This is a genomic window from Streptomyces sp. NPDC044106 (genome assembly GCF_056433985.1).
The window spans coordinates 1-114,448 of sequence record NZ_JBWKFZ010000020.1; the positions used below are offsets into that span (position 1 = coordinate 1).

Below are 114,448 nucleotides of genomic sequence, written 5' to 3' on the forward strand. Positions count from 1 at the left end.
TTGGTCCTGCCCCAGTGGTAGGTGTCGCCGGTGAGCTCGTCGCGCACCGGCACGCTCTCGTGCCAGTCGAGGCCGAGCAGCGGCATGTCCAACGAGACCGTGGCTTCGCGTACGTGACGCGGGTCCAGATTGACGACGACCAGAACCGTGTCGTCACCGTCACGCTTGCTGTAGACGATGACGGCGTCGTTGTCGGCCTGGTGGAAGTGAAGGTTCCGCAGCTGTTGAAGGGCGGGGTGGTCCCGCCGGATCCGGTTCAGCGCGGTGATCAGGGGGGTGATGGTGCGCCCCTCGCGCTCGGCCGCCGCCCAGTCACGCGGGCGCAACTGGTACTTCTCGGAGTTCAGGTACTCCTCGCTTCCCGGCCGCACGGCGGTGTTCTCGCACAGCTCGAATCCGCTGTAGACACCCCAGGCGGGCGAGAGCGTGGCGGCGAGTACCGCACGGATCTCGAAGGCCGGACGGCCACCCTCCTGGAGGAACTCCGAGAGGATGTCGGGGGTGTTCACGAAGAAGTTCGGGCGCAAGTAGGGCGCGGTCTCGGTGGCGAGCTCCGTCAGGTAGTCGGTGAGCTCCTGCTTGGTGTTCTTCCAGGTGAAGTACGTGTACGACTGCTGGAAGCCGGCCTGCGCCAGCGCCCGCACGAGCGGCGGCCTGGTGAACGCCTCGGCGAGGAAGAGCACGTCGGGGTCGGTGCGCCGGATGTCGGCGAGCACCTGCTCCCAGAACGCGACCGGCTTGGTGTGCGGGTTGTCGACGCGGAAGACCCGCACGCCGCGGGCCATCCAGAACCGCAGCAGCCGGACCGATTCGGCGACGAGACCCGGCAGGTCACGGTCGAAGTCGAGCGGATAGATGTCCTGGTACTTCTTCGGCGGGTTCTCCGCGTACGCGATGCTCCCGTCCGCGCGATGACTGAACCACTCGGGGTGCTTCTCCACCCACGGGTGGTCCGGCGAGCACTGCAACGCGAAGTCCAGGGCCACTTCGAGCCTGAGCCGCCCAGCCTCGGCCACGAAGGCGTCGAAGTCCTCCAGCGTGCCCAGGTCCGGGTGGACGGCGTCGTGCCCGCCCTCGGGCGAGCCGATCGCCCACGGCACACCGACGTCGTGGGGCCCCGCCGAAAGGGAGTTGTCGGGTCCCTTGCGGAAGGTGGTGCCGATGGGATGGATCGGCGGCAGGTAGACGATGTCGAAGCCCATCCCGGCGATGGCGGGCAGCCGCGCCGCCGCGGTACGGAACGTCCCCGAGACCGGCGGCTCCCCCTCCCGGACGACGGCGCCCTCCGAACGCGGGAAGAACTCGTACCAGGAGCCGAACAACGCCCTTCGGGGTTCGACCACAAGAGGGAGGGCGTCCGAGCGGGTGACGCGGTCGCGCAGGGGGAAACGGGCGAGCGCCGCCAGCACCTCGGACGTCAGCGCGGCGTCGAGGCGTGCGGACGGATCACGCAGATCGTCCTGGAGCGCGTCCGCGGCGGCCAGCAGGATCCGCCGTTCGGGGCCCTTCGGCGCCGCCTGCGCGGCCCGCTCGTGAAGCAGCGCGCCCTCCTCGAGGACCAGCCCGACGTCGATGCCCGCCGGGACCTTGACCTCGGCGGCCCGGCGCCACGCCGTCACCGGGTCCGTCCAGGACTCCACGGCGTACGTCCAGCGCCCCTCCGCGTCCGGCGTGACCTCGGCGCCCCAGCGGTCGGTGCCCGGGGCCAGTTCCCGCATGGGCGTCCAGGGCCCGCGCCGGCCGTCGGGGCCGAGCAGCACGACGTTGGCGCCGACCGCTCCGTGGCCCTCGCCGAAGACCGTCGCCGTGACCTGGAAGGTCTCACCGGGCACCGCCTTCGCCGGGCGGCGTCCGCCGTCCACGGCCGGCTGCACGTCCCGGACCGGGACGGGGACGGACACGGACACAGGTACGGACACGCGCACGGTCAGTGGCGCCGACGCGCGGGCAGAACTCGACCCCACGGGGACGAAGTTCACCCCCGTGGCCACGGGGACGGGGTTCGTCTCCGGAGTTGAGGTCATCGGTCACTCCTCCACCGCGCTCGAGTCGGGCACGGCTCCGGCGGAGCCGTGGGTGGTGCTACTGCCCCAGATGCTCGGGCGCCGGCCGCGGCCGGCGGGCGGCGCGCGGTCGCAGGTACTCCTCGGCCGCTTCCGCGGCCACCCGCGCCGTGCACTCACCCATCAGCACGCACAGGGTGTACGCGCTGCTCTCGAACTGCGCGCGTACGTCGCGGTCGGCGGGATGGATGAACAACTGCCGTTCCCACGACCGGTACTGACTCAGATGCCGCGCAACCGCATCCTTGGCAGGCAACAGCACCACGCTGCTCACCTTCTCGTTTCGCGCCGGTGCGACCGGTGCGCCCGGCCACGGCGCAGACCGCACCCCTGTAGCGGGGCCGGACGGCTCGCGCCGACCGGTTTCCAGACTCATGGTGCACGCTCGACCACGCAGCGTCTTGTTGGGTTTTAAACCACCTGCCGTTCGCTCCTGTTGCGCGAATGGAGTAGCGATACGACTCTGATACTGACTCAGGAGCGATCAACGCTCACGCTTCGTGTTCGGGGCTCGGTCCACAGGGCCGGGAGGGGTGGGAGCTCCGCCGAGAGGAGCCAAGCACAATGAAGTCGGCAACCCCCCGCTACTACCACCTCGACGTGGAGACCAGCCCGGAGAAGATCGACCACGTCGCTCGCATCCTGGCCGCCCACCTCCGCCACTGGGGCCTGGATCACCTCGTCGAACCCGTCAGCCACTGCACCCGCGTGCTGCTGACGGCGATCGAGGAGCACGGAACGGACAAGGAAGCCGCCGTCGAGATGTGCTGGACGGGGCACCACCTCATCACCGGCGTGTCGGACAAGGACCGTGAACTGCCCGGACCGCACTACGGTCCGCAGGGCTTCCTGGCCCAGATCGCCGCGCTGAGCGACGGCTGGGGCAGCTGCCCCGCGGCCGGCGGAAAGCTCATCTGGTTCGCGTGCCGCGACCGGATGCCGGACCACGCCCCGCTGGCACCCGCCGCACCCGCGCCCTGCGTTCCCGAGTCGCTCGACGTGCCGCGGGAGGAGAGCATGGCAGTCCTGGCGGGTTCGCCGGACACGTAGTCCACGCCCGCCACGGCCACTTCGCCCACCGGCGAGAGCCGTACGCCATCCCGCAACCCCGGCGGAGGCCCTGCCCGTGCGCAAGGCCTCCGTCTCCCCGTCAGGAAGGACGTCGTGTGCGCACCTGGACCGGATCCCCTTTCCCCCTGGGCGCGACATATGACGGTGAGGGCACGAACTTCGCCCTGTTCAGCGAGGTGGCCGAGCGGGTCGTCCTCGTCCTGTTCCACGAGGACGGCACGCAGGACAGCGTCACCCTTTCGGAGGTCGACGGCTTCGTCTGGCACTGCTACCTGCCGGGGGTCGGCCCCGGGCAGCGGTACGGCTACCGGGTGCACGGCCCCTGGAACCCCGCCGCCGGCCACCGGTGCAACCCCGCCAAACTGCTGCTCGACCCCTACGCCAGGGCCATCGAGGGGGAGATCGACAACGACGCCTCGCTGTACGAACGCGCGGCGGACGGCCCCGAACCGGCCGACAGCGCCGGTCACACGCCACTCTCGGTGGTCGTCGACCCGTCCTTCGACTGGGGGGACGACCGGCCGCCCCGCAGGCCGTACGCCGAGACGGTCGTCTACGAGGCGCACGTACGCGGCCTGACCCGCACGCATCCCGGGGTGCCCGCGGAGCTGCGCGGCACGTACGCGGGCCTCGCAAGCGACGCGGTCATCGACCACCTCACGTCGCTCGGGGTGACCGCCGTCGAGCTGATGCCCGTGCACCAGTACGTGCAGGACGGCTTCCTGCACGACCGCGGTCTCTCCAACTACTGGGGCTACGCCTCCATCGGCTTCTTCGCCCCGCACAACGGCTACGCGGCGCTGGGCACCCGGGGCGAGCAGGTCACCGAGTTCAAGTCGATGGTCAAGGCGCTGCACGCGGCCGGTCTCGAAGTGATCCTCGACGTGGTCTACAACCACACGGCCGAGGGCAACGAGAACGGTCCCACCCTCGCCTTCCGCGGCATCGACAACGCCTCGTACTACCGCCTCCCCGAGGACGACCCCGCCCACTACTTCGACACCACCGGCACCGGCAACAGCCTGCTGATGCGGCACCCGAACGTCCTGCAACTGATCATGGACTCACTGCGGTACTGGGTCACCGAGATGCACGTCGACGGATTCCGCTTCGACCTGGCGGCCACGCTCGCCCGGCAGTTCCACGACGTGGACCGGCTCTCGGCCTTCTTCGACCTGGTCCAGCAGGACCCGGTGGTCAGCCGCGTCAAGCTCATCGCGGAGCCGTGGGACGTCGGGGACGGCGGCTATCAGGTCGGCAACTTCCCGCCCCTGTGGTCGGAGTGGAACGGCAAGTACCGGGACGCGGTACGGGACTTCTGGCGCTGCGAGGACCACACCCTCGCCGAGTTCGCCTCCCGGCTGACCGGCTCGTCCGACCTCTACCAGCACGACCGCCGCCGCCCGCGCGCCAGCGTCAACTTCGTCACCGCCCACGACGGCTTCACGCTGCACGACCTGGTCTCGTACAACGACAAGCACAACGAGGCCAACGCGGAGGACAACCGGGACGGCGAGAGCGTCAACCGCTCGTGGAACTGCGGCGCCGAGGGCCCCACCACGGACGGACGGGTCCTGGAGCTCCGGGCGCGCCAGCAGCGCAACTTCCTCGCCACCCTCATGGTGTCGCAGGGCATCCCGATGCTCGCGCACGGCGATGAGCTGGGCCGCACGCAGCGCGGCAACAACAACGCCTACTGCCAGGACAACGAGCTGTCCTGGGTCGACTGGGACCTCGACGACGAGCAGCGCGAACTGATCGGCTTCACCCGGCGCGCCATCGGACTGCGCGCCGCCCACCCGGTGCTGCGCAGACGCCGCTTCTTCCGCGGTGAGCGCCCGGCCCAGGACGGCCGGCCGCTGCCCGACCTGGTGTGGCTGCGCCCCGACGCCCACGAGATGGCGGACGACGACTGGGGGCGCGCCGACGCCCACGCCGTCGGCGTCTTCCTCAACGGCGACGCCATCGCGGAGCCCGACTCGCAGGGCAGACCCGTGGTGGACGACTCCTTCCTGCTCCTGCTGAACAGCTGCGGGGACCCGGTCGTCTTCCGGCTGCCGGGCGCCGCGTACGGCGAGCGCTGGGAGACCCGGCTCGACACCACGGACCCACAGGGCCTCTCCGACGAGGCGGAGCACAAGGCCTGCGGCGAAGTCACCGTCGCGCCGCACAGTCTGCTCGTACTGTCGCGCCCCGCGCTGGGCACCCGGTCCTCATCGGGCGGAAGGACCCGGTGACGCCAGAACCAGGACCCCACCCAGGAGGTGCGCGATGGCCGGCCGGCAGGCTGTGATGCGGGAACTGCTCAAGACCTCGGGACAGACGTACGCCGCGGAGGCGGGCATCCGCCTGACCGACACCCCCCAGCCGCTCTACCGCACCCTCGTCCTGTCCTGCCTGCTGAGCGCCCGCATCCGGGCCTCCGTCGCGGTGGCCAGTGCCCGCGCCCTGTACGACGCGGGGATGCGCGGGCCGCGGCAGATGGCCGACGCCACCTGGCAACAGCGCGTCGACGCCCTCGGGCGCGGCGGGTACCGGCGTTACGACGAGCGGACCGCGACCCAGCTGGGGGACGGCGCCCGGCTGGTGAACGAGGAGTGGCACGGCGACCTGCGCGAGGTCCGGAAGGAGGCCGACGGCGACGTGGCCGTCCTGGAACGGATGCTGCGGCGGGTGCCGGGCCTCGGGCCCACCGGCGTGCACATCTTCCTGCGCGAGGTGCAGGACGTGTGGCCCGAGTACCGGCCGCACCTCGACGCCAAGGTGCTGCAGGGCGCGGAGCGCCTCGGGCTGCCGCGGGACGCCGCCGAGCTGCTGCGACTCGGGGACGGCGCACGGCCGAGCGTGGTGGCCGCCGCGCTCGTGCGGGCCGCGCTCGACCGGAAGATCGTGGACGAGTGCCTGGAGCGGGCGACCGCCCGGGCCTGAGCCCCCCCCTGGCCTCGGGACTTTCGGCCCTATTCCCCGTTCCGGTCGGCGGTGGCACGTGTGACCGGCCGGATCCGGGTCACGTGGGGGTCATGACGCGTTTCGCAACAGTTGGCCTGCTGGCGGTGTGCGCGGTGGGCGGTGTGCTCCTCGCCCTCCTGGCATCGCCGTGGTGGTGGCTGCTCGCGGTCCCCTTGCTGGCCGTGGCGCTGACCGGGGTGTACGACCTCGTCCAGCGCGGGCACTCGGTGCTGCGGAACTACCCGGTCCTGGGCCATCTGCGTTTCCTGATGGAAGCGCTGCGCCCGGAGCTGCAGCAGTACTTCGTGGAGCGCAACTACGACGGCAGGCCCTACGACCGGGACACCCGCAGCATCGTCTACGAACGGGCGAAGGGCGTCGACGCCGAGGAGCCGTTCGGCAGCGAACGCGACATGGAACAGCGCGGCTACGAGCTCCTCGTGCCGTCCATGGCGCCGGTGGCGGTGGCGAAGGAGCCGCCCCGCGTCCGGGTCGGCGGCCCCGACTGCGCCGAGCCGTACGACATGGCGCTCCTCAACGTGTCGGCGATGAGCTTCGGCTCGCTCTCCGCCAACGCCGTCCTCGCGCTGAACACCGGCGCGGCGCGCGGCGGGTTCGCCCATGACACCGGCGAGGGCGGCCTCTCCGAGTACCATCTGCGGCCCGGCGGCGACCTCGTGTGGGAGATCGGCACCGGCTACTTCGGCTGCCGCACCCGCGACGGGGACTTCGACGCCCGGCAGTTCGCGGACAAGGCCGCCCACCCCGCCGTCCGGTGCGTGTCACTGAAACTGTCGCAGGGCGCGAAGCCGGGGATCGGCGGCGTCCTTCCCGGCACCAAGGTCAACGCCGAGATCGCCTCCGTACGCGGTGTGCCCGAGGGCGAGACCGTCGTCTCGCCGCCCTACCACCGCGTCTTCTCCACCCCGCGCGAACTCGTCCTCTTCCTCGCCCGGATGCGGGAGCTGACGCACGGCAAACCGGTGGGGTTCAAGCTGTGCCCCGGGTCGCGTACGCAGTTCCTCGCCGTCTGCAAGGCCATGGCGGCGGAGGGGATCACCCCGGACTTCGTCGTCGTGGACGGCGCGGAGGGCGGCACGGGCGCGGCCCCGCTGGAGTTCGCAGACCACCTCGGGATGCCCCTCACCGAAGGCCTCGTGATGGTGCACAGCGCCCTGACGGGGGCGGGGCTGCGGGACCGTATCCGCATCGGCGCGAGCGGCAAGGTGGCGACGGGCACCGACATCGTCAAGCGCCTCGCCATGGGCGCCGACTACACCAACGCGGCCCGCGCGATGATGTTCGCGGTCGGCTGCATCCAGGCCCAGCGCTGTCACACCAACCGCTGCCCGACCGGTGTCACCACCCAGGACCCGCGCCGTGCCCGTGCCCTCGACGTGCCGGACAAGGCCGCACGCGTCGCGCGGTTCCAGGAGGCCACCGTGAAGAGCGCGTTGCAGATCATGGCCGCGATGGGGGTGCGCGACACCTCTGAGCTGAACCCCCGTCTGCTGCGGCGCCGCGAGGACCACGGCGGGTTCCGTTCCTACGCGGAGCTGCACGAGTGGCTCTCCCCCGGCGAGCTGCTCGCCTCACCACCCGGGAGCTGGGCCGCCGACTGGCGCGCGGCCGACCCCGATTCCTTCGCCGTCTGACGGCGCACTCCCCCGTTCACGAGAGGAACATCCCCGCCCCATGTCACGCACTGTTGCCCGCGTCATGATCGACGCCCTGGAAGAGCTCGGAGTACGCCACGTCTTCGGAGTGGTCGGTGACGCTCTGAACCCCTTCACCGACGCCATCCGCGACACCGGTTCCGTCGAATGGGTGGGCTGCCGCCACGAGGAGGCCGCGGCCTTCGCCGCCGGCGCCCAGTCGCAGCTCACCGACACCCTCGGGGTCTGCATGGGCACCGTGGGCCCCGGCTCCGTGCACCTGCTCAACGGGTTGTACGACGCCGCCAAGAGCGGCACCCCGGTGCTCGCCATCACCGGCCAGGTGCCCCTCGCCGAGGTGGGCACCGACTACTTCCAGGAAGTCGACAACGACCTCCTCTTCCGTGACGTCGCCGTCTTCCGCGCCACCGTCACCTCTCCCGAACAGCTGCCGGGCCTCCTCGAGATCGCCGTGCGCAGCGCGATCGGGCGCCGCGGCGTCGCCGTGCTCACGGTGCCCGGCGACATCGGCGGCCAGGAGCTGCCGGACGACCGGCCGGTCCGGCTCGCCGTCGCGGAGTCCGCCAACCGGCCCGACGACCCGGTCCTCGACGACGCGGCCGCCGCCCTCGCCGACGGCGGCAAGGTCACCATGCTGGTCGGCCGGGGAGCGCGCGGCGCCCGCGAGGACGTGCTCGCCCTCGCGGAACGGCTGGCCTCGCCCATGGTGCTCACCCTCAAGGCGAAGGAGGGCTTCGAGGGCGACAACCCCTTCCAGGTCGGCCAGACGGGGCTGATCGGCAACCCGGCCGCCGCGCACGCGATGGAGCACGCCGACACCCTGCTGCTGCTCGGCACCGACTTCCCGTACCGCGAGTGGTATCCGCAGGGCAAGAAGGTCATCCAGGTCGACCGGGTCGCCGAACACATCGGCCGGCGGGTCCCCGTCGACGTCGCCCTCGCCGCCGACGTCGGCCCCACCGTGCGCGGACTTCTGCGCCGCCTTGAGCAGCGTACGGAGCGCGGGCACCTGGACGGGGCGCGGGAGAAGTTCGCCAAGTGGCAGCGGGGACAGCACAAACTCGCCGCCCCCGACCACGACCACGGCCTGGTCGGCAAGGTGCGCTCGGCCTTCGACAACCGGGACCACCTGGTGCGCCCGGAGGCGCTGGCCGCGGCGGTGGACGAGGTGGCGGCCGACGACGCCGTCTTCACCTCGGACACCGGCATGGCCACCGTCTGGCTCTCGCGCTTCGTCGAGATGCGCGGGTCCCGCCGGCTGCTCGGCTCGTACAACCTCGGCTCCATGGCCAACGCGATGCCGCAGGCCATCGGCGCCCAGCTCCTCGACCCCGACCGGCAGGTCGTCGCCTTCTGCGGCGACGGCGGTCTCAGCATGCTCCTCGGCGACCTCATGACCATCCGCAGCCGCCGGCTGCCGGTCAAGCTCGTCGTCTTCGACAACCAGCGGCTCGGCATGGTGAAGCTGGAGCAGGAGGAGGCGGGCCTGCCCGAGTTCGGCACCGGACTCGACAACCCCGACTTCGCCGCCGTCGCCGAGTCGATGGGCATCACCGGCATCCGGGTGGACCGGGCCGACGACCTCGCGGACGCGGTGCGCCGGGCGTTCGCCACGCCGGGGCCCGTGCTCCTGGACGTCCTCACCAACCCCGAGGAGATCGCCGTGCCGGCCAAGCCGACCGTGCAGCAGGGCTGGGGGTTCGCCATCGCCAAGGTCCGCGAGAACCTCACGAGCCCAGGCGGCCACTGAGAGCCTGTCCCCGAGAGGCGGGGGCGGTCGCCCGTCAGGCTTCCGGCACGGCGAAGTCGCACCAGACGGCCTTGCCCTCGCCCTGTGGTTCGATGCCCCACCCCAGAGCGACGGCCTCCACCAGGACCATGCCGCGGCCGGAGGTGGCGGTCTCCCCCGGTGACCTCTTGCGGGGCCGGTCGCTGGAGCGGTCCTTCACCCACAGGCGGACCCGGCGCGGCGGACCGCTGAGCACTTCGAGGGTGAGGCTGGCGCCGCCCTCGGTGTGGACCAGGGCGTTGACGAGAAGTTCGCCCGCGGCCACCTCGACGTCGTCGGCGACACCGCCCATCCCCCAGGACGCGAGGTGTTCCCGCAGGGCGGCGCGCGCGTCGGCGAGTCCCTCGGGGTCGGCCTGGTGGACATAGCGGTGGATGCGCGGCTCCTGGGGGGTGCCGGGGTCGGGGAGGCGGCGCAGGACCAGGAGCGCCACGTCGTCGCCGGTGCCCCAGCGCTCCCACAGCGCGTGCGAGAGGTGGTCGGCCAGGTCCTCCGCCTTCTCGGGTCCCACGCGGAGCACGTCGGCGAGGTTTTGCATCCCGGTGTCGAGGTCGAGGCCTGCGTCCTCCACGAGCCCGTCCGTGCACATCACCAGGGTCTCTCCGGGTACGAGGTCGAGCCGCACCTCGGAGTAGTCCTCCATGCCGAACTCCGTGGCGAGGCCCAGCGGCAGCCCGCCGCGCACCCGCGGTACGCCCACTCTGCCGTCCACATGGCGCACGAGGGGCGGCAGGTGCCCGGCCCGTACCGCGCGCACGATGCCGGTGGCCGGGTCGAACTGGGCGTAGGTGCAGGTGGCGAAGCGTTCGGTGTCCAGCTCGGCCAGGAAGCGCGAGGTGCGGGAGAGCACCGTCGCGGGCGGGTGCCCCTCGCCGGCGAAGGCGCGCAGGGCGATGCGGAGCTGCCCCATGATGGCCGCGGCGTGGGTGTCGTGTCCCTGCACGTCGCCGACGACCACGCCGATGCGTCCGCGGGGCAGGGAGATGACGTCGTAGAAGTCCCCTCCGACGTCCCGGCCGCCCCAGGCCGCGTGGTAGCGCACGGCGACCTCGGTGTCCACGACGTCGGGGATCCCGCGCGGCAACATCGTGGCCTGCAGGCTCTTGGCGAGGTCGCGTTCCTCGTCGAACAGCATGGCGCGCTGCAGCGACTGGGCGACGATGCCGGAGAGACCGATGCACAGGTTGCGGTCGGCGTCGCCGAATTCCCGCCGACCGCGGTAGAAGAGTGCGAGTCCGCCGATGGCGCGGTCCTGCGCCACCAGCGGCAGGAAGGCGGCCGAGTCGAGGCGCATGCTCTCGATGTACGGCCTCAGCCGGGTGAAGCGCCGCGCGAGGTCGGGGAGCGAGCCCACGAAGCGGGGCTGCCGGGTCACGACGGCCTGGGCGAGCGGCAGCGAGTCGTCGGCCTGGTACAGCTTGATCTCGTCGAGGGTCTGCATCGACTGGCCCACCAGGGCGATCAGCTTCAGGTTCTCCCCCTCGACCAGGCCGAGCACCAGCCCGTCGGCGGCGAACCGGTCGAGGCCGCCCGCGCCGGAGAGCACGGCCACCACGTCGTCGACCGTGACGGCGCGCGACAGGGCCTGCGTGGTGCCCTGGACCATCAGGGCGATGCCTTGTCTGCGCTCTTCCCTGGGGTCGGTGGCCGCGAGCTCCGTCCCGTCGTTGGCGGCCGAGCGCAGGATCCCGAGGACGCGGGCGGCCCGTCCGTCACCGTCGCGCACGATGCGTCCGCGGGCGTGGCCCAGGTGCAGCGAGCCGTCGCGTCGGCGGATCCGGAAGTAGACGCCGTAGAGGTCGGTACCTGTCGTGCCGGCTTCGGTGACCGCGTAGTTGATGCGGACGGCTTCCTCGGGCGGCAGCCGTCGCTGGAGCGAGGCGACCCGGCCGTCGAACTCTCCGGGCAGGAGATCGAGCAGGGCGAGTGAAGCGGCGTCGAGGCTGAGCCCGCCACTGCGCAGATCCCAGTCGAAGCAGCCCACGCCGGTCAGGAGCAGGCACTGTTCCAGATCGATGGGTGGCTTCTTGGCTGACGTCATGGCTGTCTCCGGTATGCCGCTCGGCCACCATAAGCTGCCGCCGCCCGGGGCGCGCGGTCGGACATATCGGGCGACGATGGGGGTGCGGGGTCGCCCCGCCGCTGGTTCTGCCGGAGGAGAGACCTTCGTCCCGCCACACGTGACCTTGGTCCTGTGTACAAGGGCCGGAGCTGGACATCCGTCTTGATGTCGGACGGCAGATCGAGTGTCGTCATGTAGGCAAGGGAAAGGAACGTACTCGTGGGCATCATCGCCTGGATCCTGATCGGCCTCATCGCGGGCGCCATCGCCAAGGCCCTCACCCCCGGCAAGGACCCGGGTGGCTGCCTGGTGACGATGCTGATCGGCATCGTGGGCGGGCTGCTCGGCGGCTGGCTGGGCAAGGTGATCTTCGGCGTCCACTCGATCAACGGGTTCTTCCATCTGTCGACGTGGATCGCCGCCATCATCGGCTCCGTGATCGTTCTCTTCCTCTACCGCCTGTTCACGGGGAAGCGGGCCCACTGACCCGAACGGCCCAGTCTCGGACGGCGCCCGCCCGGTGCCGACCGCGGGGATCTCTCCGCGGTCGCCACCGGGCGGGCGCTTGGCGTATGCACCGGGCTGGACACGCGCGGAGGACTTCGCGATGCCCGCGCCGGTGAGGTAGCGCTCGACCGCCACGGTGTACGACGCGGAAGGGGCGGACAGGGGCACGACGCGGGCGCGGCAACCGCAACGCGCCTCCGAGTTCGGTCACCGGTGCGATCGTCATGCCCGCTCCGCCCTCCCGGTGCTGCCGCAGTAAATGCGTACACCTCAGTAAATCCGGCATTTACTGCGTCACCACCCTGGCGAGCCGTCAGGTGTGTCGACAGCCCGACAGCGGAATCTGCGCGAGAACGGAGCCTACCCGGCGGCCTCCGGGTCGGCGGACCGCGTGTCTCCCGTCTCCACGCGGAAGGGGAATGTCCCGGCTGCGGTGAACGCGTCGTGGATCGGCCTGATGAGCGAGGTGAGGCGGCGGACGCCGGCGTCGCCGATCGGCGTCCAAAGCGCCGCGCAGTGCTCGTCGGTCTCGACCTCGATCTGCTCGCGCGCCGCGATGCCGGCATCGGTAGCGGTGCCGTCGGCGTCGAGCCAGCCGCGTGCGACAAGGCGTGTCGTTGCCGCGGCCACCTCCTCGTCGTCCCACAGCCGGGTGGCGCGCGCGATGGCTTCCGGGAAGTGACCTGTCGCGGTTTGCAACATGTTGCAGTCACACGGCCCGAGGCCGTTCGCTGCGAGCACGGCGATATGCGCGTCGCCGCGCCACTCGCGCAGCACTGTGATCTGCTGCCACAGCGCGACGAGCGGATCGGCCGGCAGGGGGACCGAGGCGTTGGCGGCGGCCATCGTCTTCCCGGCGTGGTCGGCGCTCGCGACGACCGGGTCGATCAGTGATCGTGCCTCGGCGATCTGATTGGCGGTGAGGCTCACGCCGACGCGCCGCAACGCACGGCCGACGGCCGCGAAGCGAGCGGCCTGCCACTCCGGTGGCGGCGCTGTGTCCCAGACGCCTGCCATGGCCCGCACCGACCGCGGGCTGAAGTTGTAGAAGGCCGCGAGCGTGACCTGCCATGGGACTGCGCCCATCGGGGCAGAGCGGAACGCGAAGTACGCCGGTCCGTACTCGGTCACGCCTAGTTTGGCGGCCTCTTCCGGTGCCTCGGGGATGAAGTAGACGAACAGGTGGGTCGCGTTGATGGTGAGGCTGACCTCGCGGACTGCGTTCAGATCCATGTCGGCGCGAGCAAAGCTGCTGGCGAGCTGCATCGTGAAGGTCTCCCGGCAAGTGGAATGGTCAAAGTCGTTCTTGGTGCGTCCGGTAGGTCAGGACGGCTCTGGCGCGGTGATCCGTGCGGAGATCGCGCCGAGTTCCTGTACTTCGATCCGGACCGTGTCCCCCGGTGCCAGGTAGGGGCGGCAGCCGGACAACTCCTGGATGCAGCCGGTGCCCACGGGGCCGCTGGCGATGATGTCACCGGCTCGCAGCGAGGTGCCGCGTGACGCGTGCGCCAGCATCTCGCCGAACGACCAGTGGATCTCGTCCCAGCTGCCGCCGCCGTAATGCTCATCGTTGACGTACCCGTCCATCCGCAACGCATAGCCCCGGCCCGAGCGGTGGGGCTCCAGTTCGTCGGGGGTGACGAGGAACGGGCCGAGACTGGTCGAGGCGTCCTTGCTCTTGGACGGGCCGTACACGAATCCCATCTCGCTCGCGGAGATGTCGCGTGCGCTCCAGTCGCAGTAGACCAGGTAGCCGGCGATGTGATTCTCCGCCGTGGCGGCGTCGAGGTCCGAGCAGTCCCCGGCGATCACCGCAGCCACCTCGACCTCGTAGTCCCACAGTTGAGCGCCCGGGGCGATGGCGACCTCGTCGTGCGGTCCCTTGATCGCCGCCGGGTTGGAGAAATAGAAGAGCGGATACTCGTACCAGACCGGGCTGACCCTGCCGTCGCCGACGGCTGCCTTACCCGCGTTGCTGATGTGACGTTCGAACGCGGCGAAGTCCCGGACCGCCGGGGGCACCGGTATCGGCGGCAGCAGGTCGGCCGTAGCCAACTCGACGATCTCAGACGGTTCTCTCGTTGCGGCGGCCTCCAGCCCGCCTTCGGCGCGCAGCAGCTCCAACAGGCCCGTGCCAACGGCGTGGATCTTGTTGTCGCGCATCACGCCGCAGCGCGTGGAGCCGTCGGCGGAGCGGTAGCTGACCCACATCATCGGGCAAGCACCTCCCGGGTGCGGTCGTAGAGGCGTCGTGCGTCGGCGAGGGAGAATGCCTGAGGGTCCGGGACCGCCTTGACCGCGGTCTCGAAACGCCCGGCGCCGCCGAAGTCGAGCACGACCGGATCGGCGGCGCGGCCGAGCAGGCCGGCCGGGCCGTGGCTGAGCAGGCCGTGGCTGAGCGGGAAACGGATGAGGCAGGTCGGCGCAGAGTCGGACGCCGGGCCGTCGGCGGTCTCCGAACGCCTGGGGCGCTGGAACCGGGCGCCAGGCTCGGCCTTGGCCCTGTCGGTCCCGACGGCCACGACCCGGTCCCCACGCCCGATGCCGTCCGTGCCCCCGCTGATCTCGACCGTCATCACGCGGCCACCGTCCGCGCGAACTTGATGATCTCCTCGACGAACAGCTCAGGCTGCTCCAGAGCGGCGAAGTGGCCGCCCGCGGGGATGTCGTCGTTGAAGTAGCGCAGGTCGCGATAGGCTCGCTCGGCCCAGACGCGCGGGGTACGGGTCAGTTCGTCCGGGAAGACGCTGACTCCGACGGGAAGGTCCAGCTCGGTGGGGGCGAGCGGCTGCCGGGCGTACTCCCAGTACAGACGGGCGGAGGAAGCGGCGGTGCCGGTGAACCAGTACAGGGAGATGTGGTCGAGGACCTCGTCGGGGGTGAGGGCGTCGGGCCTGGCCCAGTCGAGGAACTTCTCGTAGATCCAGGCGGCCTGCCCGGCCGGGGAGTCGGTCAGGGCGTAGCCGATGGTCTGCGGCCGGGTGCGCTGCACGACGTGGTATCCGGAATGGACGGCGAAGAAGCGGCTGCCCTGTTCGAGTGCGGCCTTCTCCTCGGGGGCCGGGTCGTCGCCGACCGGTGGTGCGGCGAGGAACTCGGGGAAGTTGACATGGATCGCACGCAGGCCCGTCAGGCGCTGCGCCCCCATGCGGGTCGCGACGACACCGCCCCAGTCGCCTCCCTGGGCCAGATAGGAGTCATAGCCGAGGCGTCGCATGAGCACGCCGTACGCGCGGGCGATCCGGTCCGGGTCCCAGCCTGTCGAGGCCGGTTGGTCGGAGAAGCCGTAGCCGGGCATCGAGGGGACGACGAGGTGGAAGCCGTGCTCGGTGAGCGGGCCGATGGTCTTGAGGAACTCCAGGAACGAGCCCGGCCATCCGTGCAGCAGCAACAGGGGGGTGGCGTCGGGGCGGGGTGAGCGTACGTGCATGAAGTGGAGGCCGAGACCGTCGATGGTCGTGCGGAACTGGCCCAGCTCGTTGAGCCGCCGCTCCAGATCGCGCCAGTCGTACCCGGTGGCCCAGTACTCCAGCAGCTCCTCCAGGCGCTCCCGCCGCACTCCCTGGCTGCTGTCCGGCGCTGTCTCCCGGCCGGGGAGGCGTACCCGGTGGAGCCGGTCCTTCAGATCCTCCAGGGCACTGTCCGCGATGTCGATACGAAACGGTGTCACGCTGTCCGATGTCATGGTCACCACGGTGCGGCCACGACGAGCGCGCAGTCCAATGATTGTTCTGGTGCAGGTAATACAGGCTGCGTATAACGCCAGTTAGAGTGGGGTGGTGTCCGAACACTTCCCCGCACCCGTGGATCTCGATCTCCGGCTGGTGCAGTGCTTCACGGTGGTCGCCGAGTACCAGCACTTCGGCCGTGCCGCCGAGGCACTGCACACCACCCAGCCGTCGCTGAGCCGGCAGATCCGCCGCCTCGAACAGCAAGTGGGCGTCCGCCTGCTCGACCGCACCACGCGCGGCACCCGGCTGAGCGAGGCCGGCGAGGTTTTCCTGCCCGAGGCCCAGGGGCTGCTGCGCACCGCGACCGAGGCGATGGCCCGTACCCGGGCCGCGGCCCGGCCCAGCAGCATCACCATCGGCTACACCAAGGGGCTGGTCATCACAGCGGCCGTGCGGGCCCTGCGGGACCTCAATCCCGACGCCGAGGTCCACACCCGCCTGCTCGCCTGGAACGACTCGCGCGGCGCGCTGCTGGAGCACCGCGTCGACGCGGTGGTGACGCGTCTGCCGTTCCCCACCGACCGGCTGCGCGTCACCGTCCTCTACGACGAACCGCGGGTACTGGTCGTGCCCCGGGACCACCGTCTGGCCGGCAAGGAGTCGGTCACCCTCGGCGACATCGCCGACGAGCCGATCCCCCACGTACGCCAGTCCGACCCGTTGCTGAACGCCTACTGGCGGCTCGATCCCCGGCCCGACGGGCGGCCCGCGCCCGACGGCCCCCTGGTCGAGGCCCTTGAGGACAAACACGAACTCATCGCCGCCGGGCAGGCCGTGGCCATCGGGCCGCCCCTCGACCACGCGACCGGCCTGCATCCCAGCCTCACCACCGTCCCGTTGCGCGGGGTCGAACCGAGCCAGGTCGTACTCGCCACGCGCTCCGGCGACCGGGGCCGTCTGGTCACCGCTTTCCGTAAGCATGCCGAAGCCCTGCTCACCGGAACCCACCGTGTGGGACCGATCCGCACGACATGACCAGCGGCGGCTCCGCCCGCACACGCAAGCGATCATGGCCCTTGCCTGGTCTGCCGCCACAGCGTCCCGACGAGCTCGGGGACTCCGCAATGTTGATCAGATCCGCCGGGCGGCTCTTCGCCACGGCCTCCTAGCGGATCGACTGCTCGACGATCCCACGGGCCCCGGCCTGGTCGTTGCCCCTTTGACGCGTATCTCGGTCACATCCCGATCGGTCTACCCGAATTAGCTCACGCGTTCGATTAGGGCGTATGCTGAACCCATGGCCATGCACCAGCTCCAGGGATCGCTCTTCGATCAGGCCGATGAGGTACGCCTCGGACCGCTCGGCGCGATCCGCAGGACGACCCTCGGCGACGGAGCATGGATAGACCTGCTGCCGGGTTGGCTGCGGGGCGCGGACCTGCTGTTCGAGCGGCTGGCCGCGGATGTCCCCTGGAAGGCCGAACGCCGCCAGATGTACGAGAGGGTCGTCGACGTACCCCGCCTGCTCAAGTTCTACGGTGCGGGCGAACCACTCCCCCACGCCGTCCTCGACGAGGCCCGGCAAGCCCTCTACGCCCACTACGCCACCGAACTCCGCGAGCCGTTCACGACGGCGGGCCTGTGCCACTACCGCGACGGGCGCGACAGCGTGGCCTGGCACGGCGACCGCATCGGCCGGGGCGCCCGCGAGGACACGATGGTCGCGATCCTCTCCGTGGGTGCGCCCCGCGACCTGCTGCTGCGCCCGCGCCGGGGCGGCGAGACCGTCCGGCGCCCGCTCGGGCACGGCGATCTGATCGTGATGGGCGGCTCCTGCCAGCGCACCTGGGAGCACGCGATCCCCAAGTCGGCCCGTGCCACCGGCGGACGCATCAGCATCCAGTTCCGGCCGCACGGGGTGCGCTGACCGCCCGCCCGAAGGCGGGTACTCAGCGCGTGCGGCGCCCGAGGGCCCGGCGTACCACCTTGCCCAGCACCGCCGGACGGAACAGCAGCGAGGGCGGGGCCGTCATGTTGAGGACCCGTACGAACCGCGCCCAGATGTCCGGGTCGCGCACGGCGAGCGCGAAGACGTGCTGGTTGTACCAGTAGGCGAAGCGCGCGGCCGGCGGCTGCCCCGTCGGGTTCCACATGACGTCCGAGCTGGTGGCCAGGGTCCAGGGGACCTGGATGACACGGGCGGCGCCGCGCTGGTAGACGCGGCTGAGGCCGTCGAGTCCGGACGCCTCGGAGCGGCGGCGGCCCAGCAGTCGCCCGAGCAGCTCCGCCTCGAGTGCGGCGACCGTGAGCCCCTGCCCGTACACCGGATTGAACACGCAGAGCGAGTCGCCGACCGCGATGAGGCGTTCGGGCCAGCGGGTGTTCTTGTGGTGCAGGCGCCACTCGTTGCCCGGATTGGTGTAGCGGTGGATCTGCCCCTGCCGGGTGCCGCGCTCGATCTGTTCGGCGAGGCGGGGGTTGCCGAGCGTCCGGGCGAATTCGAGGTAGCCCTCGTCGTCGGTGGGCGGCACGTGCTCGTCGACGCCGAGCAGCGAGCACATCCAGCGGCCGTGCTCCACGGCCAGCACCACCCCGCCGCGCGGAACACTGGGCGCGAAGGCCATCTGGTACGCGACGTCGAAGTCCTGCCGGTCCCGCGGCGGACGTCCGTAGCAGGCAGAGGTGTAGGTGATCTTCGCCTTGACGACGGTCTTGGCGGAGAGCGGGAGGCGCGCGTCCGTGAGCCAGCGGTCGACGGAGGTGGCGCGGCCCGAGGCGTCGACGACCAGATCGGCGGCGACCTCCACGGACTCCTCGGCGTCATGGGCGCGGTAGCGGACCTGGTCCAGGCGGCCGGGGGCGCTCGCCGTCACCGTCTCGCAGCGGGTCGCCGCGAGCAGCCGCACCGCGGGGAGCGACAACACCCGCTGCCGCAGGCGCCGTTCGAGTTCGTCGCGCGTGACGGTCTGCACGGGCACGCCGACCCGGGCGGTCGGGGCGTAGCCGGTCGGCAGCAGGAAGCTGATCCGCTCCCCATAGTCGAAGACGGGTGCGCCCAGCTCCGCGAGTTCCGCCCGCAGCCCCGGGAAGAGGCGCTCCAGCGCCTCGCCGCCCCGGGCGAGCAGCGCGTGCGCGTGGTAGCCCTGCGGGACGTGGGGGTGCACCCCGGTGTCCGGGCCCACCGGGTCGTGTTCGAGGACCAGTACCTCGGTGAAGTGGTCGGCCAGGACCCGGGCGGTCACGAGCCCCGCGTACCCGCCGCCGACGACGACGGCCCGCTCCCAGCGCGCGTCGGCGGCGGAGCTGTGCTGATGGCCGGTCATGACCGCCCCGATTCCTCGTGGTTCAGCTCCCCGCTGTGCCGCACGGCACCGCGACAGCGCCCCTCGGCGGTGACGTGACGAAGCGGCTCGTCGAAGTGTGGCCCCGGGCGTGCCCCGCACGGTGGCCTTCTGTCGGGTTTGCGACACGGCGCCGCGCGGCCGTCGACGGCACATGCGAGGGGCATGAGCTGTGCACGGGCGGTTCCGGACGGCTCGGCACGGTACGGAACGCGCCGTGGAGCACGGCTGAATCCCGTCGGTACCCGCGCAAACATCGCGGATGCTCGATCATCGTATCGAGTTAATGTCGGCGGCTTCCCTTGGTCCAGGGGGCGGAGCGGCCCCTAGTGTTTCTCTGGGTCTGGACGGGTTCCCGTTCAAACGCCCCCTTTCCCTCCTGTTGCCCGGTGCGCCCGCAGGGCGCGTCGCCGCCCTGACCAAGGAGAGCCCGCTTCATGACCGTTGACTCGAGCCCGGAAGCCCGGACAGCGCCGCCCAAGCAGTCCAGCCTCGGCACGACGGCCGCCCGCAACCTCGCCACCACGACCAAGTCCGCCCCGCAGATGCAGGAGATCACCTCCCGCTGGCTGCTGCGGATGCTCCCCTGGGTCGAGACGAAGGGCGGTCATTACCGTGTGAACCGCCGGCTGACGTACACCGTCGGCGACGGGCGCGTGGAGTTCATCCAGGACGGCTCCGACGTCCGGGTGATCCCGCGCGAACTCGGCGAACTGGCCCTGCTGCGCGGCTTCGACGACGTGGAGGTGCTCACCGCCCTCGCCGACCGGTGCGAGCAGCGCGACTTCGGGGTGGGTGAGACGCTGACCGAGCGCGGCGCGCCCGCGGACCGGCTCCACCTGATCGCCCACGGACGCATCGGCCAGACCACCGCGGGCAGGTACGGCGAGGAGGTCGCCCTCGACGTACTGGCCGACGGCGACCGGTTCGGGGAGGAGGCCCTCCTCGACGAGGACGCGCGGTGGGAGCAGACCACGACCGCGGAGACATCGGGCACCCTGCTCACCCTGTCGCGTGCCGACTTCGCGTCCGTGCTCGCGTCGGCGTCGAGCCTGCGGGACCACGTCGAAGCGTTCACGTCGCGCGCGAACCGCCGACAGAACCACCGCGGCGAGGCGGAGATCGCGATGTCGGCCGGTCACACCGGCGAGCACGAACTGCCCGGCGCCTTCGTGGACTACGAGGAGAAGCCCCGCGAGTACGAGCTCTCGGTCGCGCAGACCATCCTGCGGATCCACACCCGGGTCGCCGACCTCTACAACGGCCCGATGAACCAGACCAAGGAACAACTCCGGCTCACCATCGAGGCGTTGCGTGAGCGCCAGGAGGACGAGCTCGTCAACAACCGCGAGTTCGGCCTGCTCCACAACGCCGACTTCAAGCAGCGCATCCAGCCGCACTCGGGCACGCCGACCCCGGACGACCTGGACGAACTGCTCTGCCGCCGCCGCGGGTCCAAGTTCTTCCTCGCCCACCCGAGGACGATCGCGGCGATCGGACGTGAGTTCAACGCGCGCGGCGTCTATCCGGACCACGTCGACCTCGGCGGCCAGCAGGTCCCGGCCTGGCGCGGGGTGCCGATCCTCCCCTGCAACAAGATCCCCATCACCAAGGAGAAGACCAGCTCGATCCTCTGCATGCGTACGGGCGAGGAGAACCAGGGCGTCATCGGCCTGCACCAGACCGGCCTGCCGGAGGAGTACGAGCCGGGTCTCTCCGTCCGCTTCATGGGCCTCGACGAGAAGGCGATCACGTCCTACCTCGTCACCACCTACTACTCCGCCGCCATCCTCGTACCGGACGCGGTCGGCGTCCTGGAGAACGTGCAGATCGGCCGCTGGCCGAAGTAGCGGGCCGGGCCTGCGAGGCAGGGCGCGGCGTCCCGGCTCCTCCGGGAGAGCCGCGCCCGCCCCCAGGACCCGCGAGAGCCGCCCACCCCATCTAGGAGGAGCCATGCATGCCCGCGCCTGAGCCGACACTTCCGCAGCAGAGCCCGCCGGAGGAGGCCGCCCACTTCGGGGCGCACATCCTCGCGGGCGCCGCGGCCCGTGCCTGCGACATCGGAGCCGCGACCGGCGGCCCGCCGACCGCACCCGCGGCGCTCGTGCCGCCCTCCCCGGCACCCGCCGCGCCCGGACCCGTCGCACCCGAAGAACCCGCCGCGCCCGAACCGTCCCTGTCCGAACCCGCCGCGCCCGAACCGTCCCTGTCCGAACCCGCCGCGCCCGAACCGTCGCTGCGCCTGCCCGCGGGTCCCGCGCCGGTTCTGCCCGCGCCCGCATCCGCGCCCGCAGTTGCCGAACCGTCCCTGCTCGCGTCCGGCACCGGTCTGGAACGTGTGCTGCGGGGCCCCAGCGGCCTCGGCACCACGGGGCTGCGCCTGTTCCCGCGGGAGGAACCGCCGGCGCCGTCCGAAAGCGAAGGCACCCCGATCCCGGGCCTCTACCACCACCCGGTGGCCGAGCCCGACCCGGCGCGGGTCGAGGAGGTCAGCCGCAGGATCAAGTCCTGGGCGGTGGACGAGGTCAGCCTCTTCCCCGATGACTGGGAGGAGGAGTTCGACGGGTTCTCCGTGGGGCGCTACATGGTCGGCTGCCATCCGGACGCCCCCACCATCGACCATCTGATGATCGCCACCCGCCTGATGGTCGCTGAGAACGCGGTGGACGACTGCTATTGCGAGGACCACGGCGGCTCCCCCATCGGCCTCGGCGAACGCCTGCTCCTCGCGCACACCGCCCTCGATCCCCTGCACACGACACGGGAGTACCAGCCGCAGTGGGCGAAGTCGCTCCACGCGGACGCGCCCCGGCGCGCCTACCGCTCCGCCATGGAGTACTTCCTGCGGACGGCCAGCGACTCCCAGGCCGACCGGTTCCGGCACGACATGGCCCGGCTGCACCTGGGATACCTCGCCGAAGCCGCCTGGGCCCAGCAGGACCAGGTGCCCGAGGTGTGGGAGTACCTGGCGATGCGCCAGTTCAACAACTTCCGCCCCTGCCCCACCATCACCGACACCGTCGGCGGCTACGAACTGCCGGCGGACCTGCACGCGCAGGCCGCCACGCAGCGGGTCATCGCGCTTGCGGGCAACGCGACGACCATCGTGAATGACCTCTACTCCTACACCAAGGAACTCGCCGCTCCCGGCCGGCACCTGAACCTGCCCGTCGTGATCGCCGAACGTGAGAGCCTCTCCGAACGGGACGCCTACCTGAAGTCGGTCGAGGTCCACAACGACCTCATGCACGACTTCGAGAGCGAGGCCGCGGCCCTCGCCGCCGCCTGCCCCGTCCCCAGTGTGCAGCGCTTCCTGCGGGGCGTGGCCGCGTGGGTCGACGGCAACCACTACTGGCACATGACCAACACCTATCGCTACAGCCTGCCCGACTTCTGGTAAGAGACCCTCAGGGCAAGAGAAATGGACTCATCTGTGACCAGCACCGAACTCACCGCCCCCGCCACCCCGCTGCGCATCCCCGGCCCGTCGACGCCCTATCAGGGGGACATCGCGCGCTACTGGGACGGCGAGGCCAGGCCCGTGAACCTGCGCCTCGGCGATGTCGACGGTCTGTACCACCACCACTACGGCATCGGTGACGTCGACCGGTCCGCGCTCGGCGACCCCGGCGACAGCGAGAGCGAGAAGAAGCTGATCGCCGAGCTCCACCGCCTCGAGTCGGCGCAGGCCGAATACCTCCTGGGGTATCTCGGTGACGTCGGCCGGGACGACACCGTGGTGGACGCGGGCTGCGGCCGCGGCGGCTCGATGGTGATGGCACACCAGCGCTTCGGATGCCGGGTCGAGGGGCTCACGCTCTCGGCGAAGCAGGCCGACTTCGCCAACGGCCGGGCCCGCGAGCTGCGCATCCAGGACCATGTCCGGGCCCGCGTCTGCAACATGCTCGCCATGCCCTTCGAGAACGGGCAGGCCACGGCCTCGTGGAACAACGAGTCGAGCATGTACGTCGACCTCGGTGACCTGTTCGCCGAGCACTCCCGCGTCCTCAAGGTCGGCGGCCGCTACGTGACCATCACGGGCTGCTGGAACCCGCGGTACGGCCAGCCCTCGAAGTGGGTCTCCCAGATCAACGCGCACTTCGAGTGCAACATCCACTCCCGCCGCGAGTACCTGCGCGCCATGGCCGACAACCGTCTCGTGCCGCAGGCCGTCGTCGACCTCACCCCCGACACCCTGCCCTACTGGGAGCTGCGGGCGACGTCGTCGCTGGTGACGGGGATCGAGGACGCGTTCATCAACTCCTACCGGGACGGGTCCTTCCAGTACCTGCTGATCGCGGCCGACCGCGTCTGACCCTCGGTGGGGCGGGGAGGGTGCCCGTCACGTGCGGGCCCCCTCCCCTACGGCTTCCCGGCCCGGGTACGAGGCAGCCGCGTCGCCCCCGCCGCCGCGAGCAGACAGCAGCCAAGGACCCACCAGAAGGTGTCGGCGAACGCCGCGGGGACGTCGGTGCCCCGGTCCGAGAACCGGTCCTGAAGGACCACCGCGAGGGCCGCCGTGCCGACCGAACCACCCACGGTGTTCAGCAGGTTGAGCGCTCCCGACGCGCGCGGCAGGTGTTCGGGCTCGATGCGGCTGTAGACGATGTTCATCACGGGCGCCCCGATCATGGCCATCCCGAAGCCGCGCACCGCGAGCGCCGTGATGAGCACGGCGTCCGGCGGCGCGTGGTCGAGCTGGGTGAACGGGGCCGTACCGGCGAGGATCAGCACGATGCCGGTCACCACCAGGCTCCGTGGCGCGACCTTGTCGATGGTGCGGCTGACCAGGACCGATCCGGCGGCGGCGCCCAGGCCTTGGGGCGCGAGCAGCAGTCCGGCCTGCCACGCCGAGAGACCGCGCCCGCTCTGGAAGTACAGCGGCAGCAGGAACGTCGTGCCGAAGACCGACGCGCCGAGGACCAGCAGCGCGAGGGCGGCGGCCCCGAACGGCGGCCGCGTGAACAGCCGGGGGTCGACCAGCGGGGTGCCGCGGGTCCGCAGCCCGTGCACCGTAAAACCGGCCAGCATCGCGAGGCCCGCCGTCACACCGGTCGCGGCGGGCACGTCGCGGCCGTGGGCGACCTCGGTAAGCCCGTAGACCAGCACGGCGAGGCCGGGCGAGAGCAGCGCGGCTCCTCGCAGGTCGAAGGCCGTACGCCGGGTCGACGGCGGTACGTCGGGCACGTGGCGGCGGGCGAGCAGGACCGCGACGGCGCCGATCGGCAGGTTGACCAGGAACAGCCAGGGCCAGGACGCCACGCTGAGGAGCGAGCCGCCGACGAGCGGGCCGAAGACGGGTGAGAGCAGCGGCACAACGGCGACGACGCTGATCACCCGGCCGGTGCGGTCGCGGCCCGCGATGCGGGCGAGGAGTGCCTGTCCGGTCGCGGGCAGGAGGCCGCCGCCGAGGCCCTGGACCACCCGGAACGCGATGAGGCTCGGCGCCGACCGGGCCAGCGCGCACAGCACCGAGCCGAGCAGGAACACTCCCACGGCGGCGAGCCAGACCCGACGGCCCCCGAACCGGTCGGCGAGCCAGCCGGAGGCGGGCACCGCGGCGACGACGGCAAGCAGGTAGGCGGTGCTGACCCACTGGATGTCGGCGACGGAGGCGTCGAACTCCTCGGTCAGGCTGTCGATCCCGACGCTGACGATGGTGGCGTCCAGCGTGGCCATGAACGTGCCGAGCACCAGGATGAACGCGATCCGCAGGAGTGGCCCGTCCACCCGCTCGGCGGGTGGCGCGACGTCGCCGGTCATCGGTCCTCCAGGAGGCCGCGGACATCGGCGTCGAGGTGCCGGTCCAACGTACGGAGCAGGCCGAGCAGTTCGTCGGCGAGCCCGTCGATGTCGACACCTGCCCGGTGGGCGAGCACGCCGGTCCATCCTTCGCCCTCGGGCATGACCGTCAGGGTCACCGGGTGGTGGGTGGCCTCGCGGAAGCGGGTGGCGACGACCGTGAGCCCGGGGGCGGGTTCGCGCAGGCGGTCCGGGTCGACCGGGTAGTTCTCGAACACCACGAGGCTGTCGAAGAGCCGGTGGCGCCCGGTCAGGCGTTCCAGGTCGGTGAGGGCGACGTGGTGGTGTTCGGCCAGGGCGCGTTGCCGGTACTGGAGGTCGGTGAGCGTGTCCGCGAGCGTGCCGTCGAGCCGTGCCCGTACCGGCACGGTGTTGGCGAGCAGACCGACGATCTCCTCGACGCCCTCGAGCTCCGGGGGCCGGCAGGCGACCATGGCGCCGAAGCACACGTCGGTGCGGCCCGAGCGCCGTGCGAGCAGCACCGACCAGGCGCCCTGCACCAGCGTGTTGCGGGTCAGTCCGCGCCGCGCGGCGAGCTCTCCGAGGCCTGCCACCAGGGCCGCGTCGAACGTGATGAGCGTGGGCTCCTGCCAGGCCGGTCCTGGCTGCCCTGCGCCCAGGTAGTCGCCCTCGGGCAGGCCGTCCAGTTCGGCGGCCCACAGGCCGAGGTCGGGTTCGTTCTCGGCGCGCCAGCGCAGATAGTCGCCGAACGGCACGGGGGCGGGCAGGTCGGCGGCCGTACCGCGGGTGCGGGCCGTGTAGAGGTCGAACAGCTCGGTGAGGATGCGCGGGGCCGACCAGCCGTCGGACAGCACATGATGGCTGGTCATGACCAGATGGGAGAGGTCGGCGCCGTCCCGGATCACGGTCAGGCGCAAAAGGGGGCCGCGGGCGAGGTCGAAGGGCTCGGCGAGGTCGGCCGCGAGGACCTTTTCGGCCGGTCCTTCGACCACGCGGAAGTCCGGGACCGGCGACTTGGGGATCACCGCGAGGTCGGCGGGGAACACGGCGCCCAGGTTTGGGTGACGGGCCATCAGGTCGGCTCCCGCGCCGCGCAGGGCCTCGGTGTCGAGCGGTCCCGCGAGGGAGAACGCCGACTGCACGGTGTACGGGTCGGGGCGCTCGGTGCGTGCGTGCCGGAGCATCACTTCCTGGAGCGGGGTGAGCGGCTCCATCCCGGCGATCGGCCGGTCGTGGTCGAGGGCGCTGATCTCCGGTGCGACGGCGAGGTCGAGGAGCGCGGCCCGCATGCAGCCGGCCAGGTCCGCCACCTCGGCGGCGGTGAACAGCTCGGCGGGCCAGGTGATGCGGATGCCGAGCGCGTCGTCGCGTACCAGCGCGTTGACCATGAGGCTGTGCGGCAGGGGCAGTTCGTCGCCGCCGCCGGAGCCGAGCGGGTCGGCGTCGGGGGCGGGCTGCCACGGCGTCTCCCGCGTGGGGGCGCCGGGGAACTGTCCGAGGTAGTTCCAGGCGACCTCCGGCTCCACGTGGTCCAGGAGGCCCGCCGAGGTGAGGATGCCGTGACCGAGGGCGTCGCCCTGGGCGCGCAGCCGCTCCCTGACGGCTCGTATGTCGTCGTCGGCGTGCAGCCGTACGGGGTGGACTGCGGTGAACCAGCCGACGGTCTGGGAGAGGTCGACCTGCCGCGGGCGGCCGTGGCTCTCCAGGGCGACCAGCACCTGGGGCGTGCCGCGCCAGGCCCGTACCGCCCGGGCGAGCGCCGTGAGCAGCACCGCGTCGGGCGTGCTGCGGTGGGCGGCGGGCAGGGTGGTGATCAGGGCGCGGGTCGCTTCGGCGTCGAGCCGGAGTTCGTGGTGGCGTGCCGTGGCGACGGTGTCCCTGGCGGGGTCGAGCGGGCGTCCTGCGAGCGCCGGGGTGGCGGTCATCCGCTGCCAGTGCGGCAGTTCGCTCCGCCGGTCGGCATCGCGCAGCGAACGCGCCCAGCCGAGGAACGACTCTCCGTGGCGGACCGGGGAGCCGCCGGAGTACGCGTGCTCCAGGTCGTCGAGGAGGATGCGCCAGGAGACGCCGTCGACGACGAGGTGGTGTGCGATCAGGGCGAGCCTGCCGGGCCGGTCGGGTCCGGCGTCCATCCAGACGGCGCGCAGGAGTGGGCCGGTGCGCGGGTCCATCGACGCGCGGGCCGCGGCGATGTGCGAGTCGAGCAGCGTACGCGGGTCGTCCGTGGCGGGTACGCGGGTCAGGATCTCGGCGCCGGTCACCGCGCCGACCTGGGGGATGTGCAGCGCGTCGGCGCTCAGGCGGGCGCGCAGGACGTCGTGCCGGGCCAGGAGCGCGTCGAGCGCGGTCCGCCAGGTGGCCTCGTCGCCGCCCGGCGGGACGCAGATCTCCATCCACTGGCAGAAGGTGTCGGCTGCGGTGCCCGCGCGGCGCAGCAGGTCTCGCATGACTGGGGTCAGCGGGGCGTCGCCGGTCGCTGGCGCCTCGCCGGTGTCCAGGGCGCGGGCGCGCGCCGCGATACCGGCGACCGTCGCCCCCTCGAACACGTCCCGTGCGGTCAGGCCGAGCCCTTGGCGCCGGGCCCGCGAGACGACCTGGAGCGAGACGATGCTGTCGCCGCCGATGGCGAAGAAGTCGTCGTCGGGGCCGATGGCGTCGGTGCCGAGGACGTCGCGCAGGACGCCGAGCAGCACCGCCTCGGCGTCGGACACGGGCGCGCGGAGCGCCGTGGTCACGGTCTCGGGAGCGGGCAGCGCGGTGGGGTCGAGCTTGCCGCTGGGGCTGAGCGGCAGCCGGTCGATCGGTACGAGGACCGTCGGGACCATGTGGTCGGGGAGTTCCCCGGCCAGGAACTCGCGCAGCCGCGCGGTGTCCAGGTCGGCGTCGTCGGTCGGGATGACGTAACCGATGAGCCGCCCGTCGCGCACGATCACGGCGCAGGCCCGTACGTCGGGGTGGCCGGTCAGCGTGGACTCGATCTCGCCCAGTTCGACGCGGAAGCCACGGATCTTGACCTGGTGGTCGACGCGGCCGAGGAACACCAGCTGTCCGTCGGGCCGCCACCGCACCAGGTCGCCGGTGCGGTACATCCGCTCCCCGGGCGGTCCGAACGGGTCGGCGACGAACCGCTCGGACGTCAGTCCGGGCCGCCCGAGGTAGCCGCGGGCGACGCTGGGCCCGCCGAGGTACAGCTCACCGCTCACACCGACGCCGGCCGGCTGGAGTCCGCCGTCGAGGACGTAGGCGCGGACGTTGGGGTCAGGGCGGCCGATGGGCAGCGGGCCCTCGTCGTCCGGGTCGTACTGCCAGGTCACGGCGTTGATGGTGACCTCGGTCGGGCCGTACGCGTTGAAGAGCGCCCGGCGGCCTCGGCCCCAGCGGCGCGCCAGTTCGGGGTCGAGCCGTTCGGCGCCGACGACGAAGAGCACGTCGGGGTCCACGGTGCGGTCGTCGGGCATCGCGGCCAGGAACGACGGCAGCAGGTTCACTCCGGTCACCCGGTGTTCGACGATGTAGTCGAGAAGTTCGTCGCCGGGGACGCGCACCTCCTCGGGCGCGATGACGGATGTGCCGCCGGACAGCAGCGGCACCATGGTCTGCCAGAACGCGACGTCGAAGCCGGTCGACGCGAAGTGCAGGTACCGGTCGTGCTCGGTGACGCCGATGACCTCCTCCTGGAGGGCGATCAGGTCGGGCACGCCCCGGTGGGTCACCCCGACGCCCTTGGGGCGCCCTGTGGTGCCGGAGGTGTAGATGACGTACGCGAGGGCGTCGTCGGTGAGCCGCGCGCGGGCGTCGGCCGGGTCGGTGTCCGGGGCGGACGCGAGCGTGGCCGGATCGTCGAGGCGCAGGACCGGGATGTCGCGTGCGACGGGCGGTTCGGCGCCGGTCGAGACGACGGCGGCCGGGCCGATGTCGTCGAACATGTACGCGAGCCGTTCCCGGGGGTAGCTCGCGTCCATCGGCACGTAGACGGCGCCCGCCTTGGCCACGCCGAACAGCGCGACGGTCATGTCGATGTCGCGTCCGAGCAGGACCGCGACCGGGTCCTGCGGGCGTACCCCGCGCGCGATGAGGGCGTGGGCGAGCCGGTTGGCCGCGCGGTCCAACTCCGCGTAGCTGAGGCTGCGTTCGCGGCAGAGCAGGGCCTCGGCGCCGGGCTTGCGCCCGACCCAGGCGGCGAACTCCTCCAGCCAGTGGCCGCGGGTCCTGGCGGGTACGATCCCGGTGCCGGTGCGCAGGATCCGCTCCCGCTCGTCGGGGTCGAGCGCGGGCAGCCCGAGCGCGGGGCGTGCGGGGTCGTCGACCATCTCCTTGAGGAGGTTGTGCAGCCAGCGCCCGTAGTCGCGTACGGCGCTCTCGTCGAAGGCGTGCGGCTGGTAGCCGAGGCCGATGGTGATCTCGTCGTCGGGGATCACGATGACGGTCAGCGCGTAGTGCGTGGCGTCCGTGATGTCCACGCCCGCGAGGTCGAGGCCGGGGGCGAGCGGGGTGCGCTCCCTACTGGACAGCGGGAAGTTCTCCATGACCAGCATCGTGTCGAACAGTTCACCGACGCCCACCACCCGCTGGATCTCGGGCAGTCCGACGTAGTGGTGCTCGGCCAGCGCGACGCTCTCGGCGTGCACCTGGGCCAGGAGGTCCCGGGCGCTCTGGTCCTGGGTGTGCCGGACGCGGACGGGAATGGTGGTGCCGAGCTGGCCGATCATCGACTCCACGCCGTCGACCTCGGCGGGCCGCCCGGACACCGGGCAGCCGAAGACGACGTCGCGGCGCCCGGTGAGCTTGCCGAGGAGCAGGCCCCACGCGGTCTGCAGCACGGTGGTCAGGGTGACGCCCTGCTCGCGGGCGAACGTGCGCAGTCGGTCGCTGAACTCGCGGCCCAGGGCGACGGTTTCGCGGCCGGGCCGCTCGACGCCGGTCCCGGCGCTCGCGGGCGCGAGGCGCGTCGCGTCGTCGACACCGGCCAGCGCGTCCCGCCACGCGGTGCGGGACGCCTCGCGGTCGCGGCCCGCCAGCCAACGGAAGTACTCCGAGAGGGGCGGGGCGGCGGGCACGGCGGGGCCGCCGCCGAGCTCGGCGTAGAGGGCGAGGAGGGTGCGGCCGACCAGCGGCATCGACCAGCCGTCGAGCAGCGCGTGATGGTTGGTGATCACCAGCTTGTGCTCGGCGGGCCCGACGCGGGACAGCAGGAAGCGGATCAGCGGCGGCCGTGCCGGGTCGAAGGGGCGCTCCAGGTCGGCGCGGGCGGCCTCGGGGAACCGGTCGTCCTGTCGCCAGTCCAGGGTTACGTCGGCGGGGATCACCTGCACCACGTCGTCCCCGGCCGTGCCGAGGTGGACGCGCAACGACGGGTGGCGGCGCAGGAGTTCGCGGGCGGCCTCGGCCATGCGTTCCGGCACCAGGTCGCCGACCAGCGTGGTCACGGCCTGTACGACGTAGACGTCGGCGTCGTGGTCGTCGCGGATCAGGGTGTGGAACGAGAGCCCGACCTGAAGGGGTGTGGCGGGCAGCACGTCGGCGATGCGGCCGGTGCGTTCGAGGGCGTCGACGGCGGCCTGGTCGAGGTCGACGAGGGGCAGGTCTGAGGGGGTGAGCCCGCCGGAGGTGTGCCGCGCGTGCCCGGCCAGCGCGTCAAGCGCCGCCGCCCAGGCGCTCTGCAGCTCCTGCACCACGTCCGCGCCCAGCACCTCGGTCGCGGCCGTCCACTCGACGGCGAGCCGGGGCTCTTCCCCCTCGTGGACGAAGCAGTTGAGGGCGAGGACCTGCTCAAGTGCCTTGGTTCCTGGCTCGGTCACCGAGAACGCGTCGTGCTCCGGCAGGCGCCAGCCGGTTCCGGGCAGCGGGGCGAACCGGCCCAGGTAGTTCAGCAGGACGTCCGGCGGCGGAACGGCCGCGAACTCGGCGCGGGACGCCGGGTCGAGGTGGCGCAGGACCCCGTAGCCGACGCCGTTGTCGGGGACGCCGCGCCTGGCCTCCTTGGCCGCGCGCAGCGTGCGCCCGACGTCGCCCGCCATGGGGACGCGGACCGGGTACTCGCTGGTGAACCAGCCGACCGTACGGGAGAGGTCGAGGTGTTCGCGGCCGTGGCCCTCCATCGAGACCGTCACCGCGTCGCCGGACAGGCCCCACTCGCGCAGGGTGAGCACCAGGGCGGCGAGGAGGATCTCGTCGACACCGGCCCGGTAGGCGGCGGGCAGCGTGGTCAGCAGCGCCTCGGTCGTCTCGGGCGAGGCCACGGTGACCGACCGGTGGGCGGTCGACACGGTGTCCCGGGCGGGGTCGAGGGGGCGGGCGCCGAGCCGGGAGGCGGAGGCGAGCGCGGTCCGCCAGTGGTCGAGTTCGCCGCGTCGCGCGCCGGTCGTGCCCTGTTCGGCGAGGAGCAGGGCGTGCCGCCGCCACGACGACCCGCCTGGCTGCGGCGCGCCGCCGGTGCAGGCCGCGTGGAGGTCGGGAAGGAGGATGCGCCAGGACACGCCGTCCATGGCGAGGTGGTGGACGACGACGACCAGGCGGTCCGACGTGCCGTCGCCGGTGCGGAGCAGGGCGGCGCGCACCACGTCGCCCGCGTGCGGGTCGAGTTGACCGGCGAGGCGTTCGGCCAGGGTGGTCACGTCCTCGCCGTGGACCTCGTCGACTACGGCGCGCACGGCGCCGCGGGGCAGTACCTCCAGGCCGTCGGCCGCGCGCAGGCGCAACGCGTCGTGGTGGTCGAGCACGGTCTGCATGCCCACGGCCAGGTCGGCGCGGGTGAGTTCGTCGACGTGCAGGGCGGTCCACTGCGCGTATGCGGCGATGGCGGCCACATCCGGGTGCGGGTCGAGCAGGGCGCGCACGATGGGCGGCGCGGGCACGGGCCCGGTCGGCTCGTCCACCGGTTCGGCGGCGTCCTCGACCAGGGTGGCGGAGGCGGCGAGGGCGGCGAAGCTGCGGCGGGCGAGGAGGTCGCGGGGGCGCAGTTCGAGGCCCTCGGCGCGCAGTCTGCTGCTGAGGGTGATGGCGGTGATGCTGTCGCCGCCGAGGGCGTAGAAGTCGTCGTCGACGCCGACCCGTTCGACGTCGAGGACGTCGGCGAGGACGGCGCACAGCAGCCGCTCCCGTTCGGTGCTCGGCGCCCGTCCGCCGCCGGTGGCCGTGGGGGCGGGCAGGGCGGCGCGGTCGAGCTTGCCGTTGGGCGTGAGGGGGAGTTCGTCGAGGACGACGACGGCCGCGGGCACCAGGTGGTCGGGCAGCCGGCCTGCGAGGTGGGCGCGCACCTCGTCACCGGTGACCTCGGTGGACACGACGTAGCCGATCAGCCGGGAGGAGCGCACCGTGGCGGCCGCCGCGGTGACACCGGGGACCGCGCCGAGCACGGCCTCGACCTCGCCGGTCTCCACCCGGTGGCCGCGGATCTTGACCTGTCCGTCACCCCGGCCCAGGTACTGAAGGCCCCGGCCCGGCACCCAGCGGGCCAGGTCCCCGGTGCGGTACATGCGCTCGCCCGGCGCGCCGAAGGGGTCGGCGACGAACCGTTCGGCGCTCGCGCCCGGCCTGCCGAGGTAGCCGCGGGCCAGGTGCGGTCCCGCCAGGTACAGCTCGCCCGTCCGGCCGTGCGGCACCGGCTGGAGCGCGCAGTCCAGGACGTGGACGCGGGTGCCCGCGAGGGGGTGGCCGATCGTCGGCTCGTCGCCGTCGACGCGGGCGGTGGTGGCGTCCACGGTGGCCTCGGTGGGGCCGTAGATGTTGCGGGCGGTGATCCCGGACTCGCGGATGCGCCGCCACAGCGCGGGCGGTGTCGCTTCGCCGCCGAGGACGAGCAGTGTCGGACGGTGGTCGAGGAGGCCGCCGTCGATCAGTGGCGCGGCCATCGACGGGGTGGTGTCGACGATGTCGATGCCGTCGCGGGCGTACGCGGTGAGCAGGGCGTCGGCGTCGCGGACGGTCTCGGCGTCGTAGACGTGCAGTTCGTGCCCGCACAGCAGCCACACCAGGTGGTCGAGGGCGGAGTCGAAGGCGAACGAGTAGGTGTGCGCGGCGCGCAGGCGTCTGCCCGCCGCGCGTTCGGCCTCGGCGACGACCGTGGAGCGCTGGTGGTGCAGGAGCGACGCCAGGCCGCCGACACGGCCGAGTACGCCCTTGGGGCGGCCGGTCGACCCGGAGGTGTGGATCACGTAGGCGAGATGTTCGGGGTGGCGTGGCGCGGCCAGTTCGCCGGTGGTCAGTGGCGCGCCGGACAGCGCGACGGCCTCACCGAGCAGGGTCTGCCAGGGCAGCCCCTCGACCGCGTCGGTGGCGGTCAGGACCAGTGCGGGGCGGGTGTCGTCGAGCAGGTCGTGCAGCCGCTCGGGCGGGTGGGCGGTGTCCAGGGGCAGGAAGGCGGCGCCCGCGTCGAGGACGGCGAGGAGGGCCACGACGGAGTCGGCGGAGCGCGGCAGCGCGAGGGCCACCACGTCGTCGGGGCCGATCCCGCGCGCCCTGAGCGCGCGGGCGGCCCGGTGCACGCGGTCGGCCAGTCCGGCCGCGGTCAGCCGGTCGTCGCCGCAGACCAGGGCCGTGCTTGAAGGGTCTGCGGCGGCCATCGCGGCGAACGTGGACGGCACGTCGAGCGGGGTGCCGGGCAGGGCGGGCGGGCACCGGTCCGCGAGGATCCTGTCCGCGTCGTCGGTCAAGGGGATCCGCCCGACGGGCAGGCCGTCGACCAGTCCCGAGAGCAGGGCCTTGAGACCCGACAGCAGGCCGTCGACCGAGGCCTGGTCGTTGGTCCGTGCGTCGACCTCGAAGCCGAGCAGCAGTCCGCCGTCGCGGGCGGGAAGGACGCTGAGGCCCATGTCCTCCGGCGGGCCGCCCGCGACGTTGCGCATGACGCCGCAGGACTCGGCGAAGTCGAGCGCCAGGTCGAAGGCCTTGAGGTTGATGCCGCGGCCGTGCAGCAGCGCGCCCGCGCCGGGCGCGCCGAGGTCGCGGGGCAGGTCCTCGCCCCGGTAGCGCTGGTGGTCGCGCATCTCCTTCATCGCGGTGGCGACGCGACGGCTCAACTCGCCGAGCCCGTCGCCGGGTCGGACGCTCACGCGCATCGGCAACACGTTGACCGCCATGGCGGGGGTGCGCAGTTCGACGGAGCCGGCGCGGCACATCAGCGGCAGCGCGAAGACGACGTCGGTGCGGCCCTCCATGCGGTGCAGGAAGGCGGCGTAGACCGCGATCAGCGCCTCGCCCCAGGTGACGCCCCGCTCGTCGGCGAAGGCGCGCAGCCGGGCCGTCTCCTCGGCGGACAGGGCGGCGCGGGCGGTCAGGGTGGCGTCGGGGGCGCCGGCGGCGGCGTCGCTTTCGCCGAGGTCGGGCAGCGGGGTGAACCGCTCGACCCAGTACGCGCGGTCCTCGGTGAACTTCTCGCTCTCCCGGTAGGCGCGGTCGGCGGCGACGAAGTCGGCGAAGCCGCCGAAGGCCGACTTGCGCGGCTCGGTGCCCCGTACGAGGGCGGTGTAGCGGGCGGCGGTGCGGCGGGCGAGCATCGCGGCGGTGTAGCCGTCGAAGACGAGGTGGTGGCCGAGCTGGGTGTACCAGACCTCGCGGTCGGAGAGGCGGATGACGGTCCGTGCGTACAGCGGCCGGTCCACCATCCCCCGGCACTCCGCGCCCACCCGCGCCCGCTCCGCCCCGACGAGCGCGTGCGCCGCCTCCACGGGGTCGGCCGCGTCGCTGACGTCGGCCACTCGGGGCGGCGGGACCGGCTCCTGAGTGATCCGCTGGCGCGGGCCCCGCGGGGTGTCGTACACCCGCAGCCGCAGTGTCTCGGCCTCCTCGGTGGTGGCCCGGACCGCTTCGACGAGCGCGTCGATGTCGACGGGGGCGCCGCCGGATATCTCCACCACGTCGCCGACGACGTAGTAGGGCGAGTCGGGCTCCAGGCGCTGGGCGTTCCAGATGCCCCTTTGGGCGCCGGTCAGGGGGAGCAGGCCGTCAGAGGAGACGCTCGTGGTGCTCAACTCATGCTCCTTGCAATGTGGGGACGACCATCGGCGTATCGGTCACCGGGTCGGGGACGATGACGCTCGGCAGGTCGAAGACGTCCTTGATGAGCGCGGCGTCGACGATGTCGACGGGGTCGCCCTCGGCGGCGACACGGCCGTCCTTCATGGCGACGAGGTGGTCGGCGAAGCGGCACGCCTGGTTGATGTCGTGCAGGACGGCGATGACCGTGCGCCCACGGTCACGCAACCCGGCGAGCAGACCGAGCAGTTGGTACTGGTGGGTGATGTCCAGGAAGGACGTCGGTTCGTCGAGCAGCAGGCAGGGCGTCTCCTGGGCGAGCACCATGGCCATCCAGACCCGCTGCCGCTGCCCGCCGGACAGTTCTTGCACGGGCCGGTCGGCGAGGTCGCTGACGCCCGCGGCGGCCATCGCCCCGGTGACGGCCCGCTCGTCGTCCGCCGACCAGAGCGCGAGGAGTGACTGGTAGGGGAACCGTCCCCGGCCCACCAGTTGGCGGACCTTGATGTCGTCGGGGGCCTGCGGGTCCTGCGGCAGGAAGCCGAGCTGCTTGGCTAGGGCCTTGGCCGGGTAGTCGCCGACCGCCCGGCCGTCGAGTTCGACGTGTCCGCTCTCGGGGCGCAGCAGCCGCACGAAGGACCTCAACAGGGTTGATTTTCCACAGCCGTTGGGGCCCACGATGGCGGTGAACGCGCCGTCGGGGACGTCGAGGCTCAGCCGGGTGGACACCACGCGGTCTCCGTAGCGCAGGGTGATGTCCCGCGCGGTCAGGCGTGCGGTCACGCGCGCCTCACCTCCTTGGTCAGCAGCCAGATCAGGTAGCAGCCGCCGATCGCGGTGCTCACCACGCCGACGGGCAGCGCGACGGGCGCGAGCAGCATCTGGGCGATGAGGTCGGCGCCCAGGAGGAGCACCGACCCGGTGAGGGCGGCCGGGAGCAGCGGGACACCGGCCGCGCCGGCGAGCCTGCGGCCGATCTGCGGGGCGGCGAGCGCGATGAACGCGATGGGCCCGGCGACCGCGGTCACCGTGGCCGTGCAACCGACGCCGACCAGGACCATGACGAGCCGCAGCCGGTCGAGGTGGACGCCGGTGGTCGCCACGACGGCGTCGCCGAGCGAGGCCTGGTGCATGGCGTGTGCCCGTGTGGCCATCAGGGCGAGCAGCACAGCGATCACCGTGAACGGGATGCCCAGGTCGTCCCAGCCGACGCCGTTGAGTGAGCCCGCGCTCCAGCCGACCGCGGCGATCGCCACCTCCAGGTCGGCGCGGAGCACGATCCACGAGTTGACCGCGGTCACCATCGCGTTGACGGCGATGCCGATGACGACGAGGCGCAGTCCGGAGAAGCCCCGGTCGAACGAGAGCAGGTAGATGGCGGCCGCGACGACGAGCCCGCCGAGCACCGAGCCGACGGCGAGTTGGGCGGAGGTGCCCGAGAGGACGGTGATGGCGACCAGGGCGCCGGTGTAGGCGCCCGCGTCGAGGCCGATGACGTCGGGGCTGCCCATCGGGTTGCGGGTGAGGTTCTGGAAGAGGGCGCCGGCCACGCCGAGCGCGGCACCGAAGACCAGTCCGGCGAGCACCCGCGGCAGCCGCCAGTCGGAGATGACGACGGAGGGTTCGGTGCCGGTGAGGGCGTCGAACACCTCGTCGGGGGTGGACCAGGACGCGCCGTAGCAGAGCCCGGTCAGGCCCAGGGCGAGCATCAGGGCGGCCAGCACGGCGGCGAGGACGACCGTGCGGCGCTCGGCGCGCAGTCCGCGTACGTTCAGTGTGTTCACAGCGCACCCGCCCCGTAGCGGCGGACGGCCCAGATGAGCATCGGGCCGCCGAGGAACGCGGTGACGACGGCCACCGGCACCTCGCCGGTGGGCAGCAGCACCCGCGATCCGATGTCGGCGATCAGCAGCAGGATCGGGCCGAGGACCATCGAGTGGAGCAGCAGCCACGGGACCGACCCCCCGGCCGGCTTGCGGACCAGGTGCGGCACGATCAGGCCGACGAACAGGATCGGCCCGGCGACCGCCGTCGCCGCCCCGCTCAGCACGGTGACCAGTACCAGGGCGACGGCCCGTACGCGGAGCACGCTCGCGCCCAGGGTCTGCGCCACGCTCTCGCCGAGCGCCAGGGCGTTGAGCGACCTGCTCAGCAGCAGCGCCGCGAGCAGGGACACCGCTATCGCGGTCAGCGGCAGGGCCAGCGGCGCCTGTTCGCGGGAGGCGAGCGAGCCGACCGACCAGAACCGGTACACGTCGAAGGTGTCGGGGAGCATCAGCCGCATGCCGAGCGCGACGCCGTTCAGGATCGCGGTCAGGGCCACGCCGGTGAGCACCAGGCGCAGCGGGGAGCGGCGTCCGACGGTGGCGACGAGCAGCGCCGCGAGCACCGATCCGGTGACCGCCAGGCCCAACTGGCCGGACTGGCCCGCGGCCAGTCCGAGCCCCGAACCGACGGTGATGGCGAACCCGGCGCCCGCGGTGACCCCGAGGATGCCGGGCTCGGCCAGCGGGTTGCGGGCCAGCGTCTGGATCAGCGCGCCCGCCACCGCGAGGGCGGCGCCCACCGCGACGGCGAGCAGTGCGCGGGGCGCCCGGACGTCCCGCACGATGACGTGGTCGTCGGTGCCCCGGTGGTCCAGGAGCGCGCGGAGGACCTCGGTGGGCGCGATGTGGCGGGCGCCGACGCCGATGCTCAGGACGGCGACCGCCGCGAGGATGACGACTCCGGCCACGAGCAGTGCGAGTTGCGGGCCGGCCCGCCCGGTTCCGAGCGCCTCGGGGGCGCGGCCCGCGACGCTCACCGCTTGAGGAGCGGCGCGAACGACGTGTCGATCGCGTCCAGGGTCTGCATGGCCTGCCCGTAGGTCGCGGCCTCGGTGCAGCGGATCGGGAAGGTCTTGCCCGCCTTGGCGGCGGGCAGGTTCTTCCACAGCTTGGAGTCCATGACGTACTTCACCGGCTGCGGGACGCTGCCGTCGGCGTTGACCGAGTAGGTGATGGCGTCGGCCTCGCCGAGCGCGTCCGGGAGCTCTTCGAGGGAGGGGTACTCGCTGACGGCTCGCGAGCCGGGGCCCTTCTTCTTGACCTTGCCGTAGTACTTCGCGCCGACGTCCTCGGCGATGTTCGTGCCCCACGAGTGGCCGAACTCGCGCTGCCAGGTGCCCTTGGCGCTCTCACCGTACGCGCCGACGTGACCCAGCTTCAGCCGCGGCAGCACCTTCTCGTACTTCTTCGCCAGCTTCGCCGCCTTGGCCTCGTACGCGTCCTGCACGGCGTCGAACTTCTTGAGCGCGCCGGCGGCGTCGGCCTGCTTGCGGGACTGCTCGCGCCAGGCGGACGGCACGGTCGGGCCGACCGCCACCACGGGGGCGATGCTCTCCAGGCGCTTGACGTCGATGTCGCCGAGGACGGGGGCGGGTACGCCGATGACGATCAGGTCGGGCTTGGCCTCGGCGACGGCCTCGTAGTTGGTCTCGGCCGCCTGCTCGCCCGCCACCTTGGGGAGCTTCTTGTACGTGGCGAGGTCCTGCTTGCTCATCATCGGCTCGCCGCGCTTCCACGACGAGACCCCGACCAGCGGCGCGTGGGCCTCGATCATGACGGGGACGGCGTAGCCGGTGGCGACCACACGCTTCGGGTCGGACGGGATCTTGATCTTGCCGTTGTCGGCGGCGAACACCCGGGTCCCACCGTTCCCGGAGTCATTCGATCCGCCGTCCGACGACCCGCATCCGGTCAGCGCCAGGGCCAGCGCCATGGCTCCGAGAAGGCCCGACGATCTGCGTATGGACATTCTTCCGCTCCTTGCTACTTAGGTAAGGCTAACCTTAGTTGACGTTCACTGGCGCCAGGACCACCGGGTGGCGGATTCACTCCGCGCCACCCCGTCCGGCCGCATCGGTCGGTCAGTGGTCGTCCTCGTCGAAGTCGGCGACGCCGCGCTTCCAGTAGCCGGTGATGTCGTGGTCGGCCCTGATGAGCCCCAGCTCGTCGCGGACCCAGCGGCGCAGCGGCTTGATCTGCCCCGCCTCACCGGCGACCCACACGTACACCCGCTCACCCCCCGGCACCGTCACCGCGGTCACGGCCCGCTCCAACGCGCCGCCGGTGCCCGGCGGTTGAGCGCCCCGGTGCAGCCAGCGCACCTCGAACCCCTCGGGCGCCGACAGCTCGATCTCCTCCGCGGCGTCGGCGACCTCGATGAAGGCCCAGCCCTTCGCGGTACGGGGCAGCTCCTCCAGGTGGCGCGCGATCGCGGGCAGCGCCGTGATGTCGCCGGCCAGGAGGTAACGGTCGTACGTGTGCGGCACGATCAGCCCGCCGGGCGGACCCGCGACGTGCACGACGTCGCCGGGCTCGGCCCGGTGCGCCCAGTCTGAGGCGAGGCCGCCGGAGTGCGGGACGATGTCGATGTCGATCTCGCCCGCGGCCGGGTCGTAGCGGCGCACGGTGTACTCCCGGGACGTGGGCACCGGCCGCGGCCAGCGCAGCATCGTCCCGTTCCGCTCGGGCAGCCGCAGCGAGCCGTCCGGCTCGGGAAAGATGAGCTTCACATGCTCGTCCGGCGCGTGGGCCTGAAACCCCTCGGCGCCCGGGCCGCCCAGCCTGAGGCGCAGCAGGCCCGCGCCGACCATGGCCGTACGCACGACCTCGACCTCGCGGAGGCCGATCGGGTAGCCCACCTTCTCGGCGTGCAGGCCCGCCCGGACCTCCGCGATCCGGTCCAGATGACGGTGGCGGTGATCGGCCCGGCTCATGCGGCACGGCCCGTCAGCAGGGCGGTCCAGTGGCCCAGTTCGGGCTGTTCGGCGAGGTCGGGAAATTCCAGCGTGGCCGCCCCCGCGGTACGCCACCGCTGGACCAGGGTCATGATCCGCACCGAGTCCAGGCCGAGGTCGAACAGGTCCTCCCCCGGCACGATCTCGGCGGGGTCGCAGTCGAGCAGCTCCGCGATGTCGGCGCGGACGCGCTCGGGCGACAGGGTCTGGTCCATCGGATGGGCTCCTTCGGGAGACGGGCGCCGGCGGCGCGATCAGCGCGTCGGCGGGGGACGGTGGTGATGCCGGCGCCACGGTGATCGGCGGGCGCGTGCGCGCACCCCGGTGAGGCGTTCACCCCGGAAGGGGCCAAGGGGCGGAGTCCGCAGACGACAGCAGCACGGACTCCGCCCCCGCCGCTACTCAGGGAAGGCTAACCTAACTTAATCATGAAGGAGGCGTGCAAAGGGAAGGCGGGTCGGGGACCTGTCCCGACCCGCCTCCCCGGCGCCGCCGCGCGTACCGCTACGTCACGGGACGGTGCGGCTCCGCCGATTGGCCGTGCCCACCAGACCTGTGGCGGCCTCTCGCGGCGCCGTCACGCGCCCTTCCCCGTGTCCAGATCGCGGAGCGCGTTCTCCACCACCTCGGTCAGCGCCGGATGGATCCACAGCGGCCGTTCGGCGACCTCGCGCGCCGTGAGCCCGAAGGTCATCGCGAGGACGAACGGCTGGATGAGAGTGGCGGCCTGCGGCCCGAGCACATGCGCGCCGAGCAGTCGCCCGGTGGCCCGGTCGGCCAGCACCTTGCAGAACCCCTGCGTGTCCTCCAGCGCCCAGCCGTACGCCACGTCCTCGTACCGGCGCGAACCGACCGCGTACTCCCTGCCCTGCTCGCGGGCCTCCTGCTCGGTGAGGCCCACCTGGGCGATCTGGGGCCGGGCGAACACGGCCGAGGGCACCACGTCGTACGACATCGAGCGCGGCTCGTCGGGGTGCAGGAGGTTGTGCGCGACCACCTCGCCCTCGCGGTTCGCCACATGCTTCAGGGGCGGCCCGGGCGTGATGTCACCCAGGGCCCAGACGCCGTCGGCACTGGTCCGCAGTTGCGCGTCGACCTCGATATGGCCGTTGTCGTCGCAGGCGATGCCGGCCCGGTCCAGGTCGAGGCGGTCACTGTTCGGCTCGCGCCCCACGGCGACGAGGAGCGTGTCCGCCTCGATGACCGAGTCGTCGTCGAGGGTCAGCCGCAGCTCGCCGGGGCGCCCCTCCACACGGACGAGTTCGCGGCCGAGGCGCAGGTCGTGGACGGAGCTCACAATGTCGGTGAAGGCCGACGCGGTCGACTCGTCCTGCTCGGAGAGGAGCCTGTCCTTCTTCTCCACGACGGTGACGGAGGTGCCCGCCGCGTGGAAGACGTGGGCCAGTTCGGCGGCGATGTAGCCGCCGCCGAGCACCACCATGCGCCGGGGCACCTCGGAGAGCCGCATCACGGTGTCGGACGTTTCGTAGGGCAGCCCGGAATCGGCGACCGGGGGCGGGACCACGGGACGGCCTCCCGCGGCGACGACGATCCGGTCCGCGCTGACCGACACGGTCCCGTCCGCCGTCTCCACCGAGAGTTCACGCTCGCCGGTGAACCGGGCACGCCCGCGGTACACGGTCGTGAAGTCCGACGCGCGGCGGTCGCCCTCCTCGTCCCGCGAGACGGCGTCGAGCCGCCCGAAGACGCGTTCCTGGACGGCGGGCCAGGCGATCCCGTCCGAGGCCGCCCGGACGTCGTGCCGCCCGGACTCGCGTACGGCGTCCGCCACCTCGGCGGTCACCGAGAGCATCTTGCTGGGAATGCACCCCGCGTTGAGGCAGGTGCCGCCGAAGGGGCCCTCCGCGACGACGGCGACGTCCAGGTGCGAGAAGCGGTCGTCGATCACTGAGTTGCCGGTGCCTGCGCCGAGGACGACGAGATCATGGTGTGACATATGCGGAGAGTATCCACATATGCCCACCGCACACCTCTTGGGCGGGCCCCGGGCCGTCAGTCGACGTCCGCCCGGGACTCCCCCATGGCGAGCCCGTCGATCCAGTTGATGGAGGCCGTGCTGGTGTCGGTGCCCCAATAGGTGCCCCAGCGCGGCTTGTTGCCCAGGTCGTCCCAGGTGCGGGCGCCGGTACGTGAGGCGATCTCACGGCCGTCCAGATGGACGGAGAGCTTTCCGGAGCTGCCCGAACCAGTGGTGATGCCGAGCTGGACCGAGTGCCAGGCGCCCGCGGACCACGGGGCGGAGCCGATGGATATCCACTCCTCCCCGGGAGCGACGTACCAGACCTTCAGCTTCCCGCCCTCGACTTTCATGATCACGGGGTAGTTCTGGCTGTGCTGGTCGTTGGTGCCGTTCGACTTCCACTGGAAGACGGTCTGGGCGTCACCCGTCTTGGTCATCGAGTCCCAGCCGAACCAGTACGTCCGCCCCTCGCGCCAGGTGTACTCGCCGCTCGCGGTCCGTACGTTGTGCGCCTCGCAACGCGGTACGCCGATGGGCTTGTTGAACTTGAAGATGTCACCGCGGGAGCCGCCCCAGTTGTCGACGGTGACGCTCCCCGGCGACGCGCACAGGGTGGTCCCGAAGACACCGAGCCCGTTCGACGCGTCGCCGTCCCACAGCACGCTCCTGTGCTGGTGCGCCGGGGACTTCTCCGGGCGGCCGTGGGCCGCGTTCCGGGTGCCGCTGGAGTCGGGGCCGGCGGCGGCCCAGGCCGCGAGCAGGGCGACGACGAGGCCGCCCGCCGAGGTCAGCGTCTTCCCGGTACGGTTCACCGCGTGCTCCTGCGAGGTGTCGGGGCGATGGAATCGGCCTCTGGCCGAGGCCGAGAGTGCCACCGGCCCGCGACGACAGCAAGCGCTTGCACAACAGGGTTCTCAATTCTTCACGACTCCGGCGCGTCACGGCAGTCGTGTGTCACGGCAGTCGTGTGTCACCGGGAACCGGACGAGCGGCGGGTTCGACGAATCCAGCCGTGCGTCACCACGGACCGGATCCAGCCGCCTCCGCCCCTCACCGATGCCGGGTGACCGCCTGCTGCGCGCTCTCCGAGACCGAGCGAACGGTTCCCGCGGCGCTGTCGGAGAGCGAGCGGACCGTTCCCGCGGCGCCCTCCGCCGCTCCGCTCAGCGCGCCGACGGCATCCCGCCGGGTGCGCCGGGCCGCCCGTCGTCCCGTCGTGGCCGCGGCGCGGGTGCGGTAGGCGACGGAGGGCTTGCCGTGCGTGTCGGCCGCGGCGATGAGGAGTCCGCCCATCAGCGAGACGTTCTTGATGAACTGGGTGCGCTGCGCGGCCCGCTGCTCGGGGTCCTTCTCCTTCCAGAAGGCGTGCCCGGCCAGGGTCGTCGGCACCAGCGATCCGGCCAGCGCGAGCGCGGCGATCCGGGGCATACGTCCGGTGGCCAGCATGAGGCCGGCGCCCAGCTGCACCGCACCGTTGATGCGGACCAGCTTTTCGGGGTCCTCGGGGAGCCCGGGGATCCGGGAACCGACGGGAACCGCGACGGACTCGGCGGCGACTGCCGCGCCTTCGGGGTCACGGAGGGTCTTGAGCCCGCCGGTGACGAAGACGGAGGCGAGCATGGGGCGTGCGCATTTCCTGAGAACAGCCATGTCTTTCGGCTGCCCTCAAAGGCCGCGTTCAGACACATATTCGCCGCCGACCGGGTGAGGTCCGCGCTCGCCCGGCCGCATCAGGGGAGCCGCTCGGGGTACGGGAGCAGCAAGCCGACAACCCATCCGCCGCCACGGCGGTGAGAGCCCGGGAGGACCTCATGGCCGGACTGTTCGCACGTATCAAGGCATTCAGCCGCACGCCCCAGGGACGGCAGGCGGTCAATACGGCGCGCCGCGCGGCCGCCGACCCGCGCAAGCGCGCGCAGGCCCGTTCGCTCCTCACCCGACTGCGCGGACGCCGCTGACCAGTAGCCTGACCGACCGTTACCACCTGCTCGTCTTCCCGCTCCTGCCCGGGGCGGGCAAGCGGCTCTTCAACGACACGGACAACGACATGCGCAAACTGCGGCTCGCCGAGCACGAGGCCTGCCCCGACGGCCTGCGGAAGAACGTCTTCGACGTCGTCGGACGAGACGGCGGCTGACGGTCTGTGCGCATCTTGGTCTACGCCCCGGCGGCCCTGCTCCTCCTCGTCTTCTGCTGGCGCATGGCACGCGAGCGCCGCCGGTTCGGCAACGCGGTGCTCCTGGGTCTCGCCGCCCTCTGCGGTCTTGCCGCCTGGATGTACGAACTGGTCACGGCCGACTCGACGTCGGGGCGGGTCGTGGCCGCCTCGCTGCTCGGCCTGGGCGCCACGGGCATCCTCGTACTCGTCGGCCTGCTCTTCTTCAACGGCCTGCACATGGTGCGCAAGGAGGGCAGGAGCCCTTCCAACCTGCTCTCCCTCGCGGGCGCGCTCGGCATCGTCGCCGTGGTGGCGCTGGCGGTCACGGCGGCGGTCCTGCGCACGCCCGTGCTGGTCGGGGCGGGGGTGGCCGCTCTCGGGCTCGCCTGCTACCTCTCGTTCCTGTTCCTGAGCTTCGTCGCGTACGCCTTCCTCTACGGGCGTCTGCGCATCCGCCGCAAGGCCGACTACGTGGTGGTCCTGGGATCCGGCCTCGTCGGCGGGTCCACTGTGTCCCCGCTGCTGGCCAGCCGTCTCCTGCGGGCGCGGGAGGTGCACGAGCGACTCAGCAGGCGCGGTGGGCCGCCGGTGCTCATCGTCTCCGGCGGGCAGGGCCCGGACGAGGACCTGCCGGAGTCCCACGCGATGGCCGACTACCTGACGGAGCGCGGTTTCCCGGCCGAACTGATCGAACGGGAGGACCGGTCGACGACGACCGAGGAGAACCTGCGGTTCAGCAAGACGATCATGGAGAAGGCCGGCCCCGGCTATCGGTGCGTCATCGTCACGAACAACTACCACGCCTTCCGCGCCGCGCTCACCGCCCGACGGGTCGGCGTCAGGGGGCAGGTGGTGGGCTCGACCACGGCCGCCTACTTCTGGCCCAACGCCACGATGCGCGAGTTCGCGGCCGTGCTCGTCGCCTACAAGCGGACCAATGCCGCCATGTGTCTGCTCTTCGTCCTCTGCGGGGTCCTGGCCTGGGCGACGCGCTGAGCGCCGACCATCGGACCCTGAGCCGGGGCGCCCTCAGCCGTTCGCCAGGATCGCGTCGACCGTCTCGTCCAGTGTCATGCCCGAGCTGTCGAACCACTCGCCCTCGCCCGCGAGTTCGCCGCGCATCGCCTCGTCGAGGAACGACCAGTCGTCGGCAAGGACCTTGTCCCGTGCGGCGAGCCGCGCGGAGACGACCTCGATCGAGGGCGCGAGCACGATGAGGCGCAACGGCAGGCCCTTCAGCTGCTCCCGGTAGAACTCCAGGTGCGCGCGCCGCACGACCACGTCGTCGATGACGGGGACGACACCGGCGGCGTGGAAGCTGCGGGCCAGGACCGCGCCGTTGCGCGCGCGGAGCAGCAGCTGACGGTCCGCCTCCAGGTCCTCCTCCGGCTTGGGCAGCCGGTTGCCGGACACGATCAGGTCCTGGAGGTGGTCGCCCTCGATGTGCGCGCCGAGGGGGAACCGGCGGGCCAGAGCAGCCGAAACGGAACTCTTGCCGGACCCCGGAATGCCGACGACGAGAAAGACGTGAGGGGCCGGTTCGGCGTCGACGACCTGGCCCTGGAACGACGTGTCCGGCATGTTTCCCCTGCTCCTTCTGCCTCTGGCCACCTCTGGTAGAGCGCCGCCCCGAAGGGCCGACGCGGCGAGCGTAACAACGGCCGCCGCCGGTGGTTTCACCGGTCGGCAGAAGGAGACGGGACGGAATTGCTTCACATCGTCCGCACAATCTGCACCGCATACCTCAACCAACGGTTGATTGCTGCACCAAAACCCCGCCCAGGGACGCTAATTACTCAATCTTTGGCAGAATTTTGCTCTGACATCCAACCGTAATGCGATGGCAAAGTGATGGACACGGCGGCCGCACAGGCTGTCACCGTCACCGTCGACCCGACCACACCGCGTCCCGGCCCCGCCGCAGCGACGCAGGAGGCAGGCCACCTTGAAGTCACTGATAGACAACGCCCGCGCGTTCGCCACGGCACACGTGGCGGACCCCCACAACGCCGAGGCGTTCGCAGCCCTCGGCGCCGGGCAGTCGCCCGAAGCCCTCTTCGTCACCTGCTCCGACTCACGGGTCGTCCCGGCCCTGATCACCGGAGCGCGCCCCGGCGAGCTCTTCGAGCTCCGCACGGCGGGCAACGTCGTCCCGCCCTACCCGAGGGACGGCACCACCGAGCGCCCCGGCCACCCGCTGAGCGAGGCGGCCACCATCGAGTACGCGGTGCACGTGCTGGGCGTCCGCTCCATCGTCATCTGCGGACACTCCCACTGCGGCGCGGTGGGCGCGCTGGTGCGGCGCGAGGACCTGTCGGCCGTACCGGCCGTGCGGGACTGGCTTGAGCACTCCGTGGCCCCCGACGCCGCCCTGCGCTCCGTCGCACCGGACTCCCCGGACGTGGCGGAGGCCGTGCAGACACACGTACTCGCGCAGATGGAACGGTTGCGGGCGTACCCCTGCGTGCGTGAGCGGCTCGCCGACGGCTCGCTCACGCTGCACGCCTGGTACTACGAGGTCCACACCGGCACCGTCACCGCCCACCGGCCCTCGGACGACGGCCGCCCGGCGTTCGGTCCGCTGTGAGAGCCGCCGCGACCCCCTGACCGGCCCGGCCCGCTCCCACGACAGGACCCCCACACCCTCATGTCCTCCCTTCCCCCTGCCCCTTCCCCCCTCCGGTCGCCCTTCCTCGCCCTGCGCGAACCGGGCGTGCTGCGCCGGGACATCCTGGCCTCACTCGTCGTCTTCCTCGTCGCCCTGCCGCTGTGCGTCGGCGTGGCGGTCGCCTCCGGCGTACCCGCGGAGCTCGGCCTGGTCACCGGCATCGTCGGCGGTCTGGTCGTCGGCTGCCTGCCGGGCAGCGCCCTCCAGGTGAGCGGCCCCGCAGCCGGCCTCACCGTGCTCGTCTTCGAAGCGGTACGCGAATTCGGGCTCGGCATGCTCGGCGCGATCGTGCTGCTCACGGGCGCGCTCCAGATAGCGCTCGGCCTGCTGCGCTGCGGCCGGTGGTTCCGCGCGATATCGGTCTCCGTCGTCCAGGGCATGCTGGCGGGCATCGGACTCGTGCTGATCTTCGGCCAGCTCTACACCATGGCCGGGGCGAAGCAGCCGCTCTCCGGCGTCGACAAGATCACCGGGCTTCCCGGGCTGCTCGCCGACACCGTCGGGGACACCACGTCGCTGACCGCCGCGGCCGTCGGCCTCGGCACCATCGGCGTACTCGTGGTGTGGCCGAGGCTGCCCGCCGCTGCGCGCCTGGTCCCCGCGCCGCTGGCCGCCGTCGCGCTCGCCACCGCCGTCACCGCAGGTCTCCGCCTCGACGTGGCGAACGTGTCGGTGCGCGGCATGGTCGACGCCGTCCAGCCGCCGGGCCTCGGCGAACTTGCCGACCTCGGCAGCGTGGCCGTGCTCGGCACCGTCCTGGCCTTCACCCTGATCGCCTCCGCCGAGTCACTGTTCAGCGCCGCCGCGGTGGACCGTATGCACGACGGGCCGCGCACGCACTACGACAAGGAACTCGTCGCCCAGGGCGTCGGCAACACGGTGTGCGGCGTGCTCGGCGCGCTTCCGATGACGGCGGTGATCGTCCGCAGCTCCGCCAACGTCCAGGCGGGCGCCCGTACCCCGCTCTCCCGGATCCTGCACGGCGCGTGGCTCCTGCTGTTCGCCGTGCTGCTGCCGGCCGCCCTCGGCATCATCCCGCTGGCGGCGCTCGCCGGTGTCCTGGTGCACGCGGGCTGCAAGCTGATCCCGGTCAAGGAGATCGTCCCGCTCGCCCGCGCCCATCGCGGTGAGGCGGTCGTCCTCACCGTCACCGCGGTCGCCATCGTGGTCACCAACATGTTCGAGGGCGTGGTGCTCGGCCTGGTCCTCGCCGTGGCCAAGTCCGCCTGGGACACCTCCCATGTCCAGCTGGACGTCCGGGAGTTGACCGACGGCCGGATGGTGGTGACCCTCACCGGAAACGCGACGTTCCTGCGCCTGCCCCGCATCCTGGAGACGCTCGAAGCCATGCCCCAGGACCGGCCCATCGAGCTGGACCTGACCGGGGTCCGCCACCTGGACCACGCCTGCCGCACGACGCTGGAGAACTGGGCGCTGCGGCACAACGACAGCGGTACGGAAGCCGTACGCATGAAGACGCTTCCGGTGGCCGGGGCCTGAGGGCCTCCCCCGCCACCCGCCGTTCGCCGTTCCCCCGATTTCCCCGCTCCGGGGGCCAGGCACCGAACGCCCGGCCCCCGGTGTCCCACCCCCTCGGCACGGAGTGCCGATCAACCATGGAGGTATCACCGTGGACCAGCTCATCAAGCGCATGACCGAGGAGTCCGTGTGGCGCAAGTGGGTCGCCGCGAACTCCGCGCAGGGCGCGGCCGGCGCGAAGGAGGGCTGTATCAGCGCGACGCCGAAGAGCGGCTGCATCAGCGCCACCGGCAAGACGGGCTGCATCTCCTGAACCGCTGACCGGACGGGGGTGGTGGCCACGGTGTCATCACCAGCCGCGGCCACCGCCCCCGCCCCCTGTCCCCGCCTTCCTTGCCCTTGCCCTTGCCTCTGCCCCTGCCCCTGCCCCGAACCGGAGACCTCTTGAACCGCCTGCCGAGCGCCGACGTCCTGGACCGGGTCCGGGACATCCCCCTCTACCGCGCCTATGTCGAGCGCGGCGACTTCCCGATCCTGGAAAAGCCGGAGATCGCCAGGGACTTCCCCGACAACTGGATGACACCCGGGCTCGCACGCGCCCTGGAGACGGGCGAGGCCGAGTTCGTCCTGTCCACCGGGACCAATCACGCCCGCATGCAGCTCATCCGGCCGCCGTACTTCCTGCTCCGCTCCTACTACCGCCTGTGGAGCGAGCACCCCGAACTGGGACCGCTCTGGCACGAGCAGGCCCGGCGGATCTCGCTGACCACCGTCCTCGCCACCGAGCACGTGGCCCGCGTCAACGCCCGCAAGCCGGGTGCCACGCCGGGTGAGCGCTGGCTCGACGACCGGACCCTCTATCTCAACCGCACGCTGGACCCGGCCGACTGGGACCGCGCCGAGGTCGAGAGGATGCTCGCGGAGATCACGGAGGTGAGCGCCGCGCACCCTCGTGGCGCGTATCTCCTGGACTGCTCCGGGTATCACCTGGCGCATCTGGTACGCAGGGTCGACGCCTGGGGCCTCTGGGACCGCTTCCCGCGGCCGGCCGGCATCGTCCACGCCTACGAGTACACGCCGCTGAACGTCCGCGCGTATCTGCGGGCCCACTTCGGCTGCCCGATCGTGGACCTCTTCGGCAGTACCGAGCTGGGGTACCTCTTCCACAGCGACGGGGACGGCGGCTACCGCCCCTACCTGCACGACATGAGCGTGGAGTTGCTGCCGGTGGAGCCGGGCAGCGGCATCCACAGCCTCATCGTCACCAGCATCCGCAACCCCTACATGCCGCTCGTCCGCTACCGGTCCGGCGACTGCGTCCGCACCCGCGACGGCAGCACCGATCCGGCACGGATCGTCTCCTTCTGCGGCCGTGAGAAGGAACTGCTGGCCACGCCCGAGGGACCGGTCGCCCAGGCCGACCTCGACGCACGGGTCACGGCTGGCTCGCCGCGCGTCTTCCTGCACCAGCTGCGGCTGACCGGCGAGGGGCAGTGCCTGCTCTCCTGCACGACCTTCGACGGCGAGCCGCTCACGCCCGCGGAGGAGTCCGGCATGGCCGCTTCGGTGAGCTCGCTGACCGGCCGGTCCTGCCGAGTGGAGCACCGCGCCCAGGTGCCGATCGGCCGCTCCGGCAAGTACGCCTGGCTGACCACTACCTAGCGACGAGCAACGAGCGACGACCCCGAGGAAACCACATGCCCGCACCCGCACCGTCCGCGCCCGCTTCTCCCGACACAGCGACCGCCGCCCAGACCTCCGCCGCCCGGACCCCCGCTTCCGAGGTCCCCACCGCCGAGAGCTTGCTCGGCACGGCCCTGCACCAGGAGGTCGTCCGGCACTTCGCGGCGAAACCCGACGCCCCGGCGGCCTCCTACGTCACCCACCAGGTCCGCGAGTGCCTGCGCTATCTCTACCTGGTCTCCCGCCACCCCGACCGGCTCGGCGGCCTCTTCCTCCCGGTCGAGCAGGAGATCGACGAGATCTGGCACTACCTCATCCTCCAGACCCGCGAGTACCGCGAACTGTGCGAACAGCGGTTGCCCGGCGGACGCTTCATCCACCACCGCAGCGTGTCCTACGACGACTACCAGCAGGCACCGGGCCGCGAGACGGCCGCGGAGGAGGCCCTGCGGTGGCTCCCGCTGTACACCGCCGCGTTCGGTCCGTACGACGAGGACGCGCTCCCGCACTGGACGGTCGTCCGCTTCCTGCACGAGGAACTGAGGCTCTCCCTGGAGGAGATCGCCGCCCTGGCCGCCGGGTCGGGCAGCTGAATCAGGTGTCGCCGAGCACCTCCCCTCATGGGGAGGTGCCGCACCGCTCACACCAGTTCGGGCTGTGGTTCCAGCTGCTGGGCCGGTGCCGCCTTCGGCTCCCACAGCTTCATGGTCCGCAAGTAGGTGTGGATCACTGAGACCATCGACAGGACGAGGAGGGGGCCGAACACCCACGGGTGCCTGGCCATCTCCAGCGGGATGAAGCGGTAGGACAACAGGAGCGCGACGAAGACCGTCGTACCGTAGGCGACCAGTTGCACCCCCGCCCGGTCCCAGCCGCGGTCGTGGCAGCGCAGCGCCGCGTCGACGGTGACCGCGAAGACCACACCGGCGATGATGTCCGCGCCGTAGTGGTAGCCGAACCCGAGCGTCGCGCCGAGCGTGGCAAGGAGCCAGAACGCGCCCGCGTACCGCAGGTACCGGGGGCCTCTGCGGGAGTGGATGAAGATCGTGGTGGCCCATGCCGTGTGCAGGCTGGGCATGCAGTTGCGCGGGGTGAGGTCGTCGTACGGCATCTGGTGCGGGACGGCGACCGTCGGCGGCGTGTGCGGCCACAGGTTGGCCACCGCCCACTGCACGCCGCCGGTCCCCGAGGCACCCGGACCGTAGGCGAAGATCGGCCCGACCACCGGGAAGATCATGTAGATGCCGGGTCCGAGCAGGCCGATGACCAGGAACGTGCGCACCAGGTGGTGGCCGGGGAAACGGCGCTCGGTCGCCACGTGCCGCAGCTGGTAGAGCGCGACCACCACCGCGGCGACCGCGAGCTGGATGTAGACCCAGTCGAGGAGGTGCGTGCCCACCGAGCCGGTGGCCTCGACCATGCGGCCCACCACCCACGAGGGGTTGCCCAGCGCGTGGTCCGCGGTCGCCACGTACTGGTCGAGGACCGTCGGGCGGGTCTTCCAGGTGATCAGCAGCCAGGCGTCACCGGTCTTGCGGCCCGCCACGAGGAGCAGGCCGAGGCCGACGCCCTTCAGGAGCAGGACGCGTTCCTGGCCGGTGCGGCGCGTGAGGGCGATGACCCCATAGCCCAGGATCACCCACAGCGCGCCGTTGCCGAACATCATGTCGGCGCCGACCACCCAGCGCACCAGGAAGAAGACGACATCGATGCCGACCGCGACACCGGCCGCGATCAACCGTTCGCGCCAGGTGAGCACCACCATCATCAGGGCCATGCTGGCGTAGAGCAGCGGCCCCGACTTGGGAGCGAAGATCACCTCTCGCGCCTGATTGGTGATCGGTCCCGCCACGCCGTAGTGGCGCACGGCGATCTCCAGCGCGACGAGAAATCCGAGGGCCACCACGGCCGCCGCGGTCCACAGAATCGCCCGGGGCTGACGCCACGCGGCGAAGATCTTTCGGCTGTCTATTCGCGAAAACGCCCGCGATGCTATGGATTTCAATTTATGGCCGATGTGTGAGATGTCTACAAAACGTCGCTTTTCGTGCCGGACGGCATGCTTCCGGTCGATGAGGACGATCGGCCGCAAGTTTGAGCATGCTATCGGAGCGGCGCCGAGGGGGTTCCGCTGGTCACGGGCGGTACAGGGAGCACTCCGCAACGGCATCGGCGATCGGCTCGGTCACCCGTTCGGCCGAAGGGGGCGAAAGCGTGTCGCATGGGCCTGAAACGTACCCCTTCACGAAGCCCAACTCCCCGGACCCACAGGCGATTTGAGGCCGAACGGCACTCCGCACCGATGCCGCGCCATAGTAATGTGACATTTTACTGACCGGCCTCCGGGCCGCCGTTCGCGTTGTCCCCAGGGAGTCCTCGTGACCGAATCCGGCACCCGTCCCGCCCCGTCGCTCCACACCGGCAGCCACGATCCGGTCGCCTCGGCCGAGCTGTCCCGCTTCATGGCCTCAGCCTGGGCCCCGTCCGCCCTCCCCGACTCCGCCCGGGTCGCCCCGTACGCCGTCACCCCCGCACGCCGGGCCCGGCTCTCCGCCCGCTTCCCCGGTGAGCGGCTGATCATCCCGGCGGGTGAGCTCACGGTCCGCTCCAACGACTGCGACCACCGCTTCCGTCCGCACAGCGCCTACGCCTGGCTGACCGGACTGACCGGGGAGGACCAGGCGGGCGGCGTGCTCGTCCTGGAGCCTTCGGGACCCCGCGCGCACGAGGCGGTGCTCCATCTGCGGCCGCGTTCGCCACGGGGCGCCGGTGACGAGGAGTTCTACCGGGACCGGCGCTACGGCGAGTTCTGGGTCGGGCGCCGCCCCGACCTCGCCGAGGCCGAACGGCTCACCGGCATCCGCTGCGCCCACCTGGCGGCCCTGGGCACCCCGACCGGCCGCAACGCCGCCACCGACCCCGGACTGGCCGCCGTCCTCTCCGAGTTGCGGCTTGTCAAGGACGCCTGGGAGGTCGCACAGCTGCAGCTCGCCGTCGACCACACCACCGCCGGGTTCGAGGACGTGGTGCGCGCCCTGCCAACCGCGCTCGCGCACCCGCGCGGCGAACGCTGGATCGAGGGGACGTTCGGCCTGCGCGCCCGCGCCGAGGGCAACGGCACCGGTTACGAGACCATCGCGGCCGCCGGCGCCCACGCCTGCGTACTCCACTGGATCCGCAACGACGGACGGCTCGACCCCGACGAACTCCTGCTCCTGGACGCGGGCGTGGAGACGAACAGTCTCTACACCGCCGACATCACCCGCACCCTGCCGCTCTCCGGCCGCTTCTCCCCCGTCCAGCGCCAGGTGTACGAGCTGGTGCTCGCCGCGCAGGAGGCGGGCATCGCGGCGCTGCGCCCCGGGGCCCGCTTCCGGGACTTCCACCGGGCCGCCATGCGGGTCGTGGCGGAGGGGCTCGCCGAGTGGGGAGTACTCAAGGACGCGGAGGGCGACCTGCACCGCCGCTACACGCTGTGCGGCAGCGGCCACATGCTCGGGCTCGACGTCCACGACTGCGCGAAGGCGCGGGCCGGGACCTACCTCGACGGCGTCCTGGAGGAGGGGCAGGTCCTCACGGTGGAGCCCGGCCTCTACCTCCAGCCGGACGACGAGACCCTCCCCGCCGAGCTGCGCGGCATCGGCGTCCGGATCGAGGACGACCTCGTCATCACCGCTGAGGGCTCCCGGCTGCTCTCGGGTGCGCTGCCGCGTACCGTCGTGGGCGTCGAGGAGTGGATGGGCGCGCTGCTCGACGACCGCACCTGAGTCCGTGTCTACCTGGGCCCGTCGAACGTCCACAGGGCGCGCACGCCCGGGCCGACCGCGAGCGTCGAGCGGCCGATCCGTTCCTCGTGGCGGTGGATCGCGGGCCGGTTGAGCGAGAAGGCGATCTCCCGCAGACCGGCCTCCTCACGCGTCGTCGCGTCGAACCGGATCGTGGTGCCATCGTGCGATGCGACGGCGCCGCCGCCCGGCAGCGACTTGACGGCGAAGCCACCGGCCTTCAGCAACGGCACCGTGCTCGCGACGTCGCGGCGCGTCAGGGCCAGGCGCAGAGATGTCACATCACGCATCTGGTGGTCGCGGTAGTCGTCGCTCAAGTACCGCTCCCTGCCCACGTCGCCGGGGTGGCTCGGCGGTTCGGTCCTGCCGCGCGGGTCGGCGAAGTACTCCGGCCGGTACTCCATCGACCAGGCACCGAAGGAGTCGTACGCGTCGGCGGCGATGGCGAAGAAGCCGTCGAACCAAGGCACCGGGACGCCGTCGCCGAAGTCGCGCGTCTGCAGGAAGTCGGCCGGGGTGACGCCCAGGGCCACGAGCCGTTCGCGGACCGTCGCGAGGTCGCCCGCCTGCTCGACGGAGAGGCCCATCCCGGTGGCGCCGAATGCGCCGTCCTTGCCGGGCAGGTCTCCGACCCCGAACAGTTCGACGTAGGTCTCGCGCCCCATGAGGTAGCGGCCGGTCCAGACCTGGCCGCCGGAGCCGGTCGTGGTGCGGACCTGGAAGTTCGCGAAGTCGCGGAGGTAGGCGGAGTCTTCGATGGCGTCGGCGGTCTCCCGGTCGAGTACGCCGTAGGCATGGTTGAAGAACAGGAGCTGGCGGCCGGGCGCGGGCCGCTCCCCGCCGGGCGGCGCCGCCCACGCGCTGCCCTGGACCGTCCAGGCCAACGCGGCGACGAGCGCCATGACGAGGGCCATCACCATTCGCGACTTCCGGCGCAGCAGCATGCGGGGATAGTAGGGCGGGCCGGGCCGCGGACGCTCGGACTCCGCGAAGTCCGGCGCGGGAGTCGCCGTCGGCCACGGCGGAGGATTTCACTCCCGGCCGGGTCGTGGGGTACAGTCGATCTTGTGCTCGACGCCGAACAGGCGGTACCGGGCCCGGCGTTGGTGGTCCAAGGAAAGGCGCCCCACTTCCTGTGGGGAGATGCAGGTGCAAGGCCTGCCCAGCGCTCGCGACAGAAGGCCCGGCCTCCGTGACGGAGGCCGGGCCTTCTGCTGTCCCCACCATGACAGGCTCGTGAAGAGCCGGTGGGGGCACGCCTCTTTGCACCGGCGCGTCAGCGCAGCAGTCCGCTGCGCCCCGCGCGCGCCGTGGAGACGAGTTCGGCCACGGTGGCGAGCTTGACGCGTGGGCGCCCCGCGGCCCGGCCCCGGGTGACCTCGGCCCGCTCGATGGCGGCGAGGCCGCGCGCGTCGACCACTTGGCGGTTACGGCGCCGGGCGAGCCGGTGGAAGGCCTTCGTCGCGTGGAGCGGGGCCGGGAGCGTGCCCGCGACCGCGTCGGCAAGGAGCGTGGAGACCGTCTCGGCGGCGCAGGTGCGGTTGGCGCCGATGCCGCCGGTGGGGCCCCGCTTGATCCAGCCCACGACGTAGGTGCCCGGCAGTCCCGCGACCCGGCCGCCCTCGTGCGGCACGGTGCCGTCGGCCTCGTCGAAGGGCAGTCCTGCCACGGGCACGCCGCGGTAGCCGATCGCGCGGAGGAGGAGGCCCGCCGGGATCGTCCGCTCCCCCGTGGCCGCCGCCACCCGCACGCCCTCGACCCGTTCCTCGCCGAGGACTTCGACGGGCTCGCAGTAGAAGCGCAGCACGATCCTGCGGCCGGGCGCGGGCCGGTTCTCCCAGTCCGGCCGCGTGCGCGTGACACCTCGCAGGACCGCGGCCTTGCCCTGCGCGTCGGCGGTGTCGACGGCGGCGGCGACGCGCGGGTCGTGGTCGTCCACCGTCAGTTCCACGCCCGGCAGCTGCTTGAGGGCCAGCAGTTCGGACCTGGTGTACGCGGCGTCCTCGGGGCCGCGCCGGGCGAGCAGGACCACTTCGCGGACCTTGCTGTCGCGCAGGGCGCGAAGCGCGTGGTCGGCGATGTCGGTGCGGGCCAGGGTGTCGGGGTCGGCGAGCAGGATCCTGGCCACGTCGAGGGCCACGTTGCCGTTGCCGACGACGGCCACCCGCTCGGCCGACAGGTCGATGCCGTCCGGTGCCGCGTCCGGGTGGGCGTTGTACCAGGCGACGAACGCGCTCGCGGAGATGCTGCCGGGCAGCTCCTCCCCCGGTATCGACAGGCGGCGGCCCGCCGAGGCGCCCACCGCGTATATCACCGCGTCGTGATGGGCCGCCATCTCCTGCGCGCTGATGTCGGTGCCCACGTCCAGGCCCAGGTGCAGCCGGACCCTCGGGTGCGTGTGGAAGCGGGCGAACGTGTCGCCGACCTTCTTGGTCGCCGGGTGGTCGGGCGCCACGCCGTAGCGCACCAGGCCGCCGGCGACCGGCAGCCGGTCGATCAGGGTGACCTCGGCGCCGGTGTGCAGCAGCAGGTCCTGCACCGCGTACATCCCCGCGGGTCCTGTGCCGACGACGGCGACGTTCAGCGGCGGGAAGTCCGCGGGCAGGACGCGGGGGAAGGACGGCTCGCCCCAGGCGTGGAAGTTCGGCCCTTCCGGGGCGGGTTCGGGCGCCTCGGAGCCGGTGCCCCTGTCGTAGTACGCCGCGTTGATCTCGGCGTACTGCTGCTGCACCACGGGCAGACTGTCCGCCGGGAAGATCGCGTCGACGGGGCAGGCGTCGGCGCAGGCGCCGCAGCTGATGCACGTCGCGGGGTCGATGTGCAGCATCTCCGTGCTGCCGAACGCCCGCTCCTGCGGCGTGGGGTGGATGCAGTTGACCGGGCACACGGCGACGCAGGTGGCGTCGCTGCAGCAGGTCTGCGTGATGGCGTAGGTCATGTTCTTCGGCTCAGCTCGCTCGGGTCCGTCGGCTCTGGGATCAGATGAGGTTGGCGCGCTTGTAGAAGACCAGGGCCGGCTTGGTGAGCAGGCGGCACGAGGCGAGGAACTCCATGAGCCCCGAACAGCTCGACCGCATCATGGACTTGTGGTGCTCGTTGGCCTTCGCCTCGGCGAGCGCGCGCTCCCCGTCGAGTCCGGCGTTCGCGTACACCTCGCGGTTCACCATGCTGGTGACAATGACGTACGACGCGATGGCGATCACCAGGGCGTTGATCTCGCGGCGCACCCGTCCCGCGCCCGCGAGCCGCTTGCGCGTCTGGTCGCGGGCGAACTTCATGTGCCGCGACTCCTCGACGACATGGATGTTGTTGATGGTGCGGACGAAGGGCACCACCCGCTCGTCGCGCATCCAGTCGCGCTGCATGACGTCGAGGACCTCCTCGGCCACCAGGATCGCCGCGTACGCGGCCTCGCCGAAGGCGACCGACTTGAAGACCCTGCCAAGTTCGGTGGCGAACCGGCGCGGCCGGTAAGGGGGCGCGCCGAGCTTCTCGGCGCCGCGGGCGAACATGATGGAGTGGCGGCACTCCTCGGCGATCTCCGTGAGCGCCCACTGGACCTCGGTGCTCGTCGGGTCCTTGGCGTAGACGTCGCGCAGCACCATCTGCTGCAGGATCATCTCGAACCAGATGCCCGTACTGGCCACCGAGGCGGCCTCCTGCCGGGTCAGCTCCTTGCGCTGCTCCTCGGTCAGCTCCTGCCAGTAGGCGGTGCCGTAGAGCGTGCTCCACTCCGGGCTCGCGCCGTGGTAGCCCCGGTCCAGCGGCGTCTCCCAGTCGACCTCGGTGGCCGGGTCGTACGCCAGCACGGCGGCCGAGTCCAACAGCCGCCGGGCGACATCGCCCTCCGGTGAACTGCCCTGTGTGCTCGGCCGAACAGTGCTGCTTGCCATGCTGCGGCTCCTTGGCTTCAGACGTCCAGGCAGCGGGCACGGCGCCGCGTCGCACGGCAGGCCGCGGCCCCGTTGTTAGACGGAATGTATAACAAGGGGGTCGGGTGCGCCTACCCTCCGGTAAGTAACAGACCCGGGAGGGCCGTTCCGGGTGCCGCCGCCGTCAGCCGCTCGTCGCGGGCCACCGGATGCGGGTGCTGCACGCGGAGACGACCAGCGCCGACGCGGCGACGGCGGCCAGGCCCCACACCAGGCTGCTCGCATGCGCGATGAAGCCGATGAGCGGCGGCCCGGCGAGCAGGCCCGTGGTGCCCATGGCGGCGACCAGCGTCAACGAGTCCGAACCCTGCCCGGCCGCCGCCACGTAGACGCACGGAGTGACGGCCGCGATGCCGAGACCGACACAGGCGAAGCCGAGCAGCGCGGGCACCAGGCCGCCGCTGAGCAGGGCGAGGGCCAGGCCCGCTCCGGCCAGCACGCTGCCGACCAGGACGATCCGGCCGTCGCCCCAGCGGCTGCGCCAGCCGTCGGCGAAGAGGCGGGCGACGACCATCATTCCCGAGACGACGGCGATGCCGAGGGGCGCCAGTTCGGCGGAGGCGTCGGCGACGTCCTTCAGGTAGAGGGCCGACCAGTCGTTCATGGCGCCTTCGGTCACGGTGCCGAACGCCATGGCGACGCACATCCACAGCGTCATGCTGGACGGCAGGACCCAGCTCCTCTTCTTCGCGGGCTTCGCCCCCTGCCCTGCCGTGACGTCCGCCGCCTCCGCCTCCTCGGCGGCGGGCTCGTGCTCCGGCAGGAGACCGGTCCGGGCGTACGCCACCAGCAGGAGCAGCAGCAGCGCTGCCGCCGCGAAGTGCACGGCCACCGTCGAGGTCACCGCGTTCATGCCGGAGGCGAGCAGCGCTGCGAGCAGCGAACCTCCGCTGAACGTCGCGTGCAGCCGGGCCATGGCGTTGCGCTCGTACCGGCTCTCCAGCGCGGCGCCCTGCGCGTTCATGGCGACGTTGAGACAGCCGACGAGGACGCCGTCGACGCACATGACCAGCAGGGCCACAGGGTAGTTGGGCGCCGCGGCCAGGGCCAGGAGCAGCAGCGCCAGACAGAGCGCCGAAAGCAGCGCGAGGCGCTGCGAGCCGAGGCGCCGCATCAGGACCGCCACCACGGGGAACGACACGGCCGCGCCGATGCCGGCGGCCATCAGGAGCACGCCGACCTCCGCCGCGGACAGATCGAGGTCCGACTTGATGGCGGGGATCCGCGAGGCCCAGGTGGCGTACTGGAAGCCGAGCGAACAGAACAGCGCTGCGATCGCCAACTGGCCGCGATGGAAAGGATCACGCACGCGGAGCACCCGCATCAGCCCACTTCTCTGGTTCTGCGGCCGGTACGGTCGCCGGTCGTGTGGTTCTTGTCGTCGACGGGCCCGTGGTGCGCGACATGTAGACGGCCGTCGGGCCGTAGCCGGTCGGTGGCGGGCCCGGGTGTGCGGTGAAGCCGCGGCCGGACCAGAACGTCTCACTGCCGCCCACGGCGACGAGGGAGATCTGCTCGTACGCGTGCGCGCGGGCCGTCGCCATGAGGTGGCGCAGGAGGTGCCGGGCGAGACCCCGGTGCCGCAGGTGTTCCGCGACGACGATGTCGTGCAGGTGCAGGTTGCGCGAGGGGAGCGTCGTCCCGCGCTCGGGCCCGTCGAGTTCCGGGTACGCGGACTCCGGGTAGGGCAGGGCCAGCAGGTAGCCCGCCAGCTGCCGTCCGAGGTCCAGCGCGAAGCAGGTTCCGGGTGACGCGTCGGCCCGGGACTCCAGCGCTTCCCGCCCCTCGGAGAGGCCGAGGGGCGCGTAGGCGCGGGACTCCAGTTCCACGATGCCGGGCCAGTCGCCGTCGGCGATGCGGCGTATGCGTACGACCTCGCTCATGCCGCCTCGCCGTCGATCCAGGTGTACGGGAGCGGGCTGAAGCCGTTGAAGCCCTGCGTCATGTAGCTGGTCGCGTACGCGCCGCAGGACATCACCCAGACCGGGTCGCCCGAGGCGAGCGCCTTGGGCACCGGCACCAGGCCGTCCTCGTGCGAGTAGGCGTCGTCGCTGTCGCAGGTGGGCCCGGCGACCACGGCGGGGACGGACTCGGCGTCGCGGTGCGAGGGGAAGACAAGCCGGTACTGGAGCTGGTCCATCTCGTAGAGACCGTTGAACTTGCCGCAGCTGAGGTACAGCCAGTACTGGTGCTCGCCGTCCGGCCTGCGGCGCGCCGAGAGCCGGGAGACGTGGGCGCGGATGGCGCCGTGGTCGGCGATGAGGTAGCGGCCCGGCTCGATGATGAAGCGCAGGTCGTGCCCGGGGAGGGCGCTCAGACGTGCCATGCCCTCGCGGATGACGGTGAAGATCTTGTCCATCGGCGGTTCGAGGGTTCTGCCGTGCTTGTCGCGGTATCCGAGCGCGGGCAGGCCCCCGCCGAGGTTGACGTGGTCGAGGGCGATGCCACGGCCCGCGAGGGCGGTCAGGACGTCGGCGATGCGGTCGAACGCGCCGTTCCAGGCGTCGGCGGTCATCTGCTGCGACCCGACGTGCACGGAGAGGCCGGCGGGCGTGAGTCCCAGGTCGCGTGCCGTCTCCAGGATCGCGAGGGCGTCCTCGGGCGAGCAGCCGTACTTGTTGCTGAGGCCCCAGAGCGCGCCCTCGCCGGTGGTGGCGAGGCGGCAGAACACCCGGCTGCCCGGGGCGTGTTCCGCGACCGCCCGTACGTCCTCCAGGCTGTCGGTGGCGAAGTCCCTGATGCCGAGCCGGAACGCGTCGGCGATGTTCCGGTCGGACTTGACGGTGTTGCCGTAGTGCACCCGCCCGATGGGTACGCCCGCCCGCAGTGCCTGCTGCACCTCGATGGGGCTCGCCGCGTCGACGCCGGAGCCGCGCCGGGCGAGGAGGGCGAGTACCTCGTCGACGGGGCAGGCCTTCATGGCGAAGCGGACGGCGACTCCGGGGAGTTCGCGCACCAGCGTGTCGTACCCCTCCTCGATGCCGGGGAGGTCGAAGACGATCTGGTCCTCGGCGGCGGCCGCGAGGGCGTCCAGGAGCGAGGCGCTGTCGGGCTCGTACGTCGTCGTGGCGCTCACGCGGGGCCTCCCGTCGCCGGGAGCGGGCCGATGTCCCTGGCTGCGCGCATCAGGGGCTGCCATGCCTCGGTCAGCAGGGCGAAGTCCTCGATGTCGCCGCGTGCCTCGTCGAGGAGGCGTTCGCGGTGCGCGGCCAGGTGGTCGGCGACGGCCGTGTACCGCCCGCCGAGCTTGCGGTGGGCGGCGTCGAGGCAGTCGAGGCGCCGGACGTTCTCCGCCTGGTCGAGCGTGGTGCTCCGCCGGGCGAACTCGGCGATGACGGACGGGCGCACGTGGCCCTCGTCGTCGAGCAGGTCCTCGCCGGCCTCGGCCATGCGGTCGTATATGTGGTTGAAGTAGAGCATCGACAGGAGGAACTTCGCGTAGCGCGTCTGGTACGCGAGGAAGCCGGCGTCGGTCCTGCGCTCCCCGGTGTAGTAGTTGACGATGTTCCGGTTGTGCAGGACACCGGGCAGCGCGGCGTCGTGGACCAGGTGGATGAGGAAGTAGTCGCTGCCGATGGTGTCGGTCGCGGGCGGCAGCGGCACGCGTTCGTGCACGTCGTGGAAGCTGATGTTGCACATGTCGACGCGCATCGGGTCGACGAGGCCGAGGAGTGCGTGGTCGCGCTCGAACGGGTCGGTGCCCGCGCCCCGGAAGGAGTCGTCGACCAGCGCCCGCTTCTCGGCGTCGGACCAGTGCTCGGGCGCCCAGAGGCTGACCACGTCGTGGTAGACGTCGGGGTCGATGCGCTGGATCTCGCCGATGTCCACGGAGAGTTCCCCGACGAAGGAGCTGCCCACCATCGCCACGCGCCGGTCGGCGTGGCGCGGTTCGAGAGCGCTCTCCGTGACGCCGTGCGCCGCCTCCCGCGCGGGCTTGCCGAGCGACATGAGCTCGTGGTGCACCGGGAAGACGGGCTCGCCGTCGACGCTCTGGTAGCGGCTGTCGGAGTCCCTGCGGTGCACGGACTCGCAGCCCAGGGCGGCGGCGATGAGGAAGGCGCGGTTGGTGCAGGCGCCGTAGGAGAGGCGGCGGTCCGGGAGCATCAGGTCGAGCATCAGCTCGGGCTTGGCCACCTCGGCCCGGTCGATCACGGCGCGCAGGAAGTCGCGCTGCGCCGCCTCGTCGAGGTGGTGCACGACGACGTGCGGTACGTCGGGCAGTGCGGCGACGACCCGGGTGTGGTCGGCGAACGTGGCGGTGTCGGATGAGTCCAGGATCAGCAGGTGCGCCTCGACGTCGAAGTGCTCGGCCGCGTACGCCGCTTCCCCGCCGATCGCGGCGATGGTCTCGGGGCAGGCCCGGTTGGTGGGGAGCGTCAGGCAGATTCGGCGCATGCGGCTTCCCCGATCGACTGGTCGGGGTACCGGCCGTGCCAGGACTTGAGGCCGAGCAGCTTGGCGCCCAGGTCGTTGAGCGCGGCCGTGCCGTAGCGCAGGGACTCGTGCTTGTGGGCGTCGCCGAGGAGGGTGGCGTTCCAGTCCGGCGTGCTCAGGTTGGACCAGGAGTCCACGCGGGAGCGGCGCAGTTCCTCGTGGGTTTCGAGGGCGGGCATCATCGAGAGGTACTGGACCGCGCGGACGCCGTTCTCGGAGGTGTTGGGGGCCACGCCGTGCGCCAGCAGGCCGTTCCAGATCAGCAGGTCACCGGCCTCCAGCTCCGGCCGGACCACGGGCATCTTCTCCCGGTCGATGGCCGGGCGGATGGGGTCGCGGCCGTCCGGCTGGAGGGCCTTCCACCGGTCGAACTGACGGAACAGCTCGGGGCAGCACTGGAAGCCGCCGTGGTCCTCCCTGGTGTCGTCGAGGGCGATGATGCCCTGGACTCGCTGGGGCAGCACCCCGAGGGTGGTGTCGACGTCCCAGTGCAGGTTGATGTCGAACCCGCGCTCCGTGGGCGCGATCAGCGAGCGGGAGCGGTTCTTGACGTTGGGCGGGTTGAGGTTGAGCCGGTCGAGGGTCACCCAGAGCTCTTCGCAGTCCCATACGTCCACGAACGCGTCGTAGACCCGCTGCGTCTGGCGGCTGTCCCAGATGAGCTGGTGGTGGTAGGCCTCGACGAAGCCGTAGATGTGCAGCTCGCGGTCGAGGTCCGAGCGGAACTCGCGCTCCTCGTACCAGGTGTCCGGGCGGCCCCGGTCAAGACCCTGGAACTCCCAGGCGAAGTCGAGCAGGTTCTTCGCGGCTTCGGCGGGGATCGCCTGCTTCACGACGATGTAGCCGTACGTCTGCCAGAAGGCGAAGTCCTCCTCGCTGAGGACGCGCAGGGGCCGCCTCTTGTCGAGGTCGCGCAGCTGCGTCTGCGCCAGGTAGGTGTCGCCGTCCGAGCTGAAGTAGGGGACGTCGGAGGGGGCGCGATGCAGATAGCTCTCGCTCGCTGGCATGTGGTGCTCCAAGGTTCGGTTCTGTCGTCCGGCGGCAGGACTCCACGCCGGGTCGGCCGGGCCTGGTCGGGCCCGCCGGGGCAGCGCGTTCACACCCGCCCCCTGTCGAACTTGCGTACCACCAAAATGGACTAGACCAACTAGCCCTGTCAACAATTGAATTGGGCGCCTTGGTGGAGAAAAGAAGGACATTTACCCCCAGTTCACGCGCCCGCCATATGAGGATTCGGCAAAGATCCCGCGTCTCAACTACGGGCTACTGAGCGGTAGTTGGCCCGGACCAACGAAAAGGACACGCCTCCGGACGCATTGACGCCGCGCGGCTCCCGGCTCAGGGTGTCGGGCACTTCGAGAGGCACCTTCGGCACACCGGTCTCCCTCGACGGCCGGTTCTGGGTGAGCGGGCGGCACGAGGGCCGCGCCGGGCTGCTGCGCGGCGACGGCAGGACCTGGCGCTGGTGCAGGCCGCTGCCGGACGCGGCCGCGCGGACGCCGGATGGTGTCCATGGGACACCGGGCGGCGAGGTGTGGGTGTTCAGCGACATCATCGCCCGCTGGGACGGCGCCACCTGGATCAGCGAGCGCGGCCCCGAGGCGCCCACCGCCTGTCCGCCGGAAGCCGTCGCCCGGCTCCCCGGGAACGGATGGCGGCTACTGGTCGGTGGGCACGACCTCCTTCTCAGAGCCTGTCTTTGAACCCACCGGCCCAGCTGCGCGTGGGGCAGTTCGGTCAGCCGCGGGGCGCGATGCCGTAGTCGAACGCGACCGTCCCCGGGTCGATCGCCGTCACACCGCCGTCGACGGTCAGCGTCGCGCCGTTGACGAACGACGCGGCGGGCGACAGCAGCCAGGCGATCGCCTCGGCGACCTCCTCCGGCCGGCCCGGCCGCCCGGCCGGGATCAGCCGCGTCGCCTCGTCGTACGCCGCCTCGGCGCCGCCGTCGCCGAGGGCGGCCTCCTCGGCGAACCGGGTCATCCGCCGGTCCGCCATCTCGGTCCGCACCCAGCTGGGACAGACGGTGTTGGCGCGCAGACCGGCCTTCCCGTAGTCGACGGCGACGGACCGGCACAGCTGGAGGAGCGCCGCCTTGGAGGTGGCGTACGCGGCGTTGGCCACGCCGTTGCGCAGGGCGGCGACCGAGGCGACCGCCACGACCGAGCCGCGCGTCTTCAGGAGGTGCGGCAGCGCGGCGCGCAACAGCAGGAAGGGACCGGTGAGGTTGGTGCGCAGCACCAGGTCCCAGACCTCGTCGGAGATGTCGCCGACCGCCCCGCTGCGCCCGACCCCGGCGTTGAGGACGAGCCCGTCGACGCGGCCGTAAGCCTCGACGGCCGCTGCCACGAGCCCGGTGACCGCCTCGGGGTCGGCCGCGTCGGCGGGGTGCGCCAACGCGCCGGTCTCCTCGGCGATCCTGCGCAGCGGTGCGGGGCGGCGTCCCGAGATCACCACGGAGTGCCCGGCCGCACGCAGTTGCCGTGCGGTGGCGGCCCCGATGCCGGTTCCGCCACCCGTGACGATGACAACTCGGCCCTCTGTCATGCCTGTTCAGCCTCCGGACGCAGTCGTGAGCAGATGTCCGCGATGATACGGAGCCGCCCGCTCGCGACCGCACCCGGATGCCGGGCCCTCAGAGCCCGGTCACTCGTCGATCGCCGCGCCGAACGCCGACCCCGTGGCCGGCGCTCCCAGGGATCCCGCCCCGTACGTCCAGGACCCGGCGCCGGTGACGCCGCCCGGACCCGCGGAGAGGACCCACACCACGCCGTCCCCGGCGTTCTCGCCGGGCGCCGCCGCGAGGAGACCGAAGCGGCCGTCGCGGTTCGGGTCGGCGAGCCGCACCTGCCCGCCCCACTTGTCACCCTTCTCGGACGCTCCCGGGATGTCCGTGTCGTCCTGGTCCCACGACTTGGCGCCGGTGGCCGTCATCCCGTTCTGCGAACCGTTCAGGACCCACACCGCGCCCGCGTCGGCGACCGTGCCGATGTCCTCGCCGGGCGCGCCGATCGCGACGTCCGCGTAGCCGTCGCCGTTGGTGTCGGCCACGGACAGGTCCGCGCCCCAGCCGTCACCGCGCTCGGCGGTGCCGGGCACGCCCGCGGAGTCCTGCGTCCACCACTTGGCCTCCTCCAGGAGGCCGTCCGCGGTGCCGTAGCGCACGCCGACCACACCGCCGGTCATGGTCGCGCCACCGTCGTCCGGCGAGGCGGGCTCACCGGTGACCAGGTCGTCGTAGCCGTCGTGGTTGATGTCCCCGGAGGCCGACGCCGGGCCCCCGCGCAGGTCGTTCTTGTACGTGAGGCCGTCGGCGCCGCCCGCGAACTGCACGGACCAGCCGTGGCCGGGCTCCTGCCCCTCGGTCACACCGGAGGCGACCAGGTCGGCGAAGCCGTCGTTGTTGTAGTCGCCGGTGGTCAGCGCCTTGGCCACGATCGAGCTCGCGGCGGCCGACCTGCCGAGCCGCTCGGTGCCCTGACGGTGCAGCGGCGCCCGCTCGCGGGCCGGCGGCGCGGGCTCGTAGGCGAACAGCTCGATGTTGTCGCGGTCCAGTACGGCGAGTTCGTCGCCCGGGGTGACGCCGGAGAGGCGCGCGGCGGCGAGACCCACCCCGAACTGCGAGCCCTTGGTGGGTTGCGCGGTCTGCAGCCAGTCGCTGGCCGCACCGGTGAGCCCCGTCCTCGAACCCCAGAGGATGGCGACGCCGCCCGCGTCGGCCTGGTCCCCGAGGTCCTCGCCGGGGATGCCGATGATCGCGTCGTCGTAGCCGTCGCCGTCCAGGTCGCCGGTGGCGACGGCCTTGCCGAAGTTGTCGCCCGCCTCCGCGGCGCCGGAGACGCCGCCCGTCGACTGGCTGAACCGGGCGACGTTCGTGGTGCCGATGCCTCCGGTCGAGCCGTACTGGACGGTGACGAGCCCCGCGCCCTTGGCGCCGCTCACCGTCGCGCCCGGGGCGCCGACCAGGATGTCCTCGTACCCGTCGCCGTTGAAGTCGCTGTTGCGGTCGTCGGCGTGCGTACCCCCAGGGGTGCCGGCGAGAGCGGAGGGGGCGGTGGCGATGCCGGCCCCGGTCAGCAGGAGGAACGAGGCCGCCGCGAGGGCGGCCGAACGGTTCTTGCGCACGTGCGGCTCCTTGAAAGGAAGGTGGCCGGGCAAGCGCGGGGGGTGTCCGGAAAGGGCCCGTTCCTTGTCCGGCGTCCTGTTCGACACGGGATGGGGCGTCAGGGTTGTACGCCGGTCCTGAAGTAGTGGTCCGTGGCTCCGGTCCGGCGGGCCCGAAGCAGACCGGAAGCGGTGCGTCCGGCGCACACCGTTCACCGGCACTCGTCCTTTGCAGTGCTCTTCGGATGCGGCAGCGGATCGGTTGAGGGGCCCGGGACGTCGCTCGTGCGAGCCTCCTCCACGTCGCTTTGACCAAGTGAGGAGCTGATCTGCACGTGAGTTTCCCTTCCGTCATCCAGTCCGGGATGAGGTACCTCTGCCTCCTCGGCATGGTGGCGGGCAGCGGTCTCCCGGCCGTGCCCGCCGCCGCGCACTCCTCTCCCGGGTCGGGGCCCGCCCAGGCCGTGCCCGCCGCCGCCGCGAAGCCGCTGCCCGGCGGGCTCGGCCCGTGCGTGCCCGGCAACTGCCCCGACGGCGACTACCCACCCATCCACAACGGCGCCATCAGGTACCGCGACAACGGCATCAACGTCTACGTCGGCGAGGACTTCCTCGTCCGCGAGCGGGCCGCGGAGGCCGAGGGCCGCGTGGTGGTCCTCGGCGACTTCGACCAGGACAAGGCGGCCGGCTTCAGCAGCGTCTACAACATCGGCGAGGCCGGCGTCGGCTCGCGCGTGGCGCCGCCCGTGGGCTCGGACTGGCTCACCACGGGCGGCGACGTCACGGTCGCGAGCGGCGAGCGGCTGCTCGCCGAGGGCGGTGTGGTGCGCCACGCCGGTGACACCTCCGGCAGGATCCTCGCCACCCTGCGCAAGGACCGCGAGGCCGCAGAGCCGTACATCCCGCTCCGGGACGAGCTGACGGCCGCCAGCCGGTGCTACGCGCACCCCGACGGCGACCTCCGCGAGGCCACCGGAACGGCGAGGCACTCGGGCGGCGAGACCCTGTTCCGCGGCGACAACAGCTCCCGGCTGCAGGTCTTCAACGTGGACTTCGACCTGATGAGCGCGAGCGGCGGCCAGGAGGGCATCCGCTTCGAGGGTATCCCGGACGGCGCCACGATCCTGGTCAACGTCCTCGGTACGAAGCGCACCATCAGCACCTACAGCGGCACCATCGACGACAGCAGCCGGTTCAACCAGCTGCGCAGCCGCCTGCTGTGGAACTTCCCCGACGCCACGTCGGTGGAGTTCAAGGGAACCGGCCAGTTCCAGGGGAGCGTCCTGGTCGGCGAACAGAGGTCGCGGACCACGGTCAGCGTGCCGGGCATGAACGGCCGCCTCTTCACCACGGGATCGCTCCTCCACACCAGCGCCGCGTCGGGCGGCGGTGGCCAGGAGATCCACAACTACCCCTTCCTCGGCGACCTGCCCGACTGCGACACCACGCCCACGACCGGGCAGGTGAAGATCGTCAAGACCGACGGGGACAGCGGAGACCCGCTCGCGGGCGCGGAGTTCGAGCTGTGGGAGGAGACCAACGACGTCGAAGGACTCCAGACGAGCGGCGACGACCCGGACGAAAGGGTCGGCAGCCCCTGCACCACCGGGGCGCCCGGCGAATGCGTCCAGACCGTGCCGCTCGGCACGTACTACTGGCGCGAGACGAAAGCCCCGAGCGGCTACGAACGGCCCTCGCCGAACGTCTTCGGACCGCTGGAGCTGACCGAGGCCAACGCCGACGACGGCGTGACGGTGACCGCCACCAACCACAAGAAGAAGCCGGACGTCGTCAAGGGCGACGTCACCGTCGTCAAGAAGGACAAGGAGACGGGCAGGGCCCTGCCCGGCGCCGTCTTCCAGCTGTGGCGCGAGACCAACGGCAGGGCCGGGCTCCAGCAGAGCGGTTCGGACCCCGACACCGAGACGGGTGAGCCCTGCACCACGAGCACCACGGGTACGTGCCGCAAGCACGTCGCCACCGGGACGTACTACTGGGTCGAGACGAAGGCCCCCGGCGGCTACGAGCTTGCGGACCCCGCGGTCTTCGGCCCCCTCCGCCTCACGGGCGCCAACGCCTCGGCCGGAGTCTCCGTGGAGGCGCTGAACAGCAGGCACGAGCAGCCCGGCGAGCTCGGTGGGATCACCGTCGTCAAGAAGGACAAGAAGACCGGCAAGGCGCTGCCCGGCGCCGTCTTCCAGCTGTGGCGCGAGACCAACGGCAGGGCCGGGCTCCAGTCGTCCGGCACGGGCCGGGACACGCTCGTCGACAGGGGCTGCGCCACGGACGGCCGCGGCCGGTGCGAGTTCCAGGGCCTCGACCTCGGCTCGTACTACCTCAAGGAGACCGACGTGCCCGACGGCTACGCCCGGCCGAAGCGGCCGGTCAGCGGCCCGCACGAGGTCACGGCCGCCAACGCCGCCAAGGGCGTCACGGTGATGCTGACCAACGAGCGCGGCGGAGGCAAGAAGGGGAAGTGAGCGCCGCTCGGGCGCGCGGCGGGTACGGGCGGCGTCAGTCGCCCGTACCCGGCTTCGTTCCCCAGAGGTAGAGGCGGTCGCCCTCAAGCAGCAGGTCGTACAGCCGCTTGGCGTCGCCCAGGGCCAGATTGACGCAGCCGCCGGAGCCGGAGGAGAACAGGTCCGAGCGGGTGCCGTGCAGGGCCTGCCCGCCGTTGAAGAACTGCGCGTAGGGCATGGCGACGTGATAGATCGTCGAGTAGTGGTCGCGGCTCTTCCAGTAGACCCGCTGCCAGCCCTTGCGGGTCTCCAGGCCGTCCCTGCCGCTGCGGATCGGCACCGGGTCGAAGACCAGTCCGCGTCCGCTCTGCACCCACAGGACCTGCCGGGTCAGGTCCACGCACGTGATCCGGTACGGCCTGACGGGGCAGTCGCGCCGCGCCGCCGGGTCCCGCCGGACGCGGTCGGCGACGACCAGGCGGTACGTCCGCAGGGTCGCCCTGCCGTCCGCGGGGCGGATGCCGAGCCGCCGCTGCAGCCGCCGGATCGCCTCGCAGTCGGCGGTGGACTGTCGCCCGTCGACCGGCAGCCGGAGCTCACGCTCCAGCTCCCGCTGGTAGGGGGCGGTGCCCGCGCGACACGCCGGTTCGGCCGGAGGAGTGGCGGCGGCCGGCGGCGCGTACGACGCGGGAACGGCCAGGGTCAGGGCGGCGATCGACGAGAGGAGCCAGCGCATCCCACCAGCTTGGCCGCTGCGCCGCCGCACTCGCGGCGACACGACCCGACCATCGCACGATTGGTCCATCCGGGGGCTCGCGCACCTTTGCCGCAACGCTGTTGCAACGTGCCGGAGGAAATGGTGGTCCCATGGACCGTCATGAGACGAAGGACACCGGGGGCGACGCCCCACGGGTGGAGCTCACTCCCGCAGCCGCCCGGCTCGTACGCCGGCTACGGGAGGCCCATGGACCGTTGATGTTCCATCAGTCCGGGGGCTGCTGCGACGGCAGCGCCCCCATGTGCTTTTTGGAGGGCGAGTTCCGCACCGGTGCCTCGGACGTGTGCCTCGCGTCGCTGACGGTCGAGGGGGTGGCCGAGCCCGTCGCGTTCTGGATGTCCAGGAGCCAGTACGAGCTGTGGAGCCACACCCGGCTGATCGTGGACGTCGTGCCGGGGCGCGGCAGCGGCTTCTCGCTGGAGGCTCCGGAGGGCGTACGTTTCCTCATCCGTTCCCGGCTGGTCACGACCGGGCCGTCATGACTTGGTGAACTCCGTTGACCACTGGGAGAGTTGGTTCGCTGTTCGGTCGACAACAGGGGGTCCTGTGACACATCGGAAGCAACGCGGTGGCCGGTTCAGAACGGCCCTGACCTTCATCACGACGCTCGGCACGCTGGCCGGTGCGGCTCTCCTGGGAGCGGCGCCGGCCGGTGGCGCTGTCGGGGCCGGGGAGCGGGCGGGGGGACGGATCGCGCCGGGCGTGGAGTACCGGTACTTCGACATCCCCGCCTCGCACGGTACGGCCCGCGCCCATGTCCTCGACGTGGACCTGCGCAATCCGCGCACGCGCGTCGGACTGCTCCACCCGGGCAAGGTCGCCGCGCGCGCACCCGTCTCCGCGCTGGCGGACGGGGCCGGCGCGGTCGGCGGCATCAACGGCGACTTCTTCAACATCAGCGAGGGCCAGCACCCGGGCGTCGAGGCGACCGGCGCGCCCGTGGGCCCGGCGGTCGCCGAAGGCCGCGCGCTGAAGGCCGCGGTGCCGGACGGCCAGCGCTTCGGTCCCGCGATGCCGCAGGGCGTGACCACCAAGGCGGTCCTCGGCGTGGGGTACGACCGCAGGGCGCGCCTGGGCGACCTCGCCCTGGACGGGCAGGTCCGCACCAAGGAGGCCCGTTTCCCGCTCGGCGGCCTCAACCAGTACGCGCTGCCCGTAGGCTCGGTCGGGGCCTTCACCAGCGACTGGGGTGAGGTGTCGCGGGTGCGCGCGACCTGCGGCACCGACACCAGCCGGGGCGCGCCGTGCAGCGCGGACACCCACGAGGTGACGGTCCGCGGCGGCCGGGTCGTGGCCTCCGCCGACACGCCGGGCAGCGGCCCCATCGCCCGTGGCAGCACGGTCCTCGTCGGACGTGAGGCGGGCGCGCAGCAGCTGCGCAAGCTGTCGGCGGGCGACCGGGTGCGGGTCGGGCACCGCCTGGTGGCGACCGGGTCGCACGTGCCGTTCCGCTTCGCGATCGGCGGCTTTCCCGTGCTGCGGGACGGCGAGCCGCTGACCGGCCTCGACCCCACGACGTCGGCGGTGCGGACCGCGGCGGGCATCTCCGGGGACGGCCGCCGTCTGCTGCTGCTGTCGCTCGACGGCTCACCCCGGTTCCGCACCGGCCTGACGATGGCCGAAGTGGCCGACACGCTGCGAGAGTTGGGGGCGACGGACGGCTTCAGCCTCGACGGTGGCGGCTCCTCCACCCTGGTCTCCGCCACCTCGACCCTGGTCGCGCGGGCGCCGGGCGCCGACGCCGTGACGGTGCGCAACAACCCCAGCGGCGGGGCGGAGCGTCCGGTGCCGAACGGCATCGGCGTGTTCTCCCGGAACTGACCCGGCATGGCTGAACCTTCACGGCCGAACCTTCACGGCTGCGTCGCTACTTCGTGTCGCGCACCGCGACGAGGCCGTTGAACGCGCCGACGTAAGCCGTCCCGTCGGGCCCCAGCGTCACCGGGGCCCAGTTGTTGTCGTAGGCGATGCCCGTACCGGCGAGCTGCTTCCACCGCGTCCCGCCGGTGCGGAAATCGACCGCGGTGAGGCACCAGGCGTCGATGCCGAGGCTGTTGGGCTCCTTCGTGTAGAAGTACAGGAGACCGTTGGCGGTGGAGAGTTTGGGTACGGTGGACGGGGCGCGCACGCCGCTCTCCCAGGTCGTGTCGCAGCCGCTGCCGTCCTCGCGCACGTCGATCCTGCTGACACCGCCGACGACGCTGCGCCCGAAGGTGAGCGAGGTGATGTTCTCGTAGCCGTAGTTGTTCTCGACGACGAGGCTGTCGCCCCAGGTGATCAGCGAGTTGTCGGTGGTGGAGGCGCCGGAGCCGAAGACCGGGACCTTGCAGAGAAGCCGCTCGTCGTCGGGCACGCCGGCGCCGCGCCGGTAGACGAGGACGTTCATGCGGTCGTCGGCGTTGTCGGTGATCGCCACATAGTCGTCGTGTTCGCCGAAGAGGTCGGGCGTAGTGCCTGAACCCTGGTTGACCGAGCCGGGCTTGGTGCCGGTGCCGCGGTCGTACGTCTGGCGCCAGAGAACCTTCGGCGTGCCGTCAGCCGTGGCCCGGAAGCTGTAGAGGGCGTGGTCGGAGACGATCGACACGCCGTCCTCGGCGACGGAGAACGAGTTCTGGATCTCCTCGCCGTCGAGCCGGACGGAGCGGATGTCACCGGACTTCGGGTCGACGGTGCCGACGCGGCCCTGCCGGGTCACCCACCAGATGCGGCCCTCCCAGTCGGGCATGACGGAGGTGACCGGGTCGCACTGCCCGCTCGGGTAGAGGTTCGTCCAGCTGACGCAGTCGTGCGGGACGTGCGCCGTGAGGTCCCACTCCTTGTCGACGACGAAGCGCCAGCCGCCGTCCGCCGCTCGCTCGTGCGCGAGCCGCACGATGTGCTGGCGGGAGTCGGCGAGGACGAGCCGGTCCTCGTTGTCGAGGTAGGAGTAGGCGCCGCCGGACGTGTCCTTGAAGATCCTGGAGAAGTCGAGCCGGGTGATGGCCTCGATGGTCGAGGGCCGCTGCGGCAGCTTGTACTCGGCGAGCGTGTCCAGTGTCCTCGGGTCGAGCAGCTTGACCAGGAAACCCGTGAAGGTGCCGCAGACGGTGACGATGCGCCCGTCGCGGTCGAAGGTGACGGTGGCGCACTCGCCGCCCAGCGCCGCCATCTTCTCGCTGTCGACCGCGGGCCGCTTCCCGAGCGGCCCGCTCCAGGGGTACGTTCCGCTGCCGGCCGCGTCGGCGTGCATGCCGCTGCGGCCGTTGGCGGCGAGGTACGGGTGCTGGGGCGGCGGGGTGCCGGGCAGTGGGCGGGCTTCGGCGGGCGCACCCTCGTAACTCTCGACGAGCCGGTGCCCAGGGGCCTTGGGGATCTCGTCGGCGTACGCGGGGAACGCGAGGGAGACCGTTAGGGCCAGGGCGCTGGCGGGCACGAGGCGGCGCAGTCTGCTGGTCATGCGCCGAAGCTAGAGCGGTCCGCTTGAAGTGTCCATGAAACAGCGTCAGTTGTTCATGAGACCGCAAAGGAGGCTCATGGCTGGATGCCGCTGACGATGTCGGCGGTGGCCGTCAGGCCGTCCCGGATGGTCGGCGCCATGCTCGTGCTGGCGAGGTAGAAGCCCAGCAGGGCGCAGACGACGGCGTGCGAGACCTTCAGCGCGCCGTTGCGCAGGAAGACCGCCGCAAGGATCACCAGCAGCAGCACGACAGAGATGGAAATGGCCACGGGAATACCTCCTCCGCCACGCGACACCGCGGCTTACGGCCGTCAGTGTGGCGTAGCGGAGGGGGCATCCGGGCCTCTGACCTGTGCTCCGAACGGGTGCTACTTGCCGGAGCGTTGATCGGCGGAGGTCATCCGCCGTGCGCGTCGAGGAACGTCTCCAGTCCCGCCAGGTCGTCGGTGTTGAGGTGGTCCACACCGGCGGCGAGCAGTTCGCCCCAGACCGCGTCGCGCTGCGGACCCGGCAGGTCCGGTGTCGCCCAGAAGCGGACGCGCTGCCCGCGCGCGTGGGCCCGGGAGACGATGCCGCGCAGCTTGTCGCGTTCGACGGCGGGGAACGGTCCTGTGCCCTGCCACGAGAAGTTGAGGGCCCAGTTGTCGCTGATCAGCGGGACGAACGAGGCGGGGGCAGGGGTTCCGAGATCGGTCAGGCGGCCGTCGTAGAAGGCGTGCCTGACGCGCTGCGCCTCCATCGGGACGCGCGCCGCGCGGTCACCGGAGACGACGGCGGTGATCGCGCCCCGGCGCACCTTGCCGTGGGCGTACGTCGTGAACAGGCCGCGGTAGGGCCGCAGATGGCGGTGGAGCTCGGTGTACGTCGACGCGCCCTCGGTCTTGATGTCGACGAGCAGCTGGAAGGGCGTGCGGTGGTACCCCCGGTACACGGAGCCGTGGTGGGCGCGCACGCGCTCGGCCAGGGGCCGCAGGTACAGGGACTCCAGGGTGCGGGTGGGGTCGAGGTCGACGGGGTCGTGGGCGACGAGGAGCTGTCCGTCGACGAGGTAGATGTCGGCCTCGACGCTGTTGAAGCGGTGGTCGAGCGCGTCGAGGAGGGGCCTTTGGTGTTCGTAGTCGTTGTGGGCGTGGGCGCGGAGCAGCGGCCGGGGACGGTGGCCGCGGTCGGCCGCCTGGGCGTATGCGGGTATCGCGATGCTGCCCGCGAGGGCGGCGCCGAGGGTGGTGAGGGCTCTGCGACGGGTGGTGAGGGCCATGTCTGCCTCCCGGGAGGACGGGTCGGAGCGGCGCGCGGGCGCGACGACGGGCGGAACCTCAGTGAGTATGAGGCCCCGCCTGGCTCAGCAAACCCCTGCGCCAGGGGAGTTGGCGCTGTCGACGCCGGCCGTTCACGCCTGCTCCGGTCAGCGACGGTCCCGCTCGTGGCCCGCCAGCTCGTCCCAGTGCGCCGTGCGGTCGCACCACCGCTCCAGGAGTACGCGGTCGTGGCCGACGGCAAGGAGGCCTGCGCCGCGCTCGGACCGGTACTCCTCGACGACGTGGACCAGGGCCGCCGTCGTGGAGGCGTCCAGCATCGCCGTCATCTCGTCGCAGATCAGCCAGCGCGGGCGGAGCACCAACGCGCGGGCCAGGCAGGCGCGTTGCAGCTGGCCGTCGCTGACCTCGTGCGGGCGGCGGCCCAGGAGTTCCTTGCCGAGGCCGACGCGGGCCGCGAGGTCCGGGACCAGGGTGGCCGCTTCCCGGCCGCGGCCCACGGCCCGCAGGGGCTCGGCGATCAGGGCGGTGAGCGTCAGGCGCGGGTCCGCGGACAGGCGCGGCTGCTGGAAGACGACTCCGAAGGAGGTGCGCTGCTCGCGGGGCGCCCGGTGGCGCCAACCGGCCGCCCGCGTGCCGTCGATGACGACGTGCCCGGCGTCGGGGCGGTGCAGCAGCGCGGCGACCCGCGCCAGGGTGGACTTGCCGCAGCCGCTGGGGCCGAGCAGGCCCACGGCCTCGCCGGGCGCGATGGTGAGGTCGGCGTCGCGGACGACGGGGGCCCGGCGGTCGTACCCGGCGGTGATGGAGCGCAGTTCAAGCACGGGGTGCCTCCAGCACGTCCGCGTGGGGATGGTGGCAGGCCGCCCCGTCGGTGAGCGCGGGCAGGGTGGCGCAGGCCGCGTCGGCGCGGTCGCAGCGGGCCGCGAAAGCGCATCCGCCGGGAAGCGCGGACAGCTCGGGCGGCATGCCGGGGACGGGGGCGAAGGCGCGCTCGGGCAGGGCGTTCAGGAGGCCGCGGGCGTAGGGGTGCCGGGGTCCCGGCGTGCCGAAGAAGTCGCTCGCGTCGGCGAGTTCGACGATGCGGCTCGCGTACATCACGGCGACGCGGTCGGCGATCCGCTGGGCGGCGGTCAGGTCGTGGGTGATCAGGAGCAGCGCGCGGTCGTCGCCGACGTGCCGGCGCAGCTCGTCGACGGTGCGGTCCACCAGGTCGCGGTCGAGGCCGGTCGTCGGCTCGTCGGCGAGCAGCAGCGGCGCGTCGCCGACGAGGGCGAGCGCGGTGGCGGCGCGCTGGGCGAGGCCGCCGGAGAGCTCGTGGGGGTAGCGGTCCAGGTGCCCGGCGGGGAACGCGGCGCGCTCCGCGGCGGCCTCGGCGGCAGCGCGCAGCCGCGGCCTTCGTACGCCGGTGAGCTCGCGCAGGGTCTCCTCCAGCTGGGAGCGCACGGTGCGGACCGGCGTCAGGTGGGCGGCCGGGCTCTGGGGTACGAGGCCGACGCGCCGTCCCCGCACGGTGCGGGCGAGCGTGCGCTCGTCGGCGGTGAGGAGGTCGGTGTCGCCGAGCAGTGCGCTCCCGGCCGTCTCGGCGTTCTGCGGGAGCAGGCCGAGGAGCGCGGAGGCGAGCACGGACTTGCCGCAGCCGCTCTCGCCGACCAGGGCGAGGCACTCCCCCGCCGCGAGGTCGAAGGTGGCGTCGGTGACGGCCGATACGTGGGAGCCGCCGCGCATGCGGAAGCGTACGGAGAGGCCCTCCACGGAGAGGACGGGGACCGTCACAGCATGAGCTCCGATCGGCGCCGGGGGTTGATGCGTTCCCGCCAGGCGCCCGCGAGGCCGGCGATGGCCAGGGTGGGCACGATGATGAACAGGCCGGGGAAGAGGGTTGGCCACCAGTCGCCCGCGAGGAGCGATCCGCGCGCGCTCTGCACGAGCGTGCCGAGGCTCGCCCGGTGGGTGGGGAGTCCGAGGCCGAGGAAGGAGAGCGCGGACTCGTGCCAGATGGCGTGCGGCACCATCAGGACGGCGGCGAGCCCGGCCTGCGGCAGGACACCGGGCAGCAGGTGGCGCACCGCGACGCGCAGCCGTGAGGCGCCGCCGGAGATCGCCGCGTCGACGTAGGGCCGCGAGCGCAGCGAGAGGACCTCGGCGCGGACGATGCGGGCGGTGGACAGCCAGTGCGTGAGCGCCACGGAGACGACGACGGGCCAGACACCGGGCCGGAACATCGCGACGATGAAGATGCCGAGCAGCAGGTGCGGCACGGACGAGAAGACGTCCACGAGACGCATCACGATCCGGTCGACCCAGCCGCCGGATGCGGCGGCGAGTGCGCCGACCGCCGTGCCGATGACGGTGGCGACGACCGCCGCCACGACGCCCACCAACAGCGAAACCCGCAGCCCGTACACGCAGCGCAGCAGCAGGTCCCGGCCGACGTCGTCGGTGCCGAAGGGGTGCGTCAGGGACGGCGGCCGGAGCTTCGCGGCGAGGTCGACGGCCTGCTCGTCGAGGTTGGCCAGCGGCGGTACGACGAGGACGGCGAGGACGATCGCGGCGACGATCACCGCGGAGGTGCGCACCCGCCATGCGCGCGTGGAGCGGCGCGAGCCGCGCCGGTCGCGCCAGATGATGTCGGCCATGTGAGGCGCCTGAGGCATGTGAGGCGCCTGGGGCGCCTGGGGCATCTCAGCCATCGAATCCCACCCTGGGGTCGGCGAGGCCGTACAGGAGGTCGGCCACGAGGTTGCCGAGCAGGACCGCGGCCGTGGCGAGCGCGGTCAGCGCGGCGAGCAGCGGGAAGTCCACGGAGGTCGCGGCCTGCACGGTGGCCGCGGCGATGCCGGGCCAGCTGAAGACGGTCTCCACGAGGAGCGCGCCGGTGATGAGTTCGGGTACGCGCGAGCCGATGAGGGTGAGCACGGGCAGCATGCCGGAGCGCAGCGCGTGCCCGAGGAGCACGGTCCGCTCGGCGAGGCCACGCGCGCGTGCTCCGCGTACGGGGTCGTCGCCGAGCGCGTCGCCGACCCCCTGCCGCACGTACAGCACGAACCACGGCAGCTGCGAGACGGCGAGCACACCGGCGGGAAGGACCAGGTGGCTCGCGACCTGTCCGGCCGTCACGGTCGAGCTGGCCGTGTCGGTGAGTCCGCCCGAAGGCAGTGCGCCCAGCTTCAGCGCGAAGAGCCAGACGGCGAGGAGGCCGAGCCAGAACGGCGGCGCGGCTTCGAGGGTGTACGCGAGGGAGGTCACGGCGCGGTCGACCCAGCCGCCGGGACGGCGGGCGGCGAGCACGCCGAGGGCGGTGCCGAGCAGGATCGCGACGAGAAACGCGGTCGCGGCGAGCAGCACGGACCAGCCGACGCGCTCGCCGATGGCGTCCGTGACGGGCTGGCGCAGGGTGCTGGAGTCGCCGAGGTCGCCGGAGAGCGCCGAGGTCAGCCACTCCCACCAGCGGGCGGTCAGCGGCCTGTCGACGCCGAGGTTGGCGCGCAGTTGGTCGAGGTTCTCCTGCGAGGCGGTGAGTCCGGCCGTGCCCGCGTACGCCTTGACGGGGTCGAAGGGCGATGCGGCGGCGACGGCGAAGACGCCGAAGGTGACGACGAGCAGCACGGGGACGGCGAACAGCGCCCGCCGTCCGGCGAGGCGGGCCATCGGCCCCCAGGGAAGGCGGCGGCGTGCCGTCTTCCCCGGGTCCTCGGGTATCGCGGTCGTCACTTCTTCGGCTGCCAGTCCTCGACGTTCCACCAGGGGCCGGAGGCCAGACCGTGGTCGTGCGGCTCGACCTGGGTGGTCAGGTCGCCGAACTTCTTGTCGACGACGTAGAGGTGGTCGATGTGCGTGAGGAAGGTGTAGCCGGGGTTCTTCACCAGCTCGCGCTGGATCGTGTCGTAGGCGGCCTGGCGCTCGGCGTGGTCGCCGCTCTTGCGGGCGTCCTCCAGGGCCTTGTCGACCTTGGGGTTGTCGTAGTGCGCCATGTTGTTGAAGCCGTCACCGGCGAGTGAGGACTTCAGGAGCGTGTACTGGTCGAAGTCCGGGTCGGCCGGGGAGCCGCCGCCCGCGAGGACCGCGTCCTTGGGCATGCGGGGCTGGATGACCTCCCAGGTGCCGGACTGCACCTCGACCTTGATGCCGATCTTCTTGGCGTCGGAGGCGTAGGCGAGGGCGTGGTCCTGGCGGAGCTTGTCGCCGGAGAGGTACCAGAGCGGGAACTTCGCCTGGACGCCGTCCTTCTCGCGGATGCCGTCCTTGCCGGGCTTCCATCCGGCGTCGTCGAGGATCTTCTTCGCCCTGGCGGCGTCGAACTTCCGCTCGGTGCCCTTGGTGAACCAGGGGCTGTCGGACGGGACGGGTCCGTAGGCGGCCTTGCCCTCGCCGTACAGGATCGAGTCGACCATCGCCTTGCGGTCGACGCCGACGTCGAGGGCGCGGCGGACGTCGGTGTCGCCCGTGACCTTGTTGCCGCTGGGCAGGGTCACGACGCGGTAGTCGAAGGTCTTGGCGGCGTACGTGTTCTTGCCGCCGTCGTTCTTGTACTTCTTGGCGAGGTTGGGCGGCAGGATCGCGCCGTCGAGCTCACCGGCGTCGAGCCGGGTGGCGCGGATGTCGTCGTCCTTGATGATCGCCATGGTGAAGTTCTTGATCTTCGGAGCGCCGCCCCAGTAGCCGGGGTTGGCCTTGAAGGTCAGCTTCTCGCCCTTGGACCACTTGACCAGCTTGTACGGTCCCGTGCCGACAGGATCGGTGGTGAAGTCGCCGGTGTTCACGTCCTGCTTGCCCGCGATGTGCTCGGGGGCGATGGGCAGCACGGTGCGCTCGGCGAACGGCGCGTAGGGGTACTTGAGGTGGAAGACGACCGTGTCTCCGCCGGAGCCGCCCTTCGCCTCGACGCTCTTGACGGCGTCGAGCTCGGTCTTGGAGGCGTTGTTCGTCTTCTTGTCGAGGATCGTCTCGTAGGTGAAGACGACGTCCTTGGCCGTGAAGGGCTTGCCGTCGCTGAACTTGACGCCCTTGCGGAGCTTGTACGTGTAGGTCTTGCCGTCGTCGGTGACCTTGGGCAGTTCGGCGGCGAGCGCGGGCTTCAGCTTCATGTCGGCGTCGTGCGTGAGCAGCCCGTCGAAGATCTTCGAGTTGCCGTCCTTGCCGTAGCCGAGGAGGGGGCTGAGGGTCTCGGGCTCGTACGCGATGCCGACGACCGCCGAGTCCTTGGCACCCCCGGCGCTGTCGCCGTCGCCCGGCGCCGAGCAGGCGGAGGCGGCGACCGCTGTCGCCACCACTGTCGCCACCGCGCCCGCGCCCCGTATCGATCGGGCCCTCATGCTCCACACCCCTACTGAAGATCAGCCGTAATTGCGAACAGCTCGCAATTATGCACTACGTAATGGTGGCGTAAAACGCGCAGCCCGCACCGGGTAGGTGCGGGCTGCATCAAAAGCCTGGGGCGGTGTGCGTCCGGCGGTCAGGGGGCCCGGAGGTCGACCAGGGCGGCCAGCGCTTCGCGGTGGCTTCCGGCCGTGCCGTAGGCGATCGAGTCCGCCTTGGCGCGCTTGAGGTAGAGGTGCACGGGGTGCTCCCAGGTCATGCCGATACCGCCGTGCAGTTGCAGCGCCTCCTCGGCGGCGCGCACCGCCACGGGGGCCGCGTAGGCCTGGGCGAGGGCCGCCGCGAGGTACGGCTCGTCGCTGCCCCTGGCCAGCGCGTCGGCCGCGTGCCGGGCTGCGGCACGGGTGTTGACCACCTCGACCCACAGCTGGGCGAGCCGGTGCTTGAGCGCCTGGAAGGAGCCGACGGGCCGGTTGAACTGATGGCGCTCCTTCACATAGCGCACCGTCTCGGTCAAGCACCATTCGGCGATGCCGAGTTGCTCGGAGGCGAGCAGCCCCGCCCCGGCGCGCAGGCCGAGGGTGACCGCCTGCCGGGCGTCCGGGGCGAGCACGCGCGCGCGGGCGCCGTCGAAGCCGACAGCGGCGAGCGGGCGCGTGGAGTCGAGGGAGGTCTGCGGCTCCACGGTGACCCCGCGGTCCGTGGCGTCGACCGCGAAGAGGCCCGAGTCCGTGGGGACGAGGAACACGTCCGCCGCCCCGGCGTCCGCCACACCCGTCACCCGCCCGTGCAGGGCGCCGCCCTCCTCCCGTACGGCGAACGGCACCTCGCCATGAGCGCACGACAGCGGGAGCACGAGAACGCCCACCGTACGGCCCGCCGCGAGCGCGGCGAGCAGCTCGCGCGCCGCGTCGCCGTCACACGCGAGCAGCGCCTCGGTCGCCACCACGGCACTGGTGAGGAACGGCACGGGCGCGACGGCCCGCCCCAACTCCTCAAGGACCACGGCGGCTTCGCGGTGCGAGGCGCCCTGCCCGCCGAGCTCCTCGGGGACCAGCAGACCCGCGAGGCCCATGCCGTCGGTGAGGGCCTTCCACAGCTCGCGGTCGTGCGGCTCGGCGGCCTCGGTACGGGCGATCACGCCCGCGGGCTCGCAGCGGTCGGCGAGCAGGGCGCGCACCGCCGAGCGCAGCGCCTCTTCCTCCTCGGAGTACAGCAGGTCGCTCATCGCGCGAGGTCCTTCCAGGCGACGTCCTTGTCGGTGCGCGGCTCGGCGGGCAGGCCCAGAACGCGCTCGGCGACGATGTTCAGCAGGACCTCGCTGGTCCCGCCCTCGATGCTGTTGCCCTTGGAACGCAGGTAGCGGTAGCCCGCGTCGCGGCCGGTGAAGTCGACCAGTTCGGGCCGCCGCATCGTCCAGTCCTCGTACAACAGCCCCTCTTCGCCGAGGAGTTCCACTTCCAGGCCGCTGATCTCCTGGTTGAGGCGGGCGAAGCCGAGCTTCATGCCGGAGCCCTCGGGTCCTGGCTGGCCCGCGACGAGCTGCTGGCGCAGCCGCTCACCGGTGAGCCGGGCCACCTCCGCCTCGACCCAGAGCTTCGTGAGGCGCTGGTGGAGGTCGTGGGTGCGCAGGTCGGGGCGGTCGCGCCAGGTCCTGGTGACCGTGCCGATCATGCCGCCCTCGCGCGGGATGCGCATGCCGCCGATGGAGACGCGCTCGTTCATGAGGGTGGTCTGCGCGACCTTCCAGCCGTCGCCGACCTCGCCGAGGCGGTGCGCGTCAGGGATGCGCACATCGGTGAGGAACACCTCGTTGAACTCGGCCTCGCCGGTGATCTGGCGCAGCGGCCGCACCTCGACGCCCGGGTCGGTCATGTCGCACACGAAGTACGTGATGCCGCGGTGCTTGGGCAGGTCGGGGTCGGTGCGGGCGATGAGGATGGCCCAGCGGGCGCTGTGGGCGCTGGAGGTCCACACCTTCTGGCCGTTGACCACCCAGTCGCCGCTCGCCCCGTCGCGGACCGCGCGGGTGCCGAGCGCCGCGAGGTCGGAACCCGCGCCCGGCTCGCTGAAGAGCTGGCACCACACCTCCTCGCCGGTCCACAGCGGGCGCAGGAAGCGGCGCTTCTGCTCCTCGGTACCGAAGCCGAGCACGGTCGGCGCGGCCATGCCGAGACCGATGCCGATGCGGCGCGGGTCGTTGTCGGGCGCGCCCGCGGCCTCCAGGTCGGCGTCCACGACGGCCTGCAGGGAGCGCGGCGCGCCGAGCCCGCCGAGACCCTCGGGGTAGTGGACCCAGGCGAGGCCGGCGTCGAAGCGGGCCCCCAGGAAGTCGGCGCGGTCCGTGGTGGCGGGCGGGTACGCGGCCAGCAACTCCTGGGTTCGGGCGCGCAGTTCGGCGGCGTCGGTCATGCGGCACCTCCGTGCGGCAGGACGACGACGCGGCCCGTCGTGACGCCGTCGGCGACGCGCTGCACGGCGGCTGCGCCGTCGGCCATCGCCGCGCGCTCGCTCACCAGCGGCTTGATGGCCCCCTTGGCGGCGAGCTCGGAGAGCGCCTCGTGGCAGCGCAGGATCAGGCCCGGGTCCTTGGTCTTGTACAGGCCCCAGTGCAGGCCGACGATCGAGTAGTTCTTGACGAGTGCGTGGTTCAGCGCGGGCGAGGGGATGGCGCCGCTGGCGAAGCCGATGACGAGGATGCGCCCCTCGAAGGCCACGCACTTCGCCGACTTGGCGTAGGCGTCGCCGCCCACGGGGTCGTAGATCACGTCGGCGCCGCGTCCGCCGGTCGCCTCCTTGACGGCGCCGATCACGTCGTCGATGCGCCGGTCGATGACGAGGTCGCAACCGAGCTCGCGCGCGGCCCGCGCCTTGTCCGCGCCGCCGACGACGCCGATGACCCTGGCGCCCGCGGCCTTGCCGAGCTGCACCGCGGCGCTGCCGACACCGCCCGCCGCGGCGTGCACCAGAAGGGTCTCGCCCTCCTGGAGGTGCGCGCGGTGGTGCAGGCCGAACCAGCCGGTCTGGTAGCCGATGTGGAGCGCGGCGGCCTCCGCGTCGTCCAGCGCGTCCGGGGCGGGCAGCAGGGCGGCGCTCTCCGCGACGGCGTACTCCGCGAGGCCGCCGTACGGCAGCACCGGGTTGGCGATCACGCGCCGCCCGTCCTCGGTCTCACCGCAGATCTCCATGCCGGGCGTGAACGGCAGCGGGGGCCTGACCTGGTACTGCCCCCGGCAGAGCAGCGCGTCCGGGAAGTTGATGTTCGCGGCGCGGACCTTCAGCAGCACCTGCCCCTCGTCGAGCGCGGGGCGGTCCACCTCGGCGAGGCGCATCACCTCGCCCGGCTCGCCGTTCTCGTGCACTTGCCATGCCTGCATGCGGGGCCTCCACGGGGCTGTCGTAGACCGGGCTCGTCCGCATACTAAGCGGTCGCTTGCCCCGAAGGGAACCGTCCGGGAGAACCGTCAGTCCGCGCTCTCCTTACGGGCGGGCCGCGCCCGTACGTGCATGCGCTCCCCCTGCGGCCCGAAGAGGCTGATGTACTCCGCGCCCGCCTCGCTCGTGGCCCCGAACCAGTGCGGGACCCTGGTGTCGAACTCCGCCGCCTCACCGGGGCCGAGCACCACGTCGTGATCGCCGAGGATCAGGCGCAGCTTCCCGGAGAGCACGTACAGCCACTCGTACCCCTCATGGGTCTGCGGGTCGGGTGCCGCCTTGGCGCGCGCGGGCTCGACGACCTTGTACGCCTGGAGGCCGCCGGGCTGCCGGGTCAGGGGCAGCATGGTGCGCCCGTGCCGCACGATCGGCTTGGCCCGCACGCGCGGGTCGCCGACGGGCGGGGCGCCGACCAGTTCGTCCAGCGGGACCTGGTGGGCGCGGGCGATGGGCAGGAGCAGTTCGAGGCTGGGCCTGCGGTGCCCGGACTCCAGGCGGGACAGGGTGCTGACCGAGATGCCGGTGACGGCGGAGAGGCCCGCGAGGGTGGCACCGCGCTCCTTGCGGATGCGGCGCAGCCGGGGGCCGACCTCCGTGAGGACCTGATCCATCGACTCCTGCTCGGCCGTCTCGTCTTCTCTCATGCCCCCATGATGCAGGCTTTTGCCGGGGCAGCAAAGCTGCTTGTCGAAATTGCACGGACGCGTCATGGTCGGGGCGAGGAGGTGGTCCCCATGACCCGGAACACGACCACGGGCTGGTCCCGAGATACGCACCAGCACGCGAATGAAAGGCCGACCACGATGGAGAACCAGCACGGCACCGCGCAGGACCAGATGTACGACGTGGTGGTCGTCGGCGGCGGCGCGGCAGGGCTGAGCGCGGCGCTCGTCCTCGGCCGCTCCCGGCGGCGGGTCCTCGTGGTCGACGCGGGCGAGCCGCGCAACGCCCCCGCCGCCCACATGCAGGGCTTCCTGTCGCGGGACGGCATGCCGCCCGCCGAGTTCCTCGCCGAGGGGCGGCGGGAGCTGCGGCGGTACGGGGTGGAGCTCGTCCCGGACCGGGTGGCGGCCGTGACGCCGGACGGCGCGGGCGGGTTCGGCGTCGCCCTCGCGGGTGGCGGCTCCGCGCACGCGCGCCGGATCGTCATGGCGACGGGTCTCGTGGACGAGCTGCCCGACGTGCCGGGCGTCGCCGCGCGCTGGGGCCGTGACGTGCTGCACTGCCCGTACTGCCACGGCTGGGAGGCGCGGGACCAGGCCTTCGGCGTGCTCGCCGCGGAGCCCTTCTCCAGCCACCAGGCGCTGATCGTCACGCAGTGGTCCAAGGACGTGACGCTGTTCCTGCACACCGTGCGGGAGCTGCCGGACGCGGAGTGGGAGCGGCTGGCGGCCGCCGGGGTCCAGGTGGTGGAGGGCCAGGTCGCGGGCCTCGCGGTCGAGGACGACCGGCTGACGGGCGTACGGCTCGCCGACGGGCGGGTCGTCCCGCGCTCGGTGCTGTTCGTCGCCGCACGCCCGGTGCCCCGCGACGACCTGCTGTCCGCGCTCGGCGCCGACCGCGCGGACACGCCGTTCGGGCCCTACCCCGCGGTGGACGCGACGGGCCGCACCAGCGTCCCGGGCATCTGGGCGGTCGGCAACGCCGCGGGCCCCATGGAGCAGGTGATCAACGCGGCGAGCGCCGGCTACCGGGCGGGCGTCACGATCAACGCCGAACTGCTCATGGCCGACATCGAGGCGACGGCGGCCCGGCGCCGGGCCGGGGTCTTCACCCCCGAGACGGAGGCGGCGGTGGCTCGGGCGCGAGCGGACGGGCGCGTCCACGGGCTCGTGAGTCAGGGCCTCTCCGGCGGATCCTGAGATCCGTCTCGGCGTGAACCGACGCCTAGTAGTGCTTCGTCAGCTCTACGCGTTCGGGTCGTCAGCTCGGACGCCCTCGTGCTGGAACGCAGCAGCGCAATGCGCCTCCACCGTGCCGGCGAAGGCGCGGGCGAGCGGTGAAAGGGCGTCCCAGCGGCGTACCGCCCAGCCGGTCCACAGGGTGGGCAGGGCGGGGATCGGGACGAGTCGCAGGCCGGGGTGGGCGGCGCCGTGCCAGGCGGGCAGGTCGGGGACGATGGCGTGGCCCAGGCCGAGTTCGGCGAGCAGGATCGCGGTGTCCCAGTCGGCGACGCTGGTGTCCGAGGTGGGGGCGGTGCCGGAGGCGGCGAGCCAGGCGTCCAGGCGGGAGCGGGACGTGGCGTTCTCGGGCAGACCGATGAGTCTGATGTCCGCCAAGTCCTCGGTGCCGATACGGGACTTGGCGGCGAGCGGATCGGCGGCGGCGACCGCGAGGACCCAGGGGAGCTCGACGACGGGGCGCTGCTCGATGCCGCGTACCGGCTCGCCCAGCGTGATCCAGGCGAGGTCGAGGCCGCCCGCGAGGAGGGCGTCGAAGCAGCTGCGGCTGGAGTGCGTGGTCTGGAACTCCAGGCTGACGTTGGGGTGCTGGCGGCGGAAGTCGACCACGGCGGTGGACATGAAGTGGCGGACGGTGGTCGACCCGGTGGTGATGCGCACCGATCCCGCTTCGCCGTGCACCAGGTCCCGCAGCCGGCGCAGGGCATGGTCGATGTCGCCGAGACCGCCGGCGGCGGCCGTGTGCAGCAGCTGCCCCGCCTGGGTCGGCACGACACCGCGCGGGTGGCGCTCCAGGAGGGCGACGCCCGTCTCGCGCTCCAGGCGTCTGATGTGCTGACTCACCGCGGACTGGGTGCAGGTGAGGTCGCGTGCGACGGCGCTGAGACTGCCGGTGCGGCAGACGGCGACGAAGACGCGGAGGTCGTCGAGGGTCATGGACGGTGAAGTTACAGCTTGGGGGTGGGCAAGGAAACCCGAGGATTGACTTGATGGTCCGGCAGACGGGACGATCTTCTCGGGCCCAGGGCGGCAACCCGGCCGGGCCCCGGCACCGATCCGGACGGCGCCGGGGTGAGTGCCGGGTGCCGACCCTCCGCATGTCACAACCGACGTCCCGAAAGGCTCACGGGGGGGGACCGGGCATGGAGGTTTCGTCCCGTACGAGGTATCGATGCGCGCATGACCAACGACGAGGCGGGCCACGGGACATACGCCGGAGCCACCGGGGACGGCCGCACCGGTGGACCGGCCGACGCGCTGCCCGGACTCCCGCCCCCTCCCCCGCAGGGCGCCTGCGCGCTGCCGCCCGGTACGTACGACGGCACGGTCGTCCTGGTCACCGGTGGCGGGACGGGGCTCGGCAGGGCCGTCGCCGCGGAGTTCGCGCGGCTCGGGGCCGACCTGGTGATCGCGAGCCGCAACGAGGACCGGCTCCGCGCGGCGCGCGACGACCTCGCGGCGCTGGGCGGGCGCGTGACCACCGCGGTCTGCGACGTCCGGGACGCCGAACGCGTCGCCGAGGTCTTCGATGCGGCGCAGGAGGCGTACGGCCTGCCGGGCGTGCTTGTGAACAACGCGGCCGCCAACTTCCCCGTGCCCGCCGAGGACATGTCCCCGAACGCCTGGCGCTCGGTCGTCGACATCACGCTCACCGGCACGTTCCTGATGACGCGCGAATTCGCCCGCCGCCATCTGGCGGCCGGGACCCCCGGTTCGGTCATCGACATCGGGGCGTCGTACGCCTGGACGGGCGGCCCCGGCTTCGCCCACAGCGCCGCGGCCAAGGCCGGTGTGAAGAGCCTGGTGGAGACGTTGGCCGTGGAGTGGGGGCCGTACGGAATCCAGGTCAACGGCCTGGTACCGGGCCTGATGCCGCACGAAGACATGACAGCCGACATCCGCGACAACCTCGACCGGGCGCGCGACACGGCGGCCCGCCAGCCCGCCCTGCGCGTCGGCCTGCCCCGCGAACTGGGCTGGGCGGCCACGTTCCTGGCCTCGCCGTTCGCCCGCTTCATCACGGGCCACACGCTGGTGGTCGACGGTGCGAACTGGCAGCGCAGGGGGCTGATGAGTCCACCGGTGGTGACGGTGCGCGAGCAGATGGGGAGGGGGGCTTTCGAAGGGTGAGGCCGTCAGAATCTCCGAGGGGGATCCGTAGCGGAGGGACGACGGACCGGAGTTGCCCCCTACTTCCCTTCGAACGTCGCCGCCCGCCCCGCCCCCTTCGCCCCGTACCCCTCCCGGGAGTCCTCCGAGGTGAGCGTGATCGCCGCGTTGGCCGCGACGCGGTCGAGGGCCGCCGCCATGCCCGTGTCGGCGAACGCGTCGATGCCGCGCTTGACGCCCTGCACCGCGAGCGGCCCGTTCGCCGCGATCTCGGCCACCAAGGCCCGGGACGTCTTGGCCAGTTCGGCGCCCGGGACGACCTGCTGGAGGAGCCGGAGCCGCTCGGCGGTGGCGGCGTCGATACGGCGGCCGGTGAACGCGAGCAGCTTGGCCCAGCCCGCGCCCGCCTCACGCGCGATGCGCAGGTCGCCGCCCGCGTCGACCGCGACGCCGAGCTGCGCCTCGGGCAGCGCGAAGACCGCGTCGTCCGCCGCGATCCGCACGTCCGCCATGAGCGCGAGCTCGAACCCGAAGCCCAGGCAGTACCCCTGCACGGCCGCGACGACCGGCTGCGGAAGCTCCGCGAAGACACGGAAGCGCTCGTGGACCCAGCGCATGGCCTCGTAGTAGTTGCGGACGCGCTCCGCACCGGAGCGGCCGGTGACCGCGCCGCCGCGGGCCGTGATGTCGATGCCCGCGCAGAACGCCCGGCCATCGGCGCGCAGCAGCACCGCCCTGATGGAGTCGTCGAAGCGGATGCGGTCGGCCAGCAGGCCGAGTTGGCGCGTGGACTCCCAGCTCCAGGCGTTGAGCTTGCGCGGGCGGCAGAGGGTGAGGATGCCGAGCCCGTCCTCGACGTCGAGGCGCAGCCGTTCCTCGCCCTCCGGGATGTCCGTGCCGATGGTGTCGATCATCCGCGCTCCCGTTCCCCGGGCCCGACGAGCCTGATGGCCCGTCAGGTTAGAGGAGCGGGCTCACCGACTGAAGACCTCGAACCCCACCGCGGGCTTCCCGCCGAAGCGCGGCGCGAGCGCCTGCGCGTTGCCCGTCAGGAACGAGCGGCAGTACTTCTCGGGGTCCTGGTCGGTCAACGCCTCGATGTAGGTGCGGTGTTCGAGGAGGGAGGCCACCGAGCGCTCGAGACCGGCCGAGGCGTCCGCGGCATGGGTGGGTGTCGAAGACCCCGCGACGGCGACCCACCGCACGCCGCCCCACGGTTCGAGGCCCTGCTCCTCGATCAGTTCGGGGAAGATCCAGCGGTTGCCCGCGTCCGCCGCGGCGTCCAGCGTGGCACGGCCGACCGCCACGTGGTCGGGGGTGTTCCAGGCGACGCCGCCCCAGGTGTCGCGGTGGTTGAGGGTGATGACGAGTTCGGGGCGGTGCCTGCGGATCGCGGCGGCGATGTCGCGGCGCAGCGCCGTGCCGTACTCGACGACGCCGTCCCTGTGGTCGAGGAACTCCACGGCCTCGACCCCGACGACGGCGGCGCTCGCCCGTTGCTCACGCTCGCGCAGCGGCCCGCAGGTGGCGGGGTCGATCGTGTCGATGCCCGCCTCGCCGCGGGTCGCCAGGAGGTACGTGACTTCCTTGCCGCCGTCCGTCCAGCCGGCGATCGCCGCCGCGCACCCGTACTCCAGGTCGTCCGGGTGGGCGACGACGGCGAGCGCGCGCCGCCAGTCCTCGGGCATGGGAGTGAGCTGGTCGGCGGGTGTGGCTGAAATCTGCTCGGTCATGCCGGTCAGCCTATCCGTGCGACGCGCCCTGTTCGCATGCCTGTTCCCGGGGATCGCGGACGAGTTGGGGCCCCTGGGCCGAGTCGTGCACGGGTCCTTACGCCTCGCCGCGGGCCAGCGCGAGGAGCCGGTCGAGGACGCGCGGGCCGCTCACGCGGAGGCCGTCGTGCTCGTACTCGTCGGTGACCCACGTCCGCAGGCCCCTGATGGTCCGGGCGGTGCGCAGCGAGTGTTCCGTGTCGACGTACAGGTCGTCGTGGTAGACCGCCGCGGCCACCGGCACCTCGTTCGCGGCGAGCCGCTCGGTGTCGTACAGGAGCGGCCAGTCGGTGCGCGCGGCGAGCAGCTCCGCGGTCTCGCGCAGGGGGCGCAGCGCCGGGTCGCTGTCGAACATCCAGCGCTGGACGGCCTCCCCGGTGAAGAGCAGCGGAGCGTCGCCCGCCAGGGTCTTCTCCGTGTCGAACTGCGGGAAATCGGCGCGCAGCCGCTCCGCCGACCAGGCGGTGGCCCGGCCGCCCTGGCCGTAGATCGACTCGTGCAGGACGGCGAAGAGCGGGTTGCCCGCGTACGAGAGGGCGGCCCGCAGGTTCTCCTGGAAGGCGTCGGACAGCGCGGGCCCGGCGGGGGTCCGTACGAAGGCGTCCTCAAGAAGGTAGTGCAGCCGGTGGCTGCCGTCGCCCGTGCCGAGCAGCATGCCGAGGGACTGGAGGGCGGGGACGGTCAGCCGGTAGCCGCCTTCGAGGACCGGCTCGTGCTCGGCGATGTGTGCGGCGATGCGGCGGGCCCGCTCGACGTCCTCGGGGTAACGGGCGTAGTGCGCGGCGCTCTTGCGGGCCATGCGCGGGTACGCGGCGCGGTAGACGTCGTCCGCGTGCCCGTCGAGGGTGGGCAGGCCGCCGGTGATGAGCGCCGTCTGAAGGCCCTCGGGCGCGGCCGACAGGTAGTGCGTGGCGCAGAAGCCGCCGAAGCTCTGCCCGAGGACGGTCCAGGGGGCGCCGCCCGTCACCTCCGGGCGGATCGCCTCGCAGTCCCTGACGATCGAGTCGGCGCGGAAGTGGGCCAGGTAGTCGGCCTGTTCGGCGGGGCCGCCGCGCAGCGGGAGCGTCTGGCGGTTGGCGGGCGTGGAGTTCCCCGTGCCGCGCTGGTCGAGGAGGAGGACGCGGAAATCGGTGAGGGCCCGGCCGAGCCAGGATTCGGCGCCGTGGAAGCGGGTGGCTCCGAAGCCGGGGCCGCCCTGGAGGTAGATCAGCCAGGGCCGGTCCGCGCCGCCGCGGGACGCCGACACCGCCTCGCGGGCGAAGAGCTCGATCCGCTCCCCCGCCGGATCGTCGTGGTCGAGCGGCACACTGAAGCGGCGGTCGGTGAGAACGACTCCCGGCTGGCGGTACGTGACGGTCAAGGCTGCTCCCGGACGAGGTGAGGAGGTGACGGGGTGTCGAGCTGAGGGGATGGCGAGTCGGCGAGTTGGCGAGTTGGCGAGTTGGCGAGTTGGCGAGTTGCGGAACCCTCGCCGTCCAGTCCAGCACACCCCTCACGGGCCGCCGCGCCCCGGGCGCCCGCAGCGTGCTCACCACTAGCGGCGCGGACGCCTCCCACGGCGCCGCACGCCCGCGTACGCTGCACCCATCCGATGACCGACGAGGAGGAACCCGCGATGCGCGTCGCCCTGTTCCTGACCTGTGTCAACGACACGCTCTATCCGGACACGGGCCGTGCAGTGGTGAAACTGCTGACCAGGCTGGGCGTTGCCGTCGACTTCCCGGCGGCCCAGACCTGCTGCGGGCAGGCGCACTACAACACCGGCTACCGCCATCAGGCGGAGCCGCTCGCCCGGCACTTCTCCGATGTCTTCGGTTCGGACGCGTACGACGCGATCGTGACGCCGTCCGGGTCCTGCGGGGCCATGGTGCGTGAGCTGTACCCGCGCATGGGCGAGCGGGCGCGCGCCGAGGGCCGGGGCGACGCTCTCGCGCGCACGCTCGCGCCGGTGGTGCCGAAGACGTACGAGCTCACGGAGTTCCTGGTGGACGTCCTCGGTGTCACCGACGTCGGCGCCTACTACCCGCACACGGTCACCTACCACCCGACCTGCCACGGTCTGCGCGCGCTCGGTCTCGGTGAGCGGCCCGAGCGGCTCCTCCGGGCGGTCAGGGGCCTTGAGCTGGTGGCGCTGCCCGGGGCCGAGGAGTGCTGCGGCTTCGGCGGCACCTTCGCCGTGAAGAACTCCCACGTCTCGGCGGCGATGGGTGCCGACAAGGCGCGGCACGCCGAGTCGACCGGCGCCGAGGTCCTGTGCGCGGCGGACAACTCCTGTCTGATGCACATCGGCGGCACGATGACCCGGCTGCGCACGGCCGTGCGGCCCGTCCACATCGCGGAGATCCTGGCCAGTACGGAAGAGGAGCCCCTGTCATGAGCGGCGGCACATTCGTCGGCATGCCCGCGTTCCCCCGGGCCGCGCGCGAGGCGGTCGCCGACACCACCTTGCGGGCCAACCTCCGGCACGCGACCCGCACCATCCGCGACAAGCGGGCCCGCGCCGTCGCCGAACTGTCCGACTGGGCCGAACTGCGCGATGCAGGCAGGCGCATCAAGGACCACACGCTGCGCCATCTCGACCGCTACCTCGTGCGGTTGGAGGAGTCGGTCACCGCGGCGGGCGGCACCGTGCACTGGGCGGCCGACGCCGACGAGGCGAACCGCATCGTCACCGGCCTCGTCAAGGCCACCGGTGAGACGGAGGTCGTGAAGGTCAAGTCGATGGCCACGCAGGAGATCGGCCTCAACGAAGCCCTGGAGGCCGCGGGCATCCACGCCTACGAGACCGACCTCGCCGAACTCATCGTGCAGCTCGGCAAGGACCGCCCCTCGCACATCCTCGTCCCCGCCATCCACCGCAACCGCGGCGAGATCCGCGACATCTTCGAGCAGGAGATGGGCAGTTGGGGCCGCCAGGCCCCGGAAGGGCTCTCCGACACACCGGCCGAGCTCGCCGAGGCGGCGCGGCTGCACCTGCGGGAGAAGTTCCTGCGCGCCAAGGTCGGCATCTCCGGGGCGAACTTCATGGTCGCCGAGACCGGCACGCTGGTCGTCGTCGAATCCGAGGGCAACGGCCGGATGTGCCTGACGCTTCCCGAAACGCTGATCTCCGTCGTCGGCATCGAGAAGACCATCCCGTCCTGGCGCGACCTGGAGGTCTTCCTGCAGACGCTCCCCCGCTCCTCGACTGCCGAGCGCATGAACCCGTACACCTCGATGTGGACGGGCACGACGGACTCCGAAACGGCGGACGGCCCGAGCACCTTCCACCTGGTCGTGCTCGACAACGGCCGCACCGACACCCTCGCCGACGAGGTGGGCCGCCAAGCCCTGCGCTGCATCCGGTGCTCGGCCTGCCTCAACGTGTGCCCGGTGTACGAGCGGGCGGGCGGGCACGCGTACGGCTCGGTCTATCCGGGCCCGATCGGCGCGATCCTCAGCCCTCAGCTACGGGGCACGCGGAGCGAGATCGACGCCTCCCTGCCGTTCGCGTCGTCGCTCTGCGGGGCCTGCTACGAGGTGTGTCCGGTCGCCATCGACATCCCCGAAGTGCTCGTGCATCTGCGGGAGCGCGTCGTGCAGGGCGGCGATGCGGTGCTGCGGGGCAACAAGGTGACGCTGCGGCCCGCGAAGGGGCACGCGGTGGAGCGGGCGGCGATGCGCGCGGCGGGCCTGGCGTTCGCCCGGCCCGGAGCACTGCGCGTGGGCCAGCGCCTGGCCTCGCGCACCCGGTGGCTCCATCCGCGCACCCTGCCGGGGCCCGGGCGGGCCTGGAGCGCGACGAGGGACCTGCCGAAGGTGCCGGCGGAACCGTTCCGCGACTGGTGGCAGCGGACGAACGGCGGCAGGAACGACGGGAAGGGTGCCAAGTGAGCAGCAGGGACCGGATCCTGGGCCGGGTGCGCAGGGCGCTCGCCGACGTGCCGGCCGACGACCTCGCGTACGAGGCGGCGGTGGTCCGTGACTACGCACGCGAGCACGGTGCGCGCGACATCGCGGGGACCGTCGATCTGCTCGCGGAGAACCTCGCGGACTTTTCCGCGATCGTGCACCGGTGCCGGGCGACGGAGCTGCCGGACCTGCTGACGCGGCTGTACGCGGAGCGCGGCTGCGAGAGCGTACTCGTGCCACCGGGGCTGCCTCCGCACTGGCTGGCGGCGGCCGGCCCGGTGCGGATGCCGGACCGGGCGGTGAGCACTCCGTACGATCTCGACCGGGTCGACAGCGTCCTCACGGGCTGCGCCGTCGCCGTCGCCGAGACCGGCACGCTCGTCCTCGACGGCTCCCCGGACCAGGGCCGCCGCCGCATCACCCTCGTCCCCGACCACCACATCTGTGTCGTACGCGTTCCCGAGCAGGTCGTGGCCTCCGTGCCACAGGCCCTCGAACGGCTGGACCCGGCCCGTCCGCTCACCTGGATCTCGGGCCCCTCGGCCACCAGCGACATCGAGCTGGACCGGGTCGAGGGAGTGCACGGTCCGCGCACCCTTGAGGTGGTGCTGATGAGCGGCGAGTGACCGGCGCGGCTAGCGTGAGGGCATGATCCGGTTCGAGCAGGTGACCAAGCGCTACCCGGACGGCACGACGGCCGTGGACGATCTCTCCTTCGAGGTCGCCGAGGGCGAACTGGTCACACTCGTGGGCCCCTCCGGTTGCGGCAAGACCACGACGATGATGATGGTGAACCGCCTCATCGAGCCGACGTCGGGCCGCATCTTCGTGAACGGCGAGAACATCGCCGACGTCGACCCGGTCCGGCTGCGCCGCCGCATCGGCTACGTCATCCAGCAGGTCGGCCTCTTCCCGCACCGCACCATCCTCGACAACACGGCGACCGTGCCCGCCCTCATCGGCTGGAAGAAGGCCAGGGCAAGGGCGCGCGCGGCGGAGTTGCTCGACCTGGTGGGCCTGGACCCGAAGACGTTCGGGTCCCGCTACCCCGAGCAGTTGTCGGGCGGCCAGCGCCAGCGGGTCGGCGTGGCCAGGGCGCTGGCCGCCGATCCGCCGGTGCTCCTGATGGACGAACCGTTCGGCGCCGTCGACCCCGTGGTGCGCGAGCAGTTGCAGGAGGAGTTCCTGCGGATGCAGGCGGCCGTCCGCAAGACGGTGCTCCTGGTGACGCACGACATCGAGGAGGCCGTCAGGCTCGGCGACCGCATCGCGGTGTACGGGCAGGGGCGCGTCGAGCAGTTCGACACCCCGGGGGCGGTGCTCGGGGCGCCCGCGACGCCGTACGTGGCCGAATTCGTGGGCGCCGACCGCGGACTGAAGCGGTTGTCCGTCACCGAGATCCGCAGTGACGACCTGGAGGCGCCGCCGATCGCCCGGCTCGACGAACCCGCCGCGCAGGCCGCGGCCCGGATGCGCGAAGAGGAGGCGCGGTGGGCGGTCGTCCTGGACGCGGACGGCGATCTGCACGGCTGGGTCGGCCTCGACGAGGTCGCGCTGGCCGGTACCGGCGGCACGGTCGGCGACCTGGCGCACCGCATGAACTCCTGGGTGCCGGTCGGGGCCCCGCTCAAGCAGGCCTTCGGCGTGATGCTGCAGCACGACGCGGGCTGGGTCGCCGTTCTCGACGGCGCCCGCTTTCTGGGTGTCCTGACCCCGGCGAAGCTGCATGAGGCGCTGCGGCGCTCAGTGGACGCGGACGCGCAGGGGGTGGAGAGGGGGGAGGTGGAGTTCGACTCGGTGGCCGACGCGTGAGCGCTCCGCTGGTCCGGCGGTTGCCGGTCTGCGGGAGTCCGTGGCCTGTCGCGCGGTTCCCCGCGCCCCTGACGGGGCGCTACAGCAGGTCCTTCTTCTGCAGATAGGTCCGTGCCACGTCCTGCGGCAGGCGGCGCCAGCTGTCGACCTGTTCGTTCATGGACGCCAGGTCCTCGGTCGTCAGGACCGGGTTGAGGCGGCCCAGTGCGGCGGCCACGCCCTTGCTGCCCGCCCGTGAGCGGTTGACGACGGGCACCAGGTAGTCGGCGTTCTGGAGCTTCTTGTCGTCCTTGAGGAGTACCAGGCCGAAGTCGTCGAGGGTCGCGTCCGTCGACGTGGTGAGCACCATCTGGTCCTGGCCGCCCTGTACCGCCTTCTTGGCCTGGGTCGTGCCGACGCCCTTGGGGTCGACGCCGGTGATGTCGATGCCGTACACCTTCTTCAGGCCCGGCGCGCAGTAGGGACGCTGTACGCATTCGTCGCCCGCGGCGAGGCGTACCTTCAGCCCCGACCTGCCGAGGTCGCTGAGGCTCTTGAGGCGGTGCCGCTCGGCGTAGGAGGCGGCGACGGCGAAGGCGTTCTGGTCGACGGCCCTGCCCGGGTCGAGGACGCTCAGGCCGCGCGGGGCGGCGAGGCGGCGCAGGGCCTTCATGGTCGTGTCGAGGTCGGGCGAGCCCGCGGGCGGTGCGTCGGCGCCGTTCTTCTTGGCGTTGAGCCAGTCGGCGAAGGTCGCCGCGTACTCGGGGACCACGTCGATCTGGCCGGACTCCAGGGCGGGTTCGTAGAGCTCACGGTTGGCCACGGAGAGGATCTTCGTGCTGTACCCGGCCTTGTTCAGGAGCAGCGCGTACATCTGGGCGAGCAGGTCGGACTCGGTGAATCCGGCGGAGCCGACGACGAGGTGCCTGCTGTCGCCCGGAGGCGCGGTGACCTCGCCCCGGTTCTCCAGGGAAGGGCCGCTCGCGCAACCGGTGGCGAGCGTGAGGAGGACGGCCGCGGCCGCTTCGGCGCGCCGCCTCATCCGGCCCTCCCCCGCCCTCGCGCCCACCCGGGTCCGAACCGTTCGGCCACCTCGAAGGCGCCCTCGACGAGCAACGCGAACACGGCCACGAGGACGGCGCCGGCCACCACCTGCGGGGTGCTCGCCAGGTTGAAGCCCGCCGTGATGATCCGGCCGAGGCCGCCGCCTCCGGCGAGCGCGGCGATGGTGGCCGTGGCGACGAGCTGTACGGCGGCGATGCGGACCCCGCTGAGCACCAGCGGAAGCGCGAGCGGCAGTTCGACCCGCCACAGCATCTGCCGCCCGGTCATGCCCATGCCCCGCGCCGCCTGGACGACGCCGCGGTCGACGCCGCGCATCCCCACGTACGCGTTGGTGAGCAGCGGCGGCACGGCGAACAGCACGAGTGCCACGACGGTCGGTCCCTCGCCCCAGGTGCCCAGCGGGGTCAGGAGCAGCAGGACGAGGACCGCGAAGGTCGGCACCGCGCGTCCGATGTTGGAGATGTTCACGGCGAGCGCGCCGCCCTTGCCCAGGTGGCCCAGGACGAGGGCGACCGGCAGGGCGATGAGGCAGCTGAGCAGGAGGCAGACGACGGTGAGGACGAGGTGCTGGGTGAGCCGGTGCCAGATGCCGTCGTCACCGGCCCAGTGCGCGGAGTCGGTGAGCCACGCCCAGGCGTCGCCGAGTGTCTTCACGGGCCCGCCGCCCTCGACGCTCTTTCCCAGGGGGTGAGGACGCGCTGCACGCCGAGCAGCAGGAGGTCGGCGGCGATGGCGATGACGACGCACAGCACGGACGCGGTGAGTACCTGCGCCTTGAAGTACGTGTTCATGCCCGCGTAGATGAGGTTGCCGAGCCCGCCGAAGCCGACGATGGCGCCGATGGTGACGAGGGAGACCGCGGAGACGGTGGCGATGCGCAGGCCCGCCATGGCCGCGGGCAGCGCGAGCGGCAGCTCGACGGTGAGCAGCAGGCGGATCGGGCCGTACCCCATGCCGCGGGCGGCCTGCCGGGTGTCCTCGGGGACGGCGCGCAGACCGGCCAGGATGTTCCGCACGAGCAGGGTGAGGGAGTAGAGGACGAGGCCCGCGACGACGAGCGGGGCGGAGAGCCCGTACACCGGAAGCAGCAGCGAGAACATCGCGAGCGAGGGGATGGTGTACAGGACGGTGGTGAGCGCGAGGACCGGTCCTGCGGCCCAGCCCCAGCGGCGGGCGAGCACGGCCAGCGGCACGGCGACGACCAGCGCGATCAGCACGGAGACGGCCGTCAGCTGGAGATGCTGGACGACCGCGTCGAGCAGGATCTGGCGGCGCGTGCTCAGGTACTCACCGCAGATCCACTCGTTGCGCGCGAGGCAGTCGTCGGGGGGCGCGGTCACCTGTCCATTCAAGGCCGGGGCGCCGGGTCACAGCGCGTTCTGGTGACCCGTACGGGGTGGGAGACGATCGTCCGCCGTGGCGGGAGGCCGCTCATGCCGGGGCGGTTCTGCACTGCCGCCCGTCCTCGCGCCGCGGCAGCCGGATCGAACCAGCACGCGACCCACCGAGTTCCGTGGGGCTTATCGCTCACACGGCAAGTTGCGGTGCGCGATGGTCGAGAGAGGCGACTCGCAGTCGAACTCGAACGTCTCCACGGCGGCGTCCGCCGGGAAATCCGGGTGGTCGTGCCAGATCTGGGCGAAGGCAACCAGAAGGTTCCATGAGGCTGCTGCGTGCAGCTCGGTCTTCGCCGCGTGCTCAGGCGCCGAGGTTCGGTGGAAGCGCACCGCCGCGATCTGCTTGTAGGCGGCCAGACGCAGGGCCATGGCCGTGCGACGGGCTTCGCCTTGGAGCGGGGCCGCGTCCGGGATGCGTGAAAACACGAAACGGACCAGCTGTGTGATCTGGTCCTCGCTGATCCGCTCCACTCTCTCCCCCTGCGGCCGGCACGCCCATGCGCCCGATGCGGCACCAACTATCGCACCTCGGATCACTCCTCGATCCGGAGGGTGTCGGTCACGGACACGCGACGCACCATGCGGCCCCCCCCAACGGGCACCCGGACTGCCCCACGGGCACCCGGACTGCTTGACCAAAGACATAGGGGCGCCCCCGGCGCAGGGCGTCGGGAGCAGCAGGGCCTGGGGCTGAGTCCGGCGCGGGCGGCGAACGGATTCGTCTCCCTCTCGGTCGCCGGGACCTGCGGGACCCGGCTCGCCATGTCGAGGGTCGCTCGGGGCACCGACGGCGCCGAAACCTTCACCGGGACAACTGCCGGAAGGCCAAGGCAAGTTCGGGGCACGAGCGGCCCCCACCGGGGTGACAGCCGCGAGGTCACGCCGCATGATGGGTGCGGCATGGAGACTTCGACACCGGCAGCGACCCGACCTCGACCGCGCGACGGCCATGTGCCCGCCGCGCGACCGAGGGCTGCGGCACGGCCGAGGGCTGCGGCACGGCCGTCGCAGGCGGCTCCGCAGTCGACGGCGCAGACCGCGTTCTTCTCCGTGGTGAGCGCCCTCCTCGCCGTCGCCCCGTACCACTTCGTCTTCGGCGCGACGCCTTCCTGGGACGTACGGGCGGTCGCCGCGGCGGTCCTGGTCTGCGCGGCGCTGTCGCTCTGCGCCGCCTCACCGGCCCGCACCGCGCCGCCGGACCACTCCGCTCTCGCAGCACGGCCCGCCCCGCGGCTCGCCCCGCAGTCCGCCTTCGCCCGTGCCGGACGGTCCGCCGCCCGCAGGTGGTCCCGGCGGACGCGCGACGGCGGCGCCTCCGTCGCACGCGGCGGCCGACCGCTGCCGACCCGCCCCACCCGCTCACCGGGCCGCCCCTCCCGCTCACCGCTCACCGCGTGGCTCGCGCACACCGTCGCCGTCGACTCCGGCCGCGAACTGCGCCTGATGTACCGCTCCCTGCTGCGGACGCTGCGCCTGCTGTGCGCCTTCCTCGCGCGCGTGCTGCGCCCGGCCCGCGCACCGCGCGCGGCCGTCCTGCCACGCCCGGCCCGAGCCCCGCACCCCGGGCGGCCGACCCGTGCGACGCCTCTCACCCTCCTCCTCGCGGGCACGGTCGTACGCCGTGGCCCGCCGGCCCGCCCGCCGCTCGCCGTCTGACCCTGCCGCGGCGCATGCGCCGCGGCACGGCCGCACGGACGGCAGCGGCCCCGGCAAGCCCGATTCCGCACACTCCCAGCTGAATCCGGCGCGCCCGGTCCATCCCGCGAGGACGGACGTGGCCGCGCCCAGGAGGGATCCCCATGTCCAAGACCGCCGTCGTCATCGGCGCGGGCCCGTACGGTCTGTCCGCCGCCGCACACCTGCGGGCGCGCGGCCTGACCGTCCGGGTCTTCGGCGCGCCCGTCGCGAGCTGGTCCCGGCGCATGCCGGCCGGCATGCTGCTGCGGACGCCGTCCGCCGCCTCCGCGCTGGCGACCCCGCGCGAGGGCTTCACTCTGCACGACTACATCCGCGACGCCGGGGAGCGCAGGATCGGCGCCGACGACCCGGTGCCCGTCGGCCTGTTCCTCCGGTACGGAGGGTGGTTCAGGGAGCGACTGGTGCCGCGCGTCGAGGACGAGCGGGTGGCCATGGTCGACCGGCGCGAGGACGGCTTCCGCGTCAAGCTGTCGTCGGGAGAGGTGGTCCGGGCCGCCGCCGTCATCGTGGCCACCGGCCTCACCGGCTTCGCCCATCTGCCCGCGCCTCTCGCCGCGGCGGCGTCCGGCGGCCCTTCGGCCCTCGGCCTGATCTCGCACAGCTCGCAGCAGACCGATCCGCACGCCTTCGCCGGGCGCACCGTGACCGTCGTCGGAGCCGGGCAGGCCGCCCTCGAGAGCGCCGCCCTGCTGCACGAGGCGGGCGCAGACGTCCAGGTGGTGGCGCGCGGCCCGCGCGTCCGGTTCGACGCGCGGCCGTCGTCCGGCCCGCACTGGCGGCCGGGCACCCCGGCGGGCAGGTCGTGGTCCCTGTACGGCCTCACCCGCCACCCCGCCGCGTTCCGGAGGCTGCCCGCGGCGGCCCGGCTCCAGCTCGCCGAGGGCACGTCGAGGCCGCGCGGGGCGTGGTGGCTCAGGGAGCGGTTCGAGGGGAGCGTGCCCGTTCTCACCGAGCGGCACATCACGGCGGCGCGGGCGAGCGGGAACGGCGTCGCCCTTCGGACCACGACGCCCGACGGGCGTACGCACACCGTCGAGTCCGACCACGTCCTGGCCGCCACCGGCTACCGGGTCCACGTCGACGCGCTGGACTTCCTCTCCCCCGAATTGCGCGCGGACCTGATACGCGTCGGCGGATTCCCCATCCTGGACAAGGGGTTCTCCTCCAACGTGCCGGGGCTGCACTTCACCGGGCCGTCGGCCGCCGCGTCCTTCGGTCCCGCGCTGCGCTACGTCAGCGGCACCCGGTTCGCGGGTCCTCGGCTGACGAAGTCCGTGGCCGCGTGCTGTGCCGACTGAGGGCACCGGGCCTCGGAAGCGGGCGGCCGGGTATGACACAGGCTCTCACCGCGGCAGGAGCAGGGCGATCAGCCGTCCGGTCTGCTCCCGGGGGGCCGGCGCACCGGCCCATCCCCCGGTCATCAGGAGGTGGTGGACGGTCGCGACCAGGGCGAGCGCCGTCGTGGCGGTGTCCGTGCCGTCCGGCAGGCGGCCGAGGCGCAGCTCCGCGTCCAGGTACGCGGTGAGCTCGTCCTGGATCGCGGCGAAGCCCGGCGCGCCCGCGGCCAGCGCCTCGCGGATCCGGCGGGAGGTGGCGTGGCTGCTCATGGCCAGGCCCACGATCCCGGGGTCGAGCGCGTCGAGGAGGCCGAGCGCGACTGCCGCCAGGTTCGCCGCCACGCCGTCCTGCCCCGCCCGTTCGGCGAGCCCCTCGGCCGCCGCCGCGGCGCGCGCGAACCGGTCGAGGACGAGTTCCGCGACGAACTCGTCCACCCCGCCGAAGTGCGTGTGCAGCACCCCTTTGGCGCAGCCCGCCTCGCCGGTGACCGCGCGGCTGGTGAGGCCCGCCGCGCCCTCGCGGGCGACGATCCGCTCGGCGGCGCCGAAGAGCCGCTCGCGCAGGTCGGGGATCGCGACTCCGCGGGGTGACATGGCTTCTCCTCCTGCGCAACCGGGCGTCCTCGCAAGGCCATTGCCAGAAAGGGCGCTCGCCCATACTGTTTGGGCGAGCGCCCATACTAACGGTGTCGGGCGCCCCATCCGCGAGGGCATCAGGGGGGCACGGAGTGCGGGAGATCGTCAACACCGAGCAGGCGCAGGCGTGGAACGGTTACGAAGGGGAGCACTGGGCCGACCACCAGGACCGCTGGGACGAGGTCAACGGCGGCTTCAACTCCGCTCTCCTGACAGCCGCTTCGATCCAGGAGGACGAGCGGGTCCTGGACGTAGGCTGCGGCACCGGGCAGCTGACCAGACTGGCCGCGCGCCGGGCGAGCGCCGGTCACGCCCTGGGCCTCGACCTCTCGAAGCCGATGCTGGCGCGGGCGCGGCACACGGCGGAGCGGGAAGGGCTCGGCAACGTCTCCTTCGAGCAGGGTGACGCCCAGGTCCACCCCTTGGAACCGGCCGCGTACGACGTCGCGGTCAGCCGCTTCGGCGTGATGTTCTTCGCGGACCCGGTGGCGGGATTCGGCAACATCGCCCGGGCGCTGCGTCCGGGCGGCCGGGCGGCGTTCATCTGTGGCGGCCACCCGCAGGAGAACGAGTGGCTGCGGGCCTTCGGTCAGCTGCGCGAGCTCCTGCCGATAGACGGTTTCGGCACGCCCGGCGGGCCCGGCATGTTCTCCCTCGCGCAGGCCGACAAGACCTGCGACATCCTGTCGGCCGCCGGGTTCACGGACGTCGAGGCGGCGCGCGTGGAGACGTACGGGACGTGGGGGCAGGACGCCGCCGACGCCACCGACTTCCTCCTCGGCTCGGGCCCCGGACGCCACCTCACCGGCCAGGTGTCCCCCGCGACCGCGGAGCTCGCACGCCAGCGGATGACGCAACTCCTGCGCCCGCACGAGGAGGAGAGCGGGCTGCGGCTGCGGGGCGTAGCGCTGCTGGTCACCGCGGCCCGCCCCTGACCGCCGCCCCTGACCGCCGCCCCCGCCCGACGGCTCACCGGGCGGCCCCGGTCGCGTACCGCCCCGCAATTCACGTCACTTCACGTCACCTCAGGCCGTCCCGTCCGGCGCGGGTGGCTGCCTGGTCCACAGGGTCAAGTCGCTGCTGGTGGCGACGGCGAGGGTCTGACCCGACGGGGAGAAGCCGATGGTCCGCAGTTCCGAGTACCTCGAGTGGAAGACGTGCCACCACCGCTCGCCGTGGGGCCCGCGGTGGGGCATGCCGCCGTCGCCGGAGAGCAGGACCCGGTGGTGCGGCCAGTCAGGGGCGACGACTTCGAGGGTCCAGCCGTCGGCGGTGGTCGTGTGCAGGCCTCCGCCGTGCAGCCCCGCGATGTGGACGCGCCGCCCGGCGACCGGGCCGAGTCCGGGGCAGGTGAGGTCGGCCGCCCCGTCCGGGGTGCTGACCTCGGGGGCGGGGTCCCGGTCCCGTGCGATCTTCTCGCCGGTGACGGCGTCGAAGAGCCCGTGACCGTCGCTCGACACGACCATGACCAGGTCGTGGCCGGTGCCGGGGTCGGACGCGAAGCCGATGCCGAGCAGCCCGCCGACGGCGGCACAGGGGTCGATGACCGTACGCCAGGGTGCCGGTGCCGGTACCACCGGCGCGGACAGCATGCGGTCCCGCAGGGCGGCCTGATAGGGCGTGAGCCCATCGGCGGAGCCGGGCCGGGCGGTGGGGGCGGGCACGCCGGGCGGCGCTCCGTCGGCGGGCTTGTCGGTCCGTTCCGTCGTCACCACGCCATGATCCGCCACGCGCGACGGCGGGCCGCACCCGGGGCCGAACGACTCGGCCGACCGCCGCACGCCTCTCCCCCTCAAGAAATGGAGGCGACCGGCGATCATGCGAACGGCAGACTGCCTCTCATGACCACCGCAGACTTCAAAGCCGACCTCCGCCTCTACCTGCAGGACGCCCGCGACGTCCTGCTCTGGAAACTCGACGGGCTCCCGGAGTACGACGTACGCCGCCCCCTCACACCCACGGGCACCAACCTGCTGGGCCTGGTCAAGCACCTGACCGGCGCCGAAGCGCTGTACTTCGGGGCCACGTTCGGCCGGCCCTTCACCGCGCCTGGGCTCTGGATCACGGGCGACGCCGAGACGAACTCGGATCTGTGGGCGACCGCCGACGAGACGCGGGAGCAGATCGTCGGGCTCTACCGGAAGGTGTGGGAGCACTCCGACGACACCATCGAGACGCTGGGTCTCGACACGGTCGGCCACTTGCCGGGCGGCGAAGGACCCGGGCTGACGCTGCACCGCATCCTCGTCCACATGATCGCCGAGACCGACCGGCACGCCGGACACGCCGATGTCGTACGGGAGTTGATAGACGGCACCGCCGGGCTCAGGGAGGGCGGCGACAACATGCCGCCCGAACCGACCTGGCGGGAGGAGCACAGGAACCGGGTGGAGCGTGCCGCACGTGCGGCGGAGCGGGGTGCCCGTCAGGGTCCGGCCTGACCGGCGGGCACCCGGCCCGGCCGGCGGACCGGGGTGCCCGTCGGCGCCCCGCCCGACGATCGCTACGATGCGCTGCGATGAGACAGACGCGGTGGACCGGAGCCGCCCGGCACGCCTGGTGCCGGGCCGCGTCGGCCGTCGCGTTCGTCTCACTGGTCCTCACGTTGCTCCTGTGCCCCGGCGCCGTCGCGCTCGACGAGGGCCACCGGATCGCCGGACACGCCGCGGCCACCACGGACGCCGTCTCCCTCCACACCGGTACGGCCTCCGTGGACGACGCCGACTGCCCGCCGGCCGACCGGCATTGCGGGCCCACCGCTCATGACGTACGAGCGGTGCTCAACCCGGCCGGCCCCTCGCTGCCCACCCTGCCGAAGCACGCCCCTCCCCCGCGGACGCTCCCGGCTCCCGGCGTCGCGGTCGAGCGCCCCTCGAACCGCGGCTCCCCCGATCTGCACATGCTCCAGGTGCAGCGGATCTAGGCGGACCCAGGCAGCGGGGCACTCCGCGTATGCGGCCTGCCCCGCTCGCCCGGAATCCACCGGACCCGCCACCACCGCCGCGCCCCGCGTGCGGCGGGGACAGGAAGAGCCATGGCCAAGGCCAAGTCCCGCAAGCCGGGCAGCAACACGAACGCCGGACCGTCGAACAGCAAGCAGGCCGCGAAGCCCGGCAACAGACCGGGCAAGAAGGCGGCCGCCGCCGAGCGCCAGGCCCGCGTCGAGGCGATGCGCCGCGCCGAACAGGCCCGCGAGCGGCGCAGCCGCATCATCACCGGCACGGTGAGCGCCGTCATCGTGGCCGGTCTCATCGGCTTCGGCGCGTACGCCCTCGACAGCGCCGACGACAAGGAGCAGCGCAACTCCGCCGCCGCGAAGAAGCCCGTGCGGGGCGAGAAGACGTGGGACGTGGAGAAGCTGGGCCGTGATCACGTGACCAAGGCCGTCGCCTACCCGATGACACCGCCGGTCGGCGGCAACCACCATCAGGCGTGGATGACGTGCGACGCCAGCGTCTACGACAAGGAGATACCGAACGAGAACGCCGTGCACTCCCTCGAACACGGCGCGGTCTGGGTCACGTACAACGACAAGGCGCCCGCGGCCGACGTCAAGAAGCTGGCTGACAACGTCTCAAGGACCACGTACAGCCTGATGAGTCCGCTGGGGAAGCAGCGGAGCCCGATCATGCTGTCGGCCTGGGGCCACCAGCTCACCGTCGACAGCGCGAAGGACCCGCGGGTCGCGGAGTTCTTCAGCAAGTACGTGCAGGGCGCGCAGACTCCCGAACCGGGTGCCGCCTGCACCGGAGGCGTCGACTCCGCGTGATCCGGGGCCGGTCGGTGCGCGGCACACCGCCCGCGCACCGGCCGGGACCGACTCCGGCGCCCGAAGACGGTGAGGCCCCAGCCCGTCAACGGCAGCGAGCGACCCGGAACCAGGCGAGGTCGACCACCGCGATCACGCCCCAGATCCAGTACAGGACGGCGCCCCCGGTCGGCGCCAGCGCCGTGGCGAGGGCTCCCGCGCCGACCGTTCCCAGCACCACCCCGGCGCCTCGCCGCGACGCGAGTGCTCCGCGCAGCGGCCCCGGTTCGGCGAGCCGGTCGGCCAGACAGGCGTCGAACGCCTCCGCGACCTGGTCGTCGATCTCGTCCCGCGTCCGGTCATCCAGATTTCCCCGCACGTCGACCCCCGTCTCCACAGGCGCCCGGCGGCGCCGTCCTGCGACCCAACGTAGCCACTGCAGAGAAGTTCTGCAAACAGTCTCTGCAATCTGCCGAAGCGCCGTCCGCGACCTTTGCAGAAAACCTCTGCAGTACGCTGGCGGCATGGTTGAGCGGCCCAAGACGAGAGTGCTCACCGGCCAGGACCTCAAGGCCTTCTACAAGGCACTGTCCAACCCGGTGCGCCGCGACATCCTGAGCTACCTCGGAGAGCACGGCGAGGCGAACTCGACCAGCGTCGCCAAAGCGCTCGGCGAGAGCACCGGCACCACCAGCTACCACCTGCGCAAGCTCGCCGAGCTCAAGCTGATCGCGGAGATCGAGGAGCGGTCCACCGGCCGGGAGCGCTGGTGGAGGTCGCTGATGACCGACATCTTCACGCCACCGGGCCTGGAGATGACGGCGGACGAACGCGAGGCCGCGGTGAAGATCGGCGTCCTCAAGATGACCCACGACCTCAACCTGGTCGTGAGCGCCTACGCCGGGTACGACTCCTCGGCGGGCTGGAACCGGATCCAGCGTGCCGGGCTGCGGATGACGAAGGAGCAGGTCGCCTCGTTCATCGAGGAGTACCACACACTGCTGCGCAAGTACGCGACCGAGCCCGGCGACCATCCGCCCGGCGCACGGACCATGGCCGTCCGCCTGGTGATGCTGCCCGACGAGGGCCCCCGGCCCACCCTGCCCACCAAGCCGGACGACGAGGGCACCACCGGTGGGTAGTTGTGAAGCTGCGGTCGAAGAATCAGCGCTCAGAGCTTGTCTTCGCGCCTCGCCGCTTGCGCTACGGGACGACAGGTGAGGCGGCGGGTCATCAGGGCACGGTGAAGCCGGGGGTGCGGCGGACGATTTCGAGGTCGATGCCGCCCCTCTCCCAGCGGGCGAAGTACTGGTAGACCGTGTTGCAGTGCGGACAGCCGTGCGGGAGGTAGCGCCAGGGGATGCCGGTGCGGGTCGCGTGTCGGCCAGGGCCATGTCCGGGGTGGCGAAAGAGCAGGTCCGATTGCACGGGCGCCTCGCTGACCCCGCGCTTCACGGCACGTACTGCACGCTCCCCGGCGCGATCAGCGTCATCGGCCCCATCTGCCACAGCCGCCCGGGCGGTTCTGGCTGGATCGCGTCGAACTGCGTCGGCCAGGCCCCGCCGGCCGGCAGCCGCGTCTGTTTGAAGGTGTACCGCGTCCGGCCGAAGGTGTAGCCGCGGAACGCGGCCATGGAACGGGTGGGGCCCCAGACGTCGCAGATCTTCTCCACGTCCGTCCGGTAGCTCAGGTGGTTGGCCGCGACGTAGAAGCTGATGAGGTTGGACGGCAGGTCCTCCTCGGAGAACGACGAGCCGGTGAGGAAGTCCGTCGAGCCCTGCGTCTCCTCGAACACCGTGGAGACGGCCATGAAGATCGCCAGGGACACGCGCAACACCTGGTCGGGCGTGAGCGGTTGGAGGATCTTCGCCATCACGCTCGCGGCATTGACCGTCACCCCGTGGAACGCGCTCCGCTGCGTGGCGATGACGATCTCCGCGGGCAGCGGGCGGAGGATCTTTATCGTGACGGCACGGTTGCGGCGCCGCCCTTCCTCGTGGGTGTTGCTCGCCAGGTACTGCTGCGCGCCGGCGAACGTCGTCGCCGTGAAGCGCTTCTGCAGCTCCTCGGGGAACATCCGGAGCACGGCCAGCGCCCTGGCCGCCCGCAGGTCCACGTTGGCGCGCTCCACGCCCATGCAGTCCGAGAATCCGTAGATCTCCCCCGATGCCTTGGGGTCGGCGGCGAGTTCCGCGGCGATCGGGGAGAGGGCGCCCGCGAACAGCGCGGCGTCGGACTGCCCGACCTCGAAGCCGTACAGGTCGGTCTCCGTGTGGTGCGGGAACTGCGTGCGCTCGGACAGCGGCGCCCGCGGGCGGGCCGAAGCGGCGCGCTCGCCGGGCGCGTACTGCCCCGGGCAGTCCTCGTACACGCCGACTCCCGGCTCGTCGCGCCGTACCGCGTGGTGGCCGGGCTGCCCGGAGCGCCCGGCCTCTTCCGCGCTCAGCACCGCGGACGCCGCCCGCACCTGGCTGATCAGAAGCTCGGCCGCGTCCGGCCGGACGTGGCCCCAGTCGACCCATCCGCAGTGCGTGGAGTAGCTGTAACGGGGCCGGGCTTCCTGGACGCCGTCCGCGGTGACCTTGCGCTGGACGACGGGGGCCGTCGCGCTCGGCCCTCCGGCGGCCGGGGAGTCGCTCCCGGCCGGGCCCGGGCCCGTGCCGCCCGTCTGCTGCACCACGTGGGTCAGTTCGTGTGCCAGTAGCCGTTGTCCCTGGCTGGTCTGTGGCGCGTACTGTCCGGCGCCGAAGACCAGGTGGTGGCCGAGGGTGTACGCGTCGGCGTGCACCGCACGTGCCGACGCGGCGGCGTCTGCGTCGGCGTGGACGCGTACACGGCCGAAGTCGTGGCCGAAGCGCGGCTCCATGAACGCGCGGGTGGAGGCCGACAGCGGTTGGCCACCGGTGGTCGGCGCCACGGTGTCGCCCGGCGCGCCCGCGTCCGCCGACACGCGTCGGCGCACGAGGGGCGTCCCCCCTTGCGCACCCGGCGACTCGGTGATGCGCTCGGCGATCCGATCGGCTTCCCGCTCGTACGCGTCACCGGCCGGGCCGACGGTCAGCTTGGGCTGCGCGGCCCCACTCGGCCCGCAGCCGCCCCCGCAACCACACGGCGCGGCGGGGCTCATGCCGTCGCCCTCGTCCCACTCGCCCGTCCCCCAGCCCTCCGCGGCGGCACGCTGTAGGTAGCCGTTGCCGAGGCTACGCTGAAGGGTCGGGCCACCGCCCCCCGCGTCCGGGGCCGGCGCCGCTGACCGCTCCCGCGTCGCGGGCACCGGGTACGGCAGCGACCTCTGGTGGTCCTCGGTGGTCAGCATGGTTTCCCTTCCGGCGGCCGGGATGCGGATCACCCCTGCCGGCTGGTGTCCCTCTCGCCCCCGCCACCGCCGCGCACGTCGCCGCCGTCCCGCAACAGGTCCGTGAGGTCGGGCGCCGGCTCCACCCCGAGCTCCCGCTCCAGGAGGCGCGCGTACATCTCCAGTCCGCGCCGGCCCTCCACCCAGTTCCCGGCGGCCAGATGTGCCAGGAGGAGGGTGCGTTGCGCGCTCTCGCGCAGCGGCTCGGCGCTGACCGCCGCCATCGCGACGTCCACGGCTTCCGCATGGCAGCCCATGAGCCTCAACTGCTGGCTCTGCGAGTCCAGGGCGTGCAGGAGTCGCTGCCGGACGCGTTCGCGCTCCATCAGGGCCCAGTCGTCGTACCAGCCGGGCAGCAGCTCAAGCGCCTCCAGGCCGGGCGGCGCGGAACGCAACTCGTCCTGCCCCGCGGTGTGTTCGATGACGCGGGTCGCCCACGCGCTGACCGCATGCAGATCGACGACCACGTCATCGTGCACGATCAGCCCGTGCTTGTCGGCCGACAGCAGGTGGACGTCGACGCGGTTCAGCCGCCACAGCGCTGAGCGCAGGTTGCCGTGCGCCCGGTCCTCGTCGTTGACCGGCCACAACGAGCCCGCGGCGTAGGCCCGGTCCACCCGAAAGGGGCGCAGGGCGACGAAGGCCAGCAGGCGTCGGCAGCTCATCGGAATGTCCACCCGACGTGTTCCCACACTTACGTGGAGTTCGCCGAACAAGTGGAGCACCGGGGGTGGTGCACCCATGTCTCCAGAGGTCGGGAAGTACGGAAAAGCTGATCCCATCGGTCCCCCGTCCGGAATTCACCGGTCGGCGAAATCAGGCGGTGGGTCGCCGTTCAGCCGCCAGGTGCCGGATTTTGGTTGTATCAACTTTCGGGGGTTTCGGCGAGGAAGGATTGCAGGAATTCCCGCATCGTCTGTACGGCGGATTCGACGTCTGCGGTAGATGATTCGGCACCCGTCGAGAATCTGTCGATGTCGGGGTTGATCCGCAGCGTGATCAGCGTTCCGTGGCTCTGCGCCAGGACGCGGACCACGCACACTCCGGTTCTGCCTCTTCCCGACGTCATGATGCCAGCCTGTCGCCGTCCCGTCACCGTGGCGTTGCCGCGGGCGGCGCCGGGTCGGACACCGGCCCGTGGTGACGGACGGGTGACGGCGCGGGGTGATGCTGGCGTCGTGGCTCCGGCGCTGCCGCCACGGGAGGCGGCGTGGCGTGGGGCACACCCGCAGCGAGGAGAGTCGACGTGGCCGTAAGGATCAGAAGTCTCCTCCCCTCCGTGCCGGTCGTGGTGGAGCTTGCCTCGGGGAGCGCGGTACGGCTGTCTCCCGGGGAGGTCTCGCGGGAACTGCCCGACGCGGAGGTCGCCGGCAGCGCCAAGGTGGAGAAGCTGCGGGCACAGCGGGTGATCGCGGTCGAGGACGTATCGGCGGAGACCACCGAAGAGGTTGCGCAGGAAACCGGGCCGGCCCCGGAGCCCGCCGAATCGCCGGGCCGGAGGGGAAAGGCCGCCGCCAAGCGGTCCGGGGCGCAGGACGACTGAGGGAGCCCAAAATCGGCCATGAGCGCACATGCGCCGGGCTGATATATGGCGACAGGAGACGACCATGGCGACTCTGACTTATCCAGGTGTCTACATCGAGGAGATTTCCGGCGGGACGCGCCCGCTCGACGTCGCCAGCACGTCCACGGCGGCCTTCGTCGGTTTCGCCGAGATGGGCCCGGAGGAAGCCACCCGCATCACGAATTGGACGGAATTCCAGCGCCGGTACGGGACGTACACGGACGATGGATATCTCGCGCACAGCGTGTTCCAGTACTTCAACAACGGCGGGCGGCAGTGTTACGTCGTGCGCGTCACCCGCACCGACGCCGCGACCGCCGCCGTCACCGTCAACAACCGCGCGACGCCGGTCGCCGGGGGCATGACGTTCTCGGCCCGCAGCAAGGGCGCCTGGGGCAACACGCTGTTCCTCCAGATCGAGGACGGAACGCTCGACCCGGGCAACGAATTCAAGGTCAGCGTGCGACGCCAGGCCGACCCGGCGGTCGTGCCCGCCAACTTCAAGGACACCGCCCCGCTGGAGGTCTTCGACAACCTCAGCGTCGACCCGACCGCCCCGAACTTCGCGGTCAGCGTCCTGGCGCAGGACTCCACCCTCATCAGCGCCCAACTGCTCTCCGGCAACCTCAGCGTGCAGCGCGGCATCCACCGGGGCGGCTTCGCACCGACCCTGCCGCTGAACGGCAACCTCAGCTTCCAGATCAACCTGGACGCCGACGGGTTCCAGACGGTCACGCTGCCCGCGCCGGCCGGCGCCTCGACCGTGCTGGCGGACGTGGCGACGGCGGTGCAGAGCGCGGTGCGCGGCCTGACCCGGAAGAAGACGTCCACCGACGCCACCGCCTTCAACGCTTTCACCTGCGCCGTGGAGACCGTGGCCGGGCAGTCCCGGTTCGTCCTCCAGTCCGGCACCACCACCCTCGCCACCTCGTCCGTACGCGTCCAGCCGGCGGCGACCGCGGACGCCACCGGCCTGCTCAAACTCGGCGCGGGCAACGGCGGGCGGTCCGAGGACGGGGCGGCGGTCCGGCGCCCCGCCAAGGCCGACGTCGTGCAGATCGGCGACGCGGCGGTGACCGCGCCGGTCATCACGCCGGTGACGCTCGGCAGCGACGGCGTCGCCGCGGTGACGGAGACGACGTTCAGCTCAGGCTTCCCGCGACTGGACAACGTGACGGACTTCAGCCTCCTCGCCGTCCCCGGCGAGGCGACGACGTCGATGATGGACCTCGGCATGGCCTACTGCGCCAACCGACCGCTCCAGGACGTGTTCTACATTGGTGAGACGGGCTCCCACGACGACACCGCCGACGAGGCCGCCGCCTTCCGCACCAAGCTCACCGTCGCCAACTCGTACGGCGCGCTGTACTTCCCCTGGGTCAAGGCGCCGGACCCGACCGGCCGGTCCCGGGAGCCCGTCCTGCTGCCGCCATCGGGGTTCGTCGCGGGGCTGTACGCCCGTATCGACGCGAGCCGCGGCGTGTGGAAGGCGCCGGCCGGGACGGAGGCGAGCCTCAACGGCGTGGCCGGGCTCGCCGCGGAGCTCGGTGACGTGCAGCACGGCACCCTCAACCCGCTGGGCGTGGACGTCATCAGGCGCTTCGCCGGCGCCGGAGTGGTCGTGTTCGGCGCGCGCACCATCACCTCGGACCCGGCATGGCGCTACGTGCCCGTCCGCCGTACCGCGATCATGCTGCGGGTCAGCATCTACAACGGCATCCAGTGGGCGGTGTTCGAACCGAACGACGAGCCGCTGTGGTCGCAACTGCGGCTGACCATCGGCTCGTTCATGATGACGCTCTTCCGCCAGGGGGCGTTCCAGGGTGCCACGCCGACGGAGGGCTTCTTCGTCAAGTGCGACGGCGAGACGACGACGCAGACCGACATCGACAACGGGGTGGTGAACGTCCTGGTGGGGTTCGCGCCCCTGAAGCCGGCGGAGTTCGTCGTCGTGAAGATCAGCCAGAAGGCGGGCCTCGCGTCCGGGTGAGTGAGTGACGACCGCCAGCGGAAGGAGAGCGCCCGATGCCCAAGTTCAGCGTCAACGCGACGCGGTTCGACCCGTACCTCGGGTTCAAGTTCAAGATCAAGGTGGATGGCCAGTACGTGGCCGGACTGAGCAAGTGCAGCGCACTCAAACGCACCACGGAAGTCACGCCCTGGTACGAGGGCGGGGATTCGAGCGGGCCGCACCAGATCCCCGGCAGGACGAAGTACGAGGCGCTCACCCTGGAGGCCGGTGTCACGCACGACACGACCTTCGAGGCGTGGGCGAACAAGGTCAACAACTTTCAGGGTGACGCGGCGATGTCCCTGGCGTCCTTCCGCAAGGACATCAGCATCGAGGTCTACAACCACCAGGGGCAGAAGGTGTTGGCGTACAACATCTTCCGCTGCTGGGTCTCGGAGTACCAGGCGCTGCCGCAGCTCGACGCGAGCGGCAACGCCGTGATGATCAGCACCGTCAAGCTGGAGAACGAGGGCTGGGTGCGGGACACCTCGGTGACCGAGGCCAAGGAGACGTAGGGGTGTCCGTGGGGGTACTGCCGGGCGGCTACTGGGACGCCGAGGGGCGGCTGCACCGCGACTTCGAGCTCGCGGTGCTCACCGGGCGCGACGAGGAGTTGCTCGCCGACGCGCGCGCGCCGCGGCCCGCGGCGCTGGTCACCGAGGTCCTCAGTCGCTGCGTGCGCCGGCTCGGCGGCATCTCGCCCTTACCGCCCGAGGTGGCCCGGGGGCTGCTGGTCGCCGACCGGCAGTACCTGCTGCTCCACCTGCGCAGGGCGAGCTTCGGCGACGTGGTCCGCGCACACCTCGTCTGCCCCTGGGCCCAGTGCGGTGAGCGGGTGTCTTTGGAGTTCTCGCTCGCCGACGTGCCGGTGGAGGAGGCCCGCCAACGGGCCCCCGCCCACACCATGACGCTGACGGCCGAACCCCTGGAGGTCACCTTCCGGCTGCCGAACGGGGCCGACCAGGAAGAGCTCGCGGAACTGTCCGCGCGCAACGAGGCCGAGGCCCTGACCTCGCTCCTGGCCCGCTGCGTGCAGCGGCTTGGACCGGACGGCGACCCGCCGGACCAGCGGCGAATGGCCGATCTTTCGGCAACCGCCCGGTCCGAGATCGAGCAGCGGATGCACGAACTCGCCCCGTCCGTCGAGCAGTCGATGGAGGCGCGGTGCGTCCACTGCGGCCGGGTGATCATCGCACCGCTGGACATCCAGCGCTTCTTCCTCGGCGAACTGCGCACCGACAGCGGGTTGCTCTACCGCGAAGTGCACTACCTGGCGTACCACTACCACTGGAGCGAACACGAGATCATGGAGCTGACCCGCGACAAGCGGCGCACCTACATCGAGGTGCTCGCCGACGCGATCGAGGTGCTCAACAGTGGCGCATGAGGGCTACCTGCGGGGTGTCCTGGCCGACGGGCGGCGGCCGTTCCGGCATCGCGCCCGGGTACGCGCGCTGCTCGGGCTCCCTGAGGACACCGGGGTGCGCGTCGCCTTCGTGCCACCGCTGCCGGGCGTCGCTTTCGCGTACCTGCGGCCGTGGTACGGCTCGGGGCAACCGTACGGGGGTCCTGGTGGCTCGGGGGCGGTGTACGGGATGCCGAGTGGCCCGGATGTGCCGTACGGGCCGTCCGATGGCGGGAATGTCCTGCCGGCGCGAATCGAGTACGACTTCTTCGACGCATACGCATACGCATACGCAGACGCAGACGCAGACGGAGACACGGGCACAGCCACAGGCACAGACACGGGCGCGGAAGCCGATGCGCAAGCCACCAGGCGTCCCGTGGCTGTGAGCGGCGGCCAGAAGGGCGACCAGAAAGAGCCGACGCGGGCCACGGCCGTGTCGTCCCCAGAAGACGGTGATGACGAGGCGGCGGACGTGGTTTCCGTGACGATTCCGGGGACCACGGCGATGCCGCCGGTGCCTCCGTCACCATCATCTGGCGGGCAGGAGCGCCCCCGACAGGACGCGCCGAACGAAGCCGCCACACCGCACCACCCACCGGTCAACGCCCCAGCACCGGCGCCAGCACCGGCACCGGCACCGGCACCGGCACCGGCACCGACCAGGAGCGGCGTACCAGGCCACCCGCCGCAGGGACCGGCCCCGCAGTCGGCGACCGTTCCGGCCGTACGCACCACCCCCCCGCAAGCCCGCACCACCCCGCGGGAGCAACCCCCCGTACCCCCGTCCACACCGCCCCACCCGACGGCGCGCCCGGCAGCACCGCACGGCCCGGAACTCCGCGCACACGCGACGCGACCCGGCCCAGAGCCCACCGCTGCCCAGCACCGCGGCACACCCCCGCCCCCGCCTCCCGACCACCGCCCGCGCCCCCGGCCCCTTCCCACCCAGCCGCTGCGCAGCGTCACCGCGCCCCGCCCCGGGCCCCCGGCGCGGATGCCCTGGCCGGAGGAGACCGCGGCGGCACCAACCGCCGAACCGGCGACCTCCGTCCCCCTCCCGCCGGCCCCGCCCGTCATGATCAGCCCCCCGCCCCCGTCCACCGACGGCATCGCCGCCTTCTGGGTGCGACGCCACCTCCCCCGGCTGCGCGGCAGGATCCTGCGGTGAGCGCCGGGACCGCGATCGGCATGGTCAGCGCCTCGCTGCGCAGCCTCCTTGTCGGTGAGATGCGGCTCGCCCCGGCCATGGACGTGACCGTCCTCGCCCCCGACGAGCCGGGCGGCGGCCGGCGCATCAACCTCTTCCTCTACAAGATCACGGAGAATCCGTACCTCAAGAACCAGGACTGGGCGCTCCGGCCGGGCACCACCGACCAACTCCTCGACGCCCCCCTGTCCCTGTACCTCTTCTACCTGCTTACGCCTTACGCGCCCAACGACCCGCTGAGCGGCAACGTGACCGCGCACCAGAGCGTGGGCGAGGCCATGCGGGTCCTCCACGAGAACCCGGTCGTCCCCCGCACCTACCTCGACCCCGGTCTCCTCGACGCCCGCGAGCGGCTGCAGATCGCGATCGCCCCGCTGGACCACGAGGAGCTGAGCCGGATCTGGAGCACCTTCGCCCAGCCGTTCCGGCTCTCCGTGCTCTACCAGGTGTCCACCGTCCAGCTCGACCGGCTGCCGGGCGCGGCCCGCCCGCTGCCGAAGCGGGTGCGCCGGGTCGGCATTCCCGATGTACGGGCGCCCCTCAGCCCGCCCGAGGTCACCGCCATGTCGCCGGCCGCGGGGCGGGCGGGCTCGCAGCTCACGTTCACCGGTACGCATCTGGCCGGGTGGCTCGCCGACGTGCGTCTCGGTGGCGAGCCGGTCGGGGCCGCGGTGCCGCTGAGCGGTGACGCGTTCACGGTGACGCTCGCCGCGGGCTTGAAGGCCGGGTTCTACGAGGTGCGCGTGGACGTCTCGCACCTGTTCCGCCGCACGTTCGTTTTCGAGGTCACGCCATGACCCACCGCGCGTACCGGGACAACGGCGAGCACCTCGCGGACGAGTTGCGCCGCCTCGACCTGCTGATCGAGCGCCGGCTCGCGGCGGTCAGCCTGCAGAACGAGGCGGCCCCGCAGCAGCAGGCGGCCCGCACCGTCTACATCACCCGGCAGGAAGTCGACTGGCTGCTCACCCACCAACCCCAGGAACCGCCCTCCCCCGCCACCGAA

General features: G+C 72.2%; 100 protein-coding genes and 2 pseudogenes (1 of these 102 cut by a window edge). 43 read left to right on the forward strand and 59 right to left on the reverse strand.

The window, feature by feature from the left end; all coding sequences use genetic code 11:
* Positions 1–2,024 (reverse strand): alpha-1,4-glucan--maltose-1-phosphate maltosyltransferase (locus AC07DI_RS30545; protein WP_478907453.1); only part of this gene is annotated, 2,024 nt, incomplete at its 3' end.
* Positions 2,025–2,082: 58 nt separating this feature from the next.
* Entirely contained in the window at positions 2,083–2,328 is a 246-nt protein-coding gene (locus AC07DI_RS30550) for a DUF5133 domain-containing protein (RefSeq protein WP_478907455.1), read from the reverse strand.
* A gap of 299 nt (positions 2,329–2,627) precedes the next feature.
* On the opposite strand from AC07DI_RS30550, the gene AC07DI_RS30555 reads away from it, so the two are divergent.
* The 5 genes from AC07DI_RS30555 to AC07DI_RS30575 all read left to right on the forward strand — a co-directional run bounded on the left by AC07DI_RS30555 (position 2,628) and on the right by AC07DI_RS30575 (position 9,509).
* Positions 2,628–3,113, forward strand: coding sequence for a pep a2 (locus AC07DI_RS30555; protein WP_384254364.1), 486 nt, complete (start codon positions 2,628–2,630; stop codon positions 3,111–3,113).
* 116 nt (positions 3,114–3,229) lie between these two features.
* Positions 3,230–5,371 (forward strand): glycogen debranching protein GlgX, encoded by a 2,142-nt coding sequence (gene glgX, locus AC07DI_RS30560; RefSeq protein WP_478907457.1) that lies wholly within the window; start codon positions 3,230–3,232, stop codon positions 5,369–5,371.
* Between the two features lie 34 nt (positions 5,372–5,405).
* Positions 5,406–6,062, forward strand: a complete 657-nt coding sequence (locus AC07DI_RS30565; RefSeq protein WP_478907459.1) for an endonuclease — start codon at positions 5,406–5,408, stop codon at positions 6,060–6,062.
* Positions 6,063–6,154: 92 nt separating this feature from the next.
* Complete coding sequence (locus tag AC07DI_RS30570) at positions 6,155–7,738, forward strand: FMN-binding glutamate synthase family protein (protein ID WP_478907461.1); 1,584 nt, start codon at positions 6,155–6,157, stop codon at positions 7,736–7,738.
* A gap of 40 nt (positions 7,739–7,778) precedes the next feature.
* Positions 7,779–9,509: a thiamine pyrophosphate-dependent enzyme gene (locus AC07DI_RS30575; RefSeq protein ID WP_478907463.1), complete on the forward strand. Its 1,731-nt coding sequence runs from the start codon at positions 7,779–7,781 to the stop codon at positions 9,507–9,509.
* Between the two features lie 34 nt (positions 9,510–9,543).
* Here the strand turns inward: AC07DI_RS30575 and AC07DI_RS30580 are convergent, their stop codons facing one another.
* The gene (locus AC07DI_RS30580; protein WP_478907464.1) at positions 9,544–11,589 is read right to left on the reverse strand and encodes a SpoIIE family protein phosphatase; all 2,046 of its coding nucleotides are present in this window, start codon (positions 11,587–11,589) and stop codon (positions 9,544–9,546) included.
* 240 nt (positions 11,590–11,829) lie between these two features.
* Here AC07DI_RS30580 and AC07DI_RS30585 point away from each other — a divergent pair, with 240 nt between their 5' ends.
* A complete protein-coding gene (locus tag AC07DI_RS30585) occupies positions 11,830–12,096 on the forward strand; it encodes a GlsB/YeaQ/YmgE family stress response membrane protein (RefSeq protein ID WP_361722809.1) in 267 nt (88 codons plus the stop codon).
* Between the two features lie 381 nt (positions 12,097–12,477).
* On the opposite strand, the gene AC07DI_RS30590 is transcribed toward AC07DI_RS30585, so the two are convergent.
* The 4 genes from AC07DI_RS30590 to AC07DI_RS30605 are packed head-to-tail and all read right to left on the reverse strand — an operon-like array spanning position 12,478 to position 15,802.
* A complete protein-coding gene (locus AC07DI_RS30590) occupies positions 12,478–13,383 on the reverse strand; it encodes an SCO6745 family protein (RefSeq protein ID WP_478907466.1) in 906 nt (301 codons plus the stop codon).
* 57 nt (positions 13,384–13,440) lie between these two features.
* Entirely contained in the window at positions 13,441–14,331 is an 891-nt protein-coding gene (locus AC07DI_RS30595; protein ID WP_478907468.1) for a fumarylacetoacetate hydrolase family protein, read from the reverse strand.
* On the reverse strand, positions 14,328–14,693 hold the full coding sequence (locus tag AC07DI_RS30600) for a hypothetical protein (RefSeq protein ID WP_478907470.1): 366 nt from the start codon (positions 14,691–14,693) through the stop codon (positions 14,328–14,330). The genes AC07DI_RS30595 and AC07DI_RS30600 overlap by 4 nt, the downstream gene beginning before the upstream one ends.
* Positions 14,693–15,802 (reverse strand): epoxide hydrolase family protein, encoded by a 1,110-nt coding sequence (locus tag AC07DI_RS30605; protein WP_478907472.1) that lies wholly within the window; start codon positions 15,800–15,802, stop codon positions 14,693–14,695. The genes AC07DI_RS30600 and AC07DI_RS30605 overlap by 1 nt, the downstream gene beginning before the upstream one ends.
* A gap of 94 nt (positions 15,803–15,896) precedes the next feature.
* Between AC07DI_RS30605 and AC07DI_RS30610 the strand changes: the two genes are divergently transcribed.
* Positions 15,897–16,823, forward strand: coding sequence for a LysR family transcriptional regulator (locus tag AC07DI_RS30610; protein ID WP_478907474.1), 927 nt, complete (start codon positions 15,897–15,899; stop codon positions 16,821–16,823).
* Positions 16,824–17,085: 262 nt separating this feature from the next.
* Positions 17,086–17,715: an alpha-ketoglutarate-dependent dioxygenase AlkB gene (locus AC07DI_RS30615; protein WP_478907476.1), complete on the forward strand. Its 630-nt coding sequence runs from the start codon at positions 17,086–17,088 to the stop codon at positions 17,713–17,715.
* Positions 17,716–17,737: 22 nt separating this feature from the next.
* Here the strand turns inward: AC07DI_RS30615 and AC07DI_RS30620 are convergent, their stop codons facing one another.
* On the reverse strand, positions 17,738–19,111 hold the full coding sequence (locus AC07DI_RS30620; protein ID WP_478907478.1) for an FAD-dependent oxidoreductase: 1,374 nt from the start codon (positions 19,109–19,111) through the stop codon (positions 17,738–17,740).
* 455 nt (positions 19,112–19,566) lie between these two features.
* On the opposite strand from AC07DI_RS30620, the gene AC07DI_RS30625 reads away from it, so the two are divergent.
* The 3 genes from AC07DI_RS30625 to AC07DI_RS30635 all read left to right on the forward strand — a co-directional run bounded on the left by AC07DI_RS30625 (position 19,567) and on the right by AC07DI_RS30635 (position 23,444).
* Entirely contained in the window at positions 19,567–20,979 is a 1,413-nt protein-coding gene (locus tag AC07DI_RS30625; RefSeq protein WP_384254346.1) for a family 2B encapsulin nanocompartment shell protein, read from the forward strand.
* A 107-nt stretch (positions 20,980–21,086) separates the two neighbouring features.
* The gene (locus tag AC07DI_RS30630; protein WP_478907480.1) at positions 21,087–22,529 is read left to right on the forward strand and encodes a family 2 encapsulin nanocompartment cargo protein terpene cyclase; all 1,443 of its coding nucleotides are present in this window, start codon (positions 21,087–21,089) and stop codon (positions 22,527–22,529) included.
* A 33-nt stretch (positions 22,530–22,562) separates the two neighbouring features.
* Entirely contained in the window at positions 22,563–23,444 is an 882-nt protein-coding gene (locus AC07DI_RS30635) for a geranyl diphosphate 2-C-methyltransferase (RefSeq protein ID WP_478907482.1), read from the forward strand.
* A gap of 47 nt (positions 23,445–23,491) precedes the next feature.
* Here AC07DI_RS30635 and AC07DI_RS30640 read toward each other — a convergent pair whose 3' ends face one another.
* From AC07DI_RS30640 to AC07DI_RS30690, 11 genes are all read right to left on the reverse strand, one after another.
* Positions 23,492–24,892, reverse strand: coding sequence for an MDR family MFS transporter (locus tag AC07DI_RS30640; protein ID WP_478907484.1), 1,401 nt, complete (start codon positions 24,890–24,892; stop codon positions 23,492–23,494).
* The gene (locus tag AC07DI_RS30645) at positions 24,889–34,860 is read right to left on the reverse strand and encodes an amino acid adenylation domain-containing protein (RefSeq protein ID WP_478907486.1); all 9,972 of its coding nucleotides are present in this window, start codon (positions 34,858–34,860) and stop codon (positions 24,889–24,891) included. The genes AC07DI_RS30640 and AC07DI_RS30645 overlap by 4 nt, the downstream gene beginning before the upstream one ends.
* A gap of 1 nt (position 34,861) precedes the next feature.
* On the reverse strand, positions 34,862–35,647 hold the full coding sequence (locus AC07DI_RS30650) for an ABC transporter ATP-binding protein (protein ID WP_478907488.1): 786 nt from the start codon (positions 35,645–35,647) through the stop codon (positions 34,862–34,864).
* Positions 35,644–36,573: a FecCD family ABC transporter permease gene (locus AC07DI_RS30655; RefSeq protein ID WP_478907624.1), complete on the reverse strand. Its 930-nt coding sequence runs from the start codon at positions 36,571–36,573 to the stop codon at positions 35,644–35,646. The genes AC07DI_RS30650 and AC07DI_RS30655 overlap by 4 nt, the downstream gene beginning before the upstream one ends.
* A 71-nt stretch (positions 36,574–36,644) precedes the next feature.
* Positions 36,645–37,667 carry a FecCD family ABC transporter permease gene (locus AC07DI_RS30660; protein ID WP_478907490.1) on the reverse strand — a complete coding sequence of 341 codons (1,023 nt, stop codon included), beginning with the start codon at positions 37,665–37,667 and terminating at the stop codon, positions 36,645–36,647.
* The gene (locus AC07DI_RS30665) at positions 37,664–38,659 is read right to left on the reverse strand and encodes an ABC transporter substrate-binding protein (RefSeq protein ID WP_478907492.1); all 996 of its coding nucleotides are present in this window, start codon (positions 38,657–38,659) and stop codon (positions 37,664–37,666) included. Before AC07DI_RS30665 ends, AC07DI_RS30660 begins: the two co-directional genes overlap by 4 nt.
* A gap of 112 nt (positions 38,660–38,771) precedes the next feature.
* Positions 38,772–39,623, reverse strand: coding sequence for a siderophore-interacting protein (locus AC07DI_RS30670; protein ID WP_478907494.1), 852 nt, complete (start codon positions 39,621–39,623; stop codon positions 38,772–38,774).
* On the reverse strand, positions 39,620–39,859 hold the full coding sequence (locus tag AC07DI_RS30675; protein WP_384254325.1) for a phosphopantetheine-binding protein: 240 nt from the start codon (positions 39,857–39,859) through the stop codon (positions 39,620–39,622). The genes AC07DI_RS30670 and AC07DI_RS30675 overlap by 4 nt, the downstream gene beginning before the upstream one ends.
* Before the next feature lie 362 nt (positions 39,860–40,221).
* Positions 40,222–41,601 (reverse strand): mycothione reductase, encoded by a 1,380-nt coding sequence (locus tag AC07DI_RS30680; protein WP_478907496.1) that lies wholly within the window; start codon positions 41,599–41,601, stop codon positions 40,222–40,224.
* Between the two features lie 56 nt (positions 41,602–41,657).
* A complete protein-coding gene (locus AC07DI_RS30685) occupies positions 41,658–42,437 on the reverse strand; it encodes a heparin lyase I family protein (protein ID WP_478907498.1) in 780 nt (259 codons plus the stop codon).
* A 238-nt stretch (positions 42,438–42,675) separates the two neighbouring features.
* Positions 42,676–43,245, reverse strand: a complete 570-nt coding sequence (locus tag AC07DI_RS30690; RefSeq protein ID WP_478907500.1) for a DoxX family protein — start codon at positions 43,243–43,245, stop codon at positions 42,676–42,678.
* Positions 43,246–43,436: 191 nt separating this feature from the next.
* Between AC07DI_RS30690 and AC07DI_RS30695 the strand changes: the two genes are divergently transcribed.
* The 3 genes and pseudogenes from AC07DI_RS30695 (at position 43,437) to AC07DI_RS30705 (ending at position 44,779) form a co-directional block, all read left to right on the forward strand.
* A complete protein-coding gene (locus AC07DI_RS30695) occupies positions 43,437–43,583 on the forward strand; it encodes a hypothetical protein (protein ID WP_384254317.1) in 147 nt (48 codons plus the stop codon).
* An 8-nt stretch (positions 43,584–43,591) separates the two neighbouring features.
* Positions 43,592–43,762, forward strand: a pseudogene (locus AC07DI_RS30700) (dihydrofolate reductase family protein); the annotation flags it as partial.
* Positions 43,763–43,774: 12 nt separating this feature from the next.
* Positions 43,775–44,779, forward strand: coding sequence for a YdcF family protein (locus AC07DI_RS30705; RefSeq protein ID WP_478907626.1), 1,005 nt, complete (start codon positions 43,775–43,777; stop codon positions 44,777–44,779).
* A 33-nt stretch (positions 44,780–44,812) separates the two neighbouring features.
* On the opposite strand, the gene AC07DI_RS30710 is transcribed toward AC07DI_RS30705, so the two are convergent.
* Complete coding sequence (locus AC07DI_RS30710; protein WP_384254314.1) at positions 44,813–45,364, reverse strand: AAA family ATPase; 552 nt, start codon at positions 45,362–45,364, stop codon at positions 44,813–44,815.
* 364 nt (positions 45,365–45,728) lie between these two features.
* On the opposite strand from AC07DI_RS30710, the gene AC07DI_RS30715 reads away from it, so the two are divergent.
* The 5 genes from AC07DI_RS30715 (at position 45,729) to AC07DI_RS30735 (ending at position 50,206) form a co-directional block, all read left to right on the forward strand.
* The gene (locus tag AC07DI_RS30715; RefSeq protein ID WP_384254312.1) at positions 45,729–46,370 is read left to right on the forward strand and encodes a carbonic anhydrase; all 642 of its coding nucleotides are present in this window, start codon (positions 45,729–45,731) and stop codon (positions 46,368–46,370) included.
* A gap of 60 nt (positions 46,371–46,430) precedes the next feature.
* Positions 46,431–47,951 carry a SulP family inorganic anion transporter gene (locus AC07DI_RS30720; RefSeq protein ID WP_384254310.1) on the forward strand — a complete coding sequence of 507 codons (1,521 nt, stop codon included), beginning with the start codon at positions 46,431–46,433 and terminating at the stop codon, positions 47,949–47,951.
* Positions 47,952–48,081: 130 nt separating this feature from the next.
* Positions 48,082–48,243, forward strand: coding sequence for a hypothetical protein (locus tag AC07DI_RS30725; protein WP_384254308.1), 162 nt, complete (start codon positions 48,082–48,084; stop codon positions 48,241–48,243).
* Between the two features lie 131 nt (positions 48,244–48,374).
* Complete coding sequence (locus tag AC07DI_RS30730) at positions 48,375–49,592, forward strand: hypothetical protein (protein ID WP_478907503.1); 1,218 nt, start codon at positions 48,375–48,377, stop codon at positions 49,590–49,592.
* A 35-nt stretch (positions 49,593–49,627) separates the two neighbouring features.
* Positions 49,628–50,206: a glycine-rich domain-containing protein gene (locus AC07DI_RS30735; RefSeq protein ID WP_478907505.1), complete on the forward strand. Its 579-nt coding sequence runs from the start codon at positions 49,628–49,630 to the stop codon at positions 50,204–50,206.
* A gap of 47 nt (positions 50,207–50,253) precedes the next feature.
* Here the strand turns inward: AC07DI_RS30735 and AC07DI_RS30740 are convergent, their stop codons facing one another.
* Positions 50,254–51,570: a phosphatase PAP2 family protein gene (locus AC07DI_RS30740; protein WP_478907628.1), complete on the reverse strand. Its 1,317-nt coding sequence runs from the start codon at positions 51,568–51,570 to the stop codon at positions 50,254–50,256.
* A gap of 421 nt (positions 51,571–51,991) precedes the next feature.
* Here AC07DI_RS30740 and AC07DI_RS30745 point away from each other — a divergent pair, with 421 nt between their 5' ends.
* Positions 51,992–53,380, forward strand: a complete 1,389-nt coding sequence (locus AC07DI_RS30745; protein WP_478907507.1) for an aminopeptidase P family protein — start codon at positions 51,992–51,994, stop codon at positions 53,378–53,380.
* Positions 53,381–53,388: 8 nt separating this feature from the next.
* On the opposite strand, the gene AC07DI_RS30750 is transcribed toward AC07DI_RS30745, so the two are convergent.
* The 8 genes from AC07DI_RS30750 to AC07DI_RS30785 all read right to left on the reverse strand — a co-directional run bounded on the left by AC07DI_RS30750 (position 53,389) and on the right by AC07DI_RS30785 (position 62,771).
* Positions 53,389–54,342 carry a DUF5829 family protein gene (locus AC07DI_RS30750; protein ID WP_478907509.1) on the reverse strand — a complete coding sequence of 318 codons (954 nt, stop codon included), beginning with the start codon at positions 54,340–54,342 and terminating at the stop codon, positions 53,389–53,391.
* Positions 54,343–54,674: 332 nt separating this feature from the next.
* Positions 54,675–56,336, reverse strand: coding sequence for an FAD-dependent oxidoreductase (locus tag AC07DI_RS30755; protein ID WP_478907511.1), 1,662 nt, complete (start codon positions 56,334–56,336; stop codon positions 54,675–54,677).
* A gap of 40 nt (positions 56,337–56,376) precedes the next feature.
* Positions 56,377–57,291, reverse strand: coding sequence for an AurF N-oxygenase family protein (locus AC07DI_RS30760; RefSeq protein WP_384254297.1), 915 nt, complete (start codon positions 57,289–57,291; stop codon positions 56,377–56,379).
* Between the two features lie 163 nt (positions 57,292–57,454).
* Positions 57,455–58,654, reverse strand: coding sequence for an MFS transporter (locus tag AC07DI_RS30765; protein ID WP_478907514.1), 1,200 nt, complete (start codon positions 58,652–58,654; stop codon positions 57,455–57,457).
* Complete coding sequence (locus AC07DI_RS30770) at positions 58,632–59,213, reverse strand: GNAT family N-acetyltransferase (RefSeq protein ID WP_478907516.1); 582 nt, start codon at positions 59,211–59,213, stop codon at positions 58,632–58,634. The genes AC07DI_RS30765 and AC07DI_RS30770 overlap by 23 nt, the downstream gene beginning before the upstream one ends.
* Positions 59,210–60,406: a type III PLP-dependent enzyme gene (locus AC07DI_RS30775; protein WP_478907518.1), complete on the reverse strand. Its 1,197-nt coding sequence runs from the start codon at positions 60,404–60,406 to the stop codon at positions 59,210–59,212. Before AC07DI_RS30775 ends, AC07DI_RS30770 begins: the two co-directional genes overlap by 4 nt.
* Positions 60,403–61,725 (reverse strand): DUF6271 family protein, encoded by a 1,323-nt coding sequence (locus tag AC07DI_RS30780; RefSeq protein WP_478907520.1) that lies wholly within the window; start codon positions 61,723–61,725, stop codon positions 60,403–60,405. Before AC07DI_RS30780 ends, AC07DI_RS30775 begins: the two co-directional genes overlap by 4 nt.
* The gene (locus AC07DI_RS30785; RefSeq protein WP_478907522.1) at positions 61,707–62,771 is read right to left on the reverse strand and encodes a phytanoyl-CoA dioxygenase family protein; all 1,065 of its coding nucleotides are present in this window, start codon (positions 62,769–62,771) and stop codon (positions 61,707–61,709) included. The genes AC07DI_RS30780 and AC07DI_RS30785 overlap by 19 nt, the downstream gene beginning before the upstream one ends.
* 270 nt (positions 62,772–63,041) lie before the next feature.
* Here AC07DI_RS30785 and AC07DI_RS30790 point away from each other — a divergent pair, with 270 nt between their 5' ends.
* Positions 63,042–63,467, forward strand: coding sequence for a hypothetical protein (locus tag AC07DI_RS30790; RefSeq protein WP_478907524.1), 426 nt, complete (start codon positions 63,042–63,044; stop codon positions 63,465–63,467).
* A gap of 34 nt (positions 63,468–63,501) precedes the next feature.
* Here AC07DI_RS30790 and AC07DI_RS30795 read toward each other — a convergent pair whose 3' ends face one another.
* Positions 63,502–64,311 (reverse strand): SDR family NAD(P)-dependent oxidoreductase, encoded by an 810-nt coding sequence (locus AC07DI_RS30795; protein WP_478907526.1) that lies wholly within the window; start codon positions 64,309–64,311, stop codon positions 63,502–63,504.
* A gap of 99 nt (positions 64,312–64,410) precedes the next feature.
* Positions 64,411–65,889, reverse strand: coding sequence for an esterase (locus tag AC07DI_RS30800; RefSeq protein WP_384254279.1), 1,479 nt, complete (start codon positions 65,887–65,889; stop codon positions 64,411–64,413).
* A gap of 314 nt (positions 65,890–66,203) precedes the next feature.
* On the opposite strand from AC07DI_RS30800, the gene AC07DI_RS30805 reads away from it, so the two are divergent.
* Positions 66,204–68,348: a choice-of-anchor A family protein gene (locus tag AC07DI_RS30805; protein WP_478907528.1), complete on the forward strand. Its 2,145-nt coding sequence runs from the start codon at positions 66,204–66,206 to the stop codon at positions 68,346–68,348.
* A gap of 34 nt (positions 68,349–68,382) precedes the next feature.
* Here the strand turns inward: AC07DI_RS30805 and AC07DI_RS30810 are convergent, their stop codons facing one another.
* Positions 68,383–69,063, reverse strand: coding sequence for a L,D-transpeptidase (locus AC07DI_RS30810; RefSeq protein ID WP_478907530.1), 681 nt, complete (start codon positions 69,061–69,063; stop codon positions 68,383–68,385).
* A gap of 131 nt (positions 69,064–69,194) precedes the next feature.
* On the opposite strand from AC07DI_RS30810, the gene AC07DI_RS30815 reads away from it, so the two are divergent.
* Complete coding sequence (locus AC07DI_RS30815; protein WP_478907532.1) at positions 69,195–69,587, forward strand: DUF779 domain-containing protein; 393 nt, start codon at positions 69,195–69,197, stop codon at positions 69,585–69,587.
* A 64-nt stretch (positions 69,588–69,651) separates the two neighbouring features.
* Entirely contained in the window at positions 69,652–70,926 is a 1,275-nt protein-coding gene (locus AC07DI_RS30820) for a phosphodiester glycosidase family protein (protein WP_478907534.1), read from the forward strand.
* 46 nt (positions 70,927–70,972) lie between these two features.
* Here the strand turns inward: AC07DI_RS30820 and AC07DI_RS30825 are convergent, their stop codons facing one another.
* The 12 genes from AC07DI_RS30825 to AC07DI_RS30880 form a co-directional block, all read right to left on the reverse strand.
* Entirely contained in the window at positions 70,973–72,541 is a 1,569-nt protein-coding gene (locus AC07DI_RS30825; protein ID WP_478907536.1) for a hypothetical protein, read from the reverse strand.
* 74 nt (positions 72,542–72,615) lie between these two features.
* Positions 72,616–72,810: a hypothetical protein gene (locus AC07DI_RS30830; RefSeq protein ID WP_384254265.1), complete on the reverse strand. Its 195-nt coding sequence runs from the start codon at positions 72,808–72,810 to the stop codon at positions 72,616–72,618.
* A 128-nt stretch (positions 72,811–72,938) separates the two neighbouring features.
* Positions 72,939–73,799: a phosphatidylinositol-specific phospholipase C/glycerophosphodiester phosphodiesterase family protein gene (locus tag AC07DI_RS30835; RefSeq protein ID WP_478907539.1), complete on the reverse strand. Its 861-nt coding sequence runs from the start codon at positions 73,797–73,799 to the stop codon at positions 72,939–72,941.
* A 147-nt stretch (positions 73,800–73,946) separates the two neighbouring features.
* Entirely contained in the window at positions 73,947–74,621 is a 675-nt protein-coding gene (locus tag AC07DI_RS30840; RefSeq protein WP_384254261.1) for an ABC transporter ATP-binding protein, read from the reverse strand.
* Entirely contained in the window at positions 74,614–75,525 is a 912-nt protein-coding gene (locus AC07DI_RS30845; protein ID WP_478907630.1) for an oligopeptide/dipeptide ABC transporter ATP-binding protein, read from the reverse strand. Before AC07DI_RS30845 ends, AC07DI_RS30840 begins: the two co-directional genes overlap by 8 nt.
* 44 nt (positions 75,526–75,569) lie before the next feature.
* Positions 75,570–76,436: an ABC transporter permease gene (locus AC07DI_RS30850; protein WP_478907541.1), complete on the reverse strand. Its 867-nt coding sequence runs from the start codon at positions 76,434–76,436 to the stop codon at positions 75,570–75,572.
* Between the two features lie 46 nt (positions 76,437–76,482).
* Positions 76,483–77,448, reverse strand: a complete 966-nt coding sequence (locus AC07DI_RS30855; RefSeq protein ID WP_384254380.1) for an ABC transporter permease — start codon at positions 77,446–77,448, stop codon at positions 76,483–76,485.
* A 59-nt stretch (positions 77,449–77,507) separates the two neighbouring features.
* A complete protein-coding gene (locus AC07DI_RS30860) occupies positions 77,508–79,112 on the reverse strand; it encodes an ABC transporter substrate-binding protein (RefSeq protein WP_478907543.1) in 1,605 nt (534 codons plus the stop codon).
* 140 nt (positions 79,113–79,252) lie between these two features.
* Positions 79,253–80,344, reverse strand: coding sequence for an acyl-CoA dehydrogenase family protein (locus AC07DI_RS30865; protein WP_384254254.1), 1,092 nt, complete (start codon positions 80,342–80,344; stop codon positions 79,253–79,255).
* Entirely contained in the window at positions 80,341–81,528 is a 1,188-nt protein-coding gene (locus AC07DI_RS30870; protein WP_478907546.1) for an acyl-CoA dehydrogenase family protein, read from the reverse strand. The genes AC07DI_RS30865 and AC07DI_RS30870 overlap by 4 nt, the downstream gene beginning before the upstream one ends.
* Positions 81,525–82,493 (reverse strand): NADPH:quinone oxidoreductase family protein, encoded by a 969-nt coding sequence (locus AC07DI_RS30875; protein WP_478907548.1) that lies wholly within the window; start codon positions 82,491–82,493, stop codon positions 81,525–81,527. The genes AC07DI_RS30870 and AC07DI_RS30875 overlap by 4 nt, the downstream gene beginning before the upstream one ends.
* A gap of 87 nt (positions 82,494–82,580) precedes the next feature.
* Positions 82,581–83,195, reverse strand: coding sequence for a helix-turn-helix domain-containing protein (locus tag AC07DI_RS30880; protein ID WP_384254248.1), 615 nt, complete (start codon positions 83,193–83,195; stop codon positions 82,581–82,583).
* Positions 83,196–83,354: 159 nt separating this feature from the next.
* Here AC07DI_RS30880 and AC07DI_RS30885 point away from each other — a divergent pair, with 159 nt between their 5' ends.
* The gene (locus AC07DI_RS30885) at positions 83,355–84,413 is read left to right on the forward strand and encodes an NAD(P)/FAD-dependent oxidoreductase (protein ID WP_478907633.1); all 1,059 of its coding nucleotides are present in this window, start codon (positions 83,355–83,357) and stop codon (positions 84,411–84,413) included.
* A 45-nt stretch (positions 84,414–84,458) separates the two neighbouring features.
* Here the strand turns inward: AC07DI_RS30885 and AC07DI_RS30890 are convergent, their stop codons facing one another.
* On the reverse strand, positions 84,459–85,388 hold the full coding sequence (locus AC07DI_RS30890; RefSeq protein ID WP_478907550.1) for a LysR family transcriptional regulator: 930 nt from the start codon (positions 85,386–85,388) through the stop codon (positions 84,459–84,461).
* A 243-nt stretch (positions 85,389–85,631) separates the two neighbouring features.
* Here AC07DI_RS30890 and AC07DI_RS30895 point away from each other — a divergent pair, with 243 nt between their 5' ends.
* Positions 85,632–86,582: an SDR family oxidoreductase gene (locus AC07DI_RS30895; protein ID WP_478907552.1), complete on the forward strand. Its 951-nt coding sequence runs from the start codon at positions 85,632–85,634 to the stop codon at positions 86,580–86,582.
* A gap of 59 nt (positions 86,583–86,641) precedes the next feature.
* On the opposite strand, the gene AC07DI_RS30900 is transcribed toward AC07DI_RS30895, so the two are convergent.
* The 3 genes from AC07DI_RS30900 to AC07DI_RS30910 form a co-directional block, all read right to left on the reverse strand.
* Positions 86,642–87,475 carry an enoyl-CoA hydratase/isomerase family protein gene (locus AC07DI_RS30900; RefSeq protein ID WP_478907554.1) on the reverse strand — a complete coding sequence of 278 codons (834 nt, stop codon included), beginning with the start codon at positions 87,473–87,475 and terminating at the stop codon, positions 86,642–86,644.
* Positions 87,476–87,535: 60 nt separating this feature from the next.
* Positions 87,536–88,294 carry a PIG-L deacetylase family protein gene (locus tag AC07DI_RS30905; RefSeq protein WP_478907556.1) on the reverse strand — a complete coding sequence of 253 codons (759 nt, stop codon included), beginning with the start codon at positions 88,292–88,294 and terminating at the stop codon, positions 87,536–87,538.
* A 97-nt stretch (positions 88,295–88,391) separates the two neighbouring features.
* Positions 88,392–89,693 carry an alpha/beta fold hydrolase gene (locus tag AC07DI_RS30910; protein WP_478907558.1) on the reverse strand — a complete coding sequence of 434 codons (1,302 nt, stop codon included), beginning with the start codon at positions 89,691–89,693 and terminating at the stop codon, positions 88,392–88,394.
* Positions 89,694–89,948: 255 nt separating this feature from the next.
* Here AC07DI_RS30910 and AC07DI_RS30915 point away from each other — a divergent pair, with 255 nt between their 5' ends.
* Genes AC07DI_RS30915 through AC07DI_RS30930 form a run of 4 tightly spaced genes read left to right on the forward strand, consistent with a single transcriptional unit; the run spans position 89,949 to position 94,036 of the window.
* Entirely contained in the window at positions 89,949–90,710 is a 762-nt protein-coding gene (locus AC07DI_RS30915) for a (Fe-S)-binding protein (RefSeq protein WP_478907635.1), read from the forward strand.
* Positions 90,707–92,206: a LutB/LldF family L-lactate oxidation iron-sulfur protein gene (locus AC07DI_RS30920; protein ID WP_478907560.1), complete on the forward strand. Its 1,500-nt coding sequence runs from the start codon at positions 90,707–90,709 to the stop codon at positions 92,204–92,206. The genes AC07DI_RS30915 and AC07DI_RS30920 overlap by 4 nt, the downstream gene beginning before the upstream one ends.
* Complete coding sequence (locus AC07DI_RS30925; RefSeq protein ID WP_478907562.1) at positions 92,203–92,850, forward strand: LutC/YkgG family protein; 648 nt, start codon at positions 92,203–92,205, stop codon at positions 92,848–92,850. Before AC07DI_RS30920 ends, AC07DI_RS30925 begins: the two co-directional genes overlap by 4 nt.
* 22 nt (positions 92,851–92,872) lie before the next feature.
* Positions 92,873–94,036: an ABC transporter ATP-binding protein gene (locus tag AC07DI_RS30930; protein WP_384254229.1), complete on the forward strand. Its 1,164-nt coding sequence runs from the start codon at positions 92,873–92,875 to the stop codon at positions 94,034–94,036.
* Between the two features lie 79 nt (positions 94,037–94,115).
* Here the strand turns inward: AC07DI_RS30930 and AC07DI_RS30935 are convergent, their stop codons facing one another.
* From AC07DI_RS30935 to AC07DI_RS30950, 4 genes are all read right to left on the reverse strand, one after another.
* On the reverse strand, positions 94,116–95,057 hold the full coding sequence (locus AC07DI_RS30935; RefSeq protein ID WP_478907565.1) for an ABC transporter substrate-binding protein: 942 nt from the start codon (positions 95,055–95,057) through the stop codon (positions 94,116–94,118).
* Entirely contained in the window at positions 95,054–95,734 is a 681-nt protein-coding gene (locus AC07DI_RS30940; protein WP_478907567.1) for an ABC transporter permease, read from the reverse strand. The genes AC07DI_RS30935 and AC07DI_RS30940 overlap by 4 nt, the downstream gene beginning before the upstream one ends.
* A complete protein-coding gene (locus AC07DI_RS30945; RefSeq protein ID WP_384254222.1) occupies positions 95,731–96,420 on the reverse strand; it encodes an ABC transporter permease in 690 nt (229 codons plus the stop codon). Before AC07DI_RS30945 ends, AC07DI_RS30940 begins: the two co-directional genes overlap by 4 nt.
* A 180-nt stretch (positions 96,421–96,600) precedes the next feature.
* Positions 96,601–96,948, reverse strand: coding sequence for a hypothetical protein (locus AC07DI_RS30950; RefSeq protein ID WP_384254220.1), 348 nt, complete (start codon positions 96,946–96,948; stop codon positions 96,601–96,603).
* A 429-nt stretch (positions 96,949–97,377) separates the two neighbouring features.
* Between AC07DI_RS30950 and AC07DI_RS30955 the strand changes: the two genes are divergently transcribed.
* Both AC07DI_RS30955 and AC07DI_RS30960 read left to right on the forward strand, forming a co-directional pair.
* Positions 97,378–98,133 carry a hypothetical protein gene (locus AC07DI_RS30955; RefSeq protein WP_478907570.1) on the forward strand — a complete coding sequence of 252 codons (756 nt, stop codon included), beginning with the start codon at positions 97,378–97,380 and terminating at the stop codon, positions 98,131–98,133.
* Between the two features lie 143 nt (positions 98,134–98,276).
* Positions 98,277–99,473 (forward strand): NAD(P)-binding domain-containing protein, encoded by a 1,197-nt coding sequence (locus AC07DI_RS30960; RefSeq protein ID WP_478907572.1) that lies wholly within the window; start codon positions 98,277–98,279, stop codon positions 99,471–99,473.
* 45 nt (positions 99,474–99,518) lie between these two features.
* Here AC07DI_RS30960 and AC07DI_RS30965 read toward each other — a convergent pair whose 3' ends face one another.
* Positions 99,519–100,106, reverse strand: coding sequence for a TetR/AcrR family transcriptional regulator (locus tag AC07DI_RS30965; protein ID WP_478907574.1), 588 nt, complete (start codon positions 100,104–100,106; stop codon positions 99,519–99,521).
* A gap of 134 nt (positions 100,107–100,240) precedes the next feature.
* Between AC07DI_RS30965 and AC07DI_RS30970 the strand changes: the two genes are divergently transcribed.
* Positions 100,241–101,083 (forward strand): class I SAM-dependent methyltransferase, encoded by an 843-nt coding sequence (locus AC07DI_RS30970; RefSeq protein ID WP_478907576.1) that lies wholly within the window; start codon positions 100,241–100,243, stop codon positions 101,081–101,083.
* 90 nt (positions 101,084–101,173) lie between these two features.
* On the opposite strand, the gene AC07DI_RS30975 is transcribed toward AC07DI_RS30970, so the two are convergent.
* Positions 101,174–101,740 carry a hypothetical protein gene (locus AC07DI_RS30975; protein WP_478907637.1) on the reverse strand — a complete coding sequence of 189 codons (567 nt, stop codon included), beginning with the start codon at positions 101,738–101,740 and terminating at the stop codon, positions 101,174–101,176.
* Positions 101,741–101,989: 249 nt separating this feature from the next.
* Between AC07DI_RS30975 and AC07DI_RS30980 the strand changes: the two genes are divergently transcribed.
* From AC07DI_RS30980 to AC07DI_RS30990, 3 genes are all read left to right on the forward strand, one after another.
* Entirely contained in the window at positions 101,990–102,589 is a 600-nt protein-coding gene (locus AC07DI_RS30980) for a DinB family protein (protein ID WP_478907578.1), read from the forward strand.
* A 77-nt stretch (positions 102,590–102,666) separates the two neighbouring features.
* On the forward strand, positions 102,667–103,071 hold the full coding sequence (locus AC07DI_RS30985; protein WP_478907580.1) for a hypothetical protein: 405 nt from the start codon (positions 102,667–102,669) through the stop codon (positions 103,069–103,071).
* 246 nt (positions 103,072–103,317) lie between these two features.
* On the forward strand, positions 103,318–103,917 hold the full coding sequence (locus tag AC07DI_RS30990) for a DUF3105 domain-containing protein (RefSeq protein WP_478907639.1): 600 nt from the start codon (positions 103,318–103,320) through the stop codon (positions 103,915–103,917).
* Between the two features lie 85 nt (positions 103,918–104,002).
* On the opposite strand, the gene AC07DI_RS30995 is transcribed toward AC07DI_RS30990, so the two are convergent.
* Complete coding sequence (locus AC07DI_RS30995; RefSeq protein WP_478907582.1) at positions 104,003–104,275, reverse strand: hypothetical protein; 273 nt, start codon at positions 104,273–104,275, stop codon at positions 104,003–104,005.
* A 145-nt stretch (positions 104,276–104,420) separates the two neighbouring features.
* Between AC07DI_RS30995 and AC07DI_RS31000 the strand changes: the two genes are divergently transcribed.
* Complete coding sequence (locus AC07DI_RS31000; RefSeq protein WP_478907584.1) at positions 104,421–105,038, forward strand: ArsR/SmtB family transcription factor; 618 nt, start codon at positions 104,421–104,423, stop codon at positions 105,036–105,038.
* Between the two features lie 136 nt (positions 105,039–105,174).
* Here AC07DI_RS31000 and AC07DI_RS31005 read toward each other — a convergent pair.
* The 4 genes and pseudogenes from AC07DI_RS31005 to AC07DI_RS31020 all read right to left on the reverse strand — a co-directional run.
* Positions 105,175–105,276 (reverse strand): annotated as a pseudogene (locus AC07DI_RS31005) (transposase); the annotation flags it as partial.
* Between the two features lie 71 nt (positions 105,277–105,347).
* Entirely contained in the window at positions 105,348–107,213 is a 1,866-nt protein-coding gene (locus AC07DI_RS31010) for an eCIS core domain-containing protein (RefSeq protein ID WP_478907586.1), read from the reverse strand.
* Positions 107,214–107,242: 29 nt separating this feature from the next.
* On the reverse strand, positions 107,243–107,917 hold the full coding sequence (locus AC07DI_RS31015) for an AfsR/SARP family transcriptional regulator (protein WP_478907588.1): 675 nt from the start codon (positions 107,915–107,917) through the stop codon (positions 107,243–107,245).
* Positions 107,918–108,117: 200 nt separating this feature from the next.
* Positions 108,118–108,288 (reverse strand): hypothetical protein, encoded by a 171-nt coding sequence (locus tag AC07DI_RS31020; protein WP_478907590.1) that lies wholly within the window; start codon positions 108,286–108,288, stop codon positions 108,118–108,120.
* A 210-nt stretch (positions 108,289–108,498) separates the two neighbouring features.
* On the opposite strand from AC07DI_RS31020, the gene AC07DI_RS31025 reads away from it, so the two are divergent.
* From AC07DI_RS31025 to AC07DI_RS31050, 6 genes are all read left to right on the forward strand, one after another.
* A complete protein-coding gene (locus tag AC07DI_RS31025) occupies positions 108,499–108,795 on the forward strand; it encodes a hypothetical protein (RefSeq protein ID WP_384254191.1) in 297 nt (98 codons plus the stop codon).
* 64 nt (positions 108,796–108,859) lie between these two features.
* A complete protein-coding gene (locus tag AC07DI_RS31030; protein ID WP_478907593.1) occupies positions 108,860–110,806 on the forward strand; it encodes a phage tail sheath subtilisin-like domain-containing protein in 1,947 nt (648 codons plus the stop codon).
* A 35-nt stretch (positions 110,807–110,841) separates the two neighbouring features.
* Positions 110,842–111,342, forward strand: coding sequence for a phage tail protein (locus AC07DI_RS31035; protein WP_384254186.1), 501 nt, complete (start codon positions 110,842–110,844; stop codon positions 111,340–111,342).
* A 2-nt stretch (positions 111,343–111,344) separates the two neighbouring features.
* Positions 111,345–112,214: a T4 family baseplate hub assembly chaperone gene (locus tag AC07DI_RS31040; protein WP_478907596.1), complete on the forward strand. Its 870-nt coding sequence runs from the start codon at positions 111,345–111,347 to the stop codon at positions 112,212–112,214.
* A gap of 1,185 nt (positions 112,215–113,399) precedes the next feature.
* Entirely contained in the window at positions 113,400–114,239 is an 840-nt protein-coding gene (locus AC07DI_RS31045) for a Pvc16 family protein (RefSeq protein WP_478907598.1), read from the forward strand.
* Positions 114,236–114,448, forward strand: partial view of an ATP-binding protein gene (locus AC07DI_RS31050; RefSeq protein WP_478907600.1) — the start only. The gene runs 1,944 nt beyond the window's last position; the window shows 213 of its 2,157 coding nt (coding positions 1–213); its start codon is at positions 114,236–114,238; its stop codon lies beyond the right edge, outside the window. The genes AC07DI_RS31045 and AC07DI_RS31050 overlap by 4 nt, the downstream gene beginning before the upstream one ends.

Excerpts from the sequence above, each read along its gene's own strand:
- AC07DI_RS30755 (WP_478907511.1), bottom strand. The coding sequence starts at position 56,336 with ATGACCTACGCCATCACGCAGACCTGCTGCAGCGACGCCACCTGCGTC.
- AC07DI_RS30860 (WP_478907543.1), bottom strand. The coding sequence starts at position 79,112 with ATGAGGGCCCGATCGATACGGGGCGCGGGCGCGGTGGCGACAGTGGTG.
- AC07DI_RS30850 (WP_478907541.1), bottom strand. The coding sequence starts at position 76,436 with ATGGCCGACATCATCTGGCGCGACCGGCGCGGCTCGCGCCGCTCCACG.
- AC07DI_RS30675 (WP_384254325.1), bottom strand. The coding sequence starts at position 39,859 with ATGGACCAGACCCTGTCGCCCGAGCGCGTCCGCGCCGACATCGCGGAG.
- AC07DI_RS30825 (WP_478907536.1), bottom strand. The coding sequence starts at position 72,541 with ATGACCAGCAGACTGCGCCGCCTCGTGCCCGCCAGCGCCCTGGCCCTA.
- AC07DI_RS30735 (WP_478907505.1), top strand. The coding sequence starts at position 49,628 with ATGCCCGCACCCGCACCGTCCGCGCCCGCTTCTCCCGACACAGCGACC.
- AC07DI_RS30885 (WP_478907633.1), top strand. The coding sequence starts at position 83,355 with ATGGAGAACCAGCACGGCACCGCGCAGGACCAGATGTACGACGTGGTG.
- AC07DI_RS30605 (WP_478907472.1), bottom strand. The coding sequence starts at position 15,802 with ATGACATCGGACAGCGTGACACCGTTTCGTATCGACATCGCGGACAGT.
- AC07DI_RS30835 (WP_478907539.1), bottom strand. The coding sequence starts at position 73,799 with ATGGCCCTCACCACCCGTCGCAGAGCCCTCACCACCCTCGGCGCCGCC.
- AC07DI_RS30785 (WP_478907522.1), bottom strand. The coding sequence starts at position 62,771 with ATGCCAGCGAGCGAGAGCTATCTGCATCGCGCCCCCTCCGACGTCCCC.
- AC07DI_RS30780 (WP_478907520.1), bottom strand. The coding sequence starts at position 61,725 with ATGCGCCGAATCTGCCTGACGCTCCCCACCAACCGGGCCTGCCCCGAG.
- AC07DI_RS30960 (WP_478907572.1), top strand. The coding sequence starts at position 98,277 with ATGTCCAAGACCGCCGTCGTCATCGGCGCGGGCCCGTACGGTCTGTCC.
- AC07DI_RS30845 (WP_478907630.1), bottom strand. The coding sequence starts at position 75,525 with ATGCGCGGCGGCTCCCACGTATCGGCCGTCACCGACGCCACCTTCGAC.
- AC07DI_RS30880 (WP_384254248.1), bottom strand. The coding sequence starts at position 83,195 with ATGAGAGAAGACGAGACGGCCGAGCAGGAGTCGATGGATCAGGTCCTC.
- AC07DI_RS30810 (WP_478907530.1), bottom strand. The coding sequence starts at position 69,063 with ATGCGCTGGCTCCTCTCGTCGATCGCCGCCCTGACCCTGGCCGTTCCC.
- AC07DI_RS30625 (WP_384254346.1), top strand. The coding sequence starts at position 19,567 with ATGACCGTTGACTCGAGCCCGGAAGCCCGGACAGCGCCGCCCAAGCAG.
- AC07DI_RS30920 (WP_478907560.1), top strand. The coding sequence starts at position 90,707 with ATGAGCGGCGGCACATTCGTCGGCATGCCCGCGTTCCCCCGGGCCGCG.
- AC07DI_RS30655 (WP_478907624.1), bottom strand. The coding sequence starts at position 36,573 with ATGCTCGCCCTGGGCCTGACCGGGCTCTGCTACGGCGCGTCCTGGTCC.
- AC07DI_RS30615 (WP_478907476.1), top strand. The coding sequence starts at position 17,086 with ATGGCCATGCACCAGCTCCAGGGATCGCTCTTCGATCAGGCCGATGAG.
- AC07DI_RS31015 (WP_478907588.1), bottom strand. The coding sequence starts at position 107,917 with ATGAGCTGCCGACGCCTGCTGGCCTTCGTCGCCCTGCGCCCCTTTCGG.
- AC07DI_RS31030 (WP_478907593.1), top strand. The coding sequence starts at position 108,860 with ATGGCGACTCTGACTTATCCAGGTGTCTACATCGAGGAGATTTCCGGC.
- AC07DI_RS30895 (WP_478907552.1), top strand. The coding sequence starts at position 85,632 with ATGACCAACGACGAGGCGGGCCACGGGACATACGCCGGAGCCACCGGG.
- AC07DI_RS30930 (WP_384254229.1), top strand. The coding sequence starts at position 92,873 with ATGATCCGGTTCGAGCAGGTGACCAAGCGCTACCCGGACGGCACGACG.
- AC07DI_RS30565 (WP_478907459.1), top strand. The coding sequence starts at position 5,406 with ATGGCCGGCCGGCAGGCTGTGATGCGGGAACTGCTCAAGACCTCGGGA.
- AC07DI_RS30765 (WP_478907514.1), bottom strand. The coding sequence starts at position 58,654 with ATGCGGGTGCTCCGCGTGCGTGATCCTTTCCATCGCGGCCAGTTGGCG.
- AC07DI_RS30890 (WP_478907550.1), bottom strand. The coding sequence starts at position 85,388 with ATGACCCTCGACGACCTCCGCGTCTTCGTCGCCGTCTGCCGCACCGGC.
- AC07DI_RS30980 (WP_478907578.1), top strand. The coding sequence starts at position 101,990 with ATGACCACCGCAGACTTCAAAGCCGACCTCCGCCTCTACCTGCAGGAC.
- AC07DI_RS30680 (WP_478907496.1), bottom strand. The coding sequence starts at position 41,601 with ATGTCACACCATGATCTCGTCGTCCTCGGCGCAGGCACCGGCAACTCA.
- AC07DI_RS30555 (WP_384254364.1), top strand. The coding sequence starts at position 2,628 with ATGAAGTCGGCAACCCCCCGCTACTACCACCTCGACGTGGAGACCAGC.
- AC07DI_RS30665 (WP_478907492.1), bottom strand. The coding sequence starts at position 38,659 with ATGTCCATACGCAGATCGTCGGGCCTTCTCGGAGCCATGGCGCTGGCC.
- AC07DI_RS30690 (WP_478907500.1), bottom strand. The coding sequence starts at position 43,245 with ATGCTCGCCTCCGTCTTCGTCACCGGCGGGCTCAAGACCCTCCGTGAC.
- AC07DI_RS30795 (WP_478907526.1), bottom strand. The coding sequence starts at position 64,311 with ATGACAGAGGGCCGAGTTGTCATCGTCACGGGTGGCGGAACCGGCATC.
- AC07DI_RS30870 (WP_478907546.1), bottom strand. The coding sequence starts at position 81,528 with ATGACCGACGCCGCCGAACTGCGCGCCCGAACCCAGGAGTTGCTGGCC.
- AC07DI_RS30695 (WP_384254317.1), top strand. The coding sequence starts at position 43,437 with ATGGCCGGACTGTTCGCACGTATCAAGGCATTCAGCCGCACGCCCCAG.
- AC07DI_RS30760 (WP_384254297.1), bottom strand. The coding sequence starts at position 57,291 with ATGGCAAGCAGCACTGTTCGGCCGAGCACACAGGGCAGTTCACCGGAG.
- AC07DI_RS30915 (WP_478907635.1), top strand. The coding sequence starts at position 89,949 with ATGCGCGTCGCCCTGTTCCTGACCTGTGTCAACGACACGCTCTATCCG.
- AC07DI_RS30710 (WP_384254314.1), bottom strand. The coding sequence starts at position 45,364 with ATGCCGGACACGTCGTTCCAGGGCCAGGTCGTCGACGCCGAACCGGCC.
- AC07DI_RS31010 (WP_478907586.1), bottom strand. The coding sequence starts at position 107,213 with ATGCTGACCACCGAGGACCACCAGAGGTCGCTGCCGTACCCGGTGCCC.
- AC07DI_RS30570 (WP_478907461.1), top strand. The coding sequence starts at position 6,155 with ATGACGCGTTTCGCAACAGTTGGCCTGCTGGCGGTGTGCGCGGTGGGC.
- AC07DI_RS30905 (WP_478907556.1), bottom strand. The coding sequence starts at position 88,294 with ATGACCGAGCAGATTTCAGCCACACCCGCCGACCAGCTCACTCCCATG.
- AC07DI_RS30750 (WP_478907509.1), bottom strand. The coding sequence starts at position 54,342 with ATGCTGCTGCGCCGGAAGTCGCGAATGGTGATGGCCCTCGTCATGGCG.
- AC07DI_RS30770 (WP_478907516.1), bottom strand. The coding sequence starts at position 59,213 with ATGAGCGAGGTCGTACGCATACGCCGCATCGCCGACGGCGACTGGCCC.
- AC07DI_RS30965 (WP_478907574.1), bottom strand. The coding sequence starts at position 100,106 with ATGTCACCCCGCGGAGTCGCGATCCCCGACCTGCGCGAGCGGCTCTTC.
- AC07DI_RS30990 (WP_478907639.1), top strand. The coding sequence starts at position 103,318 with ATGCGCCGCGCCGAACAGGCCCGCGAGCGGCGCAGCCGCATCATCACC.
- AC07DI_RS30900 (WP_478907554.1), bottom strand. The coding sequence starts at position 87,475 with ATGATCGACACCATCGGCACGGACATCCCGGAGGGCGAGGAACGGCTG.
- AC07DI_RS30720 (WP_384254310.1), top strand. The coding sequence starts at position 46,431 with ATGTCCTCCCTTCCCCCTGCCCCTTCCCCCCTCCGGTCGCCCTTCCTC.
- AC07DI_RS30590 (WP_478907466.1), bottom strand. The coding sequence starts at position 13,383 with ATGCAGCTCGCCAGCAGCTTTGCTCGCGCCGACATGGATCTGAACGCA.
- AC07DI_RS30630 (WP_478907480.1), top strand. The coding sequence starts at position 21,087 with ATGCCCGCGCCTGAGCCGACACTTCCGCAGCAGAGCCCGCCGGAGGAG.
- AC07DI_RS30815 (WP_478907532.1), top strand. The coding sequence starts at position 69,195 with ATGGACCGTCATGAGACGAAGGACACCGGGGGCGACGCCCCACGGGTG.
- AC07DI_RS30985 (WP_478907580.1), top strand. The coding sequence starts at position 102,667 with ATGAGACAGACGCGGTGGACCGGAGCCGCCCGGCACGCCTGGTGCCGG.
- AC07DI_RS30975 (WP_478907637.1), bottom strand. The coding sequence starts at position 101,740 with ATGCTGTCCGCGCCGGTGGTACCGGCACCGGCACCCTGGCGTACGGTC.
- AC07DI_RS31000 (WP_478907584.1), top strand. The coding sequence starts at position 104,421 with ATGGTTGAGCGGCCCAAGACGAGAGTGCTCACCGGCCAGGACCTCAAG.
- AC07DI_RS30955 (WP_478907570.1), top strand. The coding sequence starts at position 97,378 with ATGGAGACTTCGACACCGGCAGCGACCCGACCTCGACCGCGCGACGGC.
- AC07DI_RS30620 (WP_478907478.1), bottom strand. The coding sequence starts at position 19,111 with ATGACCGGCCATCAGCACAGCTCCGCCGCCGACGCGCGCTGGGAGCGG.
- AC07DI_RS30935 (WP_478907565.1), bottom strand. The coding sequence starts at position 95,057 with ATGAGGCGGCGCGCCGAAGCGGCCGCGGCCGTCCTCCTCACGCTCGCC.
- AC07DI_RS31035 (WP_384254186.1), top strand. The coding sequence starts at position 110,842 with ATGCCCAAGTTCAGCGTCAACGCGACGCGGTTCGACCCGTACCTCGGG.
- AC07DI_RS30865 (WP_384254254.1), bottom strand. The coding sequence starts at position 80,344 with ATGAGCGACCTGCTGTACTCCGAGGAGGAAGAGGCGCTGCGCTCGGCG.
- AC07DI_RS30580 (WP_478907464.1), bottom strand. The coding sequence starts at position 11,589 with ATGACGTCAGCCAAGAAGCCACCCATCGATCTGGAACAGTGCCTGCTC.
- AC07DI_RS30855 (WP_384254380.1), bottom strand. The coding sequence starts at position 77,448 with ATGGCCCGCCTCGCCGGACGGCGGGCGCTGTTCGCCGTCCCCGTGCTG.
- AC07DI_RS30575 (WP_478907463.1), top strand. The coding sequence starts at position 7,779 with ATGTCACGCACTGTTGCCCGCGTCATGATCGACGCCCTGGAAGAGCTC.
- AC07DI_RS30595 (WP_478907468.1), bottom strand. The coding sequence starts at position 14,331 with ATGATGTGGGTCAGCTACCGCTCCGCCGACGGCTCCACGCGCTGCGGC.
- AC07DI_RS30670 (WP_478907494.1), bottom strand. The coding sequence starts at position 39,623 with ATGAGCCGGGCCGATCACCGCCACCGTCATCTGGACCGGATCGCGGAG.
- AC07DI_RS30640 (WP_478907484.1), bottom strand. The coding sequence starts at position 24,892 with ATGACCGGCGACGTCGCGCCACCCGCCGAGCGGGTGGACGGGCCACTC.
- AC07DI_RS30875 (WP_478907548.1), bottom strand. The coding sequence starts at position 82,493 with ATGCAGGCATGGCAAGTGCACGAGAACGGCGAGCCGGGCGAGGTGATG.
- AC07DI_RS30600 (WP_478907470.1), bottom strand. The coding sequence starts at position 14,693 with ATGACGGTCGAGATCAGCGGGGGCACGGACGGCATCGGGCGTGGGGAC.